This window comes from Streptomyces sp. NPDC045287, assembly GCF_056432325.1.
Genome location: NZ_JBWKJG010000011.1, coordinates 1 through 113,488, shown reverse-complemented (window position 1 = coordinate 113,488; position 113,488 = coordinate 1). Strand labels below are relative to the sequence as shown.

Below are 113,488 nucleotides of genomic sequence, written 5' to 3'. Positions count from 1 at the left end.
GACGTCGTCGAGACCGCGCCCCGGCTCCCCGACGGCACGCCGTTCCCGACGACGTACTACCTCACGTGCCCCCGCGCGAACTCCGCGATCGGCACGCTGGAGGCGAACGGCGTCATGAAGGAGATGACCGAGCGCCTCGGCACCGACCCCGAGCTGGCCGCCGCCTACCGGGCCGCGCACGAGGACTACATCGCCCGCCGCGACGCCATCGAGGTCCTCACCGGCTTCCCCAGCGCCGGCGGCATGCCGGACCGCGTGAAGTGCCTGCACGTCCTGGTCGCCCACTCCCTGGTCGCCGGGCCGGGCGTGAACCCGCTGGGCGACGAGGCGCTGGCGATGCTCCCGGAGTGGTGGGCGAAGGGCCCCTGCGTCACGCCGTGCGTGGCCCCGAAGGAGGAGGACGGCTGGACCGTCGAGGGTGACGCGGACGGCCACTTCGCCTTCAAGCCGATCGACGACGGGGAGGAGGAGAAGTGACCCGGGTGGCGGCCATCGACTGCGGCACGAACTCCATCCGCCTCCTCGTGGCGGACGTCGACCCCGACGCGGGCACCCTCGTCGACCTGGACCGGCGGATGACCATCGTCCGCCTCGGCCAGGGCGTGGACCGCACGGGCCGGCTGGCCCCGGAGGCGCTGGAGCGGACGTTCGCGGCGTGCCGCGAGTACGCCGCCGCCATCGGGGAGCTGGGCGCCGAGAAGGTCCGCTTCGTGGCGACCTCCGCCTCCCGCGACGCCGAGAACCGCGAGGACTTCGTGCGGGGCGTCCTGGACATCCTCGGGGTCGAGCCGGAGGTCATCACCGGCGACCAGGAGGCCGAGTTCTCCTTCACCGGGGCGACCCGCGAACTGGAGGGCACCGACCGGTACCTGGTGGTGGACATCGGCGGCGGCTCCACCGAGTTCGTCGTCGGTTCCGCGCACGTCGAGGCGGCCCGGTCGGTGGACATCGGCTGCGTGCGCCTGACGGAGCGCCACGTCCGCCACGACCCGCCCGGCGAGGACGAGGTGGCCGCGATCCGCGCCGACGTGCGCGCCGCGATCGCCCTGGCCGAGGAGACCGTCCCCGTGCGCGAGGCGCACACCCTCGTCGGCCTCGCCGGCTCCGTCACCACGGTCGCCGCGATCGCGCTGGGCCTGGAGGAGTACGACTCGGCGGCCATCCACCGCTCCCGCATCCCCTACGGGCAGGTCGCCGAGGTCACCGACCGGCTGCTGGCCATGACCCACGAGGAGCGCGCCGCGATCCCCGTCATGCACCCGGGCCGGGTCGACGTCATCGTCTCCGGCGCCCTGGTCCTGCGCGAGATCATGGAGCACATCGACGCCCCCGAGGTCGTGGTGAGTGAACACGACATCCTGGACGGGATCGCCTGGTCCCTGGCCTGACCGGGCCCGCCGCCGGGGGCCCGCCTCCCGGGGCGGGCCCCCGCGCCCTGCCCGACGGCCCCTCTCGCGCCCAGGCCGTCCGCGCTCCCGGGGCCCGTTCGCGCCCCGGCGCGTCCGTCCATGCCCCCGCTCGGTGGCGCCCGCCCGATGCCGTCAGACGGATCCGGACGCGCCTGCCGGCGACGGCGGCGGGGCTCCCGGCGGGGCGTCACATGTTGCGGTAGACGTCCCGACGGTCGCCCACCTTGACGACCAGGACGACGAGTTCACCGTCGTTGACCTGGTAGGCGACCCGGTAGCTCCCGACCCGGAGCCGGTAGAGCCCCGACGGGCCGGTGAGCTTCTTGACGTCCGCGTCCTGGCGGTACGGGTCCTCACCGAGCGCGGTCAGCGCGGTCAGGATGCGCATGGCGTCGGGCCGGCTGATGGCCCGGAGCTGCCGTTGCGCCGCCGTGGTGAACCGGAAGGCGTACTTCACGCCGCCTCGCCGTCCTGCTCGGTGAACAGGTCCGCCAGCAGTTCCGCCATCGTGAGGGTGGGGCCGCCCTCGGCCAGTACGGCTTCCGCTTCACGCGCCAACATCACGTCGGCCGCTTCCTCCAGCGCCTCGAAGTCCGAGATCGGAACCACGGCCGCCACCGGGACGCCGTTGCGCGTGATGACGGTCGGAACGCCCTCCTCGGCCCGGTTGATGTGGTCCGCGAGGTGCGCGCGGGCTTCCCGTACGGTCACGGTGTTCTCATCCATGAGCTCAGTGTACGCAGATCCGTGTACACGGAGTGGTGCGGGAATCGCGCTCGTGCGCGATCCCCGACGGAAACGCCTGGTCCTGGTCCCTGGCCTGACCGGGCCCGCCGCCGGGGGCCCGCCTCCCGGGGCGGGCCCGCGCGCCCTGCCCGGCGGCCCCTCTCGCGCCCGGCCGTCCGCGCTCCCGGGGTCCGTCCATGCTCCCGGGGCCCGTTCGCGCCCCGGTGCCACCGTCGGCCTCCGCCCTCCTCGACCGGGTCGCCCCGCGGGCCGACCCGGTGCGTGCTCCTGGACCGAGCCCGTCGTCGACCAGGTGGCCGCCGTTCTGATCGGTGGCCGTTCCTTGCCGATGGACGCTTGCCACGGCCAACTGCGCTGTTAGCGTTGCCGTTTGAGCGAGGGGGAGGGCGACACGTGACATCGACCGCGTTTTGCATCGGCGGGGACCTGGAAGTACGGCGGCTGGGGTTCGGGGCCATGCACTTGCCGACGGAACCGGGCCCGGACCGCGAGACCTCTCTCGCGGTCGCCCGGCGGGCCGTCGAACTGGGTGTCACGCTGATCGACACCGCGTACCTCTATGGCGGGGGAGCCAACGAGGAACTCCTGGCCGAGGCCCTGCACCCCTACCCGGACGGACTGCTGATCACCACCAAGGTCGGCGTCGCCCGATCGGGCCCCTCGGGCGAGTGGAGGCTCGACGGGCGGCCGGACGTGCTGCGAGAGCAGGTCGAGCAGGCGCTCCGCCGCCTGCGGGTCGAGCGGATCGAGCTTCTCCAACTGCACCGCATCGACCCCGAAACGCCGCTCGCCGACCAGGTCGGCACGCTGCGGGACCTGCGGGCCGAGGGCAAGATCGGCCGGATCGGACTGTCCGAGGTCACCGTCGACGAGCTGAACCGGGCACGGGAGATCGTCGACATCGCGAGCGTGCAGAACCGGTACAACCTGCTCGACCGCGAACACGAGCCCGTGCTCGCGGCCTGCGAAGCGGCAGGAATCGCGTTCCTGCCGTGGCGACCCGTCGCCTGGGGCACGTCAGGGGCGAAGACCGAGGTCGCCTCCGTGGCGACCGAACTCGACGCCACCCCCACGCAGATCGCCCTCGCCTGGCTCCTCGACCACTCACCCGTCATCCTCCCGATCCCTGGCACTGCCCGGATCGATCACCTGGAGGAGAACCTCGCTGCGGAGCGTCTCGCCATGACCCCGGCGCACCGCGACCGCTTCGACCGCCTGCTCGAAGTGGCATAGGGCTCCGCCTGTTCGGCCACGACCGGGGCGAGCAATCGACGACGCGCCTCCAGCAACTCGCCGCTGCCGGGCCCGCCGGGGACCTCGTGACGCTTGGGCAACTCCGGAGCGAGGACGAGCCCGCAGGTCGGCTGCCCGACGTCGTCGCGGCGTTGGAGGAACTCATGGACGTTCTGCGCCAGCGGGTTCAGATCAGAAGCGGGGCTTGGAAGCACGTACTCAGCGGCGTCCTTCCGGGCCGGTCCGGCCGCACGCCCACAGGGCGCGGTGAAACCCGTAGACGGGGTACGGCACGACGACTCCGTCCGTGTGGGGCAGGCCGGCGGTGCCGACCCGGGTGAAGCCGGCCTTCACGAGGACCCGGCCGGAGGCGGGGTTGCCGGGGTGGTGCTTGGCCTCCAGACGGTCCAGGCCGGCGAGGGTGAAGGCGAAGGCCACGACCTGCCGTGCGGCGTGGGTGGCGTAACCGCGGCCCCAGGTGTCCTCGCGGAGGATGTAGCCGAGGGTGCCGAGGCCCGGTTCCCGCAGCCGCAGGGAGATGGTGCCGACGAGGTCCCCGTCGTGGACGACGCCGAAGTCCCACCGGACGCGGGGCTTCTCGCGGGCTGCCGCGAGGGCGCGGCTGACGCGGTCGTGCGCCTGCCCGGTGGTGTACGGACGGCCGTGGGTGAAGCGGACGGACGCACCGCTGTAGACCCGTCGGACGGCCGGGATGTCGGCCGCGGCCAGTTCCCGGAGCGTGATCACTTGCCGGTGAGCATGCCGGTGACGGCGGCGGCTGTCGGGCGGTCTTCCGGGGCGGGAGCCAGGCAGGCGGTGACCGCTTCCTCGAACTCGGGGAACGGCCAGGGCCGAACTCCGGTGATCGGGAGCGTGCTGCCCTCGGCGATGGCCCGCAGCTTCTCCGGTCGGTCCACGGCGTCGTCGTAGGCGACGGGGCGGTGTCCGGTCCAGCACCAGAACAGGGACGCGCCGAGGCCCCAGACGTCGGCGGGCGGCGCGGCCTGGACGTGGGTGTCGGCGGAGGTGGCGAGGACGGAGGCGGCGATCTCCGGGGCGGTGGTGTGGGTGAGGGCTCCCCGGTAGGGGAGGCGGGGGCCGTCGCCGGAACCGCAGGCGAGGGCGTAGTCGATGAGTACGGCGCGGCCGTCCGCCACGAGGGTGTTGGTGGGCTGGACATCGGCGTGGGCCCAGCCGGCGGCATGCAGCCGGGCGAGGCTCTCGGCCCAGGTGCGGGCGATCCCGAGCAACCACGGGCGTACGGAGGGCCGGTCGCCTTCGGGGCCGCGGGCGAGGGCGAACGTACGCCACAGGGGGGTGCCGTCGACCCACCGGACGGCGATCCACCGGCCACCGTCCCAGGTGCCGGCACCGACCCGGTAGCCGGGGCTCAGCGCGCCCGCGTCGATGAGGCGGGTGATGTGGCTGTCCTCCTGGGCGATCTCCGCGGCCTTGTCGCGGGCGGTCTTGTCATCGGGGTTGTTCGCCTTGACGGCGACGGCGCCGAGCGGGCCGTGCACCTTCCAGGCGCGAGAACCGCGCCGGTCGCTCAGGAGCCGGGTCGTGCAGGGCCGGCCGACGCGGTCCCGGAGGTGGGAGAGGGCTTCGCCGGGGGGAGCTGGCGTTCCGACCACGGGCGGATCTCCGTCCAGTCGTAGGGGAGTCGCTGGAAGACGTCACAACCGTCGTCGTCGGCCAGGGCGAGCGCGGCGGCCAGGTCGGGGGTCGCGTGGAGGAACCGCGGGTCGCGCCGACGGACCGCGGCCCGTACAGGGAGGAACGAGACCGGGGAGACGGGGGTACGGCCACCGGACCGGGTGCGCTCCTCTTCCCCCGCGTGGAACTTGCCGACCATGATGCCGACGGGCCCGTACAGGTGCTTGAGGACCCAGTGCGGCCACGCCATCAGGTCACGGTGCCGTACACCCGGGACGTCGCCCAGGAGGACGATGTTCTCGCAGCGCAGGGTGCCATGGGGGAGGCGGATCAGGGGCCGAAGCCACTCGGCGGCCTGTACCCCCGCGTGGAAGAGTTCGGCCTCGACGGCGTCGGCGTCGCCATCGGCCCGGTAGACGGTCCAGGTGGTGAGGCCACGCTGGAGCGAGGACGCCAGGTAGGGGCAGTGGTCGGTCATCCGCTGGGCGTACGCGGTGATGTCCACGGTGGCCGGCTTGGTGGTGCTGGCCTCGACGAGGCGGAGCGCCCCGGCAGTCGGTCGGAGCGCTCCGTCGACGCGTGTGAGGGTCATCGGGGCGTCGGGGTGGCTTCGTCGTCGCCGTCACCGCTGGTCGGGGAGCAGTCCCACTCGGCCACGATGGTGCCGGTGGCCCGGTAACGGGCGAGTGCGGTCTTGTCGAGCACGCCACCCGCGTCGGTGAACCAGATCTCCGGCAGCGGCCCGTGCGCGTCCTCGTACGCGGCCACCCACTCGATCGGGCCGGAGCCCTTCGCCTCGCGGTGGCCCAGTACCGTTCCGGTGTGCTCGGTGCTGAACGCGGCGTATCCGGGGGTGGCGAGCAGCCTGTGCCACTCGGCGTCCACGGCCGGGGAGAACATTTCGGTGGGGCCCTCGCCGTGGTCGAACCGCTTCTTGGCGACGGCCAGGAAGCGGCCGAGTTCCCGGCGTTCGACGGCGGTCGTACTCATGGTGGTGCTCCTCTCGACGTACTTTCGAGTGGTGCTCGGTGATCCCGCCATGTGACAGGTGGACGCAGCGCGGCCCGCTGCTCAGGGACTGCCCAGAGGCTTCGGTCCCAGGCGGCGCCCACCACGCTAGGAACGGCCCCGGCGAGGGCTCAACGAAGTTGCCAGTTCTTGCCGGGATTCACCCGAGCGTGTTGATCGCGTCCCTTACCAAGGCGCGGGCCTGCGCGCCGTGCACTGCCATGGCCGCCAGTCGCGCGAAGGCGCGGTTGTAGTCGGAGATCTCACTCGGCTGGGTGATCCGCAGATAACCGGAGGCCAGTTCGACGGCCACTTCGGCCCCGTCGAACATGTAGAAGTCCTCCACTGGCAGCGTCACGCGGCCGACTCCGAGCGGGATGATGCCGAGACTGACGTACGGCCTGGCGCTCACGGAGATCAGGCGGTCGAGCTGCGCGGCCATCGTCTCGGCGTCGCACACGGCGGCCCGCAGGACATACTCCTCGATCACCAACCCGAACTCGTGCCGTCCGGAGAACAGGACCTTCTGCCTGTCCATACGGGCCTGCACGGCCTCGTCCACGTCGTCCACGACAACGCCGCGGTCGCGCTGGACCGAGTGCAGGACAGCCGCCGTGTACTCGCGGGTCTGCACCATCCCGGGCAGAACCCTGCTCGCGTAGACCCGGAACAAGCGGGTGCGTTCGTAGAGCGAGGCGACGGAATCCTGGGCGGCCCGGAGCCCGGTGCGCTCCATCTCCCGCCACTCGGTGTACATCGACTCGACGGCTCGGGCGGCGGCAATCAAGTCGTGAATCTGGTCCTCAGCCCCGCACACGGTGCACCAGATCCTGATGTCGGCCTCGGAAGCAGGCCGTGCCGCGCTCTGGATGCGGCTGGTCTTGGACGCACCCCACCCGCACCGGACAGACAGCTCGTCACCTGTAAGCCCGGCATCCTTGCGGATGTTCGTCAGGCGGCGGGCAAGGGCCTTCCGCGCCTCGATGACGCTGGACGATGAAGACGACACGCTGATTGCCCGGTGAGGTGTGGAGGGTTAGACCGCGTACGCCTCGTGCGGGATGGCCCGCTCCCAGACCGCCTCGAACGCTGCGGCCACCATCTTCACGGTGTCAGGGTCCTCGGTGAACTGATGACCCGCCCATTCGCCGTCACCGGTGAACCAGTGGAAGAGGACCCGCTCACCGTCGATCAGCCACAGGTCGTTGCCCGGCAGAGCCAGGTCGGAGGCGAGGCGGCGGGGCAACCAACGGACGGACTCGCCGGCGGCGATGTTGTGCAGACCGGTCAGCGAGTACTCCCACCGGATGTAGTCGGTCACCGGCTCCGAGACCACCCGCGCCCGGCGCACGACCACTCCGCGAGCGACGGTCTCCTCAACGAGCGCGCGCCACTCCCGGTACGCGTCGGGCAGCTCGATCTGGCGGCCTTCCCTCCACGCCGCGAAGACCTCGTCCTCCATGTACGAGTCGCGCATCTCCAGGTGGACCGCCGAGTGCTCAGCGCTCCTCAGCAGCGCGGTGAAGTCCGGCACGTCGTTCTGCGGCATCGCACGCCTCCCTCAGGATCGTGATCATCCCGGACGGGACGCGTACCACACCCTCGTGATCAGGTACGCCGATGCGACCGCCGGGGACCCATTCGGTCACGTTGATCTTGAGTTTCATCTCGGGGTCCGGGAGCCAGCCCTGGATGACGATCTCGTTCTTCTCATCCTCGAACCACACCGTCGGGGAGCCCCCGTTGGGTGAGTTCGGATCTTTCCCGATGAACTCTAAAGCCACGATTCCCTCCCACAGCAGGCCGGTTGCCGACTCCTGCGCACACTTCCCCTGCGGGAGGACGTGGTCAAGGTCGGCCGACCCGATTGGCGGAATTAGGCAGGCGACCAGTCTGTCGCTCGCGTGCCATCCCGACGAGGCGGCAGCGCACCCCGGCTCCCCGTCGATCAACACCCACGCCCCGCAGGCGGACGAGGTTCCCCGAATCGCGCTCGATCACTCGTGTTCTTCTCGCTTCGGCGCAGGCGTGGGCGTGCCGGGAGGAGTTGGCTGTGACCCGCGACCGCCGTCGCAAGTAGGACATTCGGGCTTCCCTCGCCGGCTCTGAGGACCGGGACGTACGAGTCCGGTGCCGGACAGCGGCCGGACGGCATCGTGTAGGCGTGTGCCTCAGGTGGTCCGTGGCTGTGAACTGTGGTGATACGGCAGGAGAGCCCGTCCCCCGGTCAGGGGCGGGCTCTCCCGGGTTGTCGTGATGTCACACCTGGGATCCGGCCGCCATCGTCACCAGGCCCGTCCACGCCACCGGCGACACCTTCAGCACGGGGCCGGTGGGGCGCTTGCTGTCGCGGACCGGCACGACGTCGTGCGCGACGGCGTACGCGGGAGCCCATTCGACGCACTCGCCGCCGTTGTTTCCGCTGTACGAGGACGCACGCCAGGCATGCTCGGGGACCGGGGCCGGAATGTCGTTCATGAGTGACAGTCCTTCAGTATCGAGTCGATCAGGTCGGCTGATTCATTCGGTGAGCAGGCCATGGCCGTGAGCAGATCATAGGCATCACGGGCATGCGCGACGTCGTCCTGTTCGGCGAGGAGATAGCCGCGCGGGAACCCGTCAACGTGTACGACGTCCGCGCCCTCCGTGAACGAGAGGATGCCGAACGGGCAGTGGTATCCGTGGTGCTGGCCCTTGTCCTTGATGATCTGGACGCGGTGGTTGGGAATTTCGGCCAGGTCGCGGAGGTGGCCGAGCTGGGCGCGCATGATGCCCGCGTCTCCGACCGTGTGCCGTAGTACGGCCTCGTTCACGACGAGCCACAGTCGGGTCGGCTGTTCGCGGGTCAGGACACGTTGCCGCTCCATGCGGGCCGTGACGAGGTCTTCGAGGTTCGACGGCCGGCCAGTGCGCAGCACCGCGCGGGCGTAGTCCTCCGTCTGGACCAGCCCGGGGAGGAGTTGAGGGTTGAACATCCTCACCACGGTCGCCTTCGCCTCCAGCTCGACGTACGGGCGGAACCACGGCGGGAACGCGTAGCGCAGGGCGAGCGGCCACAGGCGGACGAACCGGCCGCCCGCGTGCGGGAACAGGCGGTCGCACGCCTCCGCGAACTCGCGGGGCGGGACGCGGTCACCCGCCTCGATCTTCGCCACGAGCGAGTAACCGCAGTGTGCCTCCGCCGCGAGGTCGTGGCGCGAGATGCCCAGGCGTTCGCGCTCCAACCGGACCTCCGCACCGAAGTGCAGCAGCGGTGAGGCGGTCGGGCCGGTGTGATCGTCGGACTCGTTCTCGACGCTCAATTCGAACCAACTCCCGGGTGTCATTGGACGGTTGGCATTGTCCAGGCGTCCCCCCTGGAGAGGCTACTCGCGCATCGCGACGATTACAGCACGGAACGTCACCAGGAAGGCGCGTGCGGAAGTGGACGTGAACGAGACCGAGCGGCCCGACGGAGGAGAGGCGCCGTGATCGGATGCTGGTCCGGCAAGGAACTGCCGGTGACCCTTCGGGCCGCGATCACCGCCCAATGGCCGGACGAGGCCGAACAGGGCCGGCTGTACTGCGACGAACCCGGCGGCCACGACGGGCCGCACCGCGCCTGCGTGGTCGACTTGGACACGGCCCCGGCTGCGGGGGCGAGGGCCTTGTGGGCGCAGTGGTCGAGCGATGCGGCCCTCCGCATGGTCGTCCTGGTCGTCCTGGACGACTGCGCGTCGCTCAGCCCCAGTCGTATGGACGCGTGCGCGAGGTACCGCCACCACGACGGGCCGCACACCTGGGAGCGGTGGGAGGAGCGTGGGGTGGGCGCCCGGTGAGGAGGGGGCGGTACGGCGTCGGCGACCTGGTCTACGACACGGTGCGGGACGCCGTGGGGGTCGTGTGCGACCGGGAGTTGGGCGTGGTCGAGTTGGAGGACTGCCAGGGGTACAGGTGGCGGGCCGTGGCGGCGCGCTGTCGGCTGGTCAAGGAGGCGCCGCCCGAGCAGCCGGTCCCGCCGGGCACCCGCCCGGTGGACACCACGCCGGAGGCCGTGCGGATCGGGGACTGGGTCCGGGTGGAGGACGGGCGGATCTACCAGGTCCAGGACATGCGGTCGAACGGGCCCGGTGGCCGGGTGCTGTTCCTGGCCGGGCGGGTGCGGCCGTGGGTGATGCCCAGCAACAGCGTGCGGCAGGTGTACCGGCCGGTTCGGCCGGTCGGTTGAGGGCTCCGGGACCTCGCGGAAGTCGGCCTTCGGTACGTCCCTCCGCGTTGGCCGGCCGGGTACTCCGCGGGTGTCGGCGGACTCGGGGGCGGGCCCGCCGGGAGTTCCGCCGGCGGGGCGGTCGGGCCGGCCTCCCCGCCGGGACCCGCCTCCGTCAGGACCGCCTCGGCCTCGCGCACCGGGCGCGCGTCGGCCTCGCGGACCGGCCGGGTGTCGGCCTCATGGACCGGCCTCGCGGACCGGCCGGGTGTCGGCCCCATGGGCCGGCCTCGCGGGACGGCCGCGGACCGGCCGCCGACCGACCGTGTGCCGGCCGCGTCCGGGGGTGTTTCCCGTGCGGGCCGGGGCGTCGTCACGGACGGGGCCCAAGGGGGGACAAGCGGGGCGGACGTGGTGGTTCCGGCGTATCGGCACGGGTCGCGACGGGCCTACCGACGAGTCGTCGGGAAAAGGTCGTGAAGTTCTTCACAAGGAAAAGAGCCCTGATGAGGGTCTCCACGGGGGGTGCGACCCTTACGGAGCCCTCTCGGGGCTCTTGCCCGTCCCGGTTTTCGTAACCGCAGAAGCGTTTCGGCCATGTGAACCAAGGCGGTGGTCCACCGTTACGAAAGGCTCTCCGGTCCAGTTCACGAGGGGTGAGGGGGCAGTGAACAACGTCCTTCGATACACCCTGGTTCCCGGTCGGCGCCATGACCTCGGTCACGTGGGCGGGGCAGTGTAGCAGAGGTCCACTCGAACCTTGTGAAGGGGCGCACGAGCGACCCCCGTCCGAGGGGTGGATACTCGATGGCATGAGCACCACGGAGCGTCCCAGGATCCTCGTAGTAGGCGGTGGGTACGTAGGCCTGTACGCAGCTCGACGCATCCTGAAGAAGATGCGCTACGGCGAGGCGACCGTCACGGTCGTCGACCCGCGCTCGTACATGACGTACCAGCCCTTCCTCCCCGAAGCCGCCGCCGGCAGCATCTCGCCGCGGCACGTCGTCGTCCCGCTGCGACGCGTGCTGCCCAAGGCCGAGGTCCTGACCGGCCGGGTCACCACCATCGACCAGGACCGCAAGGTCGCCACCGTCGCGCCGCTGGTCGGCGAGGCGTACGAGCTGCCCTTCGACTACCTGGTGATCGCGCTCGGCGCGGTCTCCCGCACCTTCCCGATCCCCGGCCTCGCCGAGCAGGGCATCGGCATGAAGGGCATCGAGGAGGCCATCGGCCTGCGCAACCACGTGCTCGAGCAGCTCGACAAGGCCGACTCGACCACCGACGAGGAGGTCCGCCGCAAGGCCCTGACCTTCGTCTTCGTCGGCGGTGGCTTCGCCGGTGCCGAGACGATCGGCGAGGTCGAGGACATGGCCCGCGACGCCGCCAAGTACTACAAGAACGTGTCCCGCGAGGACATGCGCTTCATCCTGGTCGACGCCGCCGACAAGATCCTCCCCGAGGTCGGTCCGAAGCTCGGCAAGTACGGCAAGGAGCACCTCGAGGGCCGCGGCGTCGAGGTCTACCTGAGCACGTCCATGGACTCCTGCGTCGACGGCCACGTGGTGCTGAAGAACGGCCTCGAAGTCGACTCCAACACGATCGTGTGGACCGCCGGTGTGAAGCCGAACCCGGCGCTGGCCCGCTTCGGCCTGCCGCTCGGTCCCCGCGGCCACGTCGACTGCCAGCCGACGCTCCAGGTCACGGGCACGGACTACATCTGGGCCGCGGGCGACAACGCCCAGGTCCCGGACCTCGTGGGCCGCAAGGCCGGCAACGAGAACGCCTGGTGCCCGCCCAACGCCCAGCACGCGCTGCGCCAGGCCCGGGTGCTCGGTGACAACGTCCTCTCCGGCATGCGGGGCTTCCCGCAGAAGGAGTACAGCCACGCCAACAAGGGCGCGGTGGCGGGCCTCGGCCTGCACAAGGGCGTCGCGATGATCGTCATGGGCAAGATGAAGATCAAGCTCAAGGGCCGTCTCGCCTGGTACATGCACCGCGGCTACCACGGCATGGCCATGCCGACCTGGAACCGGAAGATCCGCGTCTTCGCGGACTGGACGCTCGCGATGTTCCTCAAGCGCGAGGTCGTCTCGCTCGGCGCCATCGAGTCGCCGCGCGAGGAGTTCTACGAGGCGGCCAAGCCGGCCCCGGCGCCCGCCGCCAAGCAGGAGAAGGCCAAGGCCTCCTGACGACGGCCGGACCGACCCGGCCCCGACGGCCGGACCCGGCCGTCCCCACGCAGTCCCGACGAGGGGCCGCCCGCCATCCGTGGTGCGGGCGGCCCCTCGCCGCGTCGTGCCGCGGGACGTGCCGGGGCCTGCCGTGCCGGGGAGCGCGTCGTGCCGGGGCCCGCCGCAGGTGCGTCGTCCCGTGCCGGGAGGTCTCGTGCCGGTGCCGTGCCGGGTCGTGTCGTGCCGTGTGTCGTGCCAGGACGTGCCGGGAGGTGTCGCGCCAGGACGTGCCGTGCCGGGGCCGGGCCGCGTCGTACCGCAGTGCGCGCCGGGGGCCCGCCGCGTGGCGGGATGCCGCCGTTGCGCCGACCGCCCGCCACGTCGCGTGGTTTTGGGACTACTTTCCGCGCCGAACGGTGTTTACGTGGTGCTGAGCATTTCTGGGATCGACGTCACGGAGGTGTGCACCATGTCCGACGCCGCTTCGCGGCTGGCCGCGCTCGCCGAGGACCTGCTGGGCGTTCCGCTCCCGGTGCGGATCCGCGCCTGGGACGGCAGCGAGGCCGGTCCGCCCGCCGGCCCCGGCACGCCCGTGCTGGTCATCCGGGACCGCAGGGCGCTGCGCCGCATGGCGTGGCGGCCGGGCGAACTGGGCCTCGCCCGCGGCTGGGTCGCCGGGGAACTGGACGTGGAGGGCGACCTGTACGAGGCGCTCGCCCGGCTCGCCGGCCTCCTCTGGGAGCGCGGCCCCGGCACCGGCACCGACGGCGACGGTCAGGGAGGCCGCCGGCCCCGGTTCGGCGCCCGGGCCGCCCAGGCCCTGCGCACCGCCCGGGACCCGCGCGTCCGCGCCGCCGCCCGCGAACTGCTGCGGCTCACCGGGCCCTTCCCGCCGCCGGCCCCGCCCGCCGAGGAGGTCCGGCGCCGCAGCGGCCCCCTGCACACCAAGCTCCGCGACCGCGCGGCGATCAGCCACCACTACGACGTGGGCAACGACTTCTACGAGCTGGTCCTCGGCCCGTCCATGGTCTACTCGTGCGCCTACTGGTCCGAGGGCGGCACCCTGGAGGAGGCCCAGCACGACAAGTTGGAGCTGGTCTGCCGCAAGCTGGCCCTCAAGGAGGGCGACCGGCTCCTCGACGTGGGCTGCGGCTGGGGCTCCATGGCGATGCACGCCGCCCGCCACCACGGCGCCACCGTCGTCGGCATCACGCTCAGCTCCGAACAGGCCGTCCACGCCCGCAAGCGCGTCGCCGACGAGGGCCTCGCCGACCGCGTCGAGATCCGCGTCCAGGACTACCGGGACGTCCGCGACGGGCCGTACGACGCGATTTCCTCCATCGGCATGGCCGAGCACGTCGGCGCCGTCCGCTACCGCGAGTACGCCGACGTCCTGCACGGCCTGCTCAAGCCCGGCGGCCGGCTCCTCAACCACCAGATCGCCCGCCGCCCCGAGCCCCGTGAGGAGGAGTACCGCCTCGACCCGTTCATCGACGCGTACGTCTTCCCCGACGGGGAGCTGGCGCCCATCGGCCGCACCACCGCCACGCTGGAGGAGGCCGGCTTCGAGGTGCGGGACGTCGAGGCGCTCCGCGAGCACTACGCCCTCACCCTGCGCCGCTGGGTCGCCAACCTGGAGGAGCGCTGGGACGAGGCCGTACGCCTCGTCTCACCCGGCCGTGCCCGCGTCTGGCGGCTCTATATGGCGGCGTCCGCGCTCGCCTTCGAACGCAACCGGATCGGCGTCAACCAGGTCCTCGCCGTGAAGACCCCCGAGGGCGGCGCCTCGGGGATGCCGCTGCGCAGCCGCGTCTGGAGCGAAACCGGCGGCAGGTGAGGCTCCGGCCCCTTTCGGGCGGGGCCCGTTCCTCCCGGACGGGCTCGATCCTCCCGGGAGGGGCCGCGTCCCGCCCGGGAGGGGCTGCACTCCGTCTCGGAGAAGCCGCCCCGCCCCGGATCCCCCGGCCGGTCCCCCTTCCGCCCCGGACGGGCCCCCACCCCGCCCTGGGGGCCCACCCCGCCCCAGGTCCCCGTCCCGCCCCGGAGGGCCCCTGCCGTGCGTCGCCGCAGTACCCGGCCGGCGGGACCCCGCGCACGGCGGAGGGCCGGGCCCCCGAGACGGGGGACCCGGCCCTCTTCGGCGCCGCGTCCGCTACTCGGCCTTGATGGCGTTGAGCATGTTCAGCTTCGCCGCGCTGCGCGCCGGCCACATCGCGGCCAGGACGCCGACCAGACCGGCGAGCAGCAGGAAGATCCCGATCCGGCCCCACGGCAGGACCAGCGCGTACCCCGGCAGGCTGTTCTTGACGGTCTCGCCGATCGCCCAGCCGAGGAACGACCCGAGGACGATCCCGACGACCGCGCCGTACAGCGAGATCACCACGGCCTCCAGGCGGACCATCCGCTTCACCCGGCGCCGGTCGAGGCCGATCGCGCGGAGCATGCCGATCTCCTGCTGCCGCTCGAACACCGACATGGCGAGCGTGTTGACCACTCCGAGCACGGCGATGATCAGGGCCATCGCCAGCAGGCCGTACATGATGTTCAGCAGCATGTTGATGGCACCGCCGAACTCGTCGCGGATGTCCCGCTGGTCCATGACGGTGATCGCCGGATTGTTCCCGAGGGCGTCGACCAGGGCCTTCTCGTTGGCGGCGCTCTCCCCGCCGTCCATCGCGACGAAGATGGAGGGGATGTACGGCTTCGTGTCGTGCGGGGCGACGACCTTCCGGTCGATCAGGACGGGCGAGAGGAACTCGGAGTCCTTGTAGACCGCGCCGACGGTCAGCGTGCCCTTCCGGTCGTCGTCGTACTTCACGGGCAGGGTGCTGCCGACCTTCCAGCCGCGCGACTCCGCCGTCTTCTCGGCCACGGCGATCTGCCCCCGGCCCAGCGAGTCCAGCGAACCGGCGGTCCGCTCGACGTTCATGACCTGCTCGATGTCGCCTGGCGTGACGGCGGACGCGGAGGTGAACTCGCCGTCGATCTCCAGGTACGACGCCTGCTGCGGCGACAGGGCGGTGACGCCGGGGGCCTTCTCCAGGGCGTCCAGCGCGGACTGGTCGAGGAAGCCGCCGCCGGCCATCCGGACCATGTAGTCCGCCTTGATCTGGTCGGTGGTCATCTTGTCGATGGACTGGCCGACCGTGACGCCGAGCACCGACAGGCCGGTGACCAGGGTGAGGCCGATCGCCAACGCCGAGGCGGTCGCGCCCGTGCGGCGCGGGTTGCGGACGGCGTTCTGCCCGGCGAGCTTGCCGGAGATCCCGAAGGCCCCGACCAGCAGCGGCCGTACGGCGGCGATGAGCGGACGCGACAGCAGCGGGATCAGCATGATCACGCCGATCAGGGTGAGGAACGCGCCGCCGGCGATGAGGACGCGCCCCAGGTCGCCGCCCTCGACGGCGCCGTAGACGATCACGCCGGAGCCGAGCAGGGCCAGTCCACCGCCGATGCTGTTCCGCACGACCAGCGACTTCTGGGTGGGGGCCGCGTGCAGGCTGTTCATCGCGGCGACCGGCGGGATCTTCGCGGCGCGGCGGCCGGGCAGCCACGCGGCGAGCACCGTGACGACGAGGCCGACGCCGAGCGCGGACAGCACGGGCGTGACGCCGAGGACGAGCGGGCCGTCCGGCACCTTCAGGTCGAACGCCGCCATGCCGGAGCGCAGGCCCACGGCCAGCCCGATGCCGAGCAGGTAGCCGGCGGCGGAGGCGACCAGGCCGACGATCGCGGCCTCCGCCAGCACCGAGCGGGTGATCTGCTTGCGGGAGGCGCCGACGGCCCGCATCAGCGCGACCTCCTTGGTGCGCTGCGCGACGAGCATCGTGAACGTGTTGGCGATCAGGAAGACACCGACGAAGAGGGCGATCCCGGCGGCGCCCAGGAAGACCTGGTTGAAGGCGCTCAGGCTCTCCTCGATCTCCTCGGCCTGCTGCTGGGCGAGGGCCTTGCCCGTCTGTGCCTCGGCGCTCTTCGGCAGCAGCGGCTCGATCGCGCCGAGGAGCTCCGCGTCGTCGGCGCCGGGCGCCGCGGTGACGGTGACGTCCTGGAAGTAGCCCGGCTTGAGGAACAGCCGCTGCGCGGTCTCCGTGTCGAACAGGACCAGGCTGCCGCCGGCGCTGACGGAGCCGTCGTCGGTGGTGAAGACGCCCTGGAGGCGGTACTCCTCCACCGGGCCGTTGGTGGCGACGCGGACCGTGTCGCCGATCTCGTAGCCGCCCTTGGTGGCGGTCTCCCGGTCGAGGGCTATCCGGCCGCCGGAAACGGGGCCGCCGCCCTCGACGAAGTCGTACCTCGGGTCCTCGCCGTCCTTCCCGGGGGCGAAGTTGGCGCCCTTGTTGGACCATCCGACGCCGATCAGCTTCCCGGCCCGGTCGGGCACGCCGGCGAAGCCCTCGACCCGGCCGGTGGCGGTGGCGACGCCGTCCACCCCGGCGATCCTGTCGAGCGTGGCGCGGGGGATCCCGGGCTCCTGCTCGGGGTCGTCGGGGTCGGCGTGGGAGGACACGGCGACGGCGACGTCGTCGTAGCTCTTGGCGGACTGCTTGCCGAAGGCCTGGTTGAGGGTGTCGGTGAAGACGAGGGTGCCGGAGACGAAGGCCACGCCGAGCATGACGGCGAGGACGGTCATCAGCAGCCTGGCCTTGTGCGCGAGCACATTGCGCAGGGCGGTACGGAACATGAGGTGTGTCCTGGGGTGGAGGTGTCCGGTGGCGGGAGGGGCGGGGCGCGGGGCGGTCCGGCGCCCCGGTCAGCTGGTCCGGCCCTTGGCGTCGAACTCCTTCATGCGGTCCAGCACCCCGTCGGCGGTGGGCGCGAGCATCTCGTCGACGATCCGGCCGTCCGCCAGGAAGATCACCCGGTCCGCGTAGGAGGCGGCGACCGGGTCGTGGGTGACCATCACGACCGTCTGGCCCAGCTCCCGCACCGAGTTCCGCAGGAAGCCCAGCACCTCGGCGCCGGAGCGCGAGTCGAGGTTGCCGGTGGGCTCGTCACCGAAGATGATCTCGGGCCGGGAGGCCAGGGCGCGGGCGACGGCGACGCGCTGCTGCTGGCCGCCGGAGAGCTGCGCCGGCCGGTGGCCGAGCCGCCCGGACAGGCCGACCATGTCGATGACCCGGTCCAGCCACTGCTTGTCCGGCTTGCGGCCCGCGATGTCCATGGGGAGCGTGATGTTCTCCAGGGCGGTGAGCGTCGGCAGCAGGTTGAACGCCTGGAAGATGAAGCCGATCTTGTCCCGGCGCAACTGCGTGAGCTGCTTGTCCTTCAGGGAGCCCAGCTCCGTCTCGCCGACGCGGACCGAGCCGCCGGAGAAGCTGTCCAGCCCGGCCACGCAGTGCATCAGCGTCGACTTGCCGGAGCCGGACGGCCCCATGATCGCGGTGAACTCTCCCTGCGGGAACTCCACGGTGACCCGGTCGAGGGCGACCACCTGGGTCTCGCCCTGTCCGTAGACCTTGGAGAGATCCGTGGCGCGGGCGGCCACCGCGGTGGCGCGGCGTGCGGTCGTCGGGGTGGGGATCACGAGGAGGGCTCCTGTCGCACATGGGTTCGTCGAGGACCGTTCCATCGTCGGTGCCGCCGCCCCCGCGGGGCGTCCGCCCGCGTGCCCGTTCCCGGGGCCCTCTGGAGTCTGACGGCGCGGTCCGCCCCTCCTCCTGAGGTATGACGGCGCCCCTGAGGGGCCGCCGGGAGGGCCTGCGGGGACGGGCTTCGGCCCCGATGGCGAGGACTCGCCGTGGGGGGACGGCGACTTTCCGTCATTCCCTCGGGATGGCCTGTGCGGCCGTGACGTCGGCACCGCTGCTGCGCAGCGCCCTCGACGCGTGCTGATGACCCCTCAGAAGTCAATAAAATAAGACAACATCGGGCCACTCTTCCGCTGTTCGGGCGACGCGCCCGGATAGGCTCATGTGCCGACGCGCAGAAAACGCGTGTCATGCCCGGATGGTGGAACGCAGACACGGCGAGCTTAAACCTCGCTGGCCTACGGCCGTGCGGGTTCGAGTCCCGCTCCGGGCACCGACCGGCTCGGGGAGGTTTCGGCGCGTTACGGGGGTTGCGTGATCGAGACCCAGGAGCGGAAAGATCCTCCCCGAGCACTAGGGTGTTTCCTTTGCTTCCCCATTACTCTTGTTCCAAGGCCGCGCACGGCGGCCATGGAGGAGTGAGATGAGGAGCAGCAACCCGGTCTTCTCGCGACGGGGGTTCAGCCGCGACAACGGCTACGCGGGCTTCAACGCGCAGCAGCAGGCCGGGGGCCCCGCCGCTGGAACCAACCCGTACGCGACGAACCCGTACGCGACCAACCCCTACGCGCAGCCGGACGTCCAGCAGGGCGCCCCGCTGCAGGCACCGGCGCGCGCCGGCGCCATGACCATCGACGACGTGGTGTCCCGCACGGCCATCACGCTCGGCACGGTGTTCGTCACCGCGACGCTCGCCTGGTTCCTGCTGCCGGTCGACCCGGCCAACATCGGCAAGTCGTACGGCATCGGTGTCGGCGCGGCCCTGGTGGCCTTCGTCCTGGCGATGGTGCAGTCCTTCAAGCGCAAGGCGTCGCCCGCCCTGATCCTGGGGTACGCGGCCTTCGAGGGCGTCTTCCTCGGCGTCATCTCCAGCGCCGTCTCGACGTACGTCACGGCGGGCGCCGTCCCGCAGGCGGTGCTCGGCACGATGGCGGTCTTCGCCGGTGTGCTCATCGCGTACAAGATGCGCTGGATCCGCGTCACGCGCCGCTTCTACGGCTTCGTGATGGCGGCCGCGGTCGGCTTCGTGCTGCTGATGGCCGTCAACCTGCTGTTCTCGCTGTTCGGCGGCGGTGACGGCCTGGGCTTCCGCAGCGGCGGCCTCGGCATCCTGTTCGGCATCATCGGCATCGTCCTCGGCGCCTGCTTCCTGGCGCTGGACTTCAAGCAGGTCGAGGACGGCATCACGTACGGCGCCCCGCGCGAGGAGTCGTGGCTGGCCGCCTTCGGCCTCACCATGACCCTGGTGTGGATCTACATGGAGTTCCTGCGCCTCGTGCAGATCTTCTCCGGCGACGACTGACCGTCCCCCGGGACCGCTGATCGTCCCGTGGACCGAGAAGGGCCCGCCCGGTACGTCCGGGCGGGCCCTTCCGCGTCGTGCCGGACCGCCGCCGCTAGAGCAGCTTGCGCGCGGCGCGCCGCAGGTCGTACTCGTGGATGATCGCCTTGGCGTGGCCGTACGCGAGGTCGTGCTCGCTCCGGAGCCAGCTCACCTTCTCCTCGAAGCGGAGGAGGGAGGGGCCTTCCTCGACGGTGCGAAGCCAGTCGGACACCTCACGGCCCGTGCAGTGGGGGATGCGGGAGAGCAGGTTCCGGTGGGTTTCCTCGGAGAAGACATGGGACATGGGCGCCTCCGGACGCTGTGCGCGAGTGCTCCTTCACGTCACCGTGCCCGAGCGTTCGCCCGTTGGCAACAGTGCCGCACCGGCGCATAGGGTCGCGGTGTGCGCGATACGACGGAACTGGACGAGGCCGTGAGCCGCCTCGCCGACCGGCTGCGGGCCGCCCCGCAGAGCCGGCTCAGGCAGGGCGCGGCGGCGGAGGGACTGGCGCTGGCCAGGGAGCTGGCGGCGCGGGCGCAGCGGTGGGAGGGCACGGCGGAGACGCGGGTCATGCCGGACGCGGGGGTGTTCGCGGTGGGCGACCAACTGGCGGTCGCGGGCGCGGACCTCGCCGAGGCGCTGCGGGCCGCCGCGCGCCGGGGCGGCGCGTCCGGGGCGGCGCTGGACGGGGAGCTGGCGGACGCGGTGGCGTCGGTGCGCGCGGCGGCGGCGCGGGCGGGCCTGTAGGGGCGGCGCCTAGAAGGAGGCGATGACCCGGTCGGCGAGGATGTAGACGTTCTCCTCGTCGCCGCAGGAGAACGTCAGGGCGTACGCGCCGGAGATGCCCGACCCGCCCAGCAGGAACGGCGCGGCGCCGTCGCGCAGGGCCTCGGCGAGGCGTTCGGCGGTCTCGCGGTGCCCCGGCGTCATGCACAGCGTGGTGCCGTCCTCGAAGACGTACACGTCGAGCGTGCCGAGCGGGCCGGGCCGTACGTCGGTCAGCGCGGTGCGCGCGGCGGCCAGCTCCTCCAGGCGCGCCACGGTCCGCTCGTGGTCGGTGACGACCGGCGTCCGGACGGGCACGAAGTCGGGGTGCGAGGGGTGCCGCCGGCGGGCCGCGGCCAGTTCGGGGGAGTCCTCGGCGTACTCGGGGCAGTCGCCCGCACCGGCCGGCTCCGGAAGCTCCCCGCCCAGCGGGCCGGGCAGCTCGGGCAGCTCCGCTCCGGAGAAGTCGCCGGGGAAGTCGCCGGCCAGGTCTGCCGGGTCGGTGGGGTCGTACTCTGCGTCGAGGTCCAGCGCCTCCAGGCCCGCGAAGTCGGCCTGGCGCGGTACGAAGTAGGGGCCGTCGTCGCCGCCCAGCGGGCCGGGGAGACCGCCCAGCAGGGAGGCGGGGGAGTCGGTGGCCTCCCGGGCCTCCTGGGCGGCCCAGAACGCGCGGGCCTCCGCCAGCTCGCGCTCGCGCTCCTCGGCGAGGGCCTCGGTGACGGCGGCGCGTATCTCCTCCGCCATGGCGGAGGCGTCCGCGGAGCGGGCGTGCGGGACGGCCGGGGTCCGGCCCGCGGCGGCGAGGTCGGCGCGCAGGGCGGTGATCTGCCGGCGCAGACCGCGGGCGGCGTACAGGGCAGCGGCGCCCACGGCCGTGGTGGTGGCCGTGGTCAGCAGCAGGGCGAGAGACATGGCGCTCACTGACTTACTCCCGGTTTCAATCGATCCCCCGCACTTCCTACATCAGCTTGTCCCGCCTGTGGACCCGGTGTCAGTGCATTACGTCACGAATTGGACAGTTTTCTTTCGCTGGTGTTTCGCGCTCCCACCACCATGACCTGCATAAACGAATCTCCCCCAGGAGATAGGTCACATCCTGGGGGAGATTCGGTCACGGCTGGGACGCGGTGCGGTTCAGGAGGGTCGGGTCAGGAGAGCCGCTCGATCACCATGGCCATGCCCTGGCCGCCGCCGACGCACATGGTCTCCAGGCCGAACTGCTTGTCGTGGAACTGGAGGCTGTTGATCAGCGTCGTGGTGATGCGCGCGCCGGTCATGCCGAAGGGGTGGCCGACGGCGATGGCGCCGCCGTTGACGTTCAGCTTGTCGAGCGGGATGCCCAGGTCCTTGTAGGAGGGGATCACCTGGGCGGCGAACGCCTCGTTGATCTCGACCAGGTCGATGTCGTCGATGGTGAGGCCGGCGTTGGCGAGCGCCCGCTTGGTGGCCTCGACCGGGCCGTATCCCATGATCTCGGGGGAGAGGCCGGAGACGCCGGTGGAGACGACCCGGGCGAGCGGGGTCAGGCCGAGCTCGCGCGCCTTCGTGTCGGACATGACGACGAGGGCGGCGGCACCGTCGTTGAGCGGGCAGCAGTTGCCCGCGGTGACGCGGCCGTCGGGGCGGAAGACCGGCTTGAGGCCCTGGACGCCCTCCAGGGTGACGCCCGCGCGGGGGCCGTCGTCCTTGCTGACGACGGTGCCGTCCGGGAGGGTCACCGGGGTGATCTCGCGCTCCCAGAAGCCGTTCTTGATGGCCTGCTCGGCGAGGTTCTGCGACCGTACGCCGAACTCGTCCATCTCCTCACGGCTGACGCCCTTGAGGAGGGCGAGGTTCTCGGCGGTCTGGCCCATCGCGATGTACGCGTCCGGCACCAGGCCGTCCTCGCGCGGGTCGTGCCACTCGGAGGCGCCGTTCTCGGCGGCGGCCGCGGTGCGGGCCTGCGCCTCGTCGAAGAGCGGGTTGTGGGTGTCGGGCAGGCTGTCGGAGTTGCCCTTCACGTACCGCGAGACGGTCTCGACGCCGGCGGAGATGAACACGTCGCCCTCGCCGGCCTTGATCGCGTGCAGGGCCATGCGGGTGGTCTGCAGGGACGAGGCGCAGTACCGGGTCAGGGTGCAGCCGGGCAGGTGGTCCATGCCCATCCGCACGGCGACGATGCGGCCCAGGTTGTAGCCCTGCTCACCGCCCGGCAGGCCGCAGCCGAGCATGAGGTCGTCGATGTCCCGCGGGTCCAGCTCGGGGACCTTGGCGAGGGCGGCCTGGATGATCGTGGCGGTCAGGTCGTCGGGCCGCAGGTCCTTCAGTGAGCCTTTGAAGGCCCGACCGATGGGGGAGCGGGCGGCTGAGACGATCACGGCTTCGGGCATCACGGCTCCAGGGTGGGCGGGTGGGCGGGTGTGCGACTGAGAGGGAAGTTACCCCTACGTAGGGCTGGGGTCACCGCATGTGGGGTGTGACCCCCACCGCATTTCTAAGCGCTCGCTCAGTCTCTCTCCCCGGCCCCCCGTCCCGCCACTCCCGCGGCCCCGCCGTCCGGTTCCGGGCGCGCCCGCCCGCGCCGTCACGGGCGCGCGGGCGCGGTGCGCGGGCGGGCCGTGCGGGGCCCGCGGCGCGCGGTCACGCCGGGGCGTCGGTGACGGGGGGCTCGGGGGCGGACTCCGTGAGGCGCCGGCGGCGGCGGTGCTTGAGCAGGGCCCACGGCGCGCGGGCGCCCGTGACCTCCGTACCCGCCTCCTGCGCCGCCTCCGCCGCCGCCACGGCCACCGGCAGCATCCCCTCGCGCCGGTCCGCGTCCGGCCGCTCCGGCTCGGGCCACACCCCCAGGACCGCGCACACCGTCGGCAGCACCGCCATCGCCGCCGTGGCGTACCCCTCCGCCGACGGGTGGTAGTTGTCGGCGCCGAACATCTCCCGCGGGTTCGCCGCGAACTCCGGCCCCAGCAGGTCGCCCAGCGACACGGTCCGGCCGCCGTGCTCCACCACCACGATCGTCTGCGCCGCCGCCAACTGCCGCGACAGCCGCCGCGCCAGCCAGCGCAGCGGCTGGTACACCGGCTCGATGGTGCCCAGGTCCGGACAGGTGCCGACGACCACCTCGACCCCCGCGGCGCGCAGCCGCCGCACTGCCTCCGACAGGTACCGCACGGACTGCGTGGGCGGCATCCGGTGCGTGACGTCGTTCGCGCCGATCATGATGACGCAGGCGTCCGGGACCCACCCCGACGGTCCGAGCAGCAGGGCGACCTGCCGCTCCAGGTCGTCGGAGCGGGCGCCGGGCAGGGCGACGTTCCGCAGCTCCACGGACCGCTCGGCCACCTGGGCGAGCCCGGCCGCCAGCAGCGCGCCCGGCGTCTGGCCGGCCCGCCGCACGCCCTGGCCCGCGGCGGTGGAGTCGCCCAGCAGGGCGAGCCGCAGCGGCACCCCGTCGAAGCCGCGCCCGTACAGCCCGTCCGCCGCCGGCGGGAGCGGCGCGACGCCGCCGCCCACGGACCGCTTCGCCAGCCGCACCTCGGCCAGCAGCACCCCCATCGCGGCCACCCCCAGCAGGCCGATGCCGCCGCCCCCGTACGCCGCCCCCGCGGCGATCCGCCGTGCCACCCTCGCCCTCGACATAGGCGCGGCCACCTCCTCCGTACGGTCTGTGAGCTAACTGCCCCGGAACCGTGCCCGCCTACGCATCCGGTCGGCTTACGCTGGCTGGACCATTACGGAGACCCCGGAGACTTACGGTGCAAATCCACGACTCGATGATCAGTCTCGTCGGCAACACCCCGCTGGTGAGGCTCAACAGTGTGACCGCGGGCATCCAGGCCACGGTCCTGGCCAAGGTGGAGTACTTCAACCCCGGCGGTTCGGTGAAGGACCGCATCGCCCTGCGCATGATCGAGGCGGCCGAGAAGAGCGGCGAGCTCAAGCCCGGCGGCACCATCGTCGAGCCGACCTCCGGCAACACGGGCGTGGGGCTGGCGATCGTGGCCCAGCAGAAGGGCTACAAGTGCGTCTTCGTCTGCCCCGACAAGGTGTCCACCGACAAGATCAACGTGCTGCGGGCGTACGGGGCCGAGGTCGTCGTCTGCCCCACGGCGGTCGACCCGGAGCACCCGGACTCGTACTACAACGTCTCCGACCGCCTCGTCCGCGAGACGCCCGGCGCCTGGAAGCCGGACCAGTACTCGAACCCGAACAACCCGCGCTCGCACTACGAGACCACCGGCCCCGAGCTGTGGGAGCAGACGGAGGGGAGGATCACCCACTTCGTCGCGGGCGTCGGCACGGGCGGCACCATCACCGGCACCGGCCGCTACCTCAAGGAGGTCAGCGACGGCAGGGTCAGGGTCGTCGGCGCGGACCCGGAGGGCTCGGTCTACTCCGGCGGTTCCGGCCGCCCGTACCTGGTGGAGGGCGTCGGTGAGGACTTCTGGCCGTCCGCCTACGACCGGACGGTGACGGACGAGATCGTCGCCGTCTCCGACAAGGACTCCTTCCAGATGACCCGCCGCCTCGCCAAGGAGGAGGGCCTCCTCGTCGGCGGCTCCTGCGGCATGGCCGTCGTCGCGGCGCTGCGCGTCGCGGAGGGCCTCGGCCCGGACGACGTCGTGGTCGTCCTGCTGCCGGACAGCGGCCGCGGCTACCTCTCCAAGATCTTCAACGACGAGTGGATGGCGGACTACGGCTTCCTGGAGGACGCCGGCCCGTCCGCGCGCGTCGGCGACGTGCTCCACCACAAGGAGGGCGGCATCCCGAAGCTGGTGCACATGCACCCGGAGGAGACGGTCGGCGAGGCGATCGAGGTGCTCCGCGAGTACGGCGTGTCGCAGATGCCCATCGTCAAGCCGGGCGCCGGGCACCCGGACGTGATGGCCGCCGAGATCGTCGGCTCGGTCGTCGAGCGGGAGCTGCTGGAGGCGCTGTTCACCCAGCGCGCCTCCCTCGGGGACCCGCTGGAGAAGCACATGAGCGCCCCGCTCCCGCAGGTCGGCTCGGGCGAGCCGGTCGAGGACCTGATGGCCGTCCTGGGGCGGGCGGACGCGGCGATCGTGCTGGTCGAGGGCAAGCCGACCGGCGTGGTGAGCCGCCAGGACCTGCTCGCCTTCCTGGCCCGCGACGGCAGGTGACGACCGGGCGGACGGGATTCGTGCAAACGGTACGAGGACGACACGTGGAGGCAGCATCCGCTTAACACGCGTCCGGCACCGTAGGGGTTGTCGGCGTCACGGACTTCCGGAGCGGCTCCCGGACCTCCACCGACGCCGCGGATGCGGCGACCGGCCCTGACCCGGGCCCGTGTCCCCCCGCGGGGACCGCCGTCGTCCCGCCCCCCGGAGCCCGGGGGTGCGGCGGTCCCCGCGCGAACGCCGGTGGGGCCGGTCCGTCTGGACCGGCCCCACCGGCGTTCGCGCGCGCCGGGAACGCGGGCGCGCGCCGGGCGCCCGGCCCGGCCCCCGGCGGCCCGGCCCTCAGCGGGCCCGCGCGGCGCGGACCTCGTCGGCGTCCGGCAGCAGGTCCGTGATGAGCGTCCAGATCGTCTTCGCGTCCGTCCGCACGAGCCGGAACGGGCTCGCCGGGGTGAGCCGCTCGGCCGGGAGAGGCTCCTCCGGCAGCTCGCGGAGCCAGTAGCCGAGCGGCCCGCAGTCCCAGACGGCGAAGCCGCGGCCCTCGACGCCCTCGCGGCCGTCCTGGCGGCCGTGCCAGGCGGCGGTCATCCGCCAGCTGCACCGCAGCTCCGACACCAGCTCGGCCAGGAGGGAGAGGGCCGGCTCGGCGGGCGCGCCGCCCGCGGCCAGCGCCCGCCGCACGGCGGCGCGCTCGTCCTCGGCGCTCCGTCCGGGGCCCGAGGCGGCCTCCAGGGCGGCGAGGGCGGCTTCGACCCCGGCGACGGTCGTCTCGACGGCCGTGAGGGCCGTCCCGCGGGCGGCGGGCGACTGCCGGAGGTTCACCATGTCGGCGAGCTTCCACACGAGCGTCTTCGGCTCGACGAGGGAGTACTCGGCCTCGGCCTCGCCCGGCCACGCCTCGTGCGCGACGACGTGCTCCTCGCCGATGAGCATGCCGTGCTGGAGCTTGCCCTGGCGGCCGCCCGCCTCCAGGGAGATGACCACGCCCGGCGCGAGGAAGGTCTGCACGAGCGGCAGGAGCGCGTGGAGGAGCCGTCCGTCCGCGGTGACCAGGCCGCTGTCCTCGACCTCCTTGCGCGCCGCGGCGAACTCCTCGTCCACCGGCCGGCCGGCCGCCAGCTCGGAGAGCACGATCAGGTGCTCGTCGGTCAGCCGGAAACGGGACCGGGAAACGTCAAACGAAGGCATACACACTCACTTGGTAGTCGGGGCCGGTGCGGGAACGTCACCGCGCGGCGGGCCGGACGGGGCCGTCCGGGACGCGTCAGTACGTCGCCTCCGCCCAGAAGCTGAACATCCTCTTGAAACCGGCCCGCACGGCTCCCCGCCGCGTGAGGACCGACCGGTCGACGCCGGCGAACAGGGCCGCGAGGGCGAGGTCGGCGGGCAGCACCCGCCCCGCCGCCTCCACGGTCAGCCTCCTGCCGCCCCCGATGCCGGACTGGCGCACGGTGACGACGACCCCGGGGTCCTCGTCGTCGGCGAGCCGCGCCAGCCGGTACGCGCGCTTGGTGAGGGCCGTCAGCCGGTAGTCGTCGCCCAGGTACCGCAGCCGCAGGGAGCGGCCCCGGTGGGTGACGGCCCACCGGTGCCGGTCCATGGCGGCGAGCCGGCCGTCGACCCGGCACGTCGCGCGGTTCAGGGTGGGCATGGCGACCAGGTCCGAGAGCAGGCCGCGGGTCTCGAACCTGGCGGTGGGGATGCCACCACCGCCCGCCTCGGTCACGATGACGCCGGAGGCGTGCGGGAGCGCCGGCCAGACGACGTGGACGTCGCCGAACTCCGGGGACGTGCCCCGCCAGCCGTACTGCGGCCGGCCGCCCGGCTCGCGGCGCTTCTCGTACGCGAGCGTGAACGGGGTGATGGTGGTGTGCATGTCTCCCTCGTCAGTCGAACGGGTTGAGGGCGCTACCGAGCTTCTTCGCCCCGCTGGCGATGCCGTCCCCGAGGTCCGAGGCCTTGTCGCCGATCCAGTCTCCCGCCTTCTCCAGACCGTCCCCGATGGCCTCGCGGTTGTCCCAGATGAGGCAGCCGCCGTAGACCAGGCCCGTACCGATGGCCGCGCCGACCGTGACCGGGTTCGGGGCGACGGCGAGGGCGGTGAGCGAGGCGTTGAAAGCCGTGCCGCTGAGGTCGGTGGCGAACTTCGACGGGTTCGCCTTGATCATGTCCATGTCGTACGTGGCGAGGTTGGCCACGCCGAACGCGGTGGCCGCCGCACTGCCCACGACACCGGCGCCGCGGATCCAGCCCGCGGCCTTGGCGGCGTTGGCGAGGCCGCCCTGCTGGGCGACGCGCGCGAGGTTGGCCTCCGCCGCGGTCGGGATGAAGAACCGGCCGTTCTTCATGTACCCGCCGAGCGCCGCCGCCTCCTCCGAGCCGGTGAGGGCGGAGACGAGGCTGGGCGGCAGCCTGCTCCAGACGCTGCCCGACTGGGCGAGCATCATCCGCTCGTTGATGCGGCTCGTCAGGAACGTGCCCGGCGCGGTGATCGTCTTGCCGCTCTTGAGGTACTGGAACAGCTTGAAGCCGCCCTTGACGGACGTGCCGAGGGCCAGCGCGAAGGCGCCGGCCGTGACCGTCCCCTTCTGCACGCCGGCGAGCAGGTCCGCGAGCTGCTTGTTGCCGGTCAGCTTCTCGACGCCGTCGCGCTGGATGCGCGCGAGCCAGTCCTCCAGGGTCTCGCCGTCGCGCATCGCGAACGAGGCGAGGTCCATGCGGTCCTGGCGCTGCTTGTCGTCCGCCTGGGCGACCGCCGCGGCATTGCCGTTGAAGCCGCCGGCGGTGCCGTCGCCCTTGCCGCCGCCGGAGTCCTTGACGACCGCTTCGAGGTCCTTCTGGAGGTCCTTGTCGGCGTCGTCGACGGCCTTGACGCACGCCTTGATGTAGTCGGCCCAGGACTGCTCGCTCTCGCGGACGCCCTTGGCGTAGTCGGGGTCGTCGCGCAGGGCGTCGCGCTGGGCCTGGGTGGCCCGTTCCAGGTCGAAGGAGACGTTGCCCTGCTCGGAGACCTTCATGCCCTCCTTGACGGCGTCGGCGCGGGCGGTCTCCAGCCGCTTCTTCAGGTCGGTCAACTGCTGGTGGGCGTTGCGCAGCAGCGTCGCCGTGGCCTTCGCCTGGGTCTGCGCGGCCTGGTATTCGTAACGCGTCGCGGCGAAGTTCAGGGAAGCCGCGTTCGCGCTCTCGCCCTGCCAGGTCTCCCCGAGCGTGATCTTCTGGACGCTGTCCCGGTACCGCTTCTCGACCTTCCCGAATTCCTCGGCCATCGACTGCCACTTCTCGGCGGCGGCGGACAGCTTCCCGAAGTCGGTCGTCATGACTTCGTGATACGTCAGCATGCTGGTTCCCGGCTCAGTTGTACTCGGCGAACGGCGACTTGACCTGGCGGATCTTGCTGCCGCGGTCGGCGTCGACCCCGCCGAGGGTGGTGACGGTGCCGCGCAGGCCGTCGCGCTCCTTGCTCAGCCGGCCCATGAGGGTCTTGACCTGGCCCTCCCACGTGGTCTGCACCTTCTTCAGGGCGGTGCCCGTGGCCCAGCCCCCGAGGGCGCCGGCGGCGCTGTTGGTGGCCTCGTCGGCGTGCTTGCCCGCGGTCTGGGTCTTGGTCAGCAGCTCGGTGTCGATGGTGTTCGCGGCGGCGTTCTTCTCGGCGGGCGTCGAGGCGAGCTTTCCGCCGCCACCCCCCGAACCGCCCTGGTCCGCGGGCAACTGGTTCAGGCGCATCGACGCGTCGTGCCGCTCTGCCGCCTCGGCCCGCAGCTGGGCCCATTCCTCGTCGAACCCCATGGTGCGCCAACCCCCGATGCTGGTGATCGCGATTTCGAGTCGCATTGTATGTACGGCACCGTAAGGCACCCGGGAGCGATCACGCAGGGGGGCCGCCCGTGGTTCCCGCGGGGCAACTCGACCGTACGCCGCGGGAATTGCGGATCTGTGGGGGGCCCGTGGAGAAGATGGAGGAATTGCCGGGGGGCGGTGCCGGACCGCCCGTGCCCCGGACCCGTACGGCGGGGGCCGCGCAGCCGCGCCGGGGGCGGGTCGCCGGTGGCGGGGCCGGACCCCGGTTCCGTACCGCCCCCGCCCTTGCATATGGTCTATTCAGTCAGAGGGACGACTGAATAGACCAGAGGCGGAGGACAGGGGTACCGGCATGAGCGACACCCCCGGCGCGCGGCTCCAGGCGCTCTTCGAGGGCCACCGGCTGACGCCGACACAGCGGCGGATCGCCCACTGGATGGTGCGGCGCGCCGCCGACGTGCCGTTCCTGTCCAGCGTGGAGCTGGCCGAGCTGGCCGGGGTCAGCCAGCCCTCCGTCACCCGCTTCGCCGTCGCCCTCGGCTTCGACGGCTACCCCGCGCTGCGCCGGTACCTCCGCGAGGTCGCCCCCGCCGAGCCGGCCCGCGCGGGCACGGGCACGGGCGGCGCGCCCGCCGGGGAGACCGCGGCCAACGAGTACCAGCAGGCCGTCCACGCCGAGATCGAGAACCTCCGCCACCTCGCGGAGCTGCTCGCCGACCCCGCGCCCGCCGAGCGGGCCGGCCGGCTGCTCGCCGCCTCCCGCCCCCTGCCCGTCCTCGGCCTGCGCGCCGCCGCCGCCCAGGCCCGCGGCTTCGCGTACTTCGCCGCCAAGGTCCACCCGGACGTCCGGCTGCTCGACGAGGGCGGCTCGATGCTCACGGACCGGATCGACACCGCCGTACGGGCCGGGGCCACCGCCCTGCTCTGCTTCGCGCTGCCCCGCCACCCGCGCGAGGTCGTCGACGCCCTGGAGTACGCCAGGGCCGCCGGGCTGACCGTGGTGACCGTCGCCGACTCGGCGTTCGCGCCGGTCGCCCGCCACAGCGACCTGTTGCTCCCGGCCGCCGTCGGCACCGCCCTCGCCTTCGACACGGCGTGCGGGCCGATGCTGCTCGGACGGGTGCTGCTGGAGGCGATGTGCGACGGGCTGCCGGACGCGCAGGCGCGGCTGGAGGAGTTCGACGCGCGGGCCGCCGCGCGCGGGCTGTTCGTCGAGTAGCGCGGGGCCGGTTCTCTCAGGGAACTCTCACGGACCGCCTGTACCCTGCCCGGCGCACACCCGCATCGCAACCGAGGCAGAAGGAGGACGGGACGTGGCGCGCGGAGGGCAGGCGCTGGCGAGAGTGGCCGTGGCGGTACGGGCCGGGGCGGCGCCCCTGTGGTGGTCGGGGATCCTCGGGGCGGCCGTGGGGACGCTGCCGCCCGGACTGACGGGGCGGCGCGTCGGCCTGCTCGCGGGGGCCGCGCTGTTCCTGATCGCGGCCGCGGCGGTGTTCCTCGCCCGGCGCGGCCGGTACGCGAAGCTGGCCGCCGGTGCCGTACGGGCGGCCCGCGCGGACATCCTCCAGGACCGGGCCGTGACCGCCCGCAACCGGCGGCGCGCCCGCCGCTGGTGGCTGTTCCCGGCGTTCCCGGTGGCCGTCGCGTCGTCGTTCGCGGTGCCCGCCGCGGTGGGGCTGCTCATCGCGGGGCTGGGTGCCGGGCTGTGGCTGAAGGCGGTGTGGATCGGCCGCCGCGAGGTCGCCGAGGACCGGCTGCTGTGGGTCTGCGCCGACCAGCTCGCCAAGGGCGGCGGCCCGGCCGGCAGGCAGGTCACCGCGTACCGGACGACGGGCATCGCCGCGGGCGACGCCGCACCCGGAGGGGCGCGGCGCCGCTGACGGCGGGGTGCGGGGGCGCCGGGGTGCGGCGTCGGGGTGCCGGGACGCCCGGCAGGGCGCCGGGATTCGTGCGCGGCGCCGGGACGCCTGGCGCGGCGCCGGTCAGACCTCCAGTTCGCTCTCGATCCTCCTGAGCTGGTGGCGGGCCATCGCCAGGTTCGCCCGGTTCTTGTCGAGCGCGAGGTAGAGGAACAGGCCGCCCGCGCCGCGCCCCTTGAGGAGCCGGATCAGGTGGTACTGGGTGCCCAGCGTGATCAGGATGTCCTCGATCTCGTCCTGCAGGCCGAGCATCTCCATGGTGCGCACCTTCGCGCGCACCACGTCGGTGTTCCCGGCGGCGGCGACCGTGAGGTCCAGGCCCTTGCCGCCGCCGACCGTGCCGAGGGCCATGCCGCTCGTGTAGTCGACGAGCGCCGCGCCCAGGGCGCCGTCGATCACCGTGGTCGCTTCCTTGAGTGCCGTCTCCGCGTTGGCCATGAACGCGCACTTCCTTTCCGGGTGGGTGAGCGGGGGTGGGGGCGGGCCGGGTGTCCCGGGCCGCCGGGGTTCGTCAGGGGGCGAGGTCGGGGCGTTCCAGGGCGCCGTCCACGAGTTCCGCGATGCGCGCGCCGGAGCGGCGTCCCTCCAGGTGGAGCCGGCCGACGTTGACGCGGTCCTCCGCGAGGAGCGTCAGCACCGCCGCGCCGCCCGCCGCGTACGTCGCCACGTAGCCGTGCTCGCCGCGCACCAGCAGCTCGCGGAACCCGCCCCGTCCCGTCGCGTCGGTCAGCCGTACGGCGATGCCGAGCGCGGCCGCCGTCAGCGCGGCGACGCCCTCCGGCTCCACGTCCCCGGTGTCCTGGGCGAGGACCAGCCCGTCGACGCTGGCGACGAGCGCCCCGGTCACCTGGGGGACGCGCGCGCGGAGCCGGCGCAGCTCCCCGAGCACGTACGGTTCGGCCGTCATCAGTTGTCTCCTCTCGGCGCGCTGCCGCAGGGCGCGCCTCATGACGCGGACCTCATGAGGGCAGGGGGGCGGAGCGGGTGGTCACAGGCGTGCCTCCAGGGCGTCACGGACTCGGCGGAGCAGGGCGATGTCGGGGGGACCGGCCGCGGGGGCGGCGCCGCCCGGCGGTACGGGCGCGGAGCCGGGGTCGGCGCCGGGGGCGGGGTCCGGGAGGGGGGTCTCGACGAGTCCGGCGGCGGCCAGGCGCCGCACCTCCAGCAGGGTGTGGAAGGCCGGCCGGCCCAGGATCCAGGCGAGCTGGGCCGGGGTGCGGACGCCGTCGGCGCGGGCCAGCAGGGCGCGACCGCGGGCGGTGACGCTCTGGCCGGGCGCGGCGGGGCGGGGGAGGACGGGGGCGGTGTCGAGGGCGGGGTACGGCCAGACGCTGTCGAGCAGTTCGCGGCGGCGCAGGGTCTCCCGCTCCACCGCGGCGGCCGGTACGGGGCGGCCCGCGCCCGCGTGGCGGGGGTCGGCGCCGTACCGGAAGCGGGCCGGGCCGCGACCGGGCGCGAGCGCGAAGAACGCCGCGTCGAACAGGGCTCCCAGCCGGCAGATCTCGCGCTCGCCGGCGCCTGTGCGCACGGCGCGGACGCCGTGCGCCCGGGCCGCCGAGAGGCGGTCGCTGCCGCCGGCCAGCAGCACGTCGAGGCCGGGTGCGACGGGGCTCTCGGCGTGCACGACCTGGCCGTCGACGAGGTGGAGGGTGCCGAGGTCGCGTACGAGCGCGCCGGTCGCCCGGTCGGCCGCGAGGCGCCGCAGCAGGGGGGAGACGCCGCCGGTCATCACAGCACCAGCCGCTCGGCGAGGTCCCGCAGGCGTAATCGGGCGAGGGCTAGGTTGCCGGTGGTGCGGTCGAGCCACAGGTGCAGGAAGAGGCTGCTGTCGAAGTTCGTGGTGACGAAGCGGAGCACGTGGTAGCCGGTGCGGGTGGTGACGATGAGGTCCTCGACGGGGGCGGTCCCGTCGTCGCCGGGGCCACCGCCCGGTCCGCCGCCGGGGTCCGGTCCGCCGCCGGGGTCCGGGGCGGGGGCGAACGACTCGTACTCGGCCGCCGCGCGGGCCAGTTCGGCCGCCTCGGCGGCGCTGGTCTCGTGGTCGCCGACCGGGGACTCGCCGACCGTGCCGAGGGCCAGCCCGCTGGTCCAGTCGACGAGGGCCGCGCCGCGCGCACCCGGCAGGGCCATCGCTTCCAGCAGGCACTCGTCGATTCCGGGCACGCGGGCTCCCCTCCCATGGCGCGGTCGCGGCGACCTCGGTAGCGGAGAGGTTACGCAACGCTCCACCTCTGGGCGGGACTTCTGGCATTTTCCTTTGGAACGTGCTCCCGCGCGATAGGCTCCGCCACCCCTCCCGCACCGGACCGCTACTCCCGTACCAGCGCGTCCCTCCGGTCCCCGCCCGACTCGGCGACGATCTCCGCGAGCGGCTGCGGCGGTCGCACGGTGGTGAACCGCACCGTCCCGTCCGGCCGGACCGCGTACCCGTACACGCCGGGCCGGGGCAGGGAGTTGTACGCGTAGTGGTGGGCGAAGTAGTACGCGCCGGTGTCCAGCGCCGCCACCACGTCGCCCGGCGCGAGCCGCGGCAGCGCCCGGGCCACGGCCAGCAGGTCGCCGGCGAAGCACGCCGGCCCGGCCACGTCCTGTTCCACGGCCGGACCGTCCTTGGGCCGCCCCCCGGCGTCGTACGCGGCGATGCGCAGCGGCCAGGACGCCGGGGCGTACACGGTGCGGGTGGCGACCTGGACGCCGGCGTGCGTGACGGCGATGGGCCGCGCACCGGACGTCTTGGTGTACTCGACGCGGGCGAGCACCGTGCCGTGCTTGGCCAGCAGCGACCGGCCGAACTCGGTGACCAGCCCGTACCGCCCGTCGAACAGCCCCGGGACCTCGGCGGCGAGCAGCCGCGCGTACGCCCCGTACGTCGGGACCTCCTCGTCCGACGCGAAGTTCACCGGGAGCCCGCCGCCGATGTCGATCGTGTCGACCTGCCGCCGGCCGGCCGCCGCGTTGATCTCCTCGGCGAGCTCGTACACGGCGCGGACCCCGGCCGCCATGCGGTCGAGCGGGACGCCCTGGGAGCCGGAGTGGGTGTGCAGGCGCGTCAGCCACGGGCGGTCCAGGAACGCCCGCACGATCCACTCGCGCGCCCCGGCGTCGCGCAGGCCGACGCCGAACTTGGACGTGTCGGTGGCGGTCGACATGGCGTCGATCGTGCCGCCGCCGACCTGGGCGTTCACCCGGAGGCCGAGGGGCGGGGGCGGGGCGGCGGGTCCCGTCGCCGCGGCCGGGAGGAGCGTGTCGAGGCGGGCCAGCTCCTGCGGGTTGTCGACGTTGACGGCGATGCCGAGGGCCAGTGCCTCCCGCAGTTCGGCGGTGGTCTTGGCGGGCGAGTCGAGGACGGTCAGGTGCGGCGGGACGCCGGCCGCGCGCGCCAGGGCCAGCTCGCCGGGGCTCGCGACCTCGGCGCCCAGCCCCTCCTCGTACAGCAGGCGCAGGACGGGCACGAGCGGGGACGCCTTGACGGCGAAGGCGTGCAGCACGGGCGCCCCGGTGACGGCGGCGAAGGCGGCGCGGAGGGCGGCGGCGGAGGCGCGGACGCCGGCGGTGTCGAGGAGGGCGACGACGGGTTCGGATTCGGAGAGCAGCGCGTGCTCGACGGCTGCGCGGACGGCCTGATCGCGACGGTCGGAAGCCATGCCCCCCAGCCAAACACCCGCAGCGCGGCCGCGCAGCTGTTGACTACAACTATTCAGGCGCGCAGGATATGAATAACTCACTCACAGAGGTGGCCGCCGCCCTGGTGGCCGCAGGTCGAGCGTCCGAGGAGGCACCCCCATGTCAGGACAGTCAGGACCCCGACCCGTACGGGCCCCGCGCGGTACGGGACTGAGCGCCCTGGGATGGCAGCAGGAGGCCGCCCTGCGGATGCTGCAGAACAACCTCGACCCCGAGGTCGCCGAGCACCCCGACAAGCTCGTCGTCTACGGCGGCACGGGCAAGGCGGCCCGCGACTGGCGCTCCTTCGACGCCATGGTCCGCACGCTGCGCACCCTGAAGCAGGACGAGACGATGCTCGTCCAGTCTGGCCGCCCGGTCGGCGTCATGCAGACCCACGAGTGGGCCCCCCGCGTCCTGATCGCCAACTCCAACCTGGTCGGCGACTGGGCGAACTGGGAGGAGTTCCGTCGCCTGGAGGCCCTCGGCCTCACCATGTACGGGCAGATGACCGCCGGTTCGTGGATCTACATCGGCACGCAGGGCATCCTCCAGGGCACGTACGAGACGTTCGCCGCCGTCGCCGCGAAGAAGTTCGGCGGCACCCTCGCCGGGACGATCACCCTGACCGCCGGCCTCGGCGGCATGGGCGGCGCCCAACCGCTCGCCGTCACCATGAACGACGGCGTCGCCCTCTGCATCGACTGCGACCCGCGCGCCATCGAGCGCCGCATCGAGCACCGCTACCTGGACGTGCGGGCCGACTCGCTCGACCACGCCCTCCACCTGGCCGTCGAGGCCCGCGACGCACGCCGGCCCCTGTCGATCGGCGTCCTCGGCAACGCCGCCGAGCTGGTGCCGCAGCTCCTCGCGATGAACGCCCCCATCGACATCGTCACCGACCAGACCTCGGCCCACGACCCGCTGTCGTACCTGCCGGTCGGCGTCGCCTTCGACGACATGGCGACGTACGCGGCGAAGGACCCGGCCGGGTTCACCGACCGCGCGCGGGAGTCGATGGCCCGGCACGTCGAGGCGATGGTCGGCTTCATGGACGCCGGCGCGGAGGTCTTCGACTACGGCAACTCCATCCGCGGCGAGGCGCGGCTCGCCGGGTACGACCGGGCGTTCGCCTTCCCCGGCTTCGTCCCCGCATACATCCGCCCGCTGTTCTGCGAGGGCAAGGGCCCGTTCCGCTGGGCGGCCCTGTCGGGCGAGGCGTCCGACATCGCCAAGACCGACAAGGCGATCCTGGACCTGTTCCCGGAGAACGAGTCGCTGGCCCGCTGGATCAAGATGGCCGGTGAGCGCGTCCACTTCCAGGGCCTGCCCGCCCGCATCTGCTGGCTCGGCTACGGCGAGCGCGACCGCGCGGGCGAGCGCTTCAACGACATGGTGGGCTCCGGCGAACTGGCCGCCCCGCTCGCCATCGGCCGCGACCACCTCGACTGCGGCTCCGTCGCCTCCCCGTACCGGGAGACCGAGGCGATGCGCGACGGCTCGGACGCCATCGCGGACTGGCCGCTGCTGAACGCCATGGTCAACGTCGCCTCCGGCGCCTCCTGGGTCTCCCTCCACCACGGCGGCGGCGTCGGCATGGGCCGCTCCATCCACGCGGGCCAGGTCACCGTCGCGGACGGCACGAAGCTGGCCGGCGAGAAGATCCGCCGCGTCCTCACCAACGACCCCGGCATGGGCGTCATCCGCCACGTGGACGCGGGCTACGACCGCGCCGACGAGGTCGCCACCGAGCGCGGCGTCCGCGTCCCCATGCGGGAGGAGGCGTGACCGACGGCCGCCCCGCCGAGGAGCGGCGTCCCGCGGGGCGGCGGGATCCCGCCCGGGTCGAACCGGACCGGGACCCCGCAGGAGCGCGGGCGCGGCGGGAGGCCGCCGCCGGCGCGGCGGCGCCCCGCGCGGGCGCGTCGTTCCACACGATGTGGGCCGACCTGCGCGGCATCGGCCGCGACGCCGGCTCCGGCGGCTACCGCCGCTATGCCTGGACCGGCGCCGACGCCGACTGCCGCACCTGGTTCCAGGAGCAGGCCGAGGCCCGGGGTCTCGCCTACGAGACCGACCGCAACGGCAACCAGTGGGCCTGGCTGGGCGACCCGCACGGCACGGACGCCGTCGTCACCGGCTCCCACCTGGACTCCGTCCCGGACGGCGGCGCGTTCGACGGCCCCCTCGGCGTCGTCTCGTCGTTCGCCGCCGTCGACGAACTCCTCCGCCGCGGCGCCACCCCCACCCGCCCCCTCGCCGTCGTGAACTTCGGCGACGAGGAGGGCGCCCGCTTCGGCCTCGCCTGCGTCGGCTCCCGGCTCACCGCCGGGCAACTGACCCGGGAGGCCGCCCACGCGCTGCGCGACGGCGACGGGACGAGCCTGCCCGAGGCCATGGAGGCCGCCGGGTACGACCCGTCGGCCATCGGCCCGGACCCGGAGCGGCTGGCACGCGTCGGCGCGTTCGTCGAACTGCACGTCGAGCAGGGGCGGGCCCTGGACCTGTCCGGCGACCCGGTCGGCATCGCCTCCGCGATCTGGCCGCACGGCCGCTGGCGGTACGACTTCCGGGGCGAGGCGAACCACGCCGGGACGACCCGCCTCGCGGACCGCCGCGACCCGATGCTGCCGTACGCCCAGACGGTCCTGGCGGCCCGCCGCGAGGCGGAACTGGCGGGCGCCGTCGCCACGTTCGGCAAGGTCGCCGTCGAGCCGAACGGCGTCAACGCCATCCCGTCCCTCGTCCGCGGCTGGCTCGACTCGCGCGCCGCCGACCAGGCGACGCTCGACACGGTCACGGCCGCGGTGGAGGCCGCGGCGCGGGAGGCCGCCGACCGGCAGGGCGTCGACCTCACCGTCGTACGCGAGTCGTTCACCCCGGTCGTCGAGTTCGCGCACGCCCTGCGCGACGAGCTCGCGAAGCTCCTCGACCGGGGTGGCGACCGCCCGGTGCCGGTCCTGGGCACGGGCGCCGGACACGACGCGGGCATCCTGTCCGCCTCCGTCCCGACCGCGATGCTGTTCGTCCGCAACCCCACGGGCGTCTCGCACTCCCCGGCCGAGTTCGCCGCCGAGGACGACTGCGTGGCCGGCGTGCACGCCCTGGCCGACGTCCTGGAGGGCCTGGCATGCCGATGACGACGTACTGGCTGGAACACGCCTGGCTGGGCGGCGCCGTCTCCTCCGGCGTCGCCCTGGACGTGGCGGACGGCAGGATCGCCGCCGTCCGCCCGGACACGGCCACCCCGCCCCCGGGCGCCACGCCCCTGCGGGGGCTGACGCTCCCGGGGCTGGCCAACGCCCACAGCCACGCCTTCCACCGGGCCCTGCGCGGCCGGGTCCAGGCCGGCCGCGGCACCTTCTGGACGTGGCGGGACACCATGTACCGGGCGGCCTCCCGGCTCACCCCCGACACGTACCGCGCCCTGGCGACGGCCGTGTACGCGGAGATGGCCCTCGCGGGCGTCACCGCCGTCGGCGAGTTCCACTACCTGCACCACGCGCCCGGCGGCACGCCGTACGCCGACCCCAACGCCATGGGCGAGGCGCTGATCGCCGCCGCCGGCGACGCGGGCATCCGCATCACCCTCCTCGACACGGCCTACCTGTCGTCCGGCTTCGGGGAGCCCCCGAACGAGCACCAACTGCGCTTCTCCGACGGCACCGCCGACGCGTGGGCCGAGCGCGCCTCCGCCCTGAAGGACACGGGCACCGACGGCGTACGCGTCGGCGCCGCCATCCACTCCGTACGCGCCGTCCCCGCCGACCAGCTCGCCACCGTCGCCGACTGGGCGCGCGACCGGGAAGCCCCCCTGCACGTCCACCTCTCCGAGCAGCCCGCCGAGAACGAGGCGTGCCTCGCCGCGCACGGCACCACCCCGACCCGGCTGCTGGCCGACCGGGGCGCGCTCGGCGAGCGGACCACCGCCGTCCACGCCACCCACCTCACCGAGGAGGACATCGCCCTCCTCGGCGGCTCCGCCACCGGCACGTGCATGTGCCCCACCACCGAACGCGACCTCGCCGACGGCATCGGCCCGGCCGCCGCCCTCCAGCGCGCGGGCAGCCCCCTGTCGCTGGGGTCCGACAGCCACGCCGTGATCGACCTCCTGGAGGAGGCGCGCGCGATGGAGCTGGACGAACGGCTGCGCACCCGCACCCGCGGCAACTGGACCGCCGCCGCGCTGCTCCGCGCGGCGACCGCCGACGGGCACGCCGCGCTGGGCCGGCCCGACGCGGGCCGCCTGGAGGCGGGCGCGCTCGCCGACTTCACGACGATCGCGCTGGACACCGTCAGGACGGCCGGGCCGCCACCGCGTCTGGCAGCCGAGACAGCGGTATTCGCCGCGTCGGCCGCGGACGTGCGGCACACGGTCGTGGGCGGTCGCCACGTCGTACGGGACGGGGCCCACGCCCTCGTACCGGACGTGCCGCGGGCGCTGCGGGACGCGATCGCCGCCCTGCACGACTGACCCGGCCGAAGGAGAACTCCCGCACCATGAACAGCGGCAACGAACCCCCGAACAGCGCCCCCGCGACCGCGGGCCCCGACACGACGAACAGCGCCGTCGCCCCGGCGGCCACCGCGGCCACGCTCATCACCAACATCGCCGGCCTGGTCACCAACGACCCCTCCCTGGGATGGGGGTCCCCCCGCTCGAGCAAGTTCGAGAACGGGGGAGGAACCCCCCTCGGACTGATCCGGAACGCGGCGGTCGTCATCGAGGGCGACCGCGTCGTCTGGATCGGTGAGGCCAGCAAAGCACCCGTCACTGACAACCGCGTCGACGTGGGCGGCCGGGCCGTCATCCCCGGCTTCGTCGACTCCCACTCGCACCTCGTCTTCGCCGGCGACCGCACCGCCGAGTTCCACGCCCGCATGTCCGGCCGGCCGTACGAGGCGGGCGGCATCCGCACGACGGTGGCCGCGACCCGCGCCGCGACCGACGCCGAACTGGAGGCGAACCTCACCCGCTACCTGCGGGAGGCGCTCCGCCAGGGCACGACCACCTTCGAGACGAAGTCCGGCTACGGCCTGACCGTCGAGGACGAGGCGCGGGCGCTGCGCATCGCGGCCCGCCACACCGAGGAGGTCACGTACCTCGGCGCGCACGTCGTCCCCCCGGACCACGCCGACGACCCGGCCGCGTACGTGGCCCTGGTCACCGGGGAGATGCTCGACGCGTGCGCGCCGCACGCCCGCTGGATCGACGTGTTCTGCGAGGAGGGCGCCTTCGACGGCGACCAGGCCCGCGCGGTCCTCACCGCCGGCATGGCCCGCGGCCTGCACCCGCGCGTCCACGCCAACCAGTTGTCGTACGGGCCCGGCGTGCGGCTCGCGGTGGAGCTGGACGCGGCGAGCGCCGACCACTGCACGCACCTGACGGACGAGGACGTGGACGCCCTCGCCAACAGCTCGACCGTCGCGACGCTGCTGCCCGGCGCCGAGTTCTCCACGCGCGCCGAGTGGCCCGACGCGCGCCGCCTGCTGGACGCGGGCGTGACGGTGGCGCTGTCCACGGACTGCAACCCCGGCTCGTCGTTCACCTCGTCGATGCCGTTCTGCATCGCCCTGGCGGTACGGGACATGGGCATGACGCCCGACGAGGCCGTGTGGTCCGCGACGGCCGGAGGCGCGGCGGCCCTCCGCCGCACCGACATCGGCCGCCTCACCCCCGGTGCCCGCGCCGACCTGGCCGTCCTGGACGCCCCGTCCCACGTCCACCTCGCCTACCGGCCGGGCGTCCCGCTGGTCACCCGGGTCTGGCGCGCGGGCGTCCCCGTCGCCGTGTGACGCACGTCACGCGCCGCCCCCGATGAGTCCGGGGGCGGCGCCCGGTCCACCCCCCGACAGCACGCGCACGGCGGCGGGAAGGACCGGAGATGACGCAGCAGGCACAGGCACAGGCGCAGCGGCAGGCGGAGGCGCGGGTGAAGGGCCCCGCGAGCTACTTCCCGTCGATCGAGAAGAAGTACGGCCGTCCGGTCGCACAGTGGCAGGACCTCATCCGCTCCTCCCCGCTCACCCGGCACATGGAGCTCGTCGCCTGGCTCAAGTCCGAGCACGGCCTCGGCCACGGCCACGCCAACGCCCTGGTGGCGCACACCCTCGCGGAGCGCGGGTGACCGCCCGGCCCCACTGCGGCGGGAGGACCGCCCGGGCGAGGCGGACGCGCACCGCGCACGGGACGCGCCCGTCCGGTCCGGCGAGCGGCTCCAGCAGCACCCCGCCCCCGCACCCCGGGCCGGGCGACGGCCCGGGCCCCGCGGGAACGCCCGAGGCCCCCCGGTGACCCCCGGGCGTTCGGCGTGGCGCCGCCGGAGGAACGCCTCCTGCCGCACGCCCGTCGTCATGGCCCCGCCCCACCGGCCCGCGACCCGCGCCGCCCCGGCTCCCCCGCACGCGCGCCGGAACCGCCGTACGCGCGCGGGCCCCGCGGGAACGCCCGAGGGCCCGCCCCCGGACGCGGGGACGGGCCCTCGGGCGGGAGGCGGGTCACTCCTCCACGGTCAGGCCCTTGCGGAGCTTCGCGAGGGTGCGCGTGAGCAGCCGGGACACGTGCATCTGCGAGATGTTCAGCTCCTCGCCGATCTGCGACTGGGTGAGCCCGGCGACGAACCGCAGCGAGAGGATCTCGCGGTCCCGCGGCGACAGCGACGCGATCAGCGGCTTCAGGGACTCGATGTACTCGATGCCCTCCAGGCCGTGGTCCTCGTAGCCGATCCGGTCCGCCAGGGCGCCCTCGGAGTCGTCCTCCTCGGGCTGGGCGTCCAGCGAGCTGGCGGTGTAGGCGTTGCTCGCCGCCATGCCCTCGACGACCTCGTCCTCGCCGATGCCGAGCTTCTCGGCGAGCTCCTTGACGGTCGGGGAGCGGTCCAGCTCCTGGGCCAGCTCGTCGCCGGCCCTCGCCAGGTCGAGCCGGAGCTCCTGGAGGCGCCGCGGGACGCGCACCGACCAGGACGTGTCGCGGAAGAACCGCTTGATCTCACCGATGATCGTCGGCATCGCGAAGGTCGGGAACTCGACCTCGCGGCTCAGCTCGAAGCGGTCGATCGCCTTGATCAGACCGATGGTGCCGACCTGGATGATGTCCTCCATCGGCTCGCTGCGCGTCCGGAAGCGGGAGGCGGCGAACTTCACCAGGGCCAGGTTCAGCTCGACCAGGGTGTTGCGGACGTACGCGTGCGCGGGGGTGCCCTCCTCAAGGGCCTCCAGCCGGGCGAAGAGCGTCTTGGAGAGCGCTCGCGCGTCGAGGGGGTCGACCTCGTCGTACGGAGGGATCTCCGGGAGGTCCCGGAGGTCGGACGGATCGATCGTGCGAGGGGATGTTGCCGACGCCGCGTTCGGGGTACGCGTTCCGTCGAGCCGGGGTGACATGGTTGTCCTCCATCGTTCTCGGCATATGGCCGCCGATGCCCATACGTCGGATTACGGTGTGCGGCGCCTCCAAAGCCGGCCGTGTCGGGGGGTTGCCCTACTAGCCCTACCCGGTCCGCCGGTGCCGGTGCAAGTGGGGGGGAGCTATGTCGTTTATCCCGTATGTACCCTTTTCGGGGACCTCCGACTACCCGCGGGGACGAATTCGTCGTAGGGTTCTCCCGACCCAACGGCATCGGCGAAGAGGGGCGGAATGGGCCGCGAGACGGTCGGCAGCGCGAATCAGGGCCGGCTCCGCGTCGGGGTCCGGACGGAAGGTTCGAGCGAGATCCTGACACCGGCGGGTGAGCTCGATCACCACACCGCGGAGCTGCTGCGCGAACCCCTGGAGGCGGCGATCGCGCAGGGCCGCGCACGCCTGGTGGTCGACTGCTCGGAGCTGGAGTTCTGCGACTCGACGGGGCTGAACGTGCTCCTCGGCGCGCGGCTGAAGGCCGAGGCGGCGGGCGGGGCGGTCCACCTGGCCGCGATGCGGCCCGCCGTGGCCCGGGTCTTCGAGATCACCGGCGCCAGCGTGGTCTTCGAGATCCACGACTCCCTGGAGGCGGCGCTGACCCGGTAGGACGGCGTATCGGCGCCGGGGTCCGGGTCCGGTCGATCTGGCGGGTGTCGCCCGCAGACGGACGGGCAGAAGAAGCCAGAAGGCCCCGCGGCGGGTTGCCGGGGGGACACACTCTTTGTAAACGAAGTCGACGTCGACGCAATGACGACCTGGTGAATCGGTGAGGTGACGCGCTGATGGGTGCCACCCAGCAGCAACCGCCGAGCGGCCTCGGCCCCGAGCCGGACCGCGCCGGCGACCCCTCCGTGCAGCGCGTGGCACCTTGTGGCGCGTCCGGCGAGCGGGGTCCGCACCGCGAGACGCGCCGCCTCTCGCTGGACGGGGCGAGCGGCATCGTCCCGCTCGCCCGCGACTTCACCCGCCAGGCGCTCTACGACTGGGGCTGGCTGCCCGCGGCCTCCGCCGACCGCCGCGCCGCCGCCGAGGACGTCCTGCTGGTCGTCTCCGAGCTCGTCACCAACGCTTGCCTCCACGCCGACGGCCCCGAGGAGCTGCGGGTCTCCCTGAACGCCAAGGCGCTGCGTCTGGAGGTCGACGACCGCGGCGCCGGACAGCCCGAGCCGCGCACCCCCCACCGCGCCGGCCGGCCCGGCGGGCACGGCATGTTCATCGTGCAGCGGCTCTGCCTCGACTGGGGCGTCACGAGGTCCCCGGGAGCGCCCGGGAAGACCGTCTGGGCGGAGTTGGCCGCACCGGCGTAGGCGAGCGACCGGAAACGGTACGCATACGAAAGCTTACGAAAGGACGTGTTCTGTAGGACGTCCGCGTGCCGTAGTGTGCCCTCGCGTGAAGAAATTGTGTGAACCGCTGGAGCAGTCCGAGCGGGGCGCACGGTTTTCCAGGCCTGGGGGGGCGTACGAATCTTGGGAGACACCAGAACCTACGACGCGCGCACCATACGTCCGTCCGCCCTCCGGGGCGTCGCGGACGGCGGACGGCGCGCGCCGGCGGGCCGCCGCGCCAAGCCGCGCTGGTACCTGCCGGCCGTCCTCGGCGCCGACGCCGCCGTCACCGCCGCTTCCGTCGCCCTGGTCCTCGACCGGGCGGGGCAGCCGCACCCGCTGGGGACCGCCGCCGTCGCCACCGCGACCTGGATCGCGGTCCGGGCGTTCCGGCGCCGCTACCGGACCGGGGAGCTCGGCGAGTCGCGCGGGGCCCTGCCGGTCCTGCACGACTGGCTGATCCTGGTGGCCGCGCTCGCCGTCCTCGCCGTCGCCACCGCCCGCACCCCGGAGCCGTACCCGGCGCTCGTCGCGCTCGTGCCCGGCCTGGTGGGCGCGGTGGTGTGCCAGCGCCGTCTCCACCGCCACCTCACCACCGCCCGGCGCGCCGCCGAGGCCGTCGACCGGGTCCTCGTCGTCGGCGAGCCGGGCGCCCTGGAGAGCGCCGTCCAGCGCCTCGCGTCGCGCACGGACCACCCGTACGCCGTCGTCGGCACCGTCCTCGCGGAGGGCGGGGGCGCCTTCGCCGGGGACGGCGCCCTCCCCGGCGGGACGGTCGGCGCTGAGCGGCTCGGCCCGGACCTGGACGGCCGCGCGGCCGGGCACCGCCTGGTCGACGCCGCCCGTCGCCACCGCGCCGAACTGGTGCTGCTCGCTCCCGGCGGTTGCCTCACCGGGGACCGGCTGCGCGAGCTGTGCTGGGTGCTCCACGACGCCGGCCTGGAGGTCGCGCTCACGCCCGGCCTGGTCGAGACGTCCGTGAAGCGGCTGACGGCCTCCTCCGTCGCCGGGCTCACCGTCCTGCGCGTCGAACCGCCGCTCGGCGACGGCGCGCAGGCCGCGCTGAAGTCGGCCGTCGACCGCTGCGGCGCCGCCCTCGGGCTGCTGCTGCTGGCCCCGCTGCTGTTCCTCCTCGCGCTGCTCATACGGCTGGACTCGCCGGGGCCCGCGCTCTACCGGCAGCGGCGGGTGGGCCGCGACCAGGAGACGTTCACCATGTGGAAGTTCCGCAGCATGGTGCCCGACGCCGACAGCCGCAAGGGCGACCTCGCCCCGCGCAACGAGTCCGACGGGCTGATGTTCAAGATGCGCCGCGACCCGCGCGTCACGCGCGTGGGACGCTTCCTGCGCCGCACGTCCCTGGACGAGCTGCCGCAGCTGTTCAACGTCCTTCGGGGTGACATGTCCCTGGTGGGTCCGCGCCCGCCGCTGCCCGAGGAGGTCGCGGAGTACGACACGACGGCGCTGCGCCGCCTGCGGGTGAAGCCCGGGATGACGGGGTTGTGGCAGGTCAGCGGCCGGTCCGACCTGTCCTGGGACGAAACGGTTCAGCTCGATCTCCACTACGTCGACAACTGGTCGTTCAGCAGTGACCTCGACGTGATGAGCCGTACGCTCCGGGCCGTCGTCGACGGCCGCGGAGCGTACTGAGGGGCCGGGGATGGCGCGCTCAGCCACCCGCGGCGGACCGGCCGTCCGCCGGGCCGGTGCCGTCCCGCCGGGCCAGCCACCACGCGTACGTCGCGGCGATGCCCTCCCGCAGCGGGATGCGGGGCCGCCAGCCGAGTTCCGTCAGCCGGGACACGTCCAGCAGCTTGCGGGGCGTGCCGTCGGGCTTGCCGGTGTCCCAGGTGATCCGGCCGGTGAAACCGGTCACATCGGCGACCGTCTCCGCCAGCTCGCGGATGGTCAGGTCCTGCCCGCAGCCGACGTTGACCGGGGCGTCGCCGTCGTACGACGCCAGGAGGGTCACACAGGCGTCCGCCAAGTCGTCGACGTGCAGGAACTCCCGGCGCGGGGTGCCCGACCCCCACAGCGTCACCTCGTCCCGGCCGGCCTCGCGGGCCTCGTGGAAGCGGCGCACCAGGGCCGGCAGGACGTGCGAGGTCTCCAGGTCGAAGTTGTCGCCCGGGCCGTACAGGTTCGTCGGCATCGCCGAGATGTACGCGGCGCCGAACTGCCGCCGGTACGACTGGACCTGGCAGATGCCGGCGATCTTCGCCAGCGCGTACGGCTCGTTGGTGGGCTCCAGCGGGCCGGTCAGCAGCGCGTCCTCCCGGATGGGCTGGGGCGCGTGCTTGGGGTAGATGCACGACGAGCCGAGGAACAGCAGCCGCGGCACGCCGGCCGCGTGCGCGCCCGCGATCACGCTGAGCTGGATGCGCAGGTTGTCCTCCAGGAACGGCACGGGCTGCGTGCTGTTGGCGAGGATGCCGCCGACCTTGGCGGCGGCCAGGACCACCGCGTCGGGCCGCGCGTCCGCCAGGAACGCGGCGGTGCCGTCGGCGTCGCGGAGGTCGAGCGCCGCGCGGTCGCGGGTGATCACCTCGTGGCCGTCGGCGGTCAGCCGGCGGACCATCGCGGACCCCACGAGTCCGCGGTGACCCGCGACGAATATCCGGGCCTGCCGCGGCAGGTACGGCGACGACGGGGCGGGGGGCGGCGGTGCCGCCTGCGATTCGGTCATGGGCCGGATCATGCCAGGAGCGGCGGCGCGGCCCGCATCCGTCACCATGTTTTCCGCACACACGCAAGAGGACGAACGGGAACGGGGCCGGCGCGCGGCTCCTCCGGGAGGAGATGCCACGCATGAGCAGGACCGCGCTGATCACGGGGGTCACCGGGCAGGACGGCTCGTACCTGTCGGAGCTGCTGCTGTCGAAGGGGTACACGGTGCACGGCCTCGTGCGCCGCTCGTCCACCTTCAACACCGAGCGGATCGACCACATCTACCAGGGGCCGCAGGAGACCGGCCGGTCGTTCGTGCTGCACCACGCCGACCTGACCGACGGGGTGGCGCTGGTGAACCTGCTGCGCGAGATACGCCCCGACGAGGTGTACAACCTGGGCGCCCAGTCCCACGTCCGCGTCTCCTTCGACGCGCCCCTCTACACGGGGGACGTCACCGGGCTCGGCGCCCTGCGGCTGCTGGAGGCGGTCCGGGCGTCGGGCATCGACACCCGCGTCTACCAGGCGTCGTCGTCGGAGATGTTCGGCGCGACCCCGCCCCCGCAGAACGAGCGGACCCCGTTCCACCCGCGCAGCCCGTACGGGGTCGCCAAGGTCTACGGCTACTGGGCGACGGTCAACTACCGCGAGGCGTACGGGATGTACGCGGTGAACGGCATCCTCTTCAACCACGAGTCCCCGCGCCGCGGCGAGACCTTCGTGACCCGGAAGATCACGCGGGCGGTCGCCCGGATCAAGGCGGGCCTGCAGAGCGAGCTGTACCTCGGCAACCTGGACGCCGTCCGCGACTGGGGGTACGCCCCCGAGTACGTCGACGCGATGTGGAGGATGCTCCAGCAGGACGAACCGACCGACTACGTCGTCGCGACCGGCGTCCCGGCCACCGTCCGCCAGTTCCTGGAGACGGCCTTCGGCCACGCGGGCCTCGACTGGCGGGAGTACGTCCGCCACGACGCCAAGTACGAGCGCCCCAGCGAGGTCGACGCGTTGATCGGCGACGCCGGCAAGGCGAAGGAGCTGCTCGGCTGGAAGCCCGAGGTGCGGGTCGACGAGCTCGCCCGGATCATGGTCGACGCCGACGTCCGCCAGGTCCAGGACGAACTGGCCGGCGTCACGGTCCGCGTCGACCGCTGAGGCGGGGCCGGGATTTTCCATGGAGTTGGCCAGAAATAGCCCAAGGGGCGCTACTCTACGGCTTATTCACTCTTTTGGGCGATCGACCGGGCGTTCGGAACGCGCCGGTGTCCGCCCATGGCGTCAAGACTCCGGTCTTGGGGGGTACATGAAGAGATCCAGAGGGCTGCACGCCGCCCTCGCCCTGTCCCTGGCGGCCGGTCTGGGAGCGGTCGCCGCCCCGCAGGCCACCGCGCTCACCGAGCCGGTGGCCTTCACCGCGGACGACCTGCCCACCTGGCAGACCAACGGCATCGTCTGGGCCCTCGCCCAGGTGGACGGCGTGGTCTTCGCGGGCGGCACGTTCTCCGCCGTACGGCCCCCCGAGGGAGCGTCCGGAACCGAGCGGCAGGCGCTGAACTTCGTCGCGCTGGACGCCGCGACGGGCGCCCCCACCGACTGCGAACTGTCCTTCACGGTCTCCTCGGGCACCGCCACCGTGCGCGCCCTCGCCGTGTCGCCGGACAAGCGCACCCTGTACGCGGGCGGCTACTTCGGCGCGGTCAACGGCATGCCGGTGTCCAGCGCCGCCGCCATCGACATCGCCACCTGCACCCCGAAGGACGGCTTCAACGCCGCCTTCCCCGCCACCGTCCGCGCCCTCGCCGTCACCGAGGACACCGTGTACGCGGGCGGCGACTTCGGGCAGGTCAACGGCGAGACGCGGCAGCGGTTCGCCGCGGTCGACGCCACGACGGGCGCCCTGCGGCCGTTCCGCGCCGACGCCGACGAGCCGGGCCGGGCCATCGAGCTCACCCCGGACGGGCGGCACGCCCTGCTCGGTGGCGACTTCTTCACCGTCAACGGCGCCTCCTCGCACGCCCTGGCCGTCGTCGACGCCACGACCGGCGCCAACGCCAAGACGTACCCGGGCTTCATCATGGACAGCTCGGTCGTCAAGGACATCGACACCGACGCGACCGGCTTCTACACCGCCAACGAGGGGACGGGCGGCTTCGACGGCCGGATCGCCCTGGAGCTGAACGGCTTCGAGCAGCGCTGGCGGGACACCTGCCTGGGCGCGACGCAGGCGGTCGAGTCCCACAAGGGCGTGCTGTACAGCGCGTCGCACGCGCACGACTGCGGCAGCGTCGGGGAGTTCCCCGACGGACGCCGCTACCACTTCCTCGCGCAGCCCACGACCTCGGTCGGCAAGCTCGGCTGGTTCCCGGACACCAACGACGGCCTCGGCGAGGGCATCGGTCCGCGCGTGATGACGATCGCCGCCAAGGACGGCGTCGAGTACCTCTGGTCCGGCGGCGAGTTCACCACCGTCAACGGCGCCCCCGCCCAGGGCCTCACCCGCTTCGCCTCCACCGGCGACACCGGCCGGCCCACCACGCCCGTCGCGAGCGCGGCCAGCGTGCAGCCGGGCGAGGTCCACGTCCGCTGGCGCACCAGCCTCGACCTGGACGACAGCAGCCTGACGTACAAGGTGTACCGGAACGGCGAGGCCACCCCGATCGCCACCGTCACCGCCGACTCGCTGCCCTGGCACCGCCCGCAGGCGTCGTTCACCGACACGGGCCTGACCCCCGGCACCACCCACACCTACCGGGTGACCGCCACGGACGGCGCCGGCAACGTGAGCGGCCTGTCCGCCACCGTCACCGCCACGGTCGCGGTCTCCCCGCAGCCGTACGCCTCCCGGGTCATCGCGGACGGCGCCCAGCTGTACTGGCGGTACGACGACACGGCCACCCCGTACGTCGCGGACTCGTCGACCGGGAACACCAGCGGCCTCCAGGCCGGCGCCCCCGTCCTCGGCCAGGGCCCGGGCGCCATCGCGGACGGCAGCAAGGCGTTCGCCTTCGACGGCGTCGACGCCAAGATCCACAGCGACCGCCGCGTCACGGTCGGTGACGCGTACACGGTCGAGACGTGGTTCAAGACCACCACGACGCGCGGCGGCAAGCTGATCGGGTTCGGCAACAACACCACCCGCAACAGCAGCCGCTACGACAAGCACATCTACATGAACAACCTGGGGCAGTTGTACTTCGGCGCCTACGACGGCACGGCCCGCACCCTCAACACCCCGGGGACGTACAACGACGGCAAGTGGCACCACGTCGTCGGCACGCAGAGCCCGGCCGGGATGAACCTGTACATCGACGGCAAGCGCGTCGGCGGCAACACCCGCTCCGGCCACGAGCGGTACGCGGGCTACTGGCACGCCGGCGGCGACGTCGTCGGCAGTTGGCCGTCCCGCCCGTCGAGCAACTACTTCGCCGGCCAGCTCGACGAGACCGCCGTCTACCCGACCGCGCTCACCGCGGACCAGGTCGCCGGCCACTACGCGCGCGCCTCCCAGCAGGGCGACACGGTCACCACCGTGCAGCCGACCGCCGACACGTACGTCAACGGGGGCTCCACCGGCACCAACTACGGCGCCGCGACCTCCCTCGCCGTGCGCGGCACCGCCGCCTACGAGACGTACCTCCGCTTCACGCTGCCCGCCGCGCCCGCCGGGACGCGGCTCACCGGGGCGGCGCTGGAGGTCCGCACCGACTCGTCGTCGACGGCCGGCTCCACCGACCCGGTGCTGGTCCGGCCCGTCACGGGGGCCTGGTCGGAGAACGAGGTCACGTACGCCTCCAAGCCGGCGCTCGGCACCCCGCTCCTGGGCACGCTCACCCCGCCGGCCACCTCCGGCACCAGCGCCTCCGTCCAGCTCGACCAGGCCGCCGTCGGCGCCGCGCTGGGCGGCGACTACAGCCTGGCGCTGACCGGTGAGGGCACGGACGCCCTGTGGCTGTGGTCGCGCGAGGCACCCGCCTCGGGCGGCACGCCCCGGCTGGTCCTCACCTTCTCGCCGCTGTGATCCGGGCGCGGCGCGCCTCCCGGGCGCTGTGAGCGGGTGCCGGGAGGACGCACGTGTGCGGCGCTTCGCGCCCGCGCGTGACCGTCCTCCCGGCACCCGCGCGTCCCTTCGGCCCCGCGGGGGGCCCGCGGGGGCGCCCCTCCCTTCCGTACCGCCGTCACCCGGCATCACCGTCACCCGGTTCCGCGAGCGGCCCGCGGGCGCGCCCCCCGAACCCCGCGCGCCCTCCGGCGCGCCGCCCCGTCCCGCATCCACCCACCAGGAGCGCCCCATGCCCACCCTCCTCCGCCGTCCCGCCGCCCCGCTGCTGCTGGTGGCGGTGCTCACCGTGGCGGGCTGCTCCTCCGACGGCGCCTCCGGGCGTACGGAGGCGTCCGCGCCCTCGGCGTCCGTGCCCTCCCTGTCGGCGGCCGACCGCGTCGCGGGGGAGCAGGACGGCACGACCGCGGCCGGCCCCACCGCCGGCCCGACCGCCGCCCCCGCGGGGTCCGTCCCCGCGCCGCGCGGGTCCGCCCCCGCCGGGGACGTGCGGCCCGACGCGGCGCTCACCCCCGCCACCGGCTCCTTCACCCCGAAGGAGAAGGAGTACTTGAGCGGCCGGGTGCCGCGGTCCGCCGACCCCGCCGCCGTCCTCGACATCGGCAAGGAGTCCTGCCAGCGGATCTCCCGCACCGCCAGGCGCGACAAGGACGCCGCCGCCGCGGCCGTCGTCGCCGGGGAGATCCGCGACGCCGCCGACGCCGTCGCCCACCTCTGCCCCGAGCAGCGCCCCGTCCTCGACGCGGCGAAGGGCGGCTACCCGGACGGCGTCCACGCCTCCCCGGCCGCCGGCCGCTACCGGGCCGTGTCCGCGTCCCCCGGCTGCTCCTGGCAGGTCACCGACGCCGGGGGCGCCCAACTGGCCGGCGGACCGGCACCCGGCGCCGCCGGCGGCCGGCACACCCTGACCGTCCCGGCCGGAGCCGCCCGGTTCGTCTCGACCGGCTGCTACGCCTGGCTGCGCGGCTGACGGTCCACCGCGCGGCCGTACACGGCCAGCAGCCCGTCCACCACGGCGTCCATGGAGAAGGCCGTCCCGGCCAGCGCGTGCGCCGCCGCCGACGCCTTCCCGGCGGCCTGGGGCTCCAGCAGCTCCAGCACGGCGCCCGCGAGGCCCGACGCGTCCGCCACGACCCGGCCCGCGCCCGCCTCCCGGACCGCCGACGCCAGCCCGTTCGACACGGTCACCACGGCCGGGGTGCCCACGGACAGTGACTCCAGGACCGACATCGGGAACGGCTCGTCCACCGACGGCAGCACGTACACGTGCGCCCGGCGCAGCTCGTCCAGCACCTCCGCCGCGCTCAGCGCCCCCACGCAGGTGACGCGCCCCCGCAACCCCAGCTCGTCGATCAGCGCCCGTACGGCGGGCAGTTCGCCCTCGTCGGGGCCCGCGACGACGAACCGGGCGTCGGGGTGGTGGCGCAGCACCTCCGGCGCGGCCGCCACGAAGTCGCACGGCCGCTTGCGGGCCTGGAGGCGCGCCGCGTACAGGATCCTCGGCGGCCCCTCCGGCGCGGGGCGCGGCTCCTGCCGGGGAACGCCGTTGACCAGGCGCACCGCGTGCGGCAGGGGCGCCCCGGCGACCGCGTCCAGGTCGCGCCGCTCGTGCCCCGTCAGGTGCAGCACCGCGGCGGCGCCGCGCAGCACCCGCCGTACGGCCAGCGCGTCGAGGGCCCTGGCGAGGAGCCGGTCGCTGGGGTCGACCATGCCGTGCGTCTGGAGCACCAGCGGCACCCGGGCGCGCAGCGCCGCCAGCGCCACGGGGAGCGTCACCAGGTCGCGGGCGAGGTGCACGTGGACGACGTCCGCGCCGCGCACCAGCCGCCCCGCCTCCGCCAGCAGCGCCGGCGAGGTGATGCCGCTGAAGCCGAGCGGCAGCAGCCGGCGGGCCGGGTACAGCCGGGCGGGCACGCCCTCCACGTCGGCGGGCGGCACGGGCCCGAACCCGTCGGCCAGGGCCAGCAGGCGCGGGGCGTGGCCCCGGTCGCGCAGCCCGTGCGCCAGGTTCAGGGCCACCCGGACGGGGCCGCCGAACGCGCCGGTGGGGGAGTGCAGGGTGACGGCGTGCAGGACGCGCAGGGACGCGGTGGTCACACGGGCTCCTCGACGGGGCGGCGCGTGCCGTCCGCGGTGTGCAGGGTCAGCTCCGGCAGGTCCCGGTGGAGCACGGCGCCGGCGCCGACGACGGCGTGGCGGCCCACGCGGGTGCCGGCCAGGACGGTGGCGCGGGCGGCGACCCAGGCGCCGTCCTCGACGGTGATGGGCGCGTTGCGGTACCGGAAGTCGGCGGCGCGGTGGTCGTGGCCGCCGGTGCACAGCAGCGCCTCCTGGGAGACGCACACGTGGGCGCCGAGCACGACCGGCTCCAGGTTGAGCAGCCAGGCGCCCTCACCGATCCAGGTGTGGTCGCCCACGGTCAGCTTCCAGGGCCACAGGACGCGCACCCGGTGGCGTATCAGCACGTTCTCGCCGATCGTCGCGCCGAACGCGCGCAGCAGGGCCACCCGCAGCCGGGCCGGGCACCACCAGGCCATGAAGACCAGGTTCAGCACCGCGAACCACAGGGCCTGGGTCAACCTGCCCCGGCCCTTGTCGTACCCGGCCAGTGTGAACGCGGACAGGTCGCGCATGGCGTCGGACTCCCCCCTGTGACCCCCTGCGGAATGACCATCAGATTAACGGTTGTACCGTCCCGCACGCAGGGCGTCCCCCGGGGTGCTCGTTAGACTGCGCGGGACACGGTGGCGGGGGGTACGGAGTGACGGTCGACACGACGCCCCGGGCCGTGCCCCGCGCCACGGCCCGGACCGTCCCGCTGCCGCCGCCGTTCCGGCCGCGGACGCTGCTCTCCAGGGCGCTCTCCGTGCCGCTCGTCCTCGGCCTGTCGTGCTTCCTGCCGCTGGTCGTGGTCTCCCAGTCGGGCGAGGGCCCCCGCGACGCCGCGTTCTGGCTCCAGGCCGTCCTCACTGTGTACTGCGGCGTGCGGCTGTCCGCGATGGTGCTCACCGTCCGCCGCAAGCTGCTCCAGGCGACGTTCTGGATGTTCTGCTACATGGCGATGGGCGTCGCCCCGCTCGCCCAGGCGGTCCTCGGCCGCGTCCCCACCCCGGTCGTCGGCCCCCGCGAGGACCTGGTCCAGGCCGTCTCGCTGGTCCTGCTGGGCTGCTTCGCCTTCGACGTGGGCGCCCTGCTCGCCCGGTACCGCACCCCCTGGCACCGCCGGGGCCGGGCCGGCCGGTCCGTCGACGGGCGGGTCGTCGACGGGCGGTCCGGGGAGCGGGGCGCCGCCCCCGACGACCGGCCGCTGCTGATCCACCGCCGGCGCCTGCTGCTGCTGGTGCTGGCCGCCTTCGCCTGCGGCGGCCTGCTCATCGTCAAGCTCGGCGGCCCCGCCGTCTTCTTCAGCAGCCGGCAGGAGATCATCGCCAGCATCGAGGACGCCGGCGTCTCCGGCGACGGCTCCCAGGCCGGCCAGGCGTTCCTGCGAGGCTTCGGCACCGTGCCGCCGCTCATCGCCCTCCTCGTGTACACGCGCTGGCTGGTCACGTCCCGGCGGGCCCGCCGCACCTGGTCCGTCGTCGCGGTGTTCGGCGCCCTCGTCGTCCTGAACGCCGTCGTGAACAACCCGGTCTCCAACCCCCGGTACTGGTTCCTCACGGTGCTGTTCGCGCTGCTGTTCACCGCGTTCCCGGCGAGCGCCGCCATGTACCGGGCCTCCCTGAGCCTCGGCGTGGTCGTCGCGCTGCTCGTCTTCCCGTTCGCCGACCGCTTCCGGTACGACGAGAACAACGCGCGGCAGATCGAGACGACGTCGTTCCTGGAGCCGCTGGCGCTCAAGGACTACGACCAGGTCGGCATGTTCGCCAACACGATCACCTACGTGGAGTCCGGGCAGGGCCACACGTACGGCCACCAGCTCGCCGGCTCGCTGCTGTTCGCCGTGCCCCGCTCCGTGTGGGCGGGCAAGCCGTCCGACACGGGGGTGATGGTCGGCGAGTGGATGGGCGCGGTCAACACCAACCTGTCCTCACCGGTGTGGGCGGAGCTGTGGATCGACTTCGGGCCCGTCGGCATGACGGCCGGCATGGCCGCCGTCGGATACGCCGCCGCCCGCGTCGACCGGCGCGTGGCGCGCCGCGCCGTACGGGGCTCGCCGACGGGCAGCCTGCTGCTGATCACGGCGCCGCTGGTGGCGGGGTACTCCTTCATCCTCGTGCGCGGCCCGCTCCTCCAGGCCACCGGCAAGGTCGCCATCGCCGCCCTGTGCCTCGCGCTCATCGCCACGCACCGCCGCGACCGGGGCGCCCGGCTCGGCTGACCCGCCGCCCCGTCAGGGCCCCGCGGCGACGGCGGCCCCCGGGGCGCCCGCCCGGCGGCGCACCCGCGCCACCCGCACCCACGCGGCCAGCGCCTTCGCCGCCGAACCGCCCGCCAGCCCCCACGCCGCGCCCACCGCGCCGCCCGCCGCGAACCCCGCGTACAGCAGCGCCACCGACAGCAGCGAGAACACGACCTGCACCGGCAGCGTCTCGCGCGGGCTCAGTACCCGCAGCGTGAGCAGCGCGCTCACCCCGAGACCCATCAGCGTGTACTGGGCCGTCGACGCGGGCAGCAGCGCCGCGACGGCCGGCCACGTCCCGCCCAGCACGCCGCGGCCCCAGTCGTCCGGCAGCAGCCACCACACCCCGCCCCACACGGCGCCCACCGCGGCCAGCGCGCACCCCAGCAGCAGCGTCACCCGCACCACGGAGCGCCCGCCGCCGAGGCGGTTCAGCAGCGGCGGCCCGAAGCCGTTCGCCGCGCCGAAGAACACGTTCAGCGGTCCGAACAGCGCCGAGGCGCCCCGCAGCGCGCCCACCGCGAGGGGGCTGCCCAGCAGGCCGAGGCAGACCACCGCGACCTGGCCGGAGCCGTTGCCCACGGCGAACTCGACGGCGAACCGCCGCCCCAGGTGCCCCCGCCGCAGGTACCGCCGCAACTCCGCACGGGCCCCCGCCAACGGCCGCCGCAGCAGCAGGGCCGCCGCCGCGAGCCCCGGCAGCGCGGCGAGCCCCCACGCCAGCACCAGCCGCCCCGGCGACGCCCCGGACGGCTGCGCCGCCAGCACCGCCACCGTCGACAGGAGCCGCAGCCCGTCCGCCGCCAGCGCGTGGTGCGGGCGCCCCAGCAGCGAGAAGCAGTACCGGGCCGCGTCCTGGAGCAGCACCACCGGCAGCACCGCGCCGAGCGCCACCAGGGCCCGCCCGCCCGGCGGCAGCGCCAGGCCCACCGCGACCAGCACCGCGCCCACCGCGGACGCGCCCGCCGCGGTGAAGCCGAGCGCCGAGCGGCAGGCCGCCGCCGCGGCGCCCGCGCCGCCGCGCACCAGCACCAGCTCCTGCCCGACGTACGCCATGAACAGGCCCAGCACCACGGTGAACACCAGGTACACCATGGAGAACTCGGCGAACCCCGCCGCCGTCGACAACCGCGCGGCCAGCACCAGCACCAGGATGTTCGTCAGCCCCGCCGCGCCCTGGTCGAGGACCGAGGCGACGGCGGCGGTACGGCTCCGCAGCGGCCCGCCACCGCCCCGCGCGCCGCTCACTGCCGGTCGGAGGGGGTGACGGCGCGCAGCGCCATCGTCGTGGACGCCTCGTCGTCGGGTACGCCCGCCCCCGCGCCCCGGCCGCCCGCGCGGCCCGTGTCCGACGGCGGCCGCGCGGCGCCGCGCGACTGCCCGCGCGACCCCTTGGCGCCCCGGGAGCCCTTCCGCCCCCGCCGCCCGTCCTTGCCGTGCTGCCCGCGGTGCATGACGGTGCCGAGCACCGTGCCGCCCGCGCCCGTGATCAGGTCCCGCAGCCGGGCCAGCTGCGACCGGTGCACCCCGCGCGGGTCGCACACGACGAGCACGCCGTCCACCCGGTCCACCAGCGCCAGCGCGTCGGCGTACGCGAACACCGGCGGCGTCAGCACGATCACCGTGACGTTCGGGTCGTCGGCCTCCTCCACCAGCCGCGACATCTCCGGCGACGTCAGCGCCCGCGCCACGTTGCGCACCCGGGCGCCCGGAACCAGCTCGAAGCCGCCCGACTCCCCGGCGTCCACGGCCAGCCGCCGCCCGTTCGGCCAGCCCTCGCCCTCGCCGTCCCGCGTCCACGACGGGCCGCCGATCTCCCGCGCCCGCAACTGGTTCTCCAGCGACGGCCGCCGCAGCTCCGCCTCCACGATCAGCACCCGCTTGCCGGTCTCCGCGAACGACGCCGCCAGGTTGACCGCCACGGCCGCCGCCGTACGGCTGGAGCCGCGCGGCGCCGCCACCAGCAGCCGCCGCCGGTCGGCGAACCGCTGGTCGTACGCGAGCCGGTAGGCGATGGACCGGTACTCCTCGGCGAGCGGCGACTCCTCGCGGTCCTCCGTCAGCAGCGGGTCCGTCTCACGGGTGCGCGGCAGCGAGCCGAGGACGGGCGCGCGCAGCGCCCGCGCCACGTCGCCCTCCGAGCGGGCCGCCGGGTCGAACACCAGCCGCACCCAGGCCATCAGCAGCCCGAGCGCGATGCCGATGGCCCCGCCGAGGCCCAGGGACAGCGCCCAGCCCGGCCCGTCCGACGAGGTGGGCGGCGTCGCCGTCCTGATCACCTTGCCGGGTGTCACGTCGAGCGCCTTCAGCTTGCTGATCCGGTTGCTCAGCTCGGTGATCCGGTTGAGCAGGTTGGCCTTGACCGAGAAGTCCGCCTCCGCCTCGGTGGGGGTCCTGCCGTCGAGTTCCCGCGCGAGCTCGTCGTGCTGCCTGGCGATCGGGTCGAGCTGCGCCTGGAGGCCCTTGATCATCGCGTCGCGGGTCTGCTCGGTCTGCTCCTTGCGGTCCGCCAGGTACGCCGCGACCAGCGCGTTCGCCCGGCGCGCCGACAACTTCGGGTCGGCGGTGGTGTAACTGAACCGCAGCACCTGCGACTTGGGCGGGTTGGTGACCTGGAGACCGGTCACCAGGCTCGCCGGGTCGCCGGGGAAGTCCAGGGCCTCGGCGGCGCGTTCGGCGGTGCGGCGGCTGGTGGCGGCCTGCCGCTCGGTGTTCATGTCGAGGGTCTTCTCGACGGCGATCGACGGGTTGAACGGGTCCTCGGTCGGCACCCGCAGCACCACGTCGCTCGTCGCCACGTACGTGTCCGAGGTGCTGTACCCGAGCCAGGCGCCGCCCAGCAGCCCGAGCAGCACCCCGCCGGCTATCAGCCGCGGGTACCGCAGGAGCTGCCGGAACTGGTCCCGCAGGAGGTCCGGTTCGTCGTCCACCAGGACCGGCGGCACCCCCGCCGCCGTCCCGCCCTGCGCCTGCGTCACCTGTCCGCTCCTTCCACCCCGGCACCCCGGGTGCTCCCGGTGCTCCCGGCACCTCCGGTGCTCCCCGCGCCCGTCGCCAGCACCTCGTCGAGCAGCGCGTCGTACCGGGCCAACCCCGCCGCCCGGCTCAGGTGCGCCTCGACGTGCCGGGGTCCCGCCGCGCCCAGCGCGTCCGCCGCCCGCGGGTCGGCCGCCAGCCTCCGTACGGCCCCCAGCAGCGCGGCCGGGTCCTCCGGCGGCACCAGCACGCCCGCGCCCGAGCGCCGCACCTCCTGCGCCGTGCCGCCGCCGTCGGCGACCGACGCCACGACCGGCCGCCCGGCGGCGAAGTACGAGGTCAGCTTGGACGGCACGCTCATGTCGAGCACCGAGGCCCGCTGCGTCACCGCCAGCACGTCCGCGGCGGCCAGCACCTCGGGGAAGTCGGCGTCGTCGACCGGCGGGAGGAACTCCAGGTTGGGCACGTCCGCGGCGAGCCGCTCCAGCGCCCCCCGCTGGTTGCCGTCGCCCATCAGCACGATGCGCACCCCCGGGTCGAGGCGGGCCGCACCGACCAGCACCTCCAGGCCCTGCTTGAGGCCCATGTTCCCGGAGTGCAGCACCACCGTGTCGGCCGGCGCCCACCCCAGGCGGCGCCGCGTCTCCTCGCGCGGTCGCGCCGGGGCCGCCACGTGCGACCAGTTCGGCACCGTGCGGACGCGCTCCGGCGGCACGCCCAGCGCGGTCACCCGCGCGGTGAACGTCTCGTGGATGACGCCGACGAGCGAGGCCCGGCGCAGTACGTACGCCTCGACGCGCGCCGCTGCCGCCGCCGCCCGGTCACCGCCCTCGATGCCGCTCTGCGCGGCGGCGGCGCCCATCAGGTCCTGCACCACGGGTATGTACGGCACCCGCCAGCGCGCCGCGAGGCGGGCGGCCACCACGCCCCCGGCGAGGCTCGGCACCTGGGCCACGACCGCGTCGGGCCGCGGCATCCGGGGCGGCGCGGCGAGCTGGTGCGCCAGCAGGGAGCCCTCGAACAGCGCGCGCCGCACCGCCGTCTGCCGGCGCGGCACCGTGTGGCGCCTGCGGTGCACGGTCACGCCCCCGCGCACCTCCGTGCGCCGCCAAGCACCCCGGTACGCCGGGTCGACCGACCAGGACGGGTAGTGCGGCATGCCCGCCAGGACGTGCGTCTCGTGTCCGCCCGCCGCCCAGTGCTCGGCCACCTGCGTCGCGTACGGGCCTATCCCCGTGTGCTCGGGCGCGTAGTTGGTGGACACCAGCAGCAGGCGCCGCCGTCCGCCGCCGTCCCGGCCGGTCGCGTCCACGTCCGCGTCCCGCATCCGAAGCCCCCCTTGTGACGAACGATCGCTCGCCGCACCCTAATCGTTCACCTGTCCTCCGCGAAGTGTGCACGGTACTGTCTGCCGGGACGAGCCCAGACACGGGGGGCGGACCGTTTCAGAGGGGGACAAGCGAGTCATGCCGGAGCGCAAACCATACCGGGTGGGGTACGCCCCGGGGGCTTACGACCTCTTCCACATAGGCCACCTGAACATCCTGCGGCACGCCCGGCAGCACTGCGACTACCTCGTCGCGGGCGTCGTCTCGGACGAGATGGCGGAACGGGCCAAGGGCCACCGCCCGGTCATCCCGCTCATCGAGCGGCTGGAGATCGTCCGCAACATCAAGTACGTGGACGCCGCGTTCGTCGAGACCGTCCCCGACAAGCTGGAGACCTGGCAGCAGGTCCGGTTCGACGTGCTGTTCAAGGGCGACGACTGGCGCGGCACCCCGCGCGGCCGGAAGCTGGAGCGGGACTTCGCGGCCGTGGGCGTCGACGTCGTCTACTTCCCGTACACGGTGCACACCTCCAGCACGCAACTGCGCCGCGCGCTGGACGCCCTGTCGCGGCAGCCGGCCGCCGCCCCGCCCGCCGAGCACGTCAGCGGGCCGGACCCGGCGCGGGAGCTGGCGCGGCCGGGCGGCTGAGCTCCCGGAACCACTTCGCCAGGAACAGCGGCAGGTACAGCACGGCCGCGGCGCCCAGCAGCCCGTACCCCCAACGGAACAGCGGGCCGCCGCCCAGCAGGAGGAACACCAGGCAGAAGACGCCGTGGTCGACGGGGAGCAGCGCCACCGCGCGCAGCGTCGACGGCGCGGGCGGCGCGCTCCCCGGCGCGGCCTTCCGCTTGAGCTGCTCGGTGAGCAGCCCGCCGAAGAACGTGACGATCGAGGCGAGCAGGAACACCAGCGGCACCAGCAGCCACCCGTCGGACCCGGTGCCGAAGTGGCCGGGGTGGCGGTAGAAGGCGATCAGCACGGCCGTGTGCAGCGCGGTCGTCTTGGCGCAGTCCACCACGTGGTCCAGCCACTCGCCCGCCGGGCTGCCACCTCCCCGCAACCGCGCGAGCTGGCCGTCCGCCGAGTCGAAGGCGAACCCCACGGCCAGCGCCAGCCACACGAGCACCCCGGCCCACCACGAGGGCGCGGCCAGCGCGAGCACCGCGATCCCGGTGAAGCTGAACGCCGCGCTGACCAGGGTGACCTGGTTGGGCGTGAGTCCGGCGGCGTACGAGCCGGCCGCGAGGACCCGGCCCACCGGCCGGTTCACGAACCGGGAGTACAGCGACACCCCCTTGGCCGTCTTCTGGGCCCCGCCCAGCCGCCGCAGGGCCTCGCCCCACGTCATCCGCGCCGCCTCCGCGGCCGCGCCGCTCGCCGTCCCGGCCATCGCCACCCCCTGCGTCGGATCTCCCCGTGAGAGCGTTCATGATGACAGGGCGCCCGACCCCGCGAGTACGGCACCGCCCGCCGCCCCGGCTCCCGCGGGTCGGACCGGCCGGGCCGGTCAGCGCGCCGACGCTCCCGCCCCCGGCGCCTCTGCCCGCCGCCCTCGGCACCCCCGCCCGGCGCCACCGGCCCCCGCCGGTCGGGCCGGTCTCACCGATCGGACCGGCCGGACCGGTCAGCGTGCCGACCTTCACGCCCGGTGCCCGACGCTCCTGCCCGGCGCTTCCGTCCGGCGCCCGGCGTCCCCGCCGCCCCGGGCCCCGCCGGTCGGCTCGGCCGGGTCGGTCAGCGTGCCGACGCCGGGGACTTCCGCGCCGAGTCCGGTACGGGCGCGTCCTCCCGGATCGCCTTCCACACCGCGCCCGCCTGCGGCTCGGCCGGCACGACCCGGTTCGGGTCGGCCCTGTCGTACGCGACGGGCAGCATGATCGTGTCCATCGTGGCCGGGTCGATCCCGCGCATGCCCCGGCCGAAGTCGACGAGCGCGGGGAGGGAGGCCAGCTCGGAGTCCGTGGTCAGCGACCCGGTCAGGGACCGCGCGATCCGGAACGACTTCGCCGGGTTGCCCAGCAGGTCCTGCCGCTGCACCTCGCGGAGGAGCGCCGTGAGGAACTGCTGCTGGAGGCCGATGCGCCCCAGGTCGCTGCCGTCCCGGTAGCCGTACCGGGTGCGGACGAACTTCAGCGAGTCGGTGCCGTTCAGCCGGTGCGTGCCGGGCTCCAGGGAGAAGCCGCCCTTCGTGTCCCGGATCGGCTCGCGGACCTCGACGGTCACCCCGCCCAGCTCGTCGACGAGGTCCTTGAACCCGGCGAAGTCGATCTCCAGGTAGTGGTCGATGCGGACCCCCGACATCTTCTCGACCGTCTTCACCACGCAGGGCGCGCCGCCCGTCGCGTAGACGGAGTTGAACATCACGCGGCCGGCCGGGCCGGTCCCGCCGCCGCCCGGCTTCCCGCAGGCCGGGCGGTCGACGAGGGTGTCGCGGGGGATGCTCACGGCGACGGCCTTCGTACGGTCCCCCGACACGTGCACCACGAGGGCGGTGTCGGAGCGGGCGCCGCCCACGGCGCCGCCGTCGAGCCGCGCGTTGTCCCCGGCCCGCGAGTCGGAGCCGAGGACGAGCAGGTTCGTCGCGCCGGCCGCGCCGGGCGCCCTGTGCGGCCGGTCGTCGCCGAGGGCCTCGCCGATGTCGACGCCCTTGATGTTCCCGTCGAGGCTGCTGTACGCCCACCAGCCGCCGGCTACGGTGGCGAGCAGCACGGCGGCGCACCCGATTCCGGCGCCCCGCCACACGCGCCGCCGGGTCCGTCCGCGTGCCCGCCCCGGCTTCCCGCCGTGCCGGCCCCGGCCCCGGCCCCGCCGGCCGCCCTCGCCGCCCGCCCCGGTGCTCTCCGCGCTCTCCGCCATGGTTCCCCTCCCCGCGAACCCCGGCCCCCGGCCGGTCGGTGAACTATAGGCGTCGCCCCCGTGGCGGGGGAGGGCCGGGGCGGACGGCCACAGCCCCCGGAAGGCGCCCGGAAACGGCGGGGGCCCGGAAACGGCGGGGGCCCGGAAACGGCGGAGGGCCCCGCCGCGGCCGGTGTCGGCGCGGCGGGGCCCCAGGGGCTCACCGGACGGTCAGTGCACGTTGCCCATGAGCGTCTGGACCTTCTTGCGGTACATGTAGACCGCCAGGCCCGCGACGACGGCGAGGGACGCCTCCATCGCGATGATCCAGGTGCCGTTGAGGTCCACGCCGGCGAGGGAGAGCAGACCGGTCGTGCAGTCACCGGCGGTGACCGCGAGGAACCAGACGCCCATCATCTGCGAGGCGTACTTCTGCGGCGCCATCTTCGTGGTGACCGACAGGCCGACCGGGGAGAGGCACAGCTCGGCGATGGTCTGGATCATGTAGATGGAGACCAGCCACATGGGGGAGACCTTGGTGCCGTCGCCCGCCATGCCCATGGGCACGACGAAGACGAAGAAGGAGGCACCGACCAGGACGAGGCCCATCGCGAACTTCACGATGGTGCTCGGCTCCTGGTTGCGGCGGGCGAGCCACAGCCACAGCCAGGCGAAGACCGGGGCCAGCGCCATGACGTACAGCGGGTTCAGCGACTGGTACCAGGTGGCGGAGAAGCCGATGCCGAAGACGGAGTCCGCGGTCTTGCTGTCCGCGAACAGCGACAGCGTCGAACCGCCCTGGTCGTAGATCATCCAGAAGACGGCGGCGGCCACGAAGAACCAGATGTAGCCGTTGACCTTCGACTGCTCGGTCGCCGACAGCTCCTTGTCGCGCTTGATGCGCGCCAGCACGGCCACCGGGATGATCAGGCCCGCGAGGGTGAGCGGCACCAGGGCCCAGTTCAGCGTGAAGACGCCGAGGGCGACGACCGCGCCGTAGAAGGCGGCGGTGACGAGGACGGCGACGGTGGCCTTGACCAGGACGCCGCGGCGCTCCTCGGCCGACAGCGGGTTCGGGACGACGCTGCTCTTGGCGCTCAGGTGGCGCGTGCCGAAGAGGAACTGGACGAGGCCCAGGCCCATGCCGAGCGCGGCGAGGGCGAAGCCGAGGTGCCAGTCGTACTCCTTGCCGACCGTTCCGATGACGAACGGGGCGACGAAGGCGCCGAGGTTGATGCCGATGTAGAACAGCGTGAAGCCGCCGTCGCGGCGCGGGTCCTCGGGACCCTCGTAGAGGTGGCCCACCATCGTGGAGATGTTGGCCTTCAGCAGGCCGGAGCCCACGGCGACGAGCGCGAGGCCGACGAAGAACATCGCCTGGCCGGGCAGGGCCAGCGAGAGGTGGCCCGCCATGATCACCGCGCCGGCGATGGTGACGGTCTTGCGGGCGCCCCAGACGCGGTCGCCGAACCAGCCGCCGGGCATGGCCATGAGGTAGACCATCGACACGTAGACGGAGTAGATCGCCGTCGCCGTGGCCGCGGTCATCGCCAGGCCGCCCCCCTGGCTGCCCGTGGCGGCGTCCGCGCCGCCCGACACCAGGTAGTACACGAGTAGGGCGCGCATGCCGTAGTAGCTGAAGCGCTCCCACATCTCGGTCATGAAGAGTGTGGCCAGGCCGCGGGGGTGGCCGAAGAAGGTCTTCTCGGTGACGGGGGTGTTCGCCGAGTCCTTCGTCAGGCTGGACGCCATGGTCGATCCTTGTTCGTTCGGGACGCGTGTCGCTTCTTGGGCGACCCGCGCCCGCTTCGGGCGGCCGGCACCGGTACGGCGGGGGCCGTACCGGGATCCACACCCCGCCGCGCGTTCGAATCGAACGTCGCGTCGCGGAGCCCGGCCCACAGGTCATTCTTTCGCCGAGCAGAAAAGAGACCTTTGGTGCGTCAATGACTGATGGCGCCAAAGGTCCCCGTTTACCACTTCGAGCGTCTCGCCACCATACGCCACGACAGCGTGGCATATGGAAGGACTTGAGAGATGGATCACAGGCTTCCCTGGAACCACGGGCGCACAATCAAAGGTCCCATCCAGGATGCCACCTCTGACGTCCAGGCGGGGATGATCTTGACTCGATCTCCCCGTGACCTGTGCGCCGCGCGGACTACCATCACTGCATGACGCGTGTACTGCTCGCCGAGGACGACGCATCCATCTCGGAACCGCTGGCCCGCGCCCTGCGGCGCGAGGGATACGAGGTCGAGGTGCGGCAGGACGGTCCCAGCGCGCTCGACACGGGGCTGCAGGGCTGCGTCGACCTCGTCGTCCTCGACCTGGGACTGCCCGGCATGGACGGCCTGGAGGTCGCCCGCCGGCTGCGCTCCGAGGGGCACACGGTGCCGATCCTCGTCCTGACCGCCCGCGCCGACGAGGTCGACACCGTCGTCGGGCTCGACGCCGGCGCCGACGACTACGTCACCAAGCCGTTCCGGCTCGCCGAGCTCCTCGCCCGCGTCCGGGCCCTGCTGCGGCGCGGCGCCGCCGAGCCCGCCCCGCAGCCGGCGACGCACGGCGTCCGCATCGACGTCGAGTCGCACCGCGCCTGGATGGGCGACGAGGAGCTCCAGCTCACCGCGAAGGAGTTCGACCTGCTGCGCGTCCTCGTCCGCGACGCCGGCCGGGTCGTCACCCGCGACCAGCTGATGCGCGAGGTGTGGGACACGACGTGGTGGTCGTCCACGAAGACCCTCGACATGCACATCTCCTGGCTCCGCAAGAAGCTCGGCGACGACGCGGCGAACCCGCGCTACATCGCCACCGTGCGCGGTGTCGGCTTCCGCTTCGAGAAGAGCTGAGGCGACCTCTCCGTGCGCCGCCGCCTGATCAGCTCCACGCTCGCCGTGGTGCTGGTCGTCATCTCCGTCTTCGGGGTCTCCCTCGTCATCGTCGAGACCCGGACGATCACCAGCAGCGCCCAGGAGAGCGTCGACTCCGAGGCGCTGCGGCTCGCCAGCATCGTCGACAGCCGTCTCGTCGGCGGCGAGCCCGTCGACCCGGACATCCTCTCCGACCACGGCGGCGCCCAGCGGTACGCCCGGATCGAGATCCCCGGCAGCCCCGCCATCGAGGTCGGCAGCCGCCCCCAGGGCAGCGTCATCCGCGGCACGGCCGTGGGGGAGCACGGCGAGGAGGTCACCGTCGAGGAGTCCCGCTCGTCGGTCACCCGCGAGGTCGGCCGTACGCTGCTGATCATCGGCGCGGTCGCGCTGCTCGCCGTCGTGGCGGCCGTCCTCCTCGCCGTGCGGCAGGCCAACCGGCTCGCCTCCCCGCTCACCGACCTCGCCGAGACCGCCGAGCGGCTGGGCTCGGGCGACCCCCGGCCGCGCCACCGGCGCTACGGGGTGCCCGAGCTGGACCGGGTCGCGGACGTGCTGGACGCGTCCGCCGAGCGGATCGCGCGGATGCTCACCGCCGAGCGGAGGCTCGCCGCGGACGCCTCCCACCAGTTGCGGACCCCGCTGACGGCGCTGTCGATGCGGCTGGAGGAGATCGCGGTCACCGACGACCTGGACACGGCCCGCGAGGAGGCGACGATCGCGCTCGCGCAGGTCGAACGGCTCACGGACGTCGTCCAGCGGCTGCTCACGAACTCCCGCGACCCCCGTACGGGCTCCGCGGTCGCCTTCGACCTCGACGAGGTCGTCAAGCAGCAGATCGAGGAGTGGCGGCCGGCCTACCGCAGCGCGGGCCGGGCGATCGTACGGTCCGGGAAGACCCGCATGCGGGCCGTCGGCACGCCCGGCGCGGTCGCCCAGGTGCTCGCCGCGCTGATCGAGAACTCCCTGATGCACGGCGGCGGCACGGTGGCCCTGCGCACCCGCGTCACCGGCAACCAGGCCGTCGTCGAGGTCACCGACGAGGGGCCGGGCGTCCCCGAGGACCTCGGCGCGCGGATCTTCGAGCGGACCATCAGCGGCCGCAACTCCACGGGCATCGGCCTGGCCGTGGCCCGCGACCTCGCGGAGGCGGACGGCGGCCGGCTGGAGCTCGTCCAGTTGAAGCCCGCCGTGTTCGCGCTCTTCCTCAGCCGTGAGACCGCCCGCAGGGACGGCGACCACCGCGACGACGACGCCCTGCCGCCCCGCCCGATCCGCTAGCCGCGGGGAGCCCGCCCGGCCTCGTCCGTCCCGCTGCCGGCCGCCCCGCTCGCCGCCCCGGTCTCGTCCGTCCCGCCTTGTCCGTCCAACCGCCGGCCGTCCCGCTCGCCGGCCGTCCCGCCCGCCGTCATCGGCGGCCCGCCGGAGCGGGGCTGTCCTGCGGCTTCCGCTGCCCCAGGATCGGCGCCGGCCCGGCCGGTTCCCCGGGCGGGCCGGCGCCGTCCTCCGTCCCGGCGTCCGGGAGCGCCCGGAACACCCACGTGCGGTAGGACCAGAACCGGAACAGCGTGCCGATGCCGATGCCGAAGAACTTGAAGAAGTTGTTCTGGAGCGGGCTGTCCCAGCCGAACCCGTACGTCGCCGCGTACAGGATTCCGTTCTCGATCACCATTCCGGCCACGCTGAACACGAAGAACAACATCGCCTCGCGCGTGCGCCGCGTCTTGTCCCGGTCCCGGTAGGTGAAATAGCGGAAACCGAGGTAGTTGCAGGCGATGGCGATGACCGTGGCCAGCAGGCTCGCCCGGACGACGGGCAGGTCCGTGGCCTGGCGCAGGAGATTGAAGGCCGCCATGTTCACCAGCAGGCCGATTCCGCCGACGAGACCGAATTTCGCTATCTCCCGGACGAGCTGTTCCAGCCGCACCCGCAGGGCGCTCTGTTCCGTCATAATGATCGTTTCAGTCCCGTCCGCCGGCCATGTGCGTCAACCCCGTCATGCTAACCATCACCCGGTCGGTACGCGCGGGTGAGCGAGCCCGCGGAAACCCGCGTCCGGCGGCCACCGTCACACCCCGCTACGAGCGGCGGATACCCTAGGAGGGTGACGTTCCCGGTAGTCGGTATGGTCGGCGGCGGACAGCTCGCCCGCATGACCCACGAGGCGGGCATCCCCCTCGGCATCAGATTCAGGCTTCTCAGTGACACTCCGCAGGACTCCGCGGCCCAGGTCGTGAGCGATGTCGTCATCGGCGACTACCGCGACCTGGACACGCTGCGTGACTTCGCGCGCGGCTGTGACGTGATCACCTTCGATCACGAGCACGTGCCGACCGAGCACCTCAGGGCGTTGGAGGCGGAGGGCATCCCCGTCCGCCCCGGGCCCGACGCGCTCGTGCACGCCCAGGACAAGGGCGTGATGCGCGCCAGGCTCGACGCGATCGGCGTGCCCTGCCCCCGCCACCGCATCGTGACGGACCCGGCCGACGCGGTGGCGTTCGCGACGGAGGTCGAGGGGGGCGGCTTCCCGATCGTCCTGAAGACGGTGCGCGGCGGCTACGACGGCAAGGGCGTGTGGATCGTCCGCTCCGAGGAGGACGCCCGCGCCCCGTTCCTCGCCGGCGTGCCCGTCCTCGCCGAGGAGAAGGTCGACTTCGTCCGGGAGCTCGCGGCGAACGTCGTCCGCTCCCCGCACGGCCAGGCCGTCGCCTACCCGGTCGTCGAGTCGCGGCAGGTCGACGGCGTGTGCGACACGGTCATCGCCCCGGCGCCCGGTCTGCCCGAGGACCGCGCCCTGGAGGCCCAGCGCCTCGCCCTGCGCGTCGCCGAGGAGCTCGGCGTCGTCGGTCACCTCGCGGTCGAGCTGTTCGAGACCCGCGACGGCCGCGTCCTCGTCAACGAACTGGCGATGCGCCCGCACAACTCCGGCCACTGGACCCAGGACGGCGCGGTCACCTCCCAGTTCGCCAACCACGTCCGGGCCGTCCTCGACCTCCCGCTCGGCGACCCGCGCCCGCGCGCCCGCTGGACGGTCATGGCGAACGTCCTCGGCGGCGACTACCCGGACATGTACCAGGGGTACCTGCACTGCATGGCCCGCGACCCGCAGCTCAAGATCCACATGTACGGCAAGGACGTGAAGCCCGGCCGCAAGGTGGGCCACGTCAACACCTACGGCGACGACCTGGACGACGTGCTGGAGCGCGCCCGCCACGCCGCCGACTATCTGCGAGGAACGATCGTTGAGTAATGCACTCGTGCCGCTCGTGGGCATCGTCATGGGCTCCGACTCCGACTGGCCCGTCATGGAGGCCGCCGCGCAGGCCCTCGACGAGTTCGAGATCCCGTACGAGGTGGACGTCGTCTCCGCGCACCGCATGCCGCGCGAGATGGTCGCGTACGGCGAGCAGGCCGCCGACCGCGGACTGAAGGCGATCATCGCCGGGGCCGGCGGCGCCGCGCACCTGCCCGGCATGCTCGCCTCCGTCACGCCGCTGCCGGTCATCGGCGTGCCGGTGCCGCTGAAGTACCTCGACGGCATGGACTCGCTGCTCTCCATCGTGCAGATGCCGGCCGGCGTCCCCGTCGCCACGGTCTCCGTGGCCGGCGCCCGCAACGCCGGGCTGCTCGCGGCGCGGATGCTCGCCGCGCACGACGCGGACCTGCTGGCGCGGATGAAGGAGTTCCAGCAGGAGCTGAACGACCAGGCCTCGGAGAAGGGCAGGCGCCTGCGGGCGAAGGTCGAGGGCTCCGCGTCCTTCGGCTTCGCGAAGTGACCGGCGGGGGCGGCCCGGCGGCCGGCGGGCGGGACCTCGGCGCGGCCCGCGGGCTGCTCGCCGAGTTCCCCGTCGCCGACGGCCACAACGACCTGCCGTGGGCGCTGCGCGAGCAGGCCGGGTACGACCTGGACCGCCTCGACGTGGCCGCCGACCAGACCGGCCGCCTCCACACCGACCTGCCGCGCCTGCGCGCGGGCGGCGTGGGCGCCCAGTTCTGGTCGGTGTACGTGCGCGCCGACATGGCCGGCGACGACGCGGTCAGCGCGACGCTGGAGCAGATCGACTGCGTCGACCGGCTGCTGGCCCGCCACCCCGCGGAGCTGGCCCCCGCGCTGACGGCCGACGACATGGAGGCCGCCCGGGCCCAGGGCCGCATCGCGTCGCTGAAGGGCGCCGAGGGCGGCCACTCCATCAACAACTCCCTCGCCACCCTCCGCGCCCTGTACGCGCTGGGCGTGCGCTACATGACGCTCACCCACAACGACAGCATCGCGTGGGCGGACTCGGCGACGGACGGGCCCCGCGCCGGCGGGCTGTCGCCGTTCGGCCGCGAGGTGGTCCGGGAGATGAACCGCCTGGGCATGCTGGTGGACCTCTCGCACGTGGCCGCGACGACGATGCGGGACGCGCTGGACACGAGCGAGGCGCCGGTGGTCTTCTCCCACTCGTCGTCCCGCGCCGTGTGCGACCACCCGCGCAACGTCCCCGACGACGTGCTGGAGCGGCTCCCCGCCAACGGGGGCGTCGCCATGGCCACGTTCGTACCGAAGTTCATCCTGCCCGCGGCGGCGGAGTGGACGGCGCGCGCGGACGAGAACCTGCGGGCGCACGGCCTCCACCCCCTGGACACGACCCCGGAGGCGATGCGCCTGCACGCCGCCTTCGAGGAGGCGAACCCGCGCCCGGTCGCCACGGTCGCGACGGTCGCCGACCACCTCGACCACATGCGGGAGGTCGCCGGCGTCGACCACGTCGGCATCGGCGGGGACTTCGACGGCACGGCCTTCACCCCGGAGGGCCTGGAGGACGTGGCCGGCTATCCGAACCTGGTCGCGGAGCTCCTCGCCCGCGGCTGGTCCCGTACGGACGTGTCCAAACTGACCTGGCGCAACGCGGTCCGCGTCCTGCGCGACGCGGAGGCCGTCGCCCGTGACGCGTCCGCGCGCCGGGGCCCGTCCACCGCCACGCTCGCCGCGCTGGACGGCTGAACCCCGCGCCGGCGCACCCGCGCCCCGGGCCCACCCGGTCTCCGCCCCGGCGGAGGGGGCGGGCACGGGCGCGCCGTACGGGGCCTGCGCGGGCGGCCCGCCCGGCTGCCGCGGGCTGAGGACCGGGGCCGAGGGTACGGGGCCCACGTACGCGGGCGGCCCGTCGCGGCTACGCGCGCGGGCGGCCCATCGCGCGGAACGTCCAGCCCGCCGCGCGCCACAGGGAGGCGTCCAGGGCGTTGCGGCCGTCCAGGATGATCCTGGCGTTCACGACCTCGCCGAGCTCCTTCGGGTCGACCTCGCGGAACTCCCGCCACTCGGTGAGGTGCAGCACCACGTCCGCGCCGCGCACGGCCTCCAGGACGCTGTCCGCGTAGCCGAGCGTCGGGAAGACGCGGCGGGCGTTGTCCATGCCCTTCGGGTCGTACACGGTGACCTGGCCGCCCTGCAGGTGGATCTGCCCGGCGACGTTCAGCGCCGGCGAGTCCCGCACGTCGTCGGAGTCGGGCTTGAACGCGGCGCCGAGCACCGCGACCCGCTTGCCGAGGAACGTCCCGTCGCCGAGCGCCTCGCGCGCCATGCCGACCATCTGGCTGCGGCGCCGCATGTTGATGGAGTCGATCTCGCGCAGGAACATCAGCGCCTGGTTCGCGCCCAGCTCGCCCGCGCGCGCCATGAACGCCCGGATGTCCTTGGGCAGGCAGCCGCCGCCGAAGCCGATGCCGGCGCGCAGGAACTTGGCGCCGATCCGCTCGTCGTGGCCGATGGCCTCCGCGAGCTTGGCGACGTCGCCGCCGGCCGCCTCGCAGACCTCCGCCATCGCGTTGATGAAGGAGATCTTCGTCGCGAGGAAGGAGTTCGCCGCGGTCTTCACCAGTTCGGCGGTCGGGAAGTCCGTCACGACGAACGGCGCGCCCTCGCCGACCGGCACCTCGTACACCTCGCGGAGGACCTTCTCCGCGCGCTCGCTCTCGACGCCGACGACGATCCGGTCCGGGTGCAGCGTGTCCTGCACGGCGAAGCCCTCGCGCAGGAACTCCGGGTTCCACGCCAGCTCCACGTCCGCGCCCGCCGGCGCCCGCTGCGCCAGCAGCAGCGACAGCCGCTCCGCGGTGCCGACCGGCACGGTCGACTTGCCGACGACCAGCGACGGCTTCTTCAGGTGCGGGGCGAGCGAGCCGAACGCGGCGTCGACGAAGCTCATGTCGCAGGCGTACTCGCCGTGCTTCTGCGGCGTGTTCACGCAGACGAAGTGGACGTCGCCGAAGTCGCCGACCTCCTCCCAGGAGGTGGTGAAGCGCAGCCGCCCCGTGGACCCCTCGATCCCGGCGACGTGCTTGCGCAGCAGCTCCTCCAGCCCCGGCTCGTACAGGGGGACGCGGCCCTGCGCCAGCATCTCGATCTTCTCGGGGACGATGTCGAGCCCGAGCACCTCGAAGCCGAGCTCCGCCATGGCCGCTGCGTGGGTGGCGCCGAGGTAACCGGTGCCGATCACGGTGATCTTCAGGGCCATGTGTGCTGCTCCAGTGCTGTACGTGCCGGGAATGCGTGCCCGAGCATAGTCGGGCGGGGCGCTGGGCAGGGATCCGGCGGCGCGTCGGCTGTCAGCAAGCTCACGTGATCCCCACATGTGCCGGACGGGCGGGCGCCCACTAAAATTCGGGTTACTTAACGGTAGTTAGCACTGCAGCCCAGGGGAGTGAGCCAGACATGGCGGGAACGCCTGACTTCGACCTGTACCGCCCGTCCGAGGAGCACGACATGCTCCGGGACACCGTCCGCTCGCTCGCCGAGGCCAAGATCGCGCCGTACGCCGCCGCCGTGGACGAGGAGGCCCGCTTCCCGCAGGAGGCGCTCGACGCGCTCGTCTCCTCCGACCTGCACGCGGTGCACGTGCCCGAGACGTACGGCGGCGCCGGCGCCGACGCCCTCGCGACCGTGATCGTCATCGAGGAGGTGGCCCGCGTCTGCGCGTCGTCCTCCCTGATCCCGGCCGTGAACAAGCTGGGCTCCCTGCCCGTGATCCTCTCCGGCTCCGAGGACCTGAAGAGGAAGTACCTGGGCCCGCTCGCCAAGGGCGACGCGATGTTCTCGTACTGCCTGTCCGAGCCGGACGCCGGCTCCGACGCGGCCGGCATGAAGACGAAGGCGGTCCGCGACGGTGACCACTACGTCCTCAACGGTGTGAAGCGCTGGATCACCAACGCGGGCGTCTCCGAGTACTACACGGTGATGGCCGTCACCGACCCGGAGAAGCGCTCCAAGGGCATCTCCGCCTTCGTCGTCGAGAAGTCCGACGAGGGCGTCTCCTTCGGCGCCCCGGAGAAGAAGCTCGGCATCAAGGGCTCCCCGACCCGCGAGGTGTACCTCGACAACGTCCGCATCCCCGCCGACCGCATGATCGGCGAGGAGGGGACGGGCTTCGCCACGGCGATGAAGACCCTGGACCACACCCGCATCACCATCGCCGCCCAGGCCATCGGCATCGCCCAGGGCGCCCTCGACTACGCCAAGGGCTACGTCAAGGAGCGCAAGCAGTTCGGCAAGGCCATCGCCGACTTCCAGGGCGTGCAGTTCATGCTCGCCGACATGGCGATGAAGCTGGAGGCGGCCCGCCAGCTCACGTACGCGGCGGCGGCCAAGTCCGAGCGCGTCGACGCCGACCTGACCTTCTTCGGCGCGGCCGCCAAGTGCTTCGCCTCCGACGCCGCCATGGAGATCACCACGGACGCCGTCCAGCTCCTCGGCGGCTACGGCTACACCCGCGACTACCCGGTCGAGCGCATGATGCGCGACGCCAAGATCACCCAGATCTACGAGGGCACGAACCAGGTCCAGCGCATCGTCATGGCCCGCAACCTGCCGTAGCAGGGTTTACGCAGGTCAGTGACCCTCTGGGGTGGCCCGGGAGCCGTGACCGGCCTCCGGTCCGCCCGGGCCCGTTCCGGGTGTCCCTGGGCGTCATGCTGGGGAAGCCCTGGGCGGGCCCTGGCTTCGAAACCCGTGCTGACCTGCATAAAGGAGAAGGCCCCCGGCTGATGCCGGGGGCCTTTCGCGTGGGCTGGGTCAGGCGACTTCGTCTCGCTCGACGGGGTCCTCCGCGCCCGGGGCCGGCATGGTCGCGATGGCTGCGCGACCCTGCTGCCCTGCCCCTTCGGAGACGTAGCGGTAGTGCCCGCGGAGCACGTCCGTGCCGCTGTGGCCCATCCAGTCGGCCACGTCGTTCTCAGGGACGCCCAACCCCTTCCTTTCACTGCTCTGACCGACGAAAACGATGCCCCGGCCCAGGAATGGGACGGGGCATCGTTGCTTTGCTTGGGTTGCCCTTCAGGACACCACCGCACGGGCGATCAGAGTGCCGATGTGGTCATGCTCCGGAGCTTTCAAGATCTGTACGTCCGCCCCCTTGAAACCGGCCTTGAGCAGGAGGCTTTCCCACTTCCGGGGCGTGTAGCTGTACCGGTACGCATACATCGCCTTGCCCGCGAACCCACCCTTGTACATGCCCTGTGGGCCGTACGCGCCCGGGATGGCTGGAGGCTGCGAGAATGCGAGCACACCACCGGGATTCAATCGCTGAGCAATCAAAGGAAGTAGCTTCGCCGGATCGGTGAACCACACCGCCCCGAAGATCGAATAGATTGCGTCGTACGTTTCTGTCTCGGCGCTCAGGTGCTCCAGCACTTCGGCGCAGACGAATCGCGCGCCCAACGGCCCCCATCGCTTGGTGATGTTCGCGACCATGACGGGTGAAAGATCCACGCCCGTTGCCTTGACGCCCTGCCGCACGAGATACGCGAGCGCCCGTCCCGTGCCGCATCCGAGTTCCAGTGCGGTTGCTGGATCGCCCAGCAGTTCGGGGCCGGGCCCGTGCCCGGCGTACTGCGTCCAGCAGAAAACGGGGTCGGAGTCGAACACCTTGCCCTTGGTGCTTCCCGCGAAGGCGTCCCAGAGTTCGCGTTCGCTGTCGATGTCGTGTCGTGCGGGCAACGGGGGGCTTCCTCTGTGTCGAAGTGGGCTGGCGGGCGCCCCGCCCCTCGTACGGTGCCGGGAGCGGGGCAGGGGCGTGCCAGTCCCGCGTCAGTGGCTGTCGGGGACCTTGTTGTCACACGGTGAGCAGTCGGACGCGTCCACCTCCCACAACTCGTCGTCCACGGCGAAGCCGTTCCGGCGCAGCAGTTCGGCCGTGCGCGTCACGGTGCCGTCCCGGCGACGCTCGATCAGCGGGGCGTGGTGCTTGTACCGCCCGCCGTTGTACTCCTCGCACAGGGCGAAGTACAACGGCGTGTCGAGGATGAGTTGATGGACACCGATGTCCACGGTGTACCCCACGCCCATGTCCACGCCGGGGTTCTCCATGGCGGTGATCAGGTAGGCGATGCCCTGGCCGAGGATGCGTTCGGCCAGGCTGCGAACGGCCACGCCATCCCGGAGCAGAAGCGTCACCTCGCGCTCCCACAGGTCGGTCATGCCCACGTCCGCGACCAGATGCGGGACACGCTCCTGCACCGCGTTGAGGATGATGCGCGGATCGCGGGTCCGCGTCTGGACTGCTGTGCGCATGCTGCGTCTCCTCCTGCTACTGCTGTGGAGTGGTGCACTGCACTTGCTGATCCGGCCGACCGACTCCGCTTCACGGGGCGCGACCGGCGGGACTTGGCCCGCTTCCCGCTGGGGAGTCTCACCAACCAGCGGGGAGGGGGAGCTTACGTGCGCGCCGGGACAGGCCGTAGGGCTTACAACCCGCCCTTGCTGCTGCGCCCGTTGTTCTCGGCGCCCCTGCTGCTCAGACGCTCGGCCAATGATGGGGCCGGTGGTTCGTGGTCGGGACGCCTGGGTTACCGCACTCACATTTCGGCCAGTGCGAGGCCGAACCAGGGGCGCGGTCGACACCTTCCGGACCAGGGTTGCTCTTTGACACCCCGAGCATGCCGCCTTCGCCGGATGCTCCGGAGAGCCGGGAAAGGAACTGGCGGGCCTCGTTGCTGTCTGGGTGATCAGTCGCTTCGGCCTTATGTGTCCTGCTGTCGCTCGCCATGGTTCCCATACTCTGCGAGCCATGGTTGAGTTTCTAGCCTGTTTCCTGTTCCCGCAAGAAGTTGTTTCGGATGTCCTTGATCAGATTCCGCATGTCTTCGTCGATCAGTGCTATTCGCTGAAACCGTTCGAACTTGTCAACGTAAAGTCCCACGTCCCGTGGGTCGGTGACGACGACTTCAGCGTGAACTGTTTCCACAGTCACCATGCGGTCGTCGCGGATGACGAACGCATGGTTAGGGATGTCGTGCTGCTGAATCTCCAAGGGGACTACGCGAATGTCCACATGGGAGAGTCGCGAAATGGAGGCGATACGGTCAAGCTGTGCAGCCATCATCTGTGGTGGCACAATGCGCCAGCGCAGAACTGGTTCCGTGATGACGAACCGCAGTGACTTTGTGTTGTCGTAGAGAACTGCTTGCCGTTCAAGCCGACCACTGATCGTTCGTGTGAGTGCGTCCTCGCTGAGGGTATGGCGTTGCAGAACAGCCCGGATGTACTCGGGGGTCTGGAGAAGTCCCGGAACCAGTGCGGGCTGAAACAGCCGCAGCATCGACATCTGGGCTTCCAGGGCCTTGGCGGCCTGCTGGCCCTTGTGGACCCCCATCCGCTTGAGCAGACGCCATGCTGTCGCTTCTGTCACTGACGCGCGTGCGGCCTCGGTGTACTCCGCCTTGATTTCGTCCGAGACGCCGATGGCGGTCAGGATGCGCTCTACGTCCGTCGCGCTTGCTGCGAGCTTCGCATTTTCGATCTTGGACAGCTTGGACGGAGACATGAGGGCGCTGCGGGCCACCGCTTTGGCCTCCTTGCCGGAAGCCACTCGCAGGGCCCGCAGCGCGGCCCCAAGCTGTGCTCTGTTCACGCCGCGTACTTGGCCCACCATTCAGTGAACGGCTCCGCGTGGGCGAGTGCCGTGTCACGGTGCCTAGCGAATTCCGCCGTTCGTTCCGGTGGTAGGACTTCCGAGCCCAGGTATTTTCCGGCGTCGTCGTAGTTCATCACGGCCAGGGCCTGGGAGTCGAAGAGCCAGAAGTCAGGTACGTTCTCCAACGGGTTGGGCCTGTCGGTGATGTCGAGGATGAAGAATTCCTCACCCCCGGACATGTTCTTCTGGTACCCCCACCCAAGTTCGAACCTGAGATAGTCCGTGAGCGGGCGGCGCAGGATGTGAACCCGGTAGACGCGCTTCCCTTTACCGGTGTGTGAGCGGAGCTCTTCGACCCACCCCGCGTTGTAGTCGTCCGGCTGCGGCTCCCCGGCCAGGAACGCGTGATAGGCGTCGACGTTCCCAGACTTGCTGTAGTCGTCGAGGGTTTCCAGTCGGAACGCCTCACGCTGGAACGTATCGAAGAGGTCGCCAAGGGCCCTAGATGAGGTTGTCACGGATGGCCTTCTGGATCAGTTCCATCGGGATCTCGACCAGGGCTTCGTGAGCGGAGATCTGAAGCCCGTGGTCCGTCGGAGTCTCGCCCTGAACCAAGAGCGTGCCGCGATCCGTCGCGTAGATCGTCGGGCAGTCCTTGATGTCGCACGTGCTGACCAGCTTGGTGACCTTCATGGTCCGGGTTCCCCTCTCCCATGCCGCTGCCAGTGCCTCCGCACCTCCGTTGATGCTCCCGAGGGCGGGGCGTATGGGTCAAGCGATCACGGTTGACGGAACGGGAAACCGCGTAACTGCCCGGGGCCTGCCCCTCCTCCGGCCGGTCGGAGAGGCCGTCATCAGGGCTGCACCCACCTGGGCAGACTGCTGGCGATCATGGGGAAATGCTGGGGAGGGCCCGTCCGGGAGGGGCGTTCGTGCAGGTCAGCGCCGTATGAGCGGTAAAGCACCCAGATCTACGAGGGCACGAACCAGGTCCAGCGCATCGTCATGGCCCGCAACCTGCCGTAGCAGGGCTTTCGCAGGTCAGCGGCCCTCTCGGATGGTCCTGGAGCCGTGACCGGCCTCCGGTCCGCTCGGGCCCGTTCGGCTTCCGGCCCGTTCGGGGAGTCCCCGGCGTCACCCCGGGGAAGTCCCGGGCCGGCGCCGGACCGGGCAGGGCCCCTGACCCGCACGAACACAACGGCCCCCGGCACGACGCCGGGGGCTCGTTGCGCGTCGTCGGGGGTCAGACCGGTGTGCGGACCGGGGGGCGGCGGCTGGCGATGACCTTCTTCGCCAGGGAGCGGGGGCTCGTCAGGAAGCCGTAGCCCCACGACATGTGCATCGTCGCCAGCGCCACCGGTATCCGCAGCCGGGCCTTCAGGGGCAGGCCCCGGCCCGCCGGGATCGAGCCCAGCGTGATCGCCGCGAGGTACCCGCCCGGCACGACGAAGCCCAGCGGCGTGAGCGTCGCGCCCACGGCGAGGCCGGCCGCGATGGCGCAGACGGCCACCGGCGGGGCCAGGTAGCGCAGGTTGATGGAGCCCTGGTGGTAGCGGGCGACGACGTGGCGCCAGCGGCCGTAGTCCTTGTACTGCTTCGCGAGCGCCCGCACGGACGGCCGCGGCCGGTACTGCACGCGCAGTTCCGGGGAGAACCAGATCAGCCCGCCGGCCTCGCGGATGCGGAAGTTCAGCTCCCAGTCCTGCGCGCGGATGAACTCCTCGTTGTACCCGCCCTGCCGCTCCAGCGCCTCGCGGCGGAACACGCCCAGGTACACCGTCTCCGCCGGGCCCGCCTCGCCGCCCGTGTGGAATGCGGCGTTGCCCACGCCGATCCGGGACGTCATCGCGGCGGCGACGGCGTCCTCCCAGGCGTTCTCGCCCTCGGCGTGCATGATGCCGCCGACGTTCTGCGCGCCGGTCTCCTCCAGCAGCCGCACCGCCGTCGCGATGTAGTTCGGCGACAGCATGCCGTGCCCGTCGACGCGCACCACGATCGGGTGGCGCGACGCCCTGATCGCCGCGTTCAGCGCGGCGGGCGTACGGCCCGACGGGTTGGGCACGGTGCGTACGCGCGGGTCCTCGCGGACCAGCTCGGCGGCGATCTCGTCGGTACGGTCCGTGGACGGGCCGAGCGCGATCACCACCTCCATCTCGCCGCCGTACTCCTGTTCGAGGATGTGGCGGACCGCGTTGCGAAGATGACGCTCCTCGTTGAGGACCGGCATGATCACGGAGACCGGGGGCAGGGGCATGGCTCCTCGGAGGTACGTAAGGACGTCCCGGGGCGGCGACGGCCGGGGGCCCGGGGGCCGGCCCCGGTGGACGGACAGCGGTAACGCCCGCCACGTTACCGCGAACGGGCGACCCGGGTGCGCGCCGCCCGGGGTGGTGCGGCCGGCAGCTGATCGTATGGGCCTACTGTGGCGGTCCCCCCATCCGCCCGCGGAGGTGTCCTTCGTGCCCGTCCCGCCCCGCCGACCCGCCCGCCCGGTCCCCCGGCCGCCGGCCCGCGGTGCGAGACGGCCGGTGGCCCCCGGGGCGCAACCGCCGCGGCGGCAGCCGGAGCGGCGGGGGAGGCCGCGGCGGCGCCGGGAGCGGCCCGGGTGGGGGGCGCGGATGGCGACGGCCCTGTCCGTCCTGGTCCTCGCGACCGGCGGCATCGGCCACGCCCTCTTCACCAGCCTCGACACGGGCATCGGCCGGGTCGACGCGTTCAAGGACATGAACAACCGTCCCGCGTCCGGCCACGGCACGAACATCCTCCTCGTCGGCACGGACGGCCGCGACAAGGTCACGCCCGCGGACAGGAAGCGGTACCGGCTCGGCGGCGCCCCCTGCCGCTGCACGGACACGATCATGCTGGCGCACATCTCGGCGGACCGCCGCCGCGCCAGCCTGGTGTCCCTGCCCCGCGACACGTACGCCGAACTGCCCGAGCACACGGACGCGACCACCGGCGAGCGCCACCACGGCCACCCGGTCAAGCTGAACGCCGCCTACGCCGAGGGCGGCCCCAACCTCACCATCCGGACCGTGGAGCGGATGACCGGCGTGAAGATCGACCACTACCTGGAGGTCGACTTCACCAGCTTCATGCGCACCGTCGACGCCCTCGGCGGCGTCCGGATCTGCACCGCCCGCCCGATGAAGGACCCGTACACGGGCCTCGACCTGCCCGCCGGGACGCACGTCCTCGACGGCGGCAAGGCCCTGCAGTACGTGCGGTCCCGCCACGTCGACGGGGGGTCCGACCTGGGGCGGATGCGGCGGCAGCAGCAGTTCGTCGCCGCGCTGATCGACCGGGCGACGAGCAGCGGCGCGCTGCTCAACCCGGTGCGGTTCCGGAAGGTCCTCGGCGCCCTGTCCGGGTCGGTCCGCGCGGACCGGGGGTTCGGCACGGAGGAGGTCCTGGCGCTGGCCCGGGCGATGCGCGGATTCACGACGGCGTCGTCCGAGTTCACGTCCGTGCCGGTCGAGGCGGCCGGCGTGCGGATCGACGGCATCGGGTCGACGGTGAAGTGGGACGCCGACCGGGCGCAGGAGCTGTTCGCGTCGATCCGCGAGGACCGGCCCCTCACCGCCCGCCCCGTCACGCCGGCGCCGCGCCGCGGGGACGTCGACGTCCCGCCGCGGAACGTCCGCGTCCAGGTGTACAACGGCACCGGGATCCGCGGCCTGGGGGCCCGGGTGGACGCCGCGCTGCGGGCGGCGGGCTTCGACACGACCCGCGCCCCGCACAACGGCGACCGGCGGGACGTGCGGCGGACCCTCGTCGCGTACGACCCGCGCTGGGACCGCTCGGCGAAGTCCCTCGCGGCGGCGCTGCCCGGCGCCCGGCTGAGCGCCGCTCCCGGTCAGGGGCCGCTGATGAAGGTCACGGCCGGCGCGGACTTCGAGGCCGTACGGCCGGTGCGCGCCGTGACCCCCGTGCGGTGGCCCGGCGGGTACGAGGCGCGCACCGGCGACCAGGTCGTCTGCCCCTGACCGGCCCGGGGCGGCGGCCCAGGCCGGTCACGGCGCCAGGCCCGGGGTGGCGGCTGACGCCGGTCGCGGCCCGGTCGCGGGACGGCGTTTGCCCCTGGTGGGTCCGGGGCGGCGGCTGAGGCCGGCCGTGGGACGACGTTTGCCCCTGACCGGCCCGGGGGCGCCTGAGTCCGGTCGCGGCCCGGTCACCGGGCGGCGTCCGCCCCGCCAGGCCCGGCGTGGCGCCTGAGTCCGGTCGCGGCCCGGTCGCCGGGCGGCGTCCGCCCCCTGACCGGCCCGGGGCGGTGGCTCAGTCGTCGATGCCCTCCGCCGCCCGGCGCTCGCGCAGCTCCTTGATGGCGCGGCGGCGGGCCAGTCGGTGGGTGCGGCGGATCTGGGCCTCCTGGTAGCGGCGCTTGTCGCGTTCGGTCTCCGGGATCACCGGCGGGACGGGACGCGGCTTGCCGTCCGCGTCGACGGCGGCGAACACCAGGTACGCCGAGCCGACCTGCGTGGCCGGCGTGGACTCGTTCCACCGCTCGGCCAGCACCCGCACGCCGACCTCCATGGAGGACCGGCCGGTCCAGTTGACCTGCGCCTTCACATGGACGAGGTCGCCGACGCGGACGGGCTCCAGGAAGACCATCTCGTCCATGGACGCGGTCACCGCGGGCCCGCCGGAGTGGCGTCCGGCGACCGCGCCCGCCGCGTCGTCCACCAACTTCATGATCACTCCGCCGTGCACCGTGCCGAGCAGGTTCGTGTCGTTGCCCGTCATGATGTGGCTGAGCGTGGTGCGGGACGCCGAGGTCGGCTTGCCCTCGGGGATGGCCTGGTCTGTCATGCCCTCTACCATATGCCCGGGGTCGGGAGGGCCCGCATTGCATCAGCTTCGCTACAGCGGGGCGCCGATTTCCCACCCGCCCTGTAAGGGCCGCGCGGGCGCGCGGCACACTGGTGCGCATGAATGACTGGCCTGAAGGACGGTCCGGCGACCGTCAGGGGCGTCACGGCCGCGGCAGCGCCGACGCCCGGCCCGAGGGCGCTCGGGTGATGCCCCACGTGCGGCCCGGTTCCGTCCCGCCGCAGCAGCGGCAGGGGTACGACGACGTGGCCGGCCGCGCCGCGCCGTACGACAGCGGCTACAACACGGGCCAGGTCTACGGCATCCCCCGGGGCGGCCACGGCGGTCCCGGCGGCCACGGCCCCGGCACACCGCCCGCGCCGCCGTACGGCCCCGGCGCGCGCCCCGCGCCGGACTGGGGCCGCCGCCTCAAGGTCGGCTCGATCACGGTCGTGGCCGTCCTCCTGGCCACGACGATCGGCACGTACTTCTGGGCCGACGGCAAGATGCGCCGCGAGGTGGACCTCGCCAAGGTCGTCGAGCGCCCCCAGGAGGGCGACTGCACGACGTACCTCATCGTCGGCTCCGACAGCCGCGAGGGCATGACCGCCGAGGACAAGAAGCGCCTGCACACCGGCTCCGCCGACGGCAAGCGCACCGACTCGATGATGATCCTCGCCGCCTGCGGCAGCGGGAATACGATGATCTCCCTCCCGCGCGACTCGGACGTGGAGATCCCCACGTTCGTCGGCTCGGAGTCCGGCAAGACGTTCCAGGGCACCGGCCGCCGGGTGAAGCTGAACGCGGCGTACGCCGAGGACGGCCCCGAACTGCTCGTCCGCACCGTCGAGCACAACACCGGGCTGCGCATCGACCACTACGCGGAGATCGGCTTCGCCGGCTTCGCCAACATCGTCGACGCGCTCGGCGGTGTCGAGCTGACCATCGAGAAGGGCTTCAAGGACAAGAAGTCCGGTGCCGACTTCAAGGCGGGCAAGCAGACCCTCGACGGCGAGCAGGCGCTCGCCTTCGTCCGGACCCGCTACGCCTTTGCCGAGTCGGACCTGGCGCGGACGAAGAACCAGCAGAAGTTCCTCGCGGCGCTCGCCAACCAGGCGGCGACGCCGGGCACGGTCCTCAACCCGTTCGCGCTGTACCCGACGCTCGGCGCCGGCCTCGACACGCTCATCGTCGACAAGGACATGTCGCTGTTCGACCTCGCCGAGATGTTCTTCGCGATGAAGAGCGTCAACGGCGGTGACGGGAAGTCCATGAACATGCCCGTCTCGGGCAGCCGCGGCGGCAACCTCGTCTGGGACAGGGCGAAGGTGAAGGAGCTCGTGCGGCAGATCCAGAACGACGAGAAGGTCACCGTCACCGGTAACTGACCGCCGTGGACACGGGGCGGGGCCGGTCACCGCGTACGGTGACCGGCCCCGCCCCTCGTCGTGCGGCCCGCTACCACTGGTAGGGCTTGTACACGTCCATGCAGTCGGCCTTGGCGCCGTTGGAGTTCTCGGCGTCCGACGGCAGGTCGCCGGCCTTGGGCTCCTCCTGCTTCGGGAACGCGTCGCCCTCGCGCCAGTCTCCGCCGACCGTCAGCCTCAGCCCGTCCACGTCGTCGGCGGCCCGCACCGCGCCGGCCGGCAGGCCGACCGCCGCCGCCACGGACAGCGCGTCCGCCTTCCCCTGCGGGCCGGACGACTTCGGGTAGGCGAGGACCGTCTCCGTCGCGGGCGTCGCGTCCCGGGAGGCGGCGGCCCGGGTGAAGCCCTTGCCGCGCAGCGCCTCGGCGACCCCGCTGGCGCGGCCCTTCACCGCGTACTGCCCGTCCGTCCCGGTGCCGTTGACGACCGTGACGGCGAGGGAGGACGGCGCGGCGGCGGCCGGCCCGGTCTCCTTCGGCGCGGTGGACGGCTTCGCCGCCGCCGTCGAGGGGCCGCCGTTGCTGTCGAAGGGGATGTCCTCGCGGAGCATCCGCCAGATCTGCTGCGCGGACTTCTCCACGGGCAGCAGGTGCGCGCGGTTCTGGTGGTCCTCGACCGTCGGCAGCGTCGTCATGGTGATGCGGTTGGTGGGGACGTCCTTCAACTCCATGGCGAGGGCGAAGAGTTCGTCCACCGTACCGAGCTCCTCGGACACCTGCAGCGCCTTCGTCCCCGCCTCCGCGAGGTCCATGATCCGGCCGGTGTCCGTGAACGCGTTCTGCTCCTTGAGCTGGCGCAGCATCGCGTTCATGTACATGTGCTGGGCCTTGGCGCGGCCCTGGTCGTTGAAGAAGGCGTGCCGGGTGCGCAGCCACTGCAGCGCCTGCTCGCCCTTGACGTACGTCTCGCCCTTCCGCAGCTTCAGCCCGGAGCCGCCCGGGACCTGCGCGGTCGGCCGGTCCCACACGTTCGCCTTCACGCACACGGGGACGCCGCCGACCGCGTCGGCCATCCGCACCACGCCGGCGAAGTCGACCATCATCCAGTGGTCGATGTAGACCCCGGTCAGCTTCTCCCAGGTGGTGAGGGTGCAGCCGGGCCCGCCGCGCTGCAGCGACTCGGTGATGATCCGGTTGGTCGGCGGGTACTCCTCGCCCGTCTCGGTGTCCTTGCAGGCGGGGATGTCGACGCGGGTGTCGCGCGGGATGCTCACCACGGCGGCGCTCCTGCGGTCGGCGGAGACGTGCAGGAGCATCTGGACGTCGCCGCGCGGCTTGTCGCCGACGGTGTCCTTGGCGCCGCCGAGCGCCAGGTTCTCCTTGGAGTTACGGCCGTCCGCGCCGATCAGCAGGATGTTGAGCGGGGTGTTGCCGGACGCGTCGGGCGCGGCCTTCTGCACGCCGCTGTCGCCGCCGCTGCGGCCGCCGCTGCGGATGTTGCCGTTGAGGTGCTCGATGTAGAGGTACCCGGCGCCCGCGGTGCCCAATATCAGCAGCGACAGCAGCGAGGCGGCCCAGCGCAGCACCCGCCGCCTGCCGCTGCGGGCGCGCCGCTGAGGCGGCCGGCCCGCCCGGCGGCGGCCACCGCCGGCGCTCCGCGTGCCGCGCCCGGCTCCACCGCCCGGCCCGCCGTCCTTCCCCCCGTCCGGGGCGCCGCCGCCCGCGCGCCGGGCACCCCCGCGCCCGGTGCCGGCCGTCGTGCCCGCGCCCGTACCCCCGTCCGTCGCGACGGCGCCGTCGCCGCCGGTCCGGTCGTACGACGGGCCCGCTCCGTCGGGACCGTCGTCCCGCCCCGGGTCACGGGCGTCCCGGGCGTGCGGAACGCCGTCCCGCGTCCCCTCCCCACGCACGCTGCTGTGTCCCACCCACGTCTCCCCTGTTGATCAGGTCCGCGTCACTTCGCGCACACCTGTTTGTCCGCTGCCATCGCACCCTCCGGCGCCTTCGCCGGTCCGGTGAGGGGGACGCCCGCGCCCTTGAAGTCCCTGCCGAGGGTGAGCGTCATCGGCTCGCGCTCCCCGGCGTCCTCCGTCCCCTGCTTCAGCGCCGTCGCGGGCAGGCCCATCAGGTCCGCGAGCGCGCGGGCCTGGTCCGCCTGGTTCGGCGCGAACTCCAGCGTCGTCTTCGCGATCTCCGCCGGGGCGTTCGCCTTGTTCGTCGACTTGAGGACGCCCGCCGAGTTCTGCAGCCAACTGATCGTCGACTGGGCCCCGCCGCGCACGCCGCTGCCGTTGTACACGTCGACCCGTACGTCGGCGGCCTTGGCGCGGGGGCCCTCCAGGAGCGCGGCCTGCGCCTCCTTGCGGGCGTTCTTGGCGTCCTTCTCCTTCTGCTCCACCTCGGTGAGCGAGATGTCGTTCTTGATGATGGAGAAGAGCGGCTCGGCCTTGGCCTCGTCGAGGACGACCGTCGCCTTGACCGTCTCGGCCGGGTTGTCGAGGACCGGGACCGTGGCGAAGGTGATGTTCTTCGGGTCGACCTTGGCGACCTCCATGCCCAGTTCCTGGAGCTTCTTGACACTGCCTATGCCGTCGTCGACGGTGAGCGCCTTCGTCGCCGCGTCCGCGAGGTCCAGCAGCTTCGACGGGCTGGTCAGCGTGTCGCTCGACTTCATCTTCCGGAACATCGAGCCCATGAACTGCTGCTGCGTCTGGATGCGGCTCAGGTCGCTCTTGTTGCCGAACGCCTGCCGGGTGCGGACGAACGCCAGTGCCTGCTCGCCCTCGATGACGCTCGTGCCGGCGGGCAGGTCCAGCCCGGACTTCTTGTCCTTCACGGGCTGCTCGACGCACACCTCGACCCCGCCGACGGCCGACGACAGCGTCTTCACGGCGTTGAAGTCGACCATCATGAAGTGGTCGATGGGGACGCCGGTGAGCTCGTGGACGGTGGCCATGGTGCACCCGGGGTTCCGGTCCATCTGGCCGAGGCTCGTGTTGAACCGCACGCCGCTCTGGGCGGGGATCTTCTTCTCCGTGCCGTCGTCGAGCTTCGTCGTGCACTCGGGGATGTCGGTGATCAGATCGCGCGGGATGGACAGCGCCGTGGCGTTCGTCCGGTCCTTGGAGACGTGCAGGAGGATCGTCGTGTCGGCGTGTCCGGGGCTGTTCTTGTCGCCGTAGCCGGAGTTTCCGTCACCGGTGCGCTTGTCGGTGCCGATGACCAGGATGTTGATGGCCTGGTCCTTCTTGAAGCCGGTGCCGCCGCCCGCGCCCGCGACGTCGATGGTGCTGAGGTTCCCGTCGAGCCGCTCGTACAGGTAGTAGGCGACGGCGCCGGTGGTGAGGAGGGCGAACGCGGTGACCCCGCCCGTCCACATGAGCGCCTTCTTCGTACGGGTCTTCCCGCCCTTCGCCTTCCCCCGGCGCCGGCCGGCCGCCGCCGGGGCCGCGGCGCGGCGTCCGCCGCCCTGCGCGGGCGGCTCGGCGGTCCGGCGCCTGCGCTGCCCGGGGACCTCCGCCGCACGGCGCCGGGGGCCCGCCGGCGACTTCTCGGCCGGGGCGGCCGGCGCGGCGGACGAGGACGGCGTACGGGCGGCCCGGCGCCCCTGGGCGGGCGGGGCCGCGGGGTGGGGGGCGGTGGAGGGTTGCTGCCCTTCGGAGTGGTCCAGTCGCAGTTCGTAGTTGCCTGTCTGCGGGTTCAGTACCCACTGGTCGGCGGGGTCGATGCCCTCCGCCCCTCCACGGCTGTGCGCGTCCACGGTCGCCTGAGTCCTCCGTCGGTGCCACGCGAGGCGCCCTCCCCCATCGGGCGCTCGGTCTTTCGATCCACGGGTGCGCGTCCTGCTCGGTCGCTCGCACCGGATCGCGTCACACTATCCGCCCAGTTCAGCGCCGGGCGACGTCCGTGACAAATTCCACGCCCCTTACAAGCGGGCATTCCGCCCAATCGTCATACTCCGTCGCCCCCGTCACGATTTTCCTCACACCTCCCCGCGGGCCCCCGACGGGCCCGCGCATCAAGGGCACGCGTTCGCGGCCGCATTGGTTCCGGTGAACGTGGGCACCGGGGCGGGGGCCCCGGAGGCCCTCGGCGAAGCGCCCGGCGCGGTGCCCGCCCCGGGGGTCCCGGACGCCCCGGTCGGCCCCCCGGTCGCCGGCGCCCGGGTCGCCGGTGCCGAGGGCGTCGCCCCGCGGCCGTCCCGCTCGGCGGCCGGGACGACCGCCACCGGCGCGTCCACGCGCAGCCGCTTGAACAGCAGCCCCGCGTCCGGCTGTACCAGTTCATCCCTGTTTGGATTGGCGTGATACGGCTTACGGGGAACCGTCAGGAACTGCACCTTTTCGGTGGGTACGCTGCGCAGCCGCCGCGCCAGGTCGTACAGGTCCTTCAGCGAGTTGAGCTCCGGGTCCGTGGTGAGCGCCTTGGTCGCCGCGTCCAGGACCGGGTACAGCCGGGCCGGGTTGAGCAGGACGCCGTTGCTCTGCATCTTGGTGACGAGCGCGCCGAGGAACTCCTGCTGCCGGCTCATGCGCTCCGTGTCGCTGCCGTTGCCGAGGGACTTGCGGGCCCGCACGTAGCCGAGGGCCTGCTCGCCGTCGAGCGTCTGCGGCCCGGCCGGCAGCTCCAACTTGGCGTCCGGGTCGTCGATGGGCTCGCGGACGCACACCCGCACGCCGCCGACCGCGTCCACCATGTCCTTGAACCCCCGGAAGTCGACCACCACGTGGTGGTCGACGCGGATGCCGGTCAGCTTCTCGACCGTACGGACCGTGCACGCCGTCCCGCCCACCTGGAACGCCAGGTTGAACTGGGCGAACCGCGGCGCGGACCGCTTGCCCGCGCTCGTGCGGCAGCCCGGGAGCTCCACCATCAGGTCGCGCGGGAGCGACACGGCCGTCACGCCGTGGCCGCGCGCCGACAGGTGCAGCAGGATCGTCGTGTCGGACCGCTGCGTGCCCTGGTCCTGCCCGTACTCGGCGTTCTCCCCGGCCCGGGTGTCGGAGCCGATGAGCAGGATGTTCCTGCCGCCGCGCGGGACGGGCAGGGGGCGCTCCCGCTCGTAGCGCTTCAGCTCGGCCACCGCCGCCGCGTCGGTGGTGATGTTGCCGTCGAGCTTCCGGTACAGCCACCAGCCGGTGCCGGCCGCCACGAGGACGACGACGGACGAGCCCAGCGCCGCCCAGCGCAGCCACGTCGGCCGGTGTCCGGCCGAGGTGTCCGGGTCGGGGGGAGTGCCGGCGGTGTCCGTCACGTCGTCAGTCCGTCCTTAGAAGGCGTCGGCGGCACCCAGGGCGGCCGTCGCATGGTGAGACGGCCGAACCCCGCGCGGGGTTGTGCGCCCGGTGAGGCGTACCGCCGATGATGTACCGGACGGGACCCCGGAACCCGGCGGACTCGGCACGCGGTCCGCCGGACGGGTGGACGGCGGCGGGCCGGAGGTCCGGCAGCGCCGGCGGTGTCGGGCGGTGTCGTCCTGGCGGTGTCTGGCGGTGTCGGCCCGGTCGTGTCGGACGGCGTGGGCCCGGCCGCGTCAGGCGGCGTCGGCCCGGTCGGTGACGCGCTCGCTCCCGATCCGCGCGGCCAGCGCCTCGGGCGCCAGCCGGTCCAGGTGGCGGCACAGGACGACGGAGCCGCCCGCGGCCAGCGGCGCGTACAGCCCCGCGGCCACGCCCTCCCAGGAGTCCCAGGGCAGCCCGGACAGCAGCCGCGACCCGGGGCCGAGGCCGCGCCGCGCCGCGTCCGCGCGCGCCCGCTCGACGAGGGCGGCGCCCGTCAGCTCCGTACGGCCGCCCGAGGAGTCGCGTACGGCGAGGGCGGGGGCGTCCGGGTCGACGGGGGCGTACGGGGCGAACCGGTCGCCCTGGCTCGGCACCTCGACCGCGTAGTCGTCGTAGCCGGCGGGCGGCGCGGGGAAGCGGCGGCCCAGCGGGGCGAGCGACAGGGCGAGGCGGCTGCCGGTGCAGGCCAGGCCCTCGTCGAGCCGGTCGGGGCCGGCCACCACGTGGTCCGCGCCGGCCGGGTCGCCGTCGAGGTCGGCCACCACGCCCACGGACGCGCAGGCGAGCAGCCAGACGGCGGTCTGCCAGTGCGCGGGCAGCAGCAGGGCGACCCGCTCGCCGGGCTCGGCGGAGAGCCCGTCCTGGAGCAGGTTCGCCGTCTTGGCCACCCAGTTGGCGAAGGTGGCCACCGAGAGTTCGACGCGCTCACCGGTGGCGTCGTCGTAGTACGTGACCAAGGGGCGGGCCGGGTCCGCGGCGAGCGCGGATCGCAGCAGGTCGGCGGGGGTGCGGTCGCTGGCGTTCACGCGGCCAAGGGTACGCGGGCGGGGCGGGCGCGGCGGGGCCGAGCGGGTGATCCCGTACGCCGGAAGGACCGATGGGGCGTCAGGGAAATCGAGAAGCGCAACTCCGGTGAAATGTCCACTATCTGGCTATGCGTTCCATTCGAGTTCCCTTGATCGGCGTAGCGGTCGCGGTCGCCACCGCCTCCGGCTCCGCCCTCGCACTGCCCCTGACCCTGTCCACATCGGCCGTCGCCGCGCCCGCGGCGGGCGACGTGCCGGACCCCGGTTCCACCCGCTCCCTGCCCCTCGTGCCGCTGCCCGACCCCGAGCGCAGCGCGCCCCCCGGCACCCGCGCCGCCCAGGGCCTGCCGCGCCGGGACGTCGAACCGTTCTCGATGGTCGGGGTCGTCTGGGACGAACCCGACGCCGAACTGCACGGCACCGTCCAGGTGCGCACGCGGTCCACCGCGACCGGCGCCTGGTCGGCCTGGCAGGACCTGGAGGCCCACCAGCACGACCACGGCGCCGACCCCGGTACGGCCGAAGCCCGTTCGGAGGCGGTGCGCGGCGGGACCGCGCCGCTGTGGGTGGGCGACTCGAACGGCGTCGAGGTGCGCGTACGGCCCGAGGCGCCCGAGGCGTCCGAGGGGCGCGGTGCCGCGGCGCCGGCCCTGCCGCGCGGTCTGCGCGTCGAGCTGGTGCACCCGGGCGACGACCCGGCCGGTGCGGCGGAGCCCGGCGCCGGGGGCGCCGGACAGGGCCTGGACGCCGCGCCGCAGGACGACGCCCCGCACGACGACCCGGCGACGGACGAGGACCCCGACGACACGGATCCCGACGACACGGACCCCGACGACGGTGACGACGGCGGCGGTGACGCCGATGGCGACGACGGTGACACCGACGGCGACGGTGACGACGGCGGCGACGACACCGACACGGACACCGACACGGACACGGACACGGACACCGACACGGATACCGACACCGACACCGACATGGACGAGGGGCCCACCGGGCCCGTGGAGGGTGATCAGGACGCCGGCGCGCTCACCCCGGAGGAGTCGGCCGCCTCGGCCGTCAACGCCGACCTCGCCCCCCTCGGCGCCACCGAGATCCCGGCGCTCTCCAAGGCCGAGACGGAGGCGGACCTCCCCAGCACCACCGCCGCCAAGCCGTACATCGGCGCGCGCCCGCGGATCGTCACCCGCAAGGGCTGGGGCGCCGACGAGAAGCTGCGCGAACCGAACTTCCTGTACACGAAGTCCGTCCAGGTGGCCTTCGTCCACCACAGCGCCACCGGCAACAACTACACCTGCGCCCAGGCCCCCTCCGTCCTGCGCGGCATCTACCGCTACCACGTCCAGAGCATGGGGTGGCGCGACCTCGGCTACAACTTCGCCATCGACAAGTGCGGGACCATCTACGAGGGCCGCGCGGGCGGCGTGGCCAAGCCCGTCCAGGGCGCCCACACCCTCGGGTTCAACACCAACACCACCGGCATCGCGGTGCTCGGCTCGTTCTCCTCCACCACCCCGCCCGCCAAAGCCGTCACCGCCGTCGCGAAGCTGACGGCCTGGAAACTGGGCCTCTACGGAAAGGACCCGCGCGGCAAGAGCACGCTGACGTCGGGCGGCGGAAACCGGTACAAGAAGGGCACGAAGGTTCAGTTCAACACCATCTCCGGACACCGCGACGGCTACTCCACCACCTGCCCCGGAGCCAAGCTGTACGGCAAGCTCGGCACGATCCGTGCCGCCTCCGCCGGCTACCAGGGCAGGCCCTGACCGAAACGCCGTGTCGGACCGTCCGTCCAGGTCTGCCTAGGATCTGCCTACACTGCCTGGTCGTGCCGATCATATGAGCGCTCCCCGGCCGGGGCCGGAGCGCCGGACCGGCCACCACCCCACGACCGGCCCAGCAGGAAGCAGAGACGACAGGTGACAGAAGCGATCCTCCTGGTCGGCGGCAAGGGAACCAGGCTGCGACCGGTGACGGTGAACACACCGAAGCCGATGGTCCCGGCGGCGGGCGTGCCGTTCCTCACGCACCAGCTCGCCCGGGCCCGCGCGGCCGGCGTCGAGCACATCGTGCTGGCGACCTCGTACCTGGCCGAGGTGTTCGAACCGTACTTCGGCGACGGGTCGTCGCTCGGGCTCCACCTGGAGTACGTCACCGAGGTGGAGCCGCTCGGCACCGGCGGTGCGATACGCAACGTCGCCCCGCGGCTCACGTCGGGGCCGGACGAGCCGGTCCTCATCTTCAACGGGGACATCCTCACCGGCCTCGACATCCGCGCCCTGGTCGACACCCACGAGACCTCGGGCGCCGACGTCTCCCTGCACCTGACCCGGGTCGAGGACCCGCGGGCGTTCGGGCTCGTCCCCACGGACCCCACCGGACGCGTCACGGCGTTCCTGGAGAAGCCGCAGACGCCGGAAGAGATCGTCACCGACCAGATAAACGCCGGCGCGTACGTGTTCCGCCGGTCCGTCATCGACACGATCCCCGCCGACCGGCCCGTCTCCGTCGAACGCGAGACGTTCCCCGGCCTCCTCGCGGACGGCGCCCACCTCCAGGGCATGGTCGACTCCACGTACTGGCTCGACCTCGGCACCCCGCAGGCGTTCGTCCGCGGCTCCGCCGACCTCGTCCTGGGGCGCGCCCCCTCCCCGGCCGTACCGGGCCGCTGCGGCGACCGCCTGGTCGTGGCCGGCGCGACCGTCGCGCCGGACGCCAAGCTCACCGGCGGTACGGTCATCGGAGAGGGCGCCACGGTCGGCGAGGGCGCCCGGATCGACGGCAGCACCGTCATGGCGGGCGCGGTCGTCGAGCCCGGCGCGGTGGTGACCGACTCCCTCGTCGGCGAGGGCGCCCGGATCGGCGCCCGCACCGTGCTGCACGGCGCGGTGATCGGCGACGGCGCGCACGTGGGCGCCGACAACGAACTGCGCGACGGCGTCCGCGTCTGGTGCGGTGCCCGCCTGCCCGACGCGTCGGTGCGCTTCTCCTCCGACCAGTAGCCGGGCGCGTCCGGGGGGCCATGGCGTTGCGGGGTGGTGAACCCGGGCGGGACGAGCCAGTAGCCGGGCGCGTTCGAGGGCCATGGCGTTGCGGGAGCGGTGACCGGGGCGGGACAGCCGGCAGCCGGGCGCGTCCGGGGGCCATGGCGTTGCGGGAGCGGTGACCGGGGCGGAACGACCGGCAGCCGGACGCGTCCGGGGACTACCCTGTCGGGGATCCGACCTTCCCGCACCACTGGAGCCCCCGTGGCCGGCCGCTACGCCCCCCGCCCCCGGCGCACCCCCGCGCCCGGCGGCCCGGGCGTACCCGCGGGCCCTCCCGGTACTTCCGGCCCTCCCGGGCGGCTGGGGGCGGCGGGGACGACGGCCGGGCACTCCACGCGCGTTCCGGTCCGGGCCCCGGGCCCGACGGGCGCCCCGGCGGTGCGGTCCCGGCGGCGCTGCTGGGTGCCGCCGTGGCCGTTGGACCTCGGGCTCACGCTGGGCCCGCTGCGGCGGGGCCCCGGCGACCCCACCTTCCGGGCCACGCCCGACGGCGCGTTCTGGCGGACGTGCCGTACGCCCGAGGGGCCCGGCACGCTGCGGATCACCGCGAGCGGCGGCGCCGTCGAGGCCGAGGCGTGGGGGAGCGGCGCGGACTGGCTCCTGGACCGGCTGCCCGTCCTGCTCGGCGAGCGGGACGACCCGGACGCGTTCACGCCCCGCCACCGCCTCCTCGCCCTGACCCGGCGGCGCCTCCCCGGCCTGCGGCTCGTACGCACCGGGCTGGTGATGGAGTCGCTGGTCCCGTCGATCCTGGAGCAGAAGGTCACGACGGACGAGGCGTACCGCGCGTGGCGGCTGCTCGTGCGCCGGTACGGCGACCCCGCGCCCGGCGCCCCCGCCGCGCTCCGCCTCTCCGTGGTGCCGGAACCCCGCACGTGGGCGCTCGTACCCTCCTGGGAGTGGCACCGCGCGGGAGTCGACGGCAAGCGCTCGGCGACCGTGCTCCGCGCCGTACGGGTCGCGCCCCGCCTGGAGGAGGCGGCCGGCATGGCGCCCGAGGACGCCCGGCGCCGGTTGGAGCTGGTCCCCGGCATCGGCCCGTGGACGTCCGCCGAGACGGTCCAGCGCAGCAACGGCGCGCCCGACGCGGTCACGACCGGCGACTACCACCTGCCCGGCATCGTCGGCCACGCCCTGGCCGGCCGCCGGGACGCGGACGACGCGGAGATGCTGGAGCTGCTGGAGCCGTACGCCGGGCAGCGGCACCGCGCCGCCCGGCTGATCCTGCTCAGTGGCCGCACCCCGCCCCGCCGCGCCCCACGCATGACACCGCGCGACATCGCCCCCCTCTGACCCGCCCCCCACCCGACCCCGCCCACGACGGACCGGCCCGCGCGGCCCGCGGGGCCTCACCGGACGGTGAGGAAGTCCTCCGGGTCCCGCTCCGGCCGGGGCTTCGCCGGCTCGGCAGGCCGACCGATCGCGACCGCGCCCATCGGGTCCCAGTCGTCCGGCAGGTCCAGCACCTCCCGCACCACGTCGCGGCAGAACATCGTCGACGACACCCACGCCGAGCCGAGCCGCTCGCCCGCCAGCGCCACCAGGAAGTTCTGCACCCCGGCGCCCGCCGCGACCACGAACATCTCCCGCTCGGCGGTGTCCCTGCGCGCGTCCCCGTAGTGGTGGGCGCCGGCCGTCACCAGGCACGGCACCACCAGGTACGGCGCGTTCCGCAGGACGTCGCCGCGGCGGACGCGCCGGGCGACGGACTCCTCGTCCCGCCCGTCCCGCCGCAGGTCGGCGATCCACGCCTCCCGCATCGCGTCCAGGAGCCGGGTCCGCGACGCGGCGCTCTCCAGCAGCACGAACCGCCACGGCGTCGTGTGGTGCGGCGCGGGCGCCGTCACCGCCGCGGCCACCGCGCGCCGTACGGCACCGGGGTCGACCGGATCGTCGGTGAACGCCCGTACGGTGCGGCGCCGCGTGACCGCCTCGCGCACCGCCTCCGAGGTGCCGAGCCGGAACATGTCACTGCCCGCGTCGCGCACCAGCGCCCGCGCACCCGGGTCGTCCTCACCGTCCTCGGCCACCAGGTGCGGCAGGCCGCGCACGACGGCGACGGGCCGCCCGGCGGCCTTGCCCTTGACCAGGTCGCCGGCGGCGGCCAGCTCGTCCGCACTGGCCACGACCGTCGCGACGAGCGGGTTGCCGTACGTGTCGGTGCCGCCCCGCAGGTCGTCCAGGACGCGCACACCGGCCGCGCCGATCGCGACGTCCGTGAGCCCGCTGCGCCAGGGCCGGCCGAACGTGTCGGTGACGACGACGCCGACGTCGACGCCGAGCAGGTCGCGCAGCCCGGCGCGGAGGGCGCGGGCGGACGCGTCGGGGTCCTCGGGCAGCAGCAGGACCGTCCCGGCGGGCGTGTTGGACGCGTCGACACCGGCCGCGGCCATCACCAGCCCGTTGCGGTTCTCGACGATCCGGAGCGTGCCGCGCCGGGCGACGGTCCGGACGGTCTCCGCGTCGATGGCCGCCTCGCGGTCCTCGGCGGCGACGACCCGCCCCTCCGCCTTGCTCACGACCTTGGACGTGACGAGGACGACGTCGCCGTCCGCGAGGTCCGGCTCGGCCGCGGCGATCAGCGCGGCCAGGTCGTCGCCCTTCGTGACCTCGGGGATCCCGTCCGGTGCCCACACCCGGTACGAGACGGTCATCCGCGCACCTCCTCGGCGAGGGCCAGCGCCTCGCGCGCCATCGCCGCGGCCGCGTCGACGTCGGTCATCAGCAGCGGAACGGACCGGCAGCGGATCCCCGCGGCCTCCACCTCCGCGATCGCGTCCGCGTCGACCGTGTCGACGAGCCAGCCGTCCAGCAGCCCCGAGCCGTAGTGCCGGGCGACCGCGGCGGCCGTCGCCTCCACGCCCACCGCCGCGAGGACCTTGTCGGCCATGCCGCGCACCGGCGCGTTCCCGACGATCGGCGACAGGCCTACGACGGGGACGCCGGCCTCCGCGACGGCCTCCCGGATGCCCGGCACGGCGAGGATCGTGCCGATGCTCACCACCGGGTTGGACGGCGGGAACAGCACCACGTCCGCCTCGGCGATCGCCTCCAGCACGCCGGGCGCGGGCTTGGCCTGCTCGGCGCCGACCGGCACGACCGCGTGCGCGTCGACGGAGGCGCGCAACTTCACCCAGTACTCCTGGAAGTGCACCGCCCGCCGTTCGCCGCCGATCTCGACCGCGACGTGCGTCTCGACCCGGTCGTCGGACATCGGCAGCAGCCGCACGCCGGGCCGCCACCGGTCGCACAGCGCCTCGGTGACGGCGCTGAGCGGGTAACCGGCGCCCAGCATCTGCGTACGGACGATGTGCGTGGCGAAGTCGCGGTCGCCGAGGCCGAACCACTCCGGTCCGACCCCGTACGCCGCGAGTTCGCCCTTGACCGTGAAGGTCTCGTCCGCACGGCCCCAGCCCTGCTCCTCGTCGATGCCACCGCCGAGGGTGTACATCACCGTGTCCAGGTCGGGGCAGACCTTCAGCCCGAAGAGATGGATGTCGTCACCTGTGTTGCCGATGACCGTGATGTCCGCGTCGGGCGCGGCCCGCTTGAGGCCGCGCAGGAAACGGGCACCACCGATGCCACCGGCCAGAACCACCATGCGCATGCGGGCAGTCTGTCAGGCGGGGACGACACTCCGGGCGCTCGGGGCGAAACTGTGGATAACTCCGGCCGTGTCGTGCATCGGCATGTCGGTGAGGCCCGGGAAGTAGAGGTGCAGACTGACGGCCGGTTCGAGCGAGTCGTTGACGAGCTCGTGCACCCGGCCGGGGGTGACGACCCGGCCCGGCGCGCCCTGCGCGCCCCCGGCGAGCGTCCGCACGCCCCCTTCCGTACGTTCCGTCAGCTCGCCCTCCAGCACGGTGAAGTAACCCGACGAACGGCCGTGGTCGTGCGGCCCCGTGCCCTGGCCGGGCAGCCACGACAGCAGCCACACCTCGTAGCCGGGCCCGGTGCGCAGCCGGCGGTACCAGCGGGTCGTGGCGTCGTACGCGACGAGCGGCGCCCACAGGGCGCGGTCGGCCGCGATGGAGCGGGCGAGACCGGCGAACTCCGCGACGGTGCTCGGGTGTTCCTTGGCGGGCTGGAGGAGGTGCTGGACGGCGAGGATGTCGCCGGCGATCTGGAGGTCGCTGTCGCTGTTCATGGGTGCTGGGTGTCCTCGGCGGAGCGGTTCGGCGGGTACGGGCCCGCGCGTGCGCCGGGGGAACGGGCGTGCGCGGGTGCGGCGTGGGACTCGCCTGGGGGAGGGGCTGGAGCGCTACGGCGTCAACAGCACGAACAGCAACAGCGCGCGTGGACAGCGCGCCGGAACCCACGGGCACCGTGGGTCGCGAGGAGCGCTGTGGTCGCTGGCATGCCCCCACGGTGGACCGGCCCGATTCCTCCTGTCAAATCGGTGACCGGTTCGGCGGCAGTGATTCACCTCATCCGGTCAGGGCGTCAGAAGAAAGGTTTGTGCTGGCGGGGTCCGGGACACATGGCGCAGGAACCACCCGCGCAAACACCGCCAGGGGTCCGTGACCCGGCTGTGATCCGGGTCGCTTCGCCGGCCCGATCGCAACAGGATCGCGGCCCGGATCGTCCTCCATGGCGAGGGGCGTCCGGCGGCGGAGCGCGGGACAGGCGGCGGGCAGTGTCTCATTTTTGCTGATTTGAACACTTTCCGCACCACCTTGGTTCCGCAGAGTGAATACCGGGCCCAATAGCAGATCTCAGCTTGACTGCCCCGGAGCTACACACTTGTAATTTCGCTCGTGTCGTTCGGCCGGAAATGGGAAACGGCGGCATCACGGGGACGTATAGAGACAGACGAGGGGCGCAGATGACCGAGTTGTTCCAGGAACTGCTGGTCGAGGACGCGGACGAGGAACTCGGCTGGCAGGAGCGCGCGTTGTGCGCCCAGACCGATCCCGAGTCCTTCTTCCCCGAGAAGGGCGGATCCACCCGCGAGGCCAAGAAGGTCTGTCTCGCCTGTGAAGTCCGCTCGGAATGCCTCGAATACGCACTCGCCAATGACGAGAGGTTCGGAATCTGGGGCGGCCTGTCCGAGCGCGAGCGCCGACGCCTGAAGAAGGCCGCCGTCTGACCCTCCCCGCGGCCCCTGCGGCCCCCGCGGCCCGCAGGCGCCGTTCCCCTGCCCGCCGCCGCCCGACCGCGGAGACCACCCGCGCGTGCCCGCCCGACGGTCCGCCCCCTGTGCTCCGTCCACAGGCGGCGGACCGCTGCCGTGCCAGCCATTAGTGTGGAGCCCCGTCAAAGACGCTCCGACGCCCCGCGACGCGGGCGACCCCCTGGCCGGAGGGCCCGTACCCCGATGTCCGCCACCACAGCCGCGTTTTCCGCCGCTTCTCCGCCGCAGCCCGAGTTCCCGCGGCACGTCGTCACCGCCGTGATCGTCTCCCACGACGGGGCGCGCTGGCTGCCGGACGCCCTCGCCGGACTCCTCGGCCAGGAACGCCCCGTGCAGTACGCCGTCGCCGCCGACACCGGCAGCGCCGACGAATCCGCCCGGCTCGTCGGCGAGGCGATCGGCGACGACCGGGTCCTGCACCTCGCCCGCCGCACCGGCTTCGGCGCCGCCGTCGAGGAGGCCGTCCGCGCCGCACCCCTCCTCGGCCCCGAGGACCTGCCCTACCTGAAGCGGCCCAGCGGCTGGGACCCCGTCAGCAGGACCTGGCGCGACGACGCCCACGAGATGCCCGACCTGCCGCACGGCGACCCGGTCCAGTGGCTGTGGCTCCTCCACGACGACTGCGCGCCCGCCCCCGACGCCCTCGCCGAACTGCTCCGCGTCGCCGACTCCGACGCGTACGCCGCGGTCATCGGCCCCAAGCTCCTCGGCTGGTACGACCGCAAGCAGCTCCTCGAAGTCGGCGTCACCATCGCCAACAGTGGCCGCCGCTGGACCGGCCTCGACCGCCGCGAACAGGACCAGGGGCAGCACGACCAGATCCGCCCCGTCCTGTCCGTCTCCAGCGCCGGCATGCTCATCCGCCGCGACGTCTTCGAAGAACTCGGCGGCTTCGACCGCCGCCTGCCCCTCATGCGCGACGACGTCGACCTGTGCTGGCGCGCCCACGCCGCCGGCCACCGCGTCCTCGTCGCCCCCGACGCCGTCCTCCGCCACGCCGAGGCCGCCTCCCGCGAGCGCCGCACCGTCGACTGCGCCGGCCGCTCCGTCGCCAACCCGCACCGCGTCGACAAGGCGGGCGCCGTCTACACCCTCCTCGCCAACGCGCGCGCGGCCGCCCTGCCGTACGTCCTCGTCCGCCTCGTCGTCGGCACCCTCCTGCGCACCCTCGCCTACCTCGTCGGAAAGGCCCCCGTCCAGGCCGTCGACGAGGTCATGGGCCTGTGCGGCGTCCTCCTCCGCCCCGAGCGGATCGTCGCCGCCCGCCGCAGACGCGCCTCCCGCGCCGCCGACCCCGCCGAGCTGCGCCCCCTCTTCCCGCCGCCCGGCGCCACCGTCCGCGCCACGGTCGAACAGGTCGCCTCCAACTTCGGCGGCACGGACGCCGACGCCGGCGGCTCCCGGCACGGCGCCGTCGAGTCCGGCCCCGGCGGCGACGACGCCGACTACCTGGAGATCGAGCAGTTCGCCCGGCTCAAGAAGATCGCCCGCAAACCGGGCCCCGTCCTCTTCGCCCTGCTCCTGCTCGTCTCCCTGATCGCCTGCCGCGGCCTCTTCGGCGGCGGCTCCCTCGCCGGCGGCGCCCTGCTACCCGTCCCCGACGGCGTCGGCGACCTGTGGAGCCGGTACGCCGACGCCTGGCACCCCCTCGGCACCGGCGGCACCCAGAGCGCCCCGCCCTACCTCGCCCTGCTCGCCGCCCTGTCCGGCCTGTTCCTCGGCTCCACCGGCTTCGCGCTCACCCTGCTGCTGGTGTGCTCCGTACCGCTCGCCGGCTTCACCGCGTACTTCGCCTCCCGCCCCCTCGTCGAGTCGCGGCTCCTGCGCGCGTGGGCCGCCGTCGCCTACGCCTTCCTGCCCGCCGCGACCGGCGCCCTCGCCACCGGCCGTCTCGGCACGGCCGTCCTCGCGGTCCTGCTGCCCCTCATGGCCCGCGCCGCCGTCGCCGCGTACGGGCTGCGCGGCGGCGGGACCGGCGCCCCCCGCGGCAGCTGGCGCGCCACCTGGGCGTACACGCTCCTCCTCACCGTCACGACGGCCTTCACGCCCGTCGTCTGGCCGCTCGCCGCCGTCCTCGGCGTCGCCGCCCTCGTCCTGCGCCGCGACGACATCACCGCGTACGGGCTGCGCCTCCTCGCCGTGGCCGGCACCCCGCTGCTCGTCCTCGCCCCCTGGTCGCTGTCCCTGCTGACCGACCCGGCCGCCTTCCTCAAGGAAGCCGGTACGGAGATCCGCACGGGACCGGCCTCCGCGCTCGACCTGCTCGGCGCCAGCCCCGGCGGCCCCCGCACGGTCGGCGGCCTCGTCCTCCTCGGCCTCGTCCTGGCCGCCCTCGCCGCCCTGCTCCGCGCGGAGCGCCGGTTCGCCATCCGCAGCGCCTGGGCCGTCGCCCTCGTCGCCCTCCTCTTCGCCGTCCTCACCAACGGCTCCGGCGACCGCGCCACCGGCTGGGCCGGCCCCGCCACCCTCGTCTACGGCCTCGCCCTCCTCGCCGCCGGCGTGCTCGGCGCCGAAGGCGGCCGCACCCGCGTCGCCGCGCAGAGCTTCGGCTGGCGCCAGCCCGTCGCCGCCCTCGTCGCCCTCGCCGCCGCCGTCGGCCCCCTGGTCTCCGCCGCCAACTGGATGATCGGCGGCGCCGCGGGCCCCCTGGAGCGCCGCGACCCCGTCCAGGTGCCCGCGTTCGTCGCGGAGGAGAGCATCACCCGCGACCAACCCCGCACCCTCGTCCTCGACGGCCCGTCGGCCGCCAAGGTCACCTACGCCCTCGTCCGCGGCTCCGGCGCCCGCCTCGGCGACGCCGAACTGACCGCCGCGGGCGGCAGCGACCCGCGCCTCGACAAGGTCGTCGCCCACCTCGTCGCCGGCTCCGGCGCCGACCAGACCGCCGAGCTCAGCGGCTTCGCCATCCGCTACGTGCTGGTACGCGACGGCGCGCCCCGCGAGATGGGCCGCGTCCTCGACGCGACACCCGGCCTCAGCCGGCTCAGCCAGCGCGACGGCAGCGCCCTGTGGCGCGTCGACCGCCAGGTCGCCCGCGCCGTCGTCGTCCCCGCCGCGGCCGGCGCCGCCGGGAGCGCCGAGGCGGCCACCGAACCCCTCCCCGTCGGCTCCGGTCCCGTCGAGGCGCACAGCGACATCCCCGCCGGCGGCGAGGGCCGCGTCCTGCGCATCGCCGACCGCGCCGACGACGGCTGGCAGGCCACCCTCGACGGCAAGCCCCTGGAGAAGACCACCGTCGACGGCTGGGCGCAGGGCTTCGAGCTGCCCGCCCAGGGCGGCCGCCTCGACCTGACCTACGACGCGCCGCTCACCCACACCGCGTGGATCTGGACCCAGTGCGCCCTCGCCGTCGTCCTGCTCGTCCTCGCCCTGCCGGGCCGCCGCCGCGACATCGACGACGACCTGCCCGAGGAGGTCGCCCCGGTCGTCCCGGCCCAGGACGCGACGGGCGACGGGCGCCGCGCGCGCAGGCTCCGCGCCGCGGCCGTCGACGCGGACGCCGCCCCCGCCCCCGTACCGGACCCGGCGTCCGACACCGACGCCGATCCGTACGCCATGCCCGCCCCGCGGACCCCGCCCCAGGGGCGGCCCGGCACCGACTGGCCTGACACGCCGCCCGTCCACCCCGCCGAGCAGGGGTACGGTGAGCAGCAGCCGTACGGGCACTACGGCGACCAGGACCACGGGCAGCAGGCGCCGTACGGCGAACAGCCCCACGGCCGGCCGTACGACCAGCCCTACGACGGGACCCCGTACCAGCAGGACCCGTACCAACAGGACCCGTACGACCCGGCCGCGTACACCGGGGGGTACGACCAGCAGCCGTACCCGTACCAGCAGCAGAGCCCGTACGACCCGTACGACCCGTACGGCTACGAGAACGAGCAGCGTCCCGACGGGAGCAGCCACCAGTGAACCGCAGCGCCCTCTCCCTCCTCGCGGCCGCGACCGCTCTTGCCGCCCTCACCGGCCTCGCCGCCCTGACGTCCCCCGGCGCGGACGGCTCCGCCCCGGCGGCCGGCGCGGCCCCCGCCAGGCTGCCCGTCGAACGCAGCAGCCTCCTGTGCCCGGCACCGAGCTCCTCCGAGGTCGCCGAGACGACGTACACCTCGTTCACGCCCGCCACCACCGGCGACGCCGGCAAGCCCGGAGCGGGCGCCCCGGCCGGCAAGGACGCGCTGCCGGACAAGGCCGAGCTGAAGCCGTCCGCCGCCACGCAGGAAACGACGACCGTCGCCCCGAAGAAGGACGACGGGAACAAGGACGAGAAGGCGCAGAAGGACGAGAAGAAGACCGCGGCGGCCGCGAGGAAACCGGCCGCGGACAAGGCCGTCATCACCGCCACCACCCCCGGAACGCCCGTGGCGGCGGAGGCGAACGGCGCCGAGGTGCCCGCCCTCGTCGGCGTCGCCTCCGGCCGGCTCGCCCCCGGCTGGACCACGCAGCAGACCACCGTCGTCCCCGCCGGGGGCGCCCGCGGCCTCCTCGGCGTCACCTGCACGCCCCCCGACACGGACTTCTGGTTCCCCGGCACCTCCACCGCCGAGAACCGCCGCGACTACGTCCACCTCACCAACCCCGACGACACCGCCGCCGTCGTCGACATCGAGCTGTACGGGCCCGAAGGCGCCCTGAAGTCGCAGCTCACCGACGGCATCCCGGTCCCCGCCCGGTCCAGCGTCCCCGTGCTGCTGTCCACGCTCACCGCGGACCCGGCCACCTCCGACGTCACCGTCCACGTCACCACCCGCAGCGGCCGCGTCGGCGCGGTCATCCGCTCCGCCGTCGACCAGCTCGGCAGCGACTGGCTGCCGGCCTCCGCCGACCCCGCCCCCTCCCTGGTCCTCCCCGGCATCCCCGCGGACGCCACGTCCGTGCAGCTCACGGCGTACGCGCCCGGCGAGGACGACGCCGAGCTGAAGATCCAGCTCGCCGGCGCCACGGGCACCATCACCCCCGCCGTCCAGCAGACGATCCGCGTGAAGTCCGGGATGACGGCCTCCGCCGACCTGAAGGACCTCACCAGCGGCGAGGCCGGCGCCCTGCTGCTGACCCCGGCCCAGGCGGGGCGCGCCACCCCCGTCGTCGCCGCGCTGCGCGTGGTGCGCGGCTCCGGCGAGAAGCAGGAGGTCGCCTTCATCCCGGCCACCGGCCCGGTGGGGGAGCGGGCGACCGTCGCCGACAACCGCGCCAAGGGCACCACCCTGTCGCTGACCGCGCCCGGCAAGACCGCCGAGGTCCGCGTCACCGCCTCCCCGGGGACCGAGGGCGGCACGCCGGCCACCAAGACGTACACCGTCAAGGCCGGCACGACCCTGGCGGTCGCCCCGCCCGTGCCCGCCGGTCTCAAGGGCTCCTACGCCCTGACCGTCGAGACCCTGTCCGGCGGCCCCGTCCACGCGGCCCGCATGCTGGCGCTGCCGCAGGACGGCATCGCGATGTTCACCCTGCAGACCTTCGCCGACGACCACGCGAAGGTGGCCGTGCCGGAGGCGGAACAGGACCTCGCCGTCCTGGAGGAGTAGACGAGCAGGCGGACCCGGCCCGGCACGCCCGCACGGGCTCACCGGCTCCCGGGGCCGGCCGCCGCCGGTTCAGTCCTGCCCGTAGCGCGGGTCCACCGACTCGGGCGCCAGGCCCAGCAGCTCGGCGACCTGCTCCACCACGACCTCGTGCACCAGCAGCGCCCGCTCGTCCCGGCTCTTGGCCCGCAGCTCCACGGGCCGCCGGTACACGACCACGCGCGCGTGCCGGTCCCGTGTCGCCGGCGCCGAACTGCCCAGCGGCACGGAGTCGTCCTGCGGCGCCGGCACCTCCAGCACCATGAAGTCGACCTCGGCGAGCTGGGGCCACCGCCGCTCCAGCCGCTCCACGGAGTCCTGCACCAGGTCGCGGAAGGTGTCCGCCCGCGTGGCGGACAGGGGAACCTGGGGCGGTGCCACGGGGCCGCGCATCCCCCGGCCGTGGCGATCACGGCGGCGCGGTCGCGGATCGGTCGGGCGGGCTGGTCCTGGACTGTCCATCACCTGACGCAGCGTAGTCCGCCCGGAGGCGCGTCGTTGCCCGTCCGGCCCCGCGCCCCGGCATGTCGCCGGGTGGGTGTTCCAGCCACGCGGGGGCGTGTTCCGGCACCCTTGCCGGATCGACCTGCCCGTGGGAAATGACCGGATTCGTTCGCCGAACCGCCCGCCCGGACGACCGCCCCGCCCGCCCCCGGGCCCCCTCCGTCCCCTCCCCGCGCAGGTCACGGCGGCCCACCGAAACCCCTCTGTGCCCGACGTCACACCGCGACACGGGCGAGTGACCTGGTGGAGAGTCGTCGCGGCCCGCTCAAGAGTGCGGTACCGTCCAACGTCGTGAGCCCTGTACGTCGCTGTTCGCGCACCGCGTGCGGCCGCCCTGCCGTCGCGACACTGACGTACGTCTATGCCGACTCGACCGCGGTCCTCGGCCCGCTCGCCACCTACGCGGAACCCCACTGCTACGACCTGTGCGCCGAGCACAGCGAGCGCCTCACCGCGCCCCGCGGCTGGGAGGTCGTCCGGCTGTCCGACGCCTCCGGCCCCACCCGCCCCAGCGGCGACGACCTGGAGGCCCTCGCCAACGCCGTGCGCGAGGCGGCCCGCCCCCAGGAGCGCGCGGTCCAGGCCGAGGGCAAGGGCGGCGCCCGGCCCGGCGACCCGGTCGAGGTCGGCCGCCGCGGCCACCTCCGCGTGCTGCGCTCCCCCGACTCCTGACACCGCGCCCGGGACCGACTCCTGACGCCGCGCCCGGGACGTCCCCGGCCCCGGTGCCGTCCGGCCGTACGCCGCCGCCGACGACGCCCCGTAGGTCCCTCCGCACGTTCCCGTCACCTCTGCGGGTAGCTTGTGTACCCCACACAGGCTCGCAGGAGGTTGGTCAGTGACTGCTGATCTGTCGCAGATCGTCAAGGCGTACGACGTCCGCGGAGTGGTGCCGGATCAGTGGGACGAGGCGCTCGCCGAGCTGTTCGGCGCGGCCTTCGTCCAGGTGACCGGTGCCGACGCGATCGTCGTCGGCCACGACATGCGCCCGTCGTCCCCCGGCCTGTCCGGTGCCTTCGCGCGCGGAGCCGCCGCCCGGGGCGCCGACGTCACCCTCATCGGACTGTGCTCCACCGACCAGTTGTACTTCGCCTCCGGCCACCTGGGCCTGCCGGGCGCCATGTTCACGGCGTCGCACAACCCGGCCCAGTACAACGGCATCAAGATGTGCCGCGCCGGCGCCGCCCCCATCGGCCAGGACAGCGGCCTCGCCGACATCCGCGCCCTCGTCGAGACGTGGCGGGACTCCGGAGCGCCCGCCCCGGCCGCCACCCCCGGCGAGATCACCGAGACGGACACCCTCACCGCCTACGCGGACCACCTGAAGTCCCTGGTCGACCTCACGTCCATCCGTCCCCTGAAGGTCGTCGTCGACGCGGGCAACGGCATGGGCGGCCACACGGTCCCCACCGTCTTCGAGGGCCTGCCCCTGACGCTCGTCCCCCTGTACTTCGAGCTGGACGGCACGTTCCCCAACCACGAGGCCAACCCGCTCGACCCCGCCAACATCGTCGACCTCCAGCAGCGCGTCCGCGCCGAAGGCGCCGACCTGGGCCTGGCCTTCGACGGCGACGCCGACCGCTGCTTCGTCGTGGACGAGCGGGGCGAGCCCGTCTCCCCGTCCGCGATCACCGCGCTGGTCGCCGCCCGCGAGCTGGCCAAGCACTCCGGCGGAACGGTCATCCACAACCTGATCACGTCGCAGTCCGTCCCCGAGGTCGTCCGCGAGAACGGCGGCACCCCCGTCCGCACCCGCGTCGGCCACTCCTTCATCAAGGCCGAGATGGCCCGCACGGGCGCGATCTTCGGCGGCGAGCACTCCGCGCACTACTACTTCCGCGACTTCTGGAACGCCGACACCGGCATGCTCGCCGCGCTCCACGTCCTCGCCGCGCTCGGCGGCCAGGAGGGCACGCTGTCCGCGCTCGTCGCCGAGTACGACCGCTACGCGGCCTCCGGCGAGATCAACTCCACCGTCACCGACCAGGCCGCCAGCACCGCCGCCGTACGCGGGGCCTTCGCGTCCCGCGAGGGCGTCACCGTCGACGAGCTCGACGGCCTCACCATCAGCGGCGACGGCTGGTGGTTCAACCTCCGGCCGTCCAACACCGAGCCGCTCCTCCGCCTCAACGTCGAGGCCAAGGACGAGGCCACCATGGCCGAGATCCGCGACGAGGTCCTCGCCCTCGTCCGCGCCTGACCGGCCTCCGCTCCACGGGCCTCCGCCCCACGGGCCTCCGCCCTATGGCACCCGGCCCCGGCGCCCGCCCCCGGCACCGGCGCCCGTCCCGCACCCGCGCGGACGGGCGCCGGCACCGGGCGGCACCCCCAGGCACCCCGCCCCCGCCCCCGCGGGCGCCCGCGTCCCGGCCTCCCGCCGACCCGACGCCCTCCGCTCCCCGGCGGTAGGCTGACGACGCCAGGAAACCGCAGCACACCGCGACACCGCGCCGGACCGGCCGGACCCACACCCCGGCCCCGCCGGCGCCACGAACGCACCCGAAGGGAACCGCTCCATGCCGCTCGAAGCCGGCCTCCTCGACATCCTCGCCTGCCCCGCCTGCCGCGCCCCCCTCAGCGACCGCACGGCCGACGAGACCCCCGAGCTGGTCTGCACGAGCGACGACTGCGGCCTCGCCTACCCCGTACGGGACGGCATCCCGGTACTCCTCGTCGACGAGGCCCGCCGCCCCGTCTGACCCCCACGCCCGGCGACATCCCGCACCGGCGATCGGAGATCCCGCCCATGCTCGACGACTCGTTGCTCGACGCTCCTGAGGGACTGGCCCGGGCGGACCGCCGCGGACTCCTGCGCGGCGCCGCCGAATCCGGTGCCCGGGTACGCACGGCCGCCCGGCACGCGGCCGAGGCCGGCATCACCGCCCTCCAGCCGGAAGGGCGCCCCCGTACCGTCCTCGTCGCCGGCACCGGTACGGCGGCCACCGGAGCCGCCGACCTGATCTCCGCCCTCGCCGGGGCCTCCGCGCCCGTCATCCGGCTGTGCCCCACCGGCGTCGCCCCGGCCGCGGGCGCGCTCCGCTGGACCCTCCCGGGCTGGGCCGGCGCCGTCGACCTGCTGCTCATCCCGACCAACGACGGCTCCGAACCCGGTCTCGCCACGCTCGCCGAGCAGGCGTACCGCCGCGGCGTCACCGTCGTCGCCGTCGCCCCGCGGCGCTCGCCCATCGCGGAGGCCGTCGGCAACACCCACGGCCTCGTCGTCCCCATGGCGACCGCGCCCCACGAGCTGTACGACGAACCGCAGGCCGCCGGCCCCGGCGCCCTGTGGGCGCTGTTCACCCCGCTCCTCGCCCTCCTCGACCGCGTCGGCCTGTTCACGGCCCCCGCCGGCACGCTGGAGACGGTCGCCGACCGCCTCGACCGCACCGCCGAACGCTGCGGCCCCGCCGTCGCCACGTACAGCAACCCGGCCAAGACCCTCGCCGCCGAACTCTCCGACGCGCTGCCCCTCATCTGGACCGAGGGCACCCCCGCCGCGCCCGTGGGCCGCCGCTTCGCCGCCGTCCTCGCCGAGCTCGCCGGCCGCCCCGCTCTCGCCGGGGAACTCCCCGAGGCGCTCGCCGCCCACAGCGGCCTCCTCGCCGGCGACTTCGCCGGGGGCGCCGACCCCGACGACTTCTTCCGCGACCGCGTCGAGGACCCACAGGCGCTGCACGCGCGCGTCGTCCTCCTTCGCGACCGCCCCGCAGACGCCGGCGGCCTCACCGCCGCCCCCGCCGCCCGCGAGCTCGCCCTCGCCCACGACACGCCCTTCAGCGAGTTGGAGCCCGAGGAGGGCAGCAACCCCCTCGAAGCCCTCGCCGAACTCCTCGCCGTCACCGACTTCGCCGCCTGCTACCTCGCCCTGGCCTCCGGCCGCCGCCTCTGACCCCGCCCGGCCGCCGCCCCGCGACCGCCCCGCCCGGAACCCCGAGCCCCGGACCCTCCGCGCCCGGACCCGGACCCTCCGAGCCCGAATCCGCCCCGCCCCCGCCCCCCGGACCGCCGCGCCCCGGCCGCACCCGCCGCCGCCCGCACACGGAAAGCCCGCCGCCCATGGACCGCCTCTCCACCACCGTCCGCCCCTACGCCTGGGGCTCCACGACGGCCATCCCGGAACTGCTCGGCACCGCCCCCACCGGCGAGCCCCAGGCCGAGATGTGGATGGGCGCCCACCCCGGCGCACCCTCCCGCATCACCCGCCCCACCCCCGAAGGCGCCCGCGAACAGCCGCTCGACGAGGTCATCGCCGCCGACCCCGACAAGGAGCTCGGCCCCGCCACCGTCGCCAGGTTCGGCCCCCGCCTGCCCTTCCTGCTGAAGATCCTCGCCGCCGCGGCCCCCCTCTCCCTCCAGGTCCACCCCGACCCCTCCCGGGCCCGGGCCGGTTACGCCGCCGAGGAACGCGCCGGCATCCCCCTCGACGCCCCGCACCGCACCTACAAGGACCCGAACCACAAACCCGAACTCATCTGCGCCCTCACCCCCTTCGAGGGCTTCTGCGGCTTCCGCGACCCCGCCCGGACCGCCGACCTCCTCGCCGCCCTCGACGTCGACTCCCTCAAGCCGTACGTGGACCTCCTCCACGCCCGCCCCGAGGACGCCGCCCTCCGCGAGGTCCTCACCGCCGTCCTCACCGCCGATCCCGACGGCATCGCCGCCACCGTCCACGACACCGCCGCCGCCTGCGCCCGCCTCGGCGGCGCCCACGCCCCGTACGCCACCCTCGCCCACCACTACCCCGGCGACCCCGGTGTCCTCGCCGCCCTCCTCCTCAACCACGTACGGCTCCAACCCGGCGAAGCCCTCTACCTCGGCGCCGGCGTCCCCCACGCCTACCTCGGCGGCCTCGGAGTCGAGATCATGGCCAATTCCGACAACGTCCTGCGCTGCGGCCTCACCCCCAAGCACGTCGACGTCCCCGAACTCCTCCGCGTCGTCCGCTTCGAGGCCGGCGACCCCGGCGTCCTGCGCCCCGAGGCGTCCCCCTCCGGCGAGGAGGTGTACGACGCCCCCGTCGACGAGTTCCGCCTCTCCCGGTACGTGCGCCCCGAAGGCGCCGCCCCCGCCGACCTCACCGCCCCGACCCCGCAGATCCTCCTCGCCACCGCCGGCACCCCGCGCCTCGGCGACCTCACCCTCGCCCCCGGCCACTCCGTCTTCGTCCCGGCCGGGGAGGCCGTCGAACTGTCGGGTGTCGGCACTCTCTTCAGGGCCACGGCGATGCCCTGATCCACCGCCGCCATCCGGTGCTGCAACAATGTCCCGCCGTACAGAACCGGCCGAACCCACGAACCCACCGGGGACCAGCGAAGGGACAGGACACGCATGAGCGCGTCAGGCGGAACCAAGGCGATCGTGGCAGCACTCGTCGCCAACCTCGCGATCGCCGCGAGCAAATTCGTGGCGTTCGTCTTCAGCGGCTCGTCGTCGATGCTCGCCGAATCGGTGCACTCACTCGCCGACTCCGGCAACCAGGGGCTCCTGCTCCTCGGAGGGAAGAAGGCCCAGCGCGAGGCGACCCCCCAGCACCCCTTCGGCTACGGCCGCGAGCGGTACATCTACGCCTTCCTCGTCTCCATCGTCCTCTTCTCCGTCGGCGGCATGTTCGCCCTCTACGAGGGCTACGAGAAGATCAAGCACCCCCACGAGATCGAGGCGTGGTACTGGCCCGTCGGCGTCCTCGTCTTCGCGATCATCGCCGAGTCGTTCTCCTTCCGCACCGCCATCAAGGAGTCCAACGAACTCCGCGGCAAGCGCTCCTGGAAGGAGTTCGTCCGCACCGCCAAGGCGCCCGAGCTGCCCGTCGTCCTCCTGGAGGACCTCGGCGCCCTCATCGGCCTGATCCTCGCCCTCGTCGGCGTCAGCCTCGCCCTCGTCACCGGCGACGGCGTCTGGGACGGCATCGGCACCCTGTGCATCGGCGCGCTGCTCATCCTGATCGCCATCGTCCTCGCCGTCGAGACCAAGTCCCTCCTCCTGGGCGAGTCCGCCGGCCTCGACGAGGTCCGGAAGATCGAGGAAGCCCTCGTCGACGGCACCACCGTCACCAGCGTCATCCACATGCGCACCCTCCACCTCGGCCCCGAGGAACTCCTCGTCGCCGCCAAGATCGCCGTCGAGCACGACGAGACCGCCGCGCAGGTCGCCGCCGCGATCGACGCCGCGGAGGGGCGCATCCGCGCCGCCGTCCCCATCGCCCGGGTCATCTACCTGGAGCCCGACATCCTCCGCGCCACCCGCTGAACGCCCACCGCACCACCCCGCCGGCCCGCCCGGCATCCGAAGGCCCCGGCCCCCCGCCGGGGCCTTCGGCTTCCGCCCCTCCCGCGCGACGGCCGGAACCCGCCCCCGGCGGACTTGAAGACCGCGCACCCGATCGGTGTAGATTCGAATACCGAGCCAGACGTCGCTGCTGATGGCGGTCGGGCGGTCCCGACGGACCGGCCGAGGGAGAGAGGGCCTCCGACGACTGCACCGCGCGTGCCCGGGCATCCTTGTGTCCGCCGGCGCGGAGCCAGCCGTACCCACCTCGACCCGACAACGAGGAGCAGCACGAAATGACGACTGTCGACAACCGACAGGACTTCAAGGTCGCCGACCTCTCCCTGGCCGAGTTCGGCCGCAAGGAGATCACCCTCGCCGAGCACGAGATGCCCGGCCTGATGGCGATCCGCAAGGAGTACGCCGACGCCCAGCCCCTGGCCGGCGCCCGCATCACCGGCTCCCTGCACATGACCGTGCAGACCGCCGTCCTCATCGAGACCCTCGTCGCCCTCGGCGCCCGGGTCCGCTGGGCCTCCTGCAACATCTTCTCCACGCAGGACCACGCCGCCGCCGCCGTCGCCGTCGGCCCCGACGGCACCCCGGACGACCCGAAGGGCGTCCCCGTCTTCGCCTGGAAGGGCGAGACGCTGGAGGAGTACTGGTGGTGCACCGAGCAGGCCCTGACCTGGCCGGACAGCTCCACCGGCGGCCCCAACATGATCCTCGACGACGGTGGTGACGCCACCCTCCTCGTCCACAAGGGCGTCGAGTTCGAGAAGGCCGGCCAGGCCCCGGACCCGTCCACCGCGGACAGCGAGGAGTACGGCCACATCCTCCGCCTCCTCAACCGCACCCTCGCCGAGGACCCGCAGAAGTGGACCCGCCTCGCGTCCGAGATCCGCGGCGTCACCGAGGAGACCACGACCGGCGTCCACCGCCTGTACGAGATGCACCGCGACGGCACGCTGCTCTTCCCGGCGATCAACGTCAACGACGCGGTCACCAAGTCGAAGTTCGACAACAAGTACGGCTGCCGCCACTCCCTGGTCGACGGCATCAACCGCGCCACCGACGTCCTGATCGGCGGCAAGGTCGCCGTCGTCTGCGGCTACGGCGACGTCGGCAAGGGCTGTGCCGAGTCCCTCCGCGGCCAGGGCGCCCGTGTCATCGTCACCGAGATCGACCCCATCTGCGCCCTCCAGGCGGCGATGGACGGCTACCAGGTCACCACCCTCGACGAGGTCGTCGAGACCGCCGACATCTTCATCACCACCACCGGCAACCGTGACATCATCATGGCCTCGGACATGGTCAAGATGAAGCACCAGGCCATCGTCGGCAACATCGGCCACTTCGACAACGAGATCGACATGGCCGGTCTCGCCAGGATCCCCGGCATCGTCAAGGACGAGGTCAAGCCGCAGGTCCACACCTGGACCTTCCCCGACGGCAAGAAGATCATCGTCCTGTCCGAGGGCCGCCTGCTGAACCTGGGCAACGCCACCGGCCACCCGTCCTTCGTGATGTCCAACTCGTTCGCGGACCAGACCCTGGCCCAGATCGAGCTCTACACGAAGCCGGAGCAGTACCCGACCGACGTGTACGTCCTGCCCAAGCACCTCGACGAGAAGGTCGCCCGCCTCCACCTGGACGCGCTCGGCGTCAAGCTCACCACGCTCCGCCCGGAGCAGGCCGACTACATCGGCGTCAAGGTCGAAGGCCCGTACAAGCCGGACCACTACCGCTACTGACCGGCCCCGCGACCGCCCCGCGGCCGCACTGGCAGCAGGTACCCAGGCAGGCCCCCGCACCCCCGTGCCGGGGGCCTGCCCCGTACCCGGCCGGCCCGACCACCGCTCAGCGGCGGCGCCGAGACCCCGACCAGAACCCCGAGGACCCATGCCCCGAGGCCGCTATTCGCTCCACGATCCGCACGACCGCACCCCCCTCGGCGAAGAACACTTCCACTGCGCGCCCGGCCCCTCCGGCTGGCGCTACGTCTCGCAACGGACCACCCCCTCCGGCGACCACGCCGGCTCCGTCGACCTCGCCCTCGACGACCTCGGCCGCCCCATCCGCCTCGAACTCCACGCCGGCGCCTGGCAGGTACGCGGCGCCGCCCTCGACGGCGTCACCTGGGTCCGCACCGACCCGACCGGTTCGCATGCCGCGGAAGGCAACGTGCGCGCCCACGCCTTCACCGGCAGCTCCCCCGCCTTCCTCGTGGCCCTCACCCGGCTCCTGCGCCTCACCCCCCGTTCCGGCTCGACCCGCGTCCGCCTCGTCGCCTTCACGGACCCGGTCCTCGCCCCCCTCACCGTCGACCAGTCCTGGGCCCTGGTGAACAGTGAAACGCACACCACTGACAACGGCCCCCTGACCGTGGACGAGTACCAGGTCACCGCCCTCGACACGGGCGAGCGACACGGCGTCCACATCGCCGGCGACGTCGTCCTCGCGGCCCCGGGCGTCGAGCTCGAGGACCTCCAGACCCCGCCGTCCGTCTTCCCCTGACCTCCCCTGGCGGTCCCGCGCTCCCCGTCGCTAGGCAGGCGGCACGAACCCGGTGCCGGACCCCCGGGGCAGCCCTTCCCCCACCTCCGCCGCGGACCGCGCCGCAGAAGCCCCGGCACCCCCCACGGCCACCCCTGCAGAACCACCCGCGCCGACCGCCCCAACCGAAACAATCGAGCCAGCCAACACAGAAGCCCCATCAGCCCCGGCAACCCCACCGGCACCGACACCCGCCCCCGCGGGCACCACCCGCCGCGCGTCCCGCGCCTGCCGCTCGTGCACGACCGCCGCCAGGAACGCCGCGGCGGGCACCCCCGGGGGCGGCGGCGTCCCCGTACGCGCCGCCAACTCGTCCGCCAGCCGCTCCGCCAGAGCCCGGCCCGCCTCCGGATCCAACTGCCCCATCCGCGTCAGGTACTGCCGGAACCCCAGCCACAGCGCGTCCGGCACCGCCGACAGGTCCAACTGCGCGAACCGCCCCACCAACCACGGCGGCGGCGGGGGCACCGGCGCCGTACGACCCACCGGCACCCGCTCCCGCACCACCAGCGTCCCCGCGAACACATCGCCGATCCGCCGCCCCCGCGCCGACACCAGCGAAGCGATGCACGCGATCACCCCGAAGGTCATCAGGATCTCCACGACCCCGATCAGCCCCCGCACCAGCGCGTGCCGGAACCGGATCGGCCCCCCGTCGTCCCGCACCACCCGCAACCCGCACGCCAGCTTCCCCAGCGACCGCCCGTGGCTCAGCGTCTCCACCGCGACCGGCCCGCCCACCAGCACCAGCAGGAACGACGCGATCGACACGGCCGTCATCGCCGCCTCGTCGAGCGATGCCGACGCGAAGACGAGCCCGATGGATATCAGCAGGTACGCCGTCCACACGACGACGAGGTCGATCAGCAGCGCCAGCGCCCGGCTCGGCAACCGGGCCGGTCGCAGCCCCAGCACGACCGCGTCCCCCGTCACGACCTCACTCACGCCGCCCACCCTTCTCCGACCTTGCCCGACCGCTCCCCACGCCAGTCTGCCAAGCTGACCGGCAGCGCGCCGCAGTAGTACGAACCGTACGCACCCCGTGCACTGGAGCATCAGCCGATCATGGACCTCGACGTCTACGTCACCGCCCACCGCGCCGAGTGGGACCGCCTGGACCACCTCCTGAGCCGCGGCCGCCGGCTGTCCGGCGCCGAGGCGGACGAGCTCGTCGCGCTGTACCAGCGCACCGCGACCCACCTCTCCGTCGTCCAGAGCACCGCGCCCGACCCGGCGCTCACGGCCCGCCTCACCCAGCTCGTCGCCCGCGCCCGCGCCGCCGTCACCGGCACCCGCCGCGCCTCCTGGCGCGACGCCGCCCGCTTCCTCACCGCCGGGTTCCCCGCCGCGGTCTACCGCTCACGGCACTGGTGGATCCCCACCGCGGTCCTCTCCACCCTCCTCGCCGCGGTCATCGGCTGGTGGATCGGTACGCACCCCGAGGTCCAGGCGGCGATCGCCGCCCCCGAGGAGCTGCGCCAGATGACCCGCCCCGGAGGCGAGTACGAGACGTACTACTCCAGCCACCCGGCCGCCTCCTTCGCCGCCCAGGTCTGGACGAACAACGCGCAGGCCGCCGCCATGTGCCTGGTCCTCGGCGCCTTCTTCGGCGTACCGGTGCTGTGGGTCCTCTTCCTCAACATGCTCAACCTCGGCATCGGCATCGGCCTCATGTCCTCCGCGGGACGCCTCGACACCTTCCTCGGCCTGGTCCTCCCGCACGGCCTGCTGGAGCTGACGGCCGTCTTCGTCGCCGCCGGTACGGGCCTCCGCCTCGGCTGGACCCTCGTGGACCCGGGCCCGTACTCGCGCCGCGCGGCCCTCGCCCAGCAGGGGCGCGCCGCGATCGGCATGGCCATCGGCCTGGCCCTGGTCCTGTTCGTGTCCGGGGTCATCGAGGGCTTCGTGACGCCGTCCGGCCTCCCCACCTGGGCCCGCATCGCCATCGGCGTCGCGGCCGAGGCCGCCTTCCTCCTGTACGTGTACGTGCTCGGCGGCCGGGCGGCCCGGGCCGGCGAGGCGGGCGACGTCGTGTCCGCCGACCGCAGCGCGGAGCTGCCGACCGCCGCCTGATGTGCGTCCGGCCCCTCCGACCTGCTACTGTCCTCTTCGCCCGCCAAACCTGTTGACACAGGTGAGACGGGGAGGTAGATTTAAACGGTTGCCGGGAGCTGGACAAGCTCAAGTGCGACGGTTAATATCTCTCTCGCTCCGCAGTGAACCGGACAGGTTCTCGCCGGAGCAATATTGATTCCTCATTCGGATCGCGAAGCCGATTTCAATCGGCGGAGATGAGTCTGATAAAGTCGAATCAAGTCGAAAGACAAAAGGCCCTCCAACGGCCACTGGATACGAAATTCGGACCGGGAACGGAACGGAAAACGGATCTGGTAGAGTTGGAAACACCGAAGGGAAGCGCCCGGAGGAAAGCCCGAGAGGGTGAGTACGAAGGAAGCGTCCGTTCCTTGAGAACTCAACAGCGTGCCAAAAATCAACGCC

Annotated in this window: 103 protein-coding genes, 1 tRNA gene and 1 pseudogene (1 of these 105 cut by a window edge); 49 read left to right on the top strand and 56 right to left on the bottom strand. The window is 73.5% G+C overall.

The genetic code is table 11. The annotated features are described in order from the left end of the window. Positions 1 to 477, top strand: partial view of a DUF501 domain-containing protein gene (locus tag AC07D6_RS19555; RefSeq protein WP_479045948.1) — the 3' portion only. Its footprint begins 132 nt before the window's first position; the window shows 477 of its 609 coding nt (coding positions 133-609); the start codon falls outside the window, past its left edge; the stop codon is at positions 475 to 477. After that, positions 474 to 1,388 carry a Ppx/GppA phosphatase family protein gene (locus tag AC07D6_RS19550; protein WP_315881047.1) on the top strand — a complete coding sequence of 305 codons (915 nt, stop codon included), beginning with the start codon at positions 474 to 476 and terminating at the stop codon, positions 1,386 to 1,388. The genes AC07D6_RS19555 and AC07D6_RS19550 overlap by 4 nt, the downstream gene beginning before the upstream one ends. A 208-nt stretch (positions 1,389 to 1,596) precedes the next feature. On the opposite strand, the gene AC07D6_RS19545 is transcribed toward AC07D6_RS19550, so the two are convergent. Both AC07D6_RS19545 and AC07D6_RS19540 read right to left on the bottom strand, forming a co-directional pair. Then, positions 1,597 to 1,866: a type II toxin-antitoxin system RelE family toxin gene (locus tag AC07D6_RS19545; RefSeq protein ID WP_479045945.1), complete on the bottom strand. Its 270-nt coding sequence runs from the start codon at positions 1,864 to 1,866 to the stop codon at positions 1,597 to 1,599. Beyond that, the gene (locus AC07D6_RS19540) at positions 1,863 to 2,135 is read right to left on the bottom strand and encodes a type II toxin-antitoxin system Phd/YefM family antitoxin (RefSeq protein WP_479045942.1); all 273 of its coding nucleotides are present in this window, start codon (positions 2,133 to 2,135) and stop codon (positions 1,863 to 1,865) included. The genes AC07D6_RS19545 and AC07D6_RS19540 overlap by 4 nt, the downstream gene beginning before the upstream one ends. 414 nt (positions 2,136 to 2,549) lie before the next feature. Between AC07D6_RS19540 and AC07D6_RS19535 the strand changes: the two genes are divergently transcribed. Beyond that, entirely contained in the window at positions 2,550 to 3,389 is an 840-nt protein-coding gene (locus tag AC07D6_RS19535) for an aldo/keto reductase (protein WP_479045940.1), read from the top strand. Between the two features lie 219 nt (positions 3,390 to 3,608). On the opposite strand, the gene AC07D6_RS19530 is transcribed toward AC07D6_RS19535, so the two are convergent. The 10 genes and pseudogenes from AC07D6_RS19530 to AC07D6_RS19485 all read right to left on the bottom strand — a co-directional run bounded on the left by AC07D6_RS19530 (position 3,609) and on the right by AC07D6_RS19485 (position 9,355). Next, a complete protein-coding gene (locus tag AC07D6_RS19530; RefSeq protein ID WP_479045938.1) occupies positions 3,609 to 4,136 on the bottom strand; it encodes a GNAT family N-acetyltransferase in 528 nt (175 codons plus the stop codon). Then, positions 4,133 to 5,023 (bottom strand): protein kinase domain-containing protein, encoded by an 891-nt coding sequence (locus tag AC07D6_RS19525; protein ID WP_479045936.1) that lies wholly within the window; start codon positions 5,021 to 5,023, stop codon positions 4,133 to 4,135. The genes AC07D6_RS19530 and AC07D6_RS19525 overlap by 4 nt, the downstream gene beginning before the upstream one ends. Continuing rightward, positions 4,939 to 5,637, bottom strand: coding sequence for a DUF6875 domain-containing protein (locus AC07D6_RS19520; protein WP_479045934.1), 699 nt, complete (start codon positions 5,635 to 5,637; stop codon positions 4,939 to 4,941). Before AC07D6_RS19520 ends, AC07D6_RS19525 begins: the two co-directional genes overlap by 85 nt. Next, positions 5,634 to 6,035, bottom strand: a complete 402-nt coding sequence (locus tag AC07D6_RS19515; protein ID WP_479045932.1) for a hypothetical protein — start codon at positions 6,033 to 6,035, stop codon at positions 5,634 to 5,636. The genes AC07D6_RS19520 and AC07D6_RS19515 overlap by 4 nt, the downstream gene beginning before the upstream one ends. A 178-nt stretch (positions 6,036 to 6,213) precedes the next feature. Beyond that, a complete protein-coding gene (locus AC07D6_RS19510; protein WP_479046199.1) occupies positions 6,214 to 6,840 on the bottom strand; it encodes a DUF5753 domain-containing protein in 627 nt (208 codons plus the stop codon). 24 nt (positions 6,841 to 6,864) lie between these two features. Next, positions 6,865 to 7,062 (bottom strand): annotated as a pseudogene (locus tag AC07D6_RS19505) (helix-turn-helix domain-containing protein); the annotation flags it as partial. Positions 7,063 to 7,089: 27 nt separating this feature from the next. Then, complete coding sequence (locus AC07D6_RS19500) at positions 7,090 to 7,602, bottom strand: DUF6879 family protein (RefSeq protein WP_479045931.1); 513 nt, start codon at positions 7,600 to 7,602, stop codon at positions 7,090 to 7,092. Further along, entirely contained in the window at positions 7,553 to 7,837 is a 285-nt protein-coding gene (locus AC07D6_RS19495) for a hypothetical protein (protein ID WP_479045928.1), read from the bottom strand. Before AC07D6_RS19495 ends, AC07D6_RS19500 begins: the two co-directional genes overlap by 50 nt. 475 nt (positions 7,838 to 8,312) lie before the next feature. Beyond that, the gene (locus AC07D6_RS19490; RefSeq protein WP_479045925.1) at positions 8,313 to 8,531 is read right to left on the bottom strand and encodes a DUF397 domain-containing protein; all 219 of its coding nucleotides are present in this window, start codon (positions 8,529 to 8,531) and stop codon (positions 8,313 to 8,315) included. After that, positions 8,528 to 9,355 (bottom strand): helix-turn-helix domain-containing protein, encoded by an 828-nt coding sequence (locus tag AC07D6_RS19485; RefSeq protein WP_479045923.1) that lies wholly within the window; start codon positions 9,353 to 9,355, stop codon positions 8,528 to 8,530. The genes AC07D6_RS19490 and AC07D6_RS19485 overlap by 4 nt, the downstream gene beginning before the upstream one ends. A gap of 165 nt (positions 9,356 to 9,520) precedes the next feature. Between AC07D6_RS19485 and AC07D6_RS19480 the strand changes: the two genes are divergently transcribed. The 4 genes from AC07D6_RS19480 to AC07D6_RS19465 all read left to right on the top strand — a co-directional run bounded on the left by AC07D6_RS19480 (position 9,521) and on the right by AC07D6_RS19465 (position 14,247). Beyond that, positions 9,521 to 9,871 (top strand): hypothetical protein, encoded by a 351-nt coding sequence (locus AC07D6_RS19480; RefSeq protein ID WP_479045921.1) that lies wholly within the window; start codon positions 9,521 to 9,523, stop codon positions 9,869 to 9,871. After that, positions 9,868 to 10,260: a hypothetical protein gene (locus AC07D6_RS19475; RefSeq protein ID WP_479045918.1), complete on the top strand. Its 393-nt coding sequence runs from the start codon at positions 9,868 to 9,870 to the stop codon at positions 10,258 to 10,260. Before AC07D6_RS19480 ends, AC07D6_RS19475 begins: the two co-directional genes overlap by 4 nt. A gap of 791 nt (positions 10,261 to 11,051) precedes the next feature. Next, complete coding sequence (locus tag AC07D6_RS19470; protein ID WP_315881035.1) at positions 11,052 to 12,428, top strand: NAD(P)/FAD-dependent oxidoreductase; 1,377 nt, start codon at positions 11,052 to 11,054, stop codon at positions 12,426 to 12,428. A 451-nt stretch (positions 12,429 to 12,879) separates the two neighbouring features. After that, the gene (locus tag AC07D6_RS19465; protein ID WP_479045915.1) at positions 12,880 to 14,247 is read left to right on the top strand and encodes a class I SAM-dependent methyltransferase; all 1,368 of its coding nucleotides are present in this window, start codon (positions 12,880 to 12,882) and stop codon (positions 14,245 to 14,247) included. A gap of 315 nt (positions 14,248 to 14,562) precedes the next feature. Here AC07D6_RS19465 and AC07D6_RS19460 read toward each other — a convergent pair whose 3' ends face one another. Both AC07D6_RS19460 and AC07D6_RS19455 read right to left on the bottom strand, forming a co-directional pair. Then, a complete protein-coding gene (locus tag AC07D6_RS19460) occupies positions 14,563 to 17,094 on the bottom strand; it encodes an ABC transporter permease (protein WP_479045913.1) in 2,532 nt (843 codons plus the stop codon). 69 nt (positions 17,095 to 17,163) lie between these two features. Then, complete coding sequence (locus AC07D6_RS19455; protein WP_315881066.1) at positions 17,164 to 17,934, bottom strand: ABC transporter ATP-binding protein; 771 nt, start codon at positions 17,932 to 17,934, stop codon at positions 17,164 to 17,166. Positions 17,935 to 18,353: 419 nt separating this feature from the next. Here AC07D6_RS19455 and AC07D6_RS19450 point away from each other — a divergent pair. Continuing rightward, a tRNA-Leu gene (locus tag AC07D6_RS19450) sits at positions 18,354 to 18,434 on the top strand. Between the two features lie 150 nt (positions 18,435 to 18,584). Further along, the gene (locus AC07D6_RS19445) at positions 18,585 to 19,463 is read left to right on the top strand and encodes a Bax inhibitor-1/YccA family protein (RefSeq protein ID WP_479045911.1); all 879 of its coding nucleotides are present in this window, start codon (positions 18,585 to 18,587) and stop codon (positions 19,461 to 19,463) included. 94 nt (positions 19,464 to 19,557) lie between these two features. On the opposite strand, the gene AC07D6_RS19440 is transcribed toward AC07D6_RS19445, so the two are convergent. Further along, positions 19,558 to 19,788, bottom strand: a complete 231-nt coding sequence (locus AC07D6_RS19440) for a DUF4287 domain-containing protein (RefSeq protein WP_315881031.1) — start codon at positions 19,786 to 19,788, stop codon at positions 19,558 to 19,560. 99 nt (positions 19,789 to 19,887) lie between these two features. On the opposite strand from AC07D6_RS19440, the gene AC07D6_RS19435 reads away from it, so the two are divergent. After that, entirely contained in the window at positions 19,888 to 20,232 is a 345-nt protein-coding gene (locus tag AC07D6_RS19435; RefSeq protein WP_479045908.1) for a hypothetical protein, read from the top strand. Positions 20,233 to 20,241: 9 nt separating this feature from the next. Here AC07D6_RS19435 and AC07D6_RS19430 read toward each other — a convergent pair whose 3' ends face one another. The 3 genes from AC07D6_RS19430 to AC07D6_RS19420 form a co-directional block, all read right to left on the bottom strand. After that, positions 20,242 to 21,162, bottom strand: a complete 921-nt coding sequence (locus AC07D6_RS19430) for a hypothetical protein (RefSeq protein WP_315881065.1) — start codon at positions 21,160 to 21,162, stop codon at positions 20,242 to 20,244. 236 nt (positions 21,163 to 21,398) lie between these two features. Beyond that, entirely contained in the window at positions 21,399 to 22,619 is a 1,221-nt protein-coding gene (locus tag AC07D6_RS19425; protein ID WP_479045906.1) for an acetyl-CoA C-acetyltransferase, read from the bottom strand. A gap of 250 nt (positions 22,620 to 22,869) precedes the next feature. Continuing rightward, a complete protein-coding gene (locus AC07D6_RS19420) occupies positions 22,870 to 23,865 on the bottom strand; it encodes an SGNH/GDSL hydrolase family protein (protein WP_479045903.1) in 996 nt (331 codons plus the stop codon). A gap of 116 nt (positions 23,866 to 23,981) precedes the next feature. On the opposite strand from AC07D6_RS19420, the gene AC07D6_RS19415 reads away from it, so the two are divergent. Beyond that, a complete protein-coding gene (locus AC07D6_RS19415) occupies positions 23,982 to 25,367 on the top strand; it encodes a cystathionine beta-synthase (RefSeq protein ID WP_315881027.1) in 1,386 nt (461 codons plus the stop codon). Positions 25,368 to 25,709: 342 nt separating this feature from the next. On the opposite strand, the gene AC07D6_RS19410 is transcribed toward AC07D6_RS19415, so the two are convergent. From AC07D6_RS19410 to AC07D6_RS19395, 4 genes are all read right to left on the bottom strand, one after another. After that, positions 25,710 to 26,555: a histidine kinase gene (locus tag AC07D6_RS19410; RefSeq protein ID WP_479045901.1), complete on the bottom strand. Its 846-nt coding sequence runs from the start codon at positions 26,553 to 26,555 to the stop codon at positions 25,710 to 25,712. A 76-nt stretch (positions 26,556 to 26,631) separates the two neighbouring features. Beyond that, positions 26,632 to 27,243 carry a hypothetical protein gene (locus AC07D6_RS19405; protein ID WP_315879790.1) on the bottom strand — a complete coding sequence of 204 codons (612 nt, stop codon included), beginning with the start codon at positions 27,241 to 27,243 and terminating at the stop codon, positions 26,632 to 26,634. A gap of 10 nt (positions 27,244 to 27,253) precedes the next feature. Then, on the bottom strand, positions 27,254 to 28,684 hold the full coding sequence (locus tag AC07D6_RS19400; RefSeq protein ID WP_479045899.1) for a hypothetical protein: 1,431 nt from the start codon (positions 28,682 to 28,684) through the stop codon (positions 27,254 to 27,256). Between the two features lie 34 nt (positions 28,685 to 28,718). Then, positions 28,719 to 29,198, bottom strand: coding sequence for a hypothetical protein (locus tag AC07D6_RS19395; RefSeq protein ID WP_479045897.1), 480 nt, complete (start codon positions 29,196 to 29,198; stop codon positions 28,719 to 28,721). A 319-nt stretch (positions 29,199 to 29,517) separates the two neighbouring features. Here AC07D6_RS19395 and AC07D6_RS19390 point away from each other — a divergent pair, with 319 nt between their 5' ends. Further along, entirely contained in the window at positions 29,518 to 30,384 is an 867-nt protein-coding gene (locus AC07D6_RS19390) for a MurR/RpiR family transcriptional regulator (protein WP_479045895.1), read from the top strand. Between the two features lie 94 nt (positions 30,385 to 30,478). After that, positions 30,479 to 31,045, top strand: coding sequence for a hypothetical protein (locus AC07D6_RS19385; protein ID WP_315879794.1), 567 nt, complete (start codon positions 30,479 to 30,481; stop codon positions 31,043 to 31,045). A gap of 102 nt (positions 31,046 to 31,147) precedes the next feature. Here AC07D6_RS19385 and AC07D6_RS19380 read toward each other — a convergent pair whose 3' ends face one another. The 5 genes from AC07D6_RS19380 to AC07D6_RS19360 form a co-directional block, all read right to left on the bottom strand. Beyond that, positions 31,148 to 31,522 carry a hypothetical protein gene (locus AC07D6_RS19380; protein ID WP_315879795.1) on the bottom strand — a complete coding sequence of 125 codons (375 nt, stop codon included), beginning with the start codon at positions 31,520 to 31,522 and terminating at the stop codon, positions 31,148 to 31,150. A gap of 73 nt (positions 31,523 to 31,595) precedes the next feature. Next, positions 31,596 to 32,033, bottom strand: a complete 438-nt coding sequence (locus AC07D6_RS19375; protein WP_315879796.1) for a roadblock/LC7 domain-containing protein — start codon at positions 32,031 to 32,033, stop codon at positions 31,596 to 31,598. Between the two features lie 39 nt (positions 32,034 to 32,072). Further along, complete coding sequence (locus AC07D6_RS19370) at positions 32,073 to 32,813, bottom strand: transcriptional regulator (protein ID WP_479045892.1); 741 nt, start codon at positions 32,811 to 32,813, stop codon at positions 32,073 to 32,075. Then, complete coding sequence (locus AC07D6_RS19365) at positions 32,813 to 33,247, bottom strand: hypothetical protein (RefSeq protein ID WP_479045889.1); 435 nt, start codon at positions 33,245 to 33,247, stop codon at positions 32,813 to 32,815. The genes AC07D6_RS19370 and AC07D6_RS19365 overlap by 1 nt, the downstream gene beginning before the upstream one ends. A 146-nt stretch (positions 33,248 to 33,393) precedes the next feature. Then, positions 33,394 to 34,728: a type III PLP-dependent enzyme domain-containing protein gene (locus AC07D6_RS19360; RefSeq protein ID WP_479045888.1), complete on the bottom strand. Its 1,335-nt coding sequence runs from the start codon at positions 34,726 to 34,728 to the stop codon at positions 33,394 to 33,396. Positions 34,729 to 34,867: 139 nt separating this feature from the next. Here AC07D6_RS19360 and hutU point away from each other — a divergent pair, with 139 nt between their 5' ends. The 5 genes from hutU to AC07D6_RS19335 all read left to right on the top strand — a co-directional run bounded on the left by hutU (position 34,868) and on the right by AC07D6_RS19335 (position 40,875). After that, positions 34,868 to 36,535, top strand: a complete 1,668-nt coding sequence (hutU, locus tag AC07D6_RS19355) for a urocanate hydratase (protein WP_315879800.1) — start codon at positions 34,868 to 34,870, stop codon at positions 36,533 to 36,535. A gap of 149 nt (positions 36,536 to 36,684) precedes the next feature. After that, positions 36,685 to 37,887, top strand: a complete 1,203-nt coding sequence (locus AC07D6_RS19350) for an allantoate amidohydrolase (RefSeq protein ID WP_479046196.1) — start codon at positions 36,685 to 36,687, stop codon at positions 37,885 to 37,887. After that, positions 37,878 to 39,221: a formimidoylglutamate deiminase gene (locus AC07D6_RS19345; RefSeq protein ID WP_315879801.1), complete on the top strand. Its 1,344-nt coding sequence runs from the start codon at positions 37,878 to 37,880 to the stop codon at positions 39,219 to 39,221. Before AC07D6_RS19350 ends, AC07D6_RS19345 begins: the two co-directional genes overlap by 10 nt. Before the next feature lie 26 nt (positions 39,222 to 39,247). Then, a complete protein-coding gene (hutI, locus tag AC07D6_RS19340) occupies positions 39,248 to 40,543 on the top strand; it encodes an imidazolonepropionase (protein WP_479045883.1) in 1,296 nt (431 codons plus the stop codon). 89 nt (positions 40,544 to 40,632) lie between these two features. Then, a complete protein-coding gene (locus AC07D6_RS19335; protein ID WP_479045880.1) occupies positions 40,633 to 40,875 on the top strand; it encodes a DUF4287 domain-containing protein in 243 nt (80 codons plus the stop codon). Positions 40,876 to 41,245: 370 nt separating this feature from the next. Here AC07D6_RS19335 and AC07D6_RS19330 read toward each other — a convergent pair whose 3' ends face one another. Continuing rightward, positions 41,246 to 42,127: an RNA polymerase sigma factor SigF gene (locus tag AC07D6_RS19330; protein ID WP_479045877.1), complete on the bottom strand. Its 882-nt coding sequence runs from the start codon at positions 42,125 to 42,127 to the stop codon at positions 41,246 to 41,248. Positions 42,128 to 42,380: 253 nt separating this feature from the next. Between AC07D6_RS19330 and AC07D6_RS19325 the strand changes: the two genes are divergently transcribed. The 3 genes from AC07D6_RS19325 to AC07D6_RS19315 all read left to right on the top strand — a co-directional run bounded on the left by AC07D6_RS19325 (position 42,381) and on the right by AC07D6_RS19315 (position 45,121). Next, entirely contained in the window at positions 42,381 to 42,749 is a 369-nt protein-coding gene (locus AC07D6_RS19325) for an STAS domain-containing protein (protein ID WP_315879805.1), read from the top strand. A 176-nt stretch (positions 42,750 to 42,925) separates the two neighbouring features. After that, positions 42,926 to 43,450, top strand: coding sequence for an ATP-binding protein (locus AC07D6_RS19320; RefSeq protein ID WP_479045875.1), 525 nt, complete (start codon positions 42,926 to 42,928; stop codon positions 43,448 to 43,450). A gap of 162 nt (positions 43,451 to 43,612) precedes the next feature. Further along, positions 43,613 to 45,121 (top strand): sugar transferase, encoded by a 1,509-nt coding sequence (locus tag AC07D6_RS19315; RefSeq protein ID WP_479045873.1) that lies wholly within the window; start codon positions 43,613 to 43,615, stop codon positions 45,119 to 45,121. Between the two features lie 19 nt (positions 45,122 to 45,140). On the opposite strand, the gene AC07D6_RS19310 is transcribed toward AC07D6_RS19315, so the two are convergent. Continuing rightward, the gene (locus AC07D6_RS19310; protein ID WP_479045871.1) at positions 45,141 to 46,157 is read right to left on the bottom strand and encodes a GDP-L-fucose synthase family protein; all 1,017 of its coding nucleotides are present in this window, start codon (positions 46,155 to 46,157) and stop codon (positions 45,141 to 45,143) included. A gap of 122 nt (positions 46,158 to 46,279) precedes the next feature. Here AC07D6_RS19310 and gmd point away from each other — a divergent pair, with 122 nt between their 5' ends. The 3 genes from gmd to AC07D6_RS19295 all read left to right on the top strand — a co-directional run bounded on the left by gmd (position 46,280) and on the right by AC07D6_RS19295 (position 51,165). Then, a complete protein-coding gene (gmd, locus tag AC07D6_RS19305) occupies positions 46,280 to 47,293 on the top strand; it encodes a GDP-mannose 4,6-dehydratase (RefSeq protein WP_479045869.1) in 1,014 nt (337 codons plus the stop codon). Positions 47,294 to 47,441: 148 nt separating this feature from the next. Next, positions 47,442 to 50,156 (top strand): CBM96 family carbohydrate-binding protein, encoded by a 2,715-nt coding sequence (locus AC07D6_RS19300; RefSeq protein ID WP_479045866.1) that lies wholly within the window; start codon positions 47,442 to 47,444, stop codon positions 50,154 to 50,156. 271 nt (positions 50,157 to 50,427) lie between these two features. After that, positions 50,428 to 51,165 carry a hypothetical protein gene (locus tag AC07D6_RS19295; RefSeq protein WP_479045864.1) on the top strand — a complete coding sequence of 246 codons (738 nt, stop codon included), beginning with the start codon at positions 50,428 to 50,430 and terminating at the stop codon, positions 51,163 to 51,165. Here the strand turns inward: AC07D6_RS19295 and AC07D6_RS19290 are convergent. Together AC07D6_RS19290 and AC07D6_RS19285 are read right to left on the bottom strand one after the other, a co-directional pair. Beyond that, complete coding sequence (locus AC07D6_RS19290; RefSeq protein ID WP_479046194.1) at positions 51,144 to 52,277, bottom strand: glycosyltransferase; 1,134 nt, start codon at positions 52,275 to 52,277, stop codon at positions 51,144 to 51,146. The genes AC07D6_RS19295 and AC07D6_RS19290 overlap by 22 nt on opposite strands. A gap of 11 nt (positions 52,278 to 52,288) precedes the next feature. After that, on the bottom strand, positions 52,289 to 52,828 hold the full coding sequence (locus AC07D6_RS19285; RefSeq protein ID WP_315879812.1) for a WcaF family extracellular polysaccharide biosynthesis acetyltransferase: 540 nt from the start codon (positions 52,826 to 52,828) through the stop codon (positions 52,289 to 52,291). A gap of 155 nt (positions 52,829 to 52,983) precedes the next feature. Here AC07D6_RS19285 and AC07D6_RS19280 point away from each other — a divergent pair, with 155 nt between their 5' ends. After that, positions 52,984 to 54,516: a hypothetical protein gene (locus tag AC07D6_RS19280; RefSeq protein ID WP_479046191.1), complete on the top strand. Its 1,533-nt coding sequence runs from the start codon at positions 52,984 to 52,986 to the stop codon at positions 54,514 to 54,516. 12 nt (positions 54,517 to 54,528) lie between these two features. Here AC07D6_RS19280 and AC07D6_RS19275 read toward each other — a convergent pair whose 3' ends face one another. The 3 genes from AC07D6_RS19275 to AC07D6_RS19265 are packed head-to-tail and all read right to left on the bottom strand — an operon-like array spanning position 54,529 to position 58,840. Then, on the bottom strand, positions 54,529 to 55,755 hold the full coding sequence (locus AC07D6_RS19275; protein WP_479046189.1) for an MATE family efflux transporter: 1,227 nt from the start codon (positions 55,753 to 55,755) through the stop codon (positions 54,529 to 54,531). 26 nt (positions 55,756 to 55,781) lie between these two features. Next, complete coding sequence (locus AC07D6_RS19270; protein ID WP_315879814.1) at positions 55,782 to 57,515, bottom strand: lipopolysaccharide biosynthesis protein; 1,734 nt, start codon at positions 57,513 to 57,515, stop codon at positions 55,782 to 55,784. After that, positions 57,512 to 58,840: a glycosyltransferase gene (locus tag AC07D6_RS19265; RefSeq protein WP_479045861.1), complete on the bottom strand. Its 1,329-nt coding sequence runs from the start codon at positions 58,838 to 58,840 to the stop codon at positions 57,512 to 57,514. The genes AC07D6_RS19270 and AC07D6_RS19265 overlap by 4 nt, the downstream gene beginning before the upstream one ends. 139 nt (positions 58,841 to 58,979) lie before the next feature. On the opposite strand from AC07D6_RS19265, the gene AC07D6_RS19260 reads away from it, so the two are divergent. Beyond that, the gene (locus tag AC07D6_RS19260) at positions 58,980 to 59,489 is read left to right on the top strand and encodes an FAD synthase family protein (RefSeq protein ID WP_479045858.1); all 510 of its coding nucleotides are present in this window, start codon (positions 58,980 to 58,982) and stop codon (positions 59,487 to 59,489) included. Here AC07D6_RS19260 and AC07D6_RS19255 read toward each other — a convergent pair. The 3 genes from AC07D6_RS19255 to AC07D6_RS19245 form a co-directional block, all read right to left on the bottom strand. Then, the gene (locus AC07D6_RS19255; protein ID WP_479045856.1) at positions 59,443 to 60,231 is read right to left on the bottom strand and encodes a CDP-alcohol phosphatidyltransferase family protein; all 789 of its coding nucleotides are present in this window, start codon (positions 60,229 to 60,231) and stop codon (positions 59,443 to 59,445) included. The two genes, AC07D6_RS19260 and AC07D6_RS19255, sit on opposite strands and share 47 nt — an antisense overlap. Before the next feature lie 344 nt (positions 60,232 to 60,575). Then, positions 60,576 to 61,697 carry an LCP family protein gene (locus tag AC07D6_RS19250; RefSeq protein WP_479045853.1) on the bottom strand — a complete coding sequence of 374 codons (1,122 nt, stop codon included), beginning with the start codon at positions 61,695 to 61,697 and terminating at the stop codon, positions 60,576 to 60,578. 210 nt (positions 61,698 to 61,907) lie between these two features. Beyond that, on the bottom strand, positions 61,908 to 63,428 hold the full coding sequence (locus AC07D6_RS19245; RefSeq protein ID WP_315879818.1) for a peptide MFS transporter: 1,521 nt from the start codon (positions 63,426 to 63,428) through the stop codon (positions 61,908 to 61,910). A gap of 422 nt (positions 63,429 to 63,850) precedes the next feature. On the opposite strand from AC07D6_RS19245, the gene AC07D6_RS19240 reads away from it, so the two are divergent. Both AC07D6_RS19240 and AC07D6_RS19235 read left to right on the top strand, forming a co-directional pair. Next, positions 63,851 to 64,528 carry a response regulator transcription factor gene (locus AC07D6_RS19240; protein WP_315879819.1) on the top strand — a complete coding sequence of 226 codons (678 nt, stop codon included), beginning with the start codon at positions 63,851 to 63,853 and terminating at the stop codon, positions 64,526 to 64,528. A gap of 12 nt (positions 64,529 to 64,540) precedes the next feature. Then, entirely contained in the window at positions 64,541 to 65,830 is a 1,290-nt protein-coding gene (locus AC07D6_RS19235) for an ATP-binding protein (protein ID WP_315879820.1), read from the top strand. 127 nt (positions 65,831 to 65,957) lie between these two features. Here the strand turns inward: AC07D6_RS19235 and AC07D6_RS19230 are convergent, their stop codons facing one another. After that, the gene (locus tag AC07D6_RS19230; RefSeq protein ID WP_479045849.1) at positions 65,958 to 66,500 is read right to left on the bottom strand and encodes a GtrA family protein; all 543 of its coding nucleotides are present in this window, start codon (positions 66,498 to 66,500) and stop codon (positions 65,958 to 65,960) included. 153 nt (positions 66,501 to 66,653) lie between these two features. Between AC07D6_RS19230 and AC07D6_RS19225 the strand changes: the two genes are divergently transcribed. From AC07D6_RS19225 to AC07D6_RS19215, 3 genes are read left to right on the top strand one after another with little or no spacing between them, the layout of a single operon-like run. Beyond that, positions 66,654 to 67,799 carry a 5-(carboxyamino)imidazole ribonucleotide synthase gene (locus tag AC07D6_RS19225; RefSeq protein WP_479045847.1) on the top strand — a complete coding sequence of 382 codons (1,146 nt, stop codon included), beginning with the start codon at positions 66,654 to 66,656 and terminating at the stop codon, positions 67,797 to 67,799. A gap of 28 nt (positions 67,800 to 67,827) precedes the next feature. After that, positions 67,828 to 68,325, top strand: a complete 498-nt coding sequence (gene purE / locus AC07D6_RS19220; protein ID WP_315879856.1) for a 5-(carboxyamino)imidazole ribonucleotide mutase — start codon at positions 67,828 to 67,830, stop codon at positions 68,323 to 68,325. Continuing rightward, entirely contained in the window at positions 68,322 to 69,536 is a 1,215-nt protein-coding gene (locus AC07D6_RS19215) for a dipeptidase (RefSeq protein WP_315879823.1), read from the top strand. Before purE ends, AC07D6_RS19215 begins: the two co-directional genes overlap by 4 nt. Before the next feature lie 169 nt (positions 69,537 to 69,705). Here the strand turns inward: AC07D6_RS19215 and AC07D6_RS19210 are convergent, their stop codons facing one another. Continuing rightward, positions 69,706 to 71,049 carry a UDP-glucose dehydrogenase family protein gene (locus AC07D6_RS19210; RefSeq protein ID WP_315879824.1) on the bottom strand — a complete coding sequence of 448 codons (1,344 nt, stop codon included), beginning with the start codon at positions 71,047 to 71,049 and terminating at the stop codon, positions 69,706 to 69,708. Between the two features lie 197 nt (positions 71,050 to 71,246). Between AC07D6_RS19210 and AC07D6_RS19205 the strand changes: the two genes are divergently transcribed. Further along, positions 71,247 to 72,404: an acyl-CoA dehydrogenase family protein gene (locus AC07D6_RS19205; RefSeq protein ID WP_479045844.1), complete on the top strand. Its 1,158-nt coding sequence runs from the start codon at positions 71,247 to 71,249 to the stop codon at positions 72,402 to 72,404. Positions 72,405 to 72,602: 198 nt separating this feature from the next. Here the strand turns inward: AC07D6_RS19205 and AC07D6_RS19200 are convergent, their stop codons facing one another. From AC07D6_RS19200 to AC07D6_RS19170, 7 genes are all read right to left on the bottom strand, one after another. Continuing rightward, positions 72,603 to 72,776: a hypothetical protein gene (locus AC07D6_RS19200; RefSeq protein WP_479045842.1), complete on the bottom strand. Its 174-nt coding sequence runs from the start codon at positions 72,774 to 72,776 to the stop codon at positions 72,603 to 72,605. An 87-nt stretch (positions 72,777 to 72,863) separates the two neighbouring features. Next, positions 72,864 to 73,526: a class I SAM-dependent methyltransferase gene (locus AC07D6_RS19195; protein ID WP_479045840.1), complete on the bottom strand. Its 663-nt coding sequence runs from the start codon at positions 73,524 to 73,526 to the stop codon at positions 72,864 to 72,866. A gap of 90 nt (positions 73,527 to 73,616) precedes the next feature. Then, a complete protein-coding gene (locus tag AC07D6_RS19190) occupies positions 73,617 to 74,099 on the bottom strand; it encodes a hypothetical protein (RefSeq protein WP_479045838.1) in 483 nt (160 codons plus the stop codon). 508 nt (positions 74,100 to 74,607) lie between these two features. Further along, positions 74,608 to 75,438: a helix-turn-helix domain-containing protein gene (locus AC07D6_RS19185; RefSeq protein WP_479045835.1), complete on the bottom strand. Its 831-nt coding sequence runs from the start codon at positions 75,436 to 75,438 to the stop codon at positions 74,608 to 74,610. Continuing rightward, the gene (locus tag AC07D6_RS19180; protein WP_479045833.1) at positions 75,435 to 75,959 is read right to left on the bottom strand and encodes a DUF6879 family protein; all 525 of its coding nucleotides are present in this window, start codon (positions 75,957 to 75,959) and stop codon (positions 75,435 to 75,437) included. The genes AC07D6_RS19185 and AC07D6_RS19180 overlap by 4 nt, the downstream gene beginning before the upstream one ends. After that, complete coding sequence (locus AC07D6_RS19175; protein ID WP_479045830.1) at positions 75,943 to 76,134, bottom strand: hypothetical protein; 192 nt, start codon at positions 76,132 to 76,134, stop codon at positions 75,943 to 75,945. The genes AC07D6_RS19180 and AC07D6_RS19175 overlap by 17 nt, the downstream gene beginning before the upstream one ends. Positions 76,135 to 76,684: 550 nt before the next feature. Next, complete coding sequence (locus tag AC07D6_RS19170; protein ID WP_479045828.1) at positions 76,685 to 77,695, bottom strand: glycosyltransferase family 2 protein; 1,011 nt, start codon at positions 77,693 to 77,695, stop codon at positions 76,685 to 76,687. A 205-nt stretch (positions 77,696 to 77,900) separates the two neighbouring features. On the opposite strand from AC07D6_RS19170, the gene AC07D6_RS19165 reads away from it, so the two are divergent. Next, complete coding sequence (locus tag AC07D6_RS19165) at positions 77,901 to 79,427, top strand: LCP family protein (RefSeq protein ID WP_479045826.1); 1,527 nt, start codon at positions 77,901 to 77,903, stop codon at positions 79,425 to 79,427. Between the two features lie 289 nt (positions 79,428 to 79,716). On the opposite strand, the gene AC07D6_RS19160 is transcribed toward AC07D6_RS19165, so the two are convergent. Then, positions 79,717 to 80,250 carry an acyl-CoA thioesterase gene (locus AC07D6_RS19160; protein ID WP_028964186.1) on the bottom strand — a complete coding sequence of 178 codons (534 nt, stop codon included), beginning with the start codon at positions 80,248 to 80,250 and terminating at the stop codon, positions 79,717 to 79,719. 119 nt (positions 80,251 to 80,369) lie between these two features. Between AC07D6_RS19160 and AC07D6_RS19155 the strand changes: the two genes are divergently transcribed. After that, the gene (locus tag AC07D6_RS19155) at positions 80,370 to 81,638 is read left to right on the top strand and encodes an LCP family protein (RefSeq protein ID WP_479045824.1); all 1,269 of its coding nucleotides are present in this window, start codon (positions 80,370 to 80,372) and stop codon (positions 81,636 to 81,638) included. A 70-nt stretch (positions 81,639 to 81,708) separates the two neighbouring features. Here AC07D6_RS19155 and AC07D6_RS19150 read toward each other — a convergent pair whose 3' ends face one another. From AC07D6_RS19150 to AC07D6_RS19135, 4 genes are all read right to left on the bottom strand, one after another. Beyond that, complete coding sequence (locus tag AC07D6_RS19150) at positions 81,709 to 83,541, bottom strand: LCP family protein (RefSeq protein WP_479045822.1); 1,833 nt, start codon at positions 83,539 to 83,541, stop codon at positions 81,709 to 81,711. A 29-nt stretch (positions 83,542 to 83,570) separates the two neighbouring features. Beyond that, positions 83,571 to 85,376, bottom strand: a complete 1,806-nt coding sequence (locus tag AC07D6_RS19145) for an LCP family protein (RefSeq protein WP_479045820.1) — start codon at positions 85,374 to 85,376, stop codon at positions 83,571 to 83,573. A 258-nt stretch (positions 85,377 to 85,634) separates the two neighbouring features. Further along, entirely contained in the window at positions 85,635 to 86,870 is a 1,236-nt protein-coding gene (locus AC07D6_RS19140) for an LCP family protein (protein WP_479045818.1), read from the bottom strand. Between the two features lie 279 nt (positions 86,871 to 87,149). Further along, positions 87,150 to 87,923 (bottom strand): TIGR03089 family protein, encoded by a 774-nt coding sequence (locus tag AC07D6_RS19135; RefSeq protein WP_479045815.1) that lies wholly within the window; start codon positions 87,921 to 87,923, stop codon positions 87,150 to 87,152. A 128-nt stretch (positions 87,924 to 88,051) separates the two neighbouring features. On the opposite strand from AC07D6_RS19135, the gene AC07D6_RS19130 reads away from it, so the two are divergent. The 3 genes from AC07D6_RS19130 (at position 88,052) to AC07D6_RS19120 (ending at position 92,263) form a co-directional block, all read left to right on the top strand. After that, positions 88,052 to 89,689, top strand: a complete 1,638-nt coding sequence (locus AC07D6_RS19130) for a peptidoglycan recognition protein family protein (RefSeq protein ID WP_479045813.1) — start codon at positions 88,052 to 88,054, stop codon at positions 89,687 to 89,689. Positions 89,690 to 89,842: 153 nt separating this feature from the next. Beyond that, positions 89,843 to 90,925, top strand: a complete 1,083-nt coding sequence (gene manB, locus AC07D6_RS19125; protein WP_479045811.1) for a mannose-1-phosphate guanylyltransferase — start codon at positions 89,843 to 89,845, stop codon at positions 90,923 to 90,925. A 246-nt stretch (positions 90,926 to 91,171) separates the two neighbouring features. After that, positions 91,172 to 92,263 carry a DNA-3-methyladenine glycosylase family protein gene (locus AC07D6_RS19120; RefSeq protein ID WP_479045808.1) on the top strand — a complete coding sequence of 364 codons (1,092 nt, stop codon included), beginning with the start codon at positions 91,172 to 91,174 and terminating at the stop codon, positions 92,261 to 92,263. A 56-nt stretch (positions 92,264 to 92,319) separates the two neighbouring features. Here the strand turns inward: AC07D6_RS19120 and AC07D6_RS19115 are convergent, their stop codons facing one another. Genes AC07D6_RS19115 through AC07D6_RS19105 form a run of 3 tightly spaced genes read right to left on the bottom strand, consistent with a single transcriptional unit; the run spans position 92,320 to position 95,117 of the window. Continuing rightward, entirely contained in the window at positions 92,320 to 93,624 is a 1,305-nt protein-coding gene (locus AC07D6_RS19115) for a coenzyme F420-0:L-glutamate ligase (protein WP_479045805.1), read from the bottom strand. Further along, positions 93,621 to 94,577: a 2-phospho-L-lactate transferase gene (gene cofD / locus AC07D6_RS19110; RefSeq protein WP_315879838.1), complete on the bottom strand. Its 957-nt coding sequence runs from the start codon at positions 94,575 to 94,577 to the stop codon at positions 93,621 to 93,623. Before cofD ends, AC07D6_RS19115 begins: the two co-directional genes overlap by 4 nt. 12 nt (positions 94,578 to 94,589) lie before the next feature. Further along, complete coding sequence (locus AC07D6_RS19105; RefSeq protein WP_315879839.1) at positions 94,590 to 95,117, bottom strand: cysteine dioxygenase; 528 nt, start codon at positions 95,115 to 95,117, stop codon at positions 94,590 to 94,592. Between the two features lie 678 nt (positions 95,118 to 95,795). Between AC07D6_RS19105 and AC07D6_RS19100 the strand changes: the two genes are divergently transcribed. From AC07D6_RS19100 to AC07D6_RS19090, 3 genes are all read left to right on the top strand, one after another. Then, a complete protein-coding gene (locus tag AC07D6_RS19100; RefSeq protein ID WP_023588371.1) occupies positions 95,796 to 96,059 on the top strand; it encodes a WhiB family transcriptional regulator in 264 nt (87 codons plus the stop codon). A 228-nt stretch (positions 96,060 to 96,287) separates the two neighbouring features. Beyond that, a complete protein-coding gene (locus AC07D6_RS19095) occupies positions 96,288 to 100,019 on the top strand; it encodes a glycosyltransferase family 2 protein (protein ID WP_479045800.1) in 3,732 nt (1,243 codons plus the stop codon). Further along, positions 100,016 to 101,629: a DUF5719 family protein gene (locus tag AC07D6_RS19090; protein ID WP_479045797.1), complete on the top strand. Its 1,614-nt coding sequence runs from the start codon at positions 100,016 to 100,018 to the stop codon at positions 101,627 to 101,629. Before AC07D6_RS19095 ends, AC07D6_RS19090 begins: the two co-directional genes overlap by 4 nt. Before the next feature lie 69 nt (positions 101,630 to 101,698). Here the strand turns inward: AC07D6_RS19090 and AC07D6_RS19085 are convergent, their stop codons facing one another. Beyond that, positions 101,699 to 102,127: a metallopeptidase family protein gene (locus AC07D6_RS19085; protein WP_479046186.1), complete on the bottom strand. Its 429-nt coding sequence runs from the start codon at positions 102,125 to 102,127 to the stop codon at positions 101,699 to 101,701. A gap of 285 nt (positions 102,128 to 102,412) precedes the next feature. Between AC07D6_RS19085 and AC07D6_RS19080 the strand changes: the two genes are divergently transcribed. The 8 genes from AC07D6_RS19080 to AC07D6_RS19045 all read left to right on the top strand — a co-directional run bounded on the left by AC07D6_RS19080 (position 102,413) and on the right by AC07D6_RS19045 (position 110,950). Then, positions 102,413 to 102,841: a DUF3499 domain-containing protein gene (locus AC07D6_RS19080; RefSeq protein ID WP_315879842.1), complete on the top strand. Its 429-nt coding sequence runs from the start codon at positions 102,413 to 102,415 to the stop codon at positions 102,839 to 102,841. A gap of 166 nt (positions 102,842 to 103,007) precedes the next feature. Further along, a complete protein-coding gene (locus AC07D6_RS19075; RefSeq protein WP_479045794.1) occupies positions 103,008 to 104,369 on the top strand; it encodes a phosphomannomutase/phosphoglucomutase in 1,362 nt (453 codons plus the stop codon). Between the two features lie 316 nt (positions 104,370 to 104,685). After that, positions 104,686 to 104,868: a Trm112 family protein gene (locus tag AC07D6_RS19070; protein WP_315879844.1), complete on the top strand. Its 183-nt coding sequence runs from the start codon at positions 104,686 to 104,688 to the stop codon at positions 104,866 to 104,868. A gap of 47 nt (positions 104,869 to 104,915) precedes the next feature. After that, entirely contained in the window at positions 104,916 to 106,058 is a 1,143-nt protein-coding gene (locus AC07D6_RS19065) for an SIS domain-containing protein (protein ID WP_479045790.1), read from the top strand. 167 nt (positions 106,059 to 106,225) lie between these two features. After that, positions 106,226 to 107,401 (top strand): mannose-6-phosphate isomerase, class I, encoded by a 1,176-nt coding sequence (gene manA / locus AC07D6_RS19060; protein ID WP_479045787.1) that lies wholly within the window; start codon positions 106,226 to 106,228, stop codon positions 107,399 to 107,401. 96 nt (positions 107,402 to 107,497) lie between these two features. Beyond that, complete coding sequence (locus tag AC07D6_RS19055) at positions 107,498 to 108,415, top strand: cation diffusion facilitator family transporter (protein WP_315879847.1); 918 nt, start codon at positions 107,498 to 107,500, stop codon at positions 108,413 to 108,415. 314 nt (positions 108,416 to 108,729) lie between these two features. Then, on the top strand, positions 108,730 to 110,187 hold the full coding sequence (gene ahcY / locus AC07D6_RS19050) for an adenosylhomocysteinase (RefSeq protein WP_315879848.1): 1,458 nt from the start codon (positions 108,730 to 108,732) through the stop codon (positions 110,185 to 110,187). A gap of 148 nt (positions 110,188 to 110,335) precedes the next feature. Next, positions 110,336 to 110,950: a hypothetical protein gene (locus AC07D6_RS19045; RefSeq protein ID WP_315879849.1), complete on the top strand. Its 615-nt coding sequence runs from the start codon at positions 110,336 to 110,338 to the stop codon at positions 110,948 to 110,950. A gap of 30 nt (positions 110,951 to 110,980) precedes the next feature. Here the strand turns inward: AC07D6_RS19045 and AC07D6_RS19040 are convergent, their stop codons facing one another. Beyond that, complete coding sequence (locus AC07D6_RS19040) at positions 110,981 to 111,934, bottom strand: RDD family protein (RefSeq protein WP_479045782.1); 954 nt, start codon at positions 111,932 to 111,934, stop codon at positions 110,981 to 110,983. A gap of 120 nt (positions 111,935 to 112,054) precedes the next feature. On the opposite strand from AC07D6_RS19040, the gene AC07D6_RS19035 reads away from it, so the two are divergent. Further along, positions 112,055 to 113,062: a stage II sporulation protein M gene (locus tag AC07D6_RS19035; RefSeq protein ID WP_479045779.1), complete on the top strand. Its 1,008-nt coding sequence runs from the start codon at positions 112,055 to 112,057 to the stop codon at positions 113,060 to 113,062. Positions 113,063 to 113,488 lie beyond the last annotated feature (426 nt).

Coding starts and splice junctions, on each gene's coding strand:
- ahcY (WP_315879848.1), top strand. CDS start 108,730: ATGACGACTGTCGACAACCGACAGGACTTCAAGGTCGCCGACCTCTCC.
- purE (WP_315879856.1), top strand. CDS start 67,828: ATGGGCTCCGACTCCGACTGGCCCGTCATGGAGGCCGCCGCGCAGGCC.
- AC07D6_RS19205 (WP_479045844.1), top strand. CDS start 71,247: ATGGCGGGAACGCCTGACTTCGACCTGTACCGCCCGTCCGAGGAGCAC.
- AC07D6_RS19345 (WP_315879801.1), top strand. CDS start 37,878: ATGCCGATGACGACGTACTGGCTGGAACACGCCTGGCTGGGCGGCGCC.
- AC07D6_RS19100 (WP_023588371.1), top strand. CDS start 95,796: ATGACCGAGTTGTTCCAGGAACTGCTGGTCGAGGACGCGGACGAGGAA.
- AC07D6_RS19405 (WP_315879790.1), bottom strand. CDS start 27,243: ATGCACACCACCATCACCCCGTTCACGCTCGCGTACGAGAAGCGCCGC.
- AC07D6_RS19300 (WP_479045866.1), top strand. CDS start 47,442: ATGAAGAGATCCAGAGGGCTGCACGCCGCCCTCGCCCTGTCCCTGGCG.
- AC07D6_RS19520 (WP_479045934.1), bottom strand. CDS start 5,637: ATGACCCTCACACGCGTCGACGGAGCGCTCCGACCGACTGCCGGGGCG.
- AC07D6_RS19230 (WP_479045849.1), bottom strand. CDS start 66,500: ATGACGGAACAGAGCGCCCTGCGGGTGCGGCTGGAACAGCTCGTCCGG.
- AC07D6_RS19045 (WP_315879849.1), top strand. CDS start 110,336: ATGCCCCGAGGCCGCTATTCGCTCCACGATCCGCACGACCGCACCCCC.
- AC07D6_RS19425 (WP_479045906.1), bottom strand. CDS start 22,619: ATGCCCGAAGCCGTGATCGTCTCAGCCGCCCGCTCCCCCATCGGTCGG.
- hutI (WP_479045883.1), top strand. CDS start 39,248: ATGAACAGCGGCAACGAACCCCCGAACAGCGCCCCCGCGACCGCGGGC.
- AC07D6_RS19500 (WP_479045931.1), bottom strand. CDS start 7,602: ATGCCGCAGAACGACGTGCCGGACTTCACCGCGCTGCTGAGGAGCGCT.
- AC07D6_RS19320 (WP_479045875.1), top strand. CDS start 42,926: ATGGGTGCCACCCAGCAGCAACCGCCGAGCGGCCTCGGCCCCGAGCCG.
- AC07D6_RS19210 (WP_315879824.1), bottom strand. CDS start 71,049: ATGGCCCTGAAGATCACCGTGATCGGCACCGGTTACCTCGGCGCCACC.
- AC07D6_RS19175 (WP_479045830.1), bottom strand. CDS start 76,134: ATGAAGGTCACCAAGCTGGTCAGCACGTGCGACATCAAGGACTGCCCG.
- cofD (WP_315879838.1), bottom strand. CDS start 94,577: ATGCGCATGGTGGTTCTGGCCGGTGGCATCGGTGGTGCCCGTTTCCTG.
- hutU (WP_315879800.1), top strand. CDS start 34,868: ATGTCAGGACAGTCAGGACCCCGACCCGTACGGGCCCCGCGCGGTACG.
- AC07D6_RS19370 (WP_479045892.1), bottom strand. CDS start 32,813: ATGACCGGCGGCGTCTCCCCCCTGCTGCGGCGCCTCGCGGCCGACCGG.
- AC07D6_RS19265 (WP_479045861.1), bottom strand. CDS start 58,840: ATGCGGGACGCGGACGTGGACGCGACCGGCCGGGACGGCGGCGGACGG.
- AC07D6_RS19350 (WP_479046196.1), top strand. CDS start 36,685: ATGTGGGCCGACCTGCGCGGCATCGGCCGCGACGCCGGCTCCGGCGGC.
- AC07D6_RS19115 (WP_479045805.1), bottom strand. CDS start 93,624: ATGACCGTCTCGTACCGGGTGTGGGCACCGGACGGGATCCCCGAGGTC.
- AC07D6_RS19490 (WP_479045925.1), bottom strand. CDS start 8,531: ATGAACGACATTCCGGCCCCGGTCCCCGAGCATGCCTGGCGTGCGTCC.
- AC07D6_RS19380 (WP_315879795.1), bottom strand. CDS start 31,522: ATGGCCAACGCGGAGACGGCACTCAAGGAAGCGACCACGGTGATCGAC.
- AC07D6_RS19460 (WP_479045913.1), bottom strand. CDS start 17,094: ATGTTCCGTACCGCCCTGCGCAATGTGCTCGCGCACAAGGCCAGGCTG.
- AC07D6_RS19240 (WP_315879819.1), top strand. CDS start 63,851: ATGACGCGTGTACTGCTCGCCGAGGACGACGCATCCATCTCGGAACCG.
- AC07D6_RS19390 (WP_479045895.1), top strand. CDS start 29,518: ATGAGCGACACCCCCGGCGCGCGGCTCCAGGCGCTCTTCGAGGGCCAC.
- AC07D6_RS19430 (WP_315881065.1), bottom strand. CDS start 21,162: ATGTCTCTCGCCCTGCTGCTGACCACGGCCACCACCACGGCCGTGGGC.
- AC07D6_RS19260 (WP_479045858.1), top strand. CDS start 58,980: ATGCCGGAGCGCAAACCATACCGGGTGGGGTACGCCCCGGGGGCTTAC.
- AC07D6_RS19250 (WP_479045853.1), bottom strand. CDS start 61,697: ATGGCGGAGAGCGCGGAGAGCACCGGGGCGGGCGGCGAGGGCGGCCGG.
- AC07D6_RS19065 (WP_479045790.1), top strand. CDS start 104,916: ATGCTCGACGACTCGTTGCTCGACGCTCCTGAGGGACTGGCCCGGGCG.
- AC07D6_RS19335 (WP_479045880.1), top strand. CDS start 40,633: ATGACGCAGCAGGCACAGGCACAGGCGCAGCGGCAGGCGGAGGCGCGG.
- AC07D6_RS19285 (WP_315879812.1), bottom strand. CDS start 52,828: ATGCGCGACCTGTCCGCGTTCACACTGGCCGGGTACGACAAGGGCCGG.
- AC07D6_RS19440 (WP_315881031.1), bottom strand. CDS start 19,788: ATGTCCCATGTCTTCTCCGAGGAAACCCACCGGAACCTGCTCTCCCGC.
- AC07D6_RS19085 (WP_479046186.1), bottom strand. CDS start 102,127: ATGGACAGTCCAGGACCAGCCCGCCCGACCGATCCGCGACCGCGCCGC.
- AC07D6_RS19170 (WP_479045828.1), bottom strand. CDS start 77,695: ATGCCCCTGCCCCCGGTCTCCGTGATCATGCCGGTCCTCAACGAGGAG.
- AC07D6_RS19255 (WP_479045856.1), bottom strand. CDS start 60,231: ATGGCCGGGACGGCGAGCGGCGCGGCCGCGGAGGCGGCGCGGATGACG.
- AC07D6_RS19190 (WP_479045838.1), bottom strand. CDS start 74,099: ATGCGCACAGCAGTCCAGACGCGGACCCGCGATCCGCGCATCATCCTC.
- AC07D6_RS19420 (WP_479045903.1), bottom strand. CDS start 23,865: ATGTCGAGGGCGAGGGTGGCACGGCGGATCGCCGCGGGGGCGGCGTAC.
- gmd (WP_479045869.1), top strand. CDS start 46,280: ATGAGCAGGACCGCGCTGATCACGGGGGTCACCGGGCAGGACGGCTCG.
- AC07D6_RS19470 (WP_315881035.1), top strand. CDS start 11,052: ATGAGCACCACGGAGCGTCCCAGGATCCTCGTAGTAGGCGGTGGGTAC.
- AC07D6_RS19445 (WP_479045911.1), top strand. CDS start 18,585: ATGAGGAGCAGCAACCCGGTCTTCTCGCGACGGGGGTTCAGCCGCGAC.
- AC07D6_RS19540 (WP_479045942.1), bottom strand. CDS start 2,135: ATGGATGAGAACACCGTGACCGTACGGGAAGCCCGCGCGCACCTCGCG.
- AC07D6_RS19330 (WP_479045877.1), bottom strand. CDS start 42,127: ATGTCACCCCGGCTCGACGGAACGCGTACCCCGAACGCGGCGTCGGCA.
- AC07D6_RS19375 (WP_315879796.1), bottom strand. CDS start 32,033: ATGAGGCGCGCCCTGCGGCAGCGCGCCGAGAGGAGACAACTGATGACG.
- AC07D6_RS19070 (WP_315879844.1), top strand. CDS start 104,686: ATGCCGCTCGAAGCCGGCCTCCTCGACATCCTCGCCTGCCCCGCCTGC.
- manA (WP_479045787.1), top strand. CDS start 106,226: ATGGACCGCCTCTCCACCACCGTCCGCCCCTACGCCTGGGGCTCCACG.
- AC07D6_RS19095 (WP_479045800.1), top strand. CDS start 96,288: ATGTCCGCCACCACAGCCGCGTTTTCCGCCGCTTCTCCGCCGCAGCCC.
- AC07D6_RS19105 (WP_315879839.1), bottom strand. CDS start 95,117: ATGAACAGCGACAGCGACCTCCAGATCGCCGGCGACATCCTCGCCGTC.
- AC07D6_RS19325 (WP_315879805.1), top strand. CDS start 42,381: ATGGGCCGCGAGACGGTCGGCAGCGCGAATCAGGGCCGGCTCCGCGTC.
- AC07D6_RS19310 (WP_479045871.1), bottom strand. CDS start 46,157: ATGACCGAATCGCAGGCGGCACCGCCGCCCCCCGCCCCGTCGTCGCCG.
- AC07D6_RS19155 (WP_479045824.1), top strand. CDS start 80,370: ATGAATGACTGGCCTGAAGGACGGTCCGGCGACCGTCAGGGGCGTCAC.
- AC07D6_RS19410 (WP_479045901.1), bottom strand. CDS start 26,555: ATGCCTTCGTTTGACGTTTCCCGGTCCCGTTTCCGGCTGACCGACGAG.
- AC07D6_RS19515 (WP_479045932.1), bottom strand. CDS start 6,035: ATGAGTACGACCGCCGTCGAACGCCGGGAACTCGGCCGCTTCCTGGCC.
- AC07D6_RS19400 (WP_479045899.1), bottom strand. CDS start 28,684: ATGACGACCGACTTCGGGAAGCTGTCCGCCGCCGCCGAGAAGTGGCAG.
- AC07D6_RS19245 (WP_315879818.1), bottom strand. CDS start 63,428: ATGGCGTCCAGCCTGACGAAGGACTCGGCGAACACCCCCGTCACCGAG.
- AC07D6_RS19130 (WP_479045813.1), top strand. CDS start 88,052: ATGCGTTCCATTCGAGTTCCCTTGATCGGCGTAGCGGTCGCGGTCGCC.
- AC07D6_RS19295 (WP_479045864.1), top strand. CDS start 50,428: ATGCCCACCCTCCTCCGCCGTCCCGCCGCCCCGCTGCTGCTGGTGGCG.
- AC07D6_RS19395 (WP_479045897.1), bottom strand. CDS start 29,198: ATGCGACTCGAAATCGCGATCACCAGCATCGGGGGTTGGCGCACCATG.
- AC07D6_RS19160 (WP_028964186.1), bottom strand. CDS start 80,250: ATGACAGACCAGGCCATCCCCGAGGGCAAGCCGACCTCGGCGTCCCGC.
- AC07D6_RS19055 (WP_315879847.1), top strand. CDS start 107,498: ATGAGCGCGTCAGGCGGAACCAAGGCGATCGTGGCAGCACTCGTCGCC.
- AC07D6_RS19360 (WP_479045888.1), bottom strand. CDS start 34,728: ATGGCTTCCGACCGTCGCGATCAGGCCGTCCGCGCAGCCGTCGAGCAC.
- AC07D6_RS19465 (WP_479045915.1), top strand. CDS start 12,880: ATGTCCGACGCCGCTTCGCGGCTGGCCGCGCTCGCCGAGGACCTGCTG.
- AC07D6_RS19035 (WP_479045779.1), top strand. CDS start 112,055: ATGGACCTCGACGTCTACGTCACCGCCCACCGCGCCGAGTGGGACCGC.